The sequence below is a fragment of the Photobacterium makurazakiensis genome (genome assembly GCF_050336715.1).
GTDB lineage: Bacteria > Pseudomonadota > Gammaproteobacteria > Enterobacterales > Vibrionaceae > Photobacterium > Photobacterium makurazakiensis.
In genome coordinates this window covers 1-114,416 of sequence record NZ_JAKJSJ010000021.1, presented here as the reverse complement: position 1 = coordinate 114,416, position 114,416 = coordinate 1, and the positions used below count along the sequence as shown (strand labels likewise).

General features: G+C 43.4%; 95 protein-coding genes. 37 read left to right on the top strand and 58 right to left on the bottom strand.

The features are described from left to right. On the bottom strand, window positions 1-889 hold an 889-nt coding region (locus L4D09_RS10910; protein ID WP_428457536.1), incomplete at its 3' end, for a GNAT family N-acetyltransferase. Window positions 890-984: 95 nt separating this feature from the next. Between L4D09_RS10910 and prsT the strand changes: the two genes are divergently transcribed. The 3 genes from prsT (at window position 985) to L4D09_RS10895 (ending at window position 5,912) form a co-directional block, all read left to right on the top strand. Continuing rightward, complete coding sequence (prsT, locus tag L4D09_RS10905) at window positions 985-3,759, top strand: XrtA/PEP-CTERM system TPR-repeat protein PrsT (protein WP_428457535.1); 2,775 nt, start codon at window positions 985-987, stop codon at window positions 3,757-3,759. A 62-nt stretch (window positions 3,760-3,821) separates the two neighbouring features. Then, on the top strand, window positions 3,822-4,568 hold the full coding sequence (locus tag L4D09_RS10900; RefSeq protein WP_428457534.1) for a S1 family peptidase: 747 nt from the start codon (window positions 3,822-3,824) through the stop codon (window positions 4,566-4,568). 555 nt (window positions 4,569-5,123) lie between these two features. Continuing rightward, on the top strand, window positions 5,124-5,912 hold the full coding sequence (locus L4D09_RS10895) for a PEP-CTERM sorting domain-containing protein (RefSeq protein WP_428457533.1): 789 nt from the start codon (window positions 5,124-5,126) through the stop codon (window positions 5,910-5,912). 59 nt (window positions 5,913-5,971) lie between these two features. On the opposite strand, the gene mlc is transcribed toward L4D09_RS10895, so the two are convergent. Next, window positions 5,972-7,189, bottom strand: a complete 1,218-nt coding sequence (gene mlc, locus L4D09_RS10890) for a sugar metabolism global transcriptional regulator Mlc (protein WP_428457532.1) — start codon at window positions 7,187-7,189, stop codon at window positions 5,972-5,974. Window positions 7,190-7,527: 338 nt separating this feature from the next. On the opposite strand from mlc, the gene queE reads away from it, so the two are divergent. The 5 genes from queE (at window position 7,528) to L4D09_RS10865 (ending at window position 14,421) form a co-directional block, all read left to right on the top strand. Further along, a complete protein-coding gene (gene queE / locus L4D09_RS10885; protein ID WP_428457531.1) occupies window positions 7,528-8,196 on the top strand; it encodes a 7-carboxy-7-deazaguanine synthase QueE in 669 nt (222 codons plus the stop codon). A gap of 171 nt (window positions 8,197-8,367) precedes the next feature. Beyond that, complete coding sequence (locus tag L4D09_RS10880) at window positions 8,368-11,154, top strand: hydrogenase expression protein HypA (RefSeq protein WP_428457530.1); 2,787 nt, start codon at window positions 8,368-8,370, stop codon at window positions 11,152-11,154. A gap of 377 nt (window positions 11,155-11,531) precedes the next feature. Beyond that, window positions 11,532-12,932, top strand: coding sequence for an asparagine--tRNA ligase (gene asnS, locus L4D09_RS10875; protein WP_428457529.1), 1,401 nt, complete (start codon window positions 11,532-11,534; stop codon window positions 12,930-12,932). A gap of 263 nt (window positions 12,933-13,195) precedes the next feature. Continuing rightward, window positions 13,196-13,714 carry a DUF2937 family protein gene (locus L4D09_RS10870; protein WP_428457528.1) on the top strand — a complete coding sequence of 173 codons (519 nt, stop codon included), beginning with the start codon at window positions 13,196-13,198 and terminating at the stop codon, window positions 13,712-13,714. Between the two features lie 140 nt (window positions 13,715-13,854). Beyond that, window positions 13,855-14,421 (top strand): hypothetical protein, encoded by a 567-nt coding sequence (locus tag L4D09_RS10865; protein WP_428457527.1) that lies wholly within the window; start codon window positions 13,855-13,857, stop codon window positions 14,419-14,421. A 225-nt stretch (window positions 14,422-14,646) separates the two neighbouring features. Here the strand turns inward: L4D09_RS10865 and L4D09_RS10860 are convergent, their stop codons facing one another. After that, window positions 14,647-15,129, bottom strand: a complete 483-nt coding sequence (locus L4D09_RS10860) for a YehS family protein (protein WP_428457526.1) — start codon at window positions 15,127-15,129, stop codon at window positions 14,647-14,649. Window positions 15,130-15,288: 159 nt separating this feature from the next. Between L4D09_RS10860 and L4D09_RS10855 the strand changes: the two genes are divergently transcribed. Then, window positions 15,289-15,507 carry a VF530 family protein gene (locus L4D09_RS10855; protein WP_428457525.1) on the top strand — a complete coding sequence of 73 codons (219 nt, stop codon included), beginning with the start codon at window positions 15,289-15,291 and terminating at the stop codon, window positions 15,505-15,507. Between the two features lie 23 nt (window positions 15,508-15,530). On the opposite strand, the gene thiE is transcribed toward L4D09_RS10855, so the two are convergent. From thiE to L4D09_RS10840, 3 genes are all read right to left on the bottom strand, one after another. After that, window positions 15,531-16,145 carry a thiamine phosphate synthase gene (thiE, locus tag L4D09_RS10850; protein ID WP_428457524.1) on the bottom strand — a complete coding sequence of 205 codons (615 nt, stop codon included), beginning with the start codon at window positions 16,143-16,145 and terminating at the stop codon, window positions 15,531-15,533. 11 nt (window positions 16,146-16,156) lie between these two features. After that, on the bottom strand, window positions 16,157-16,969 hold the full coding sequence (gene thiM, locus L4D09_RS10845) for a hydroxyethylthiazole kinase (RefSeq protein WP_428457523.1): 813 nt from the start codon (window positions 16,967-16,969) through the stop codon (window positions 16,157-16,159). A gap of 95 nt (window positions 16,970-17,064) precedes the next feature. Next, a complete protein-coding gene (locus L4D09_RS10840) occupies window positions 17,065-17,250 on the bottom strand; it encodes a hypothetical protein (protein WP_428457522.1) in 186 nt (61 codons plus the stop codon). Between the two features lie 158 nt (window positions 17,251-17,408). Between L4D09_RS10840 and L4D09_RS10835 the strand changes: the two genes are divergently transcribed. Together L4D09_RS10835 and L4D09_RS10830 are read left to right on the top strand one after the other, a co-directional pair. After that, entirely contained in the window at window positions 17,409-18,161 is a 753-nt protein-coding gene (locus L4D09_RS10835; protein WP_428457521.1) for an enoyl-CoA hydratase/isomerase family protein, read from the top strand. Between the two features lie 602 nt (window positions 18,162-18,763). Beyond that, the gene (locus L4D09_RS10830) at window positions 18,764-19,954 is read left to right on the top strand and encodes an amino acid aminotransferase (RefSeq protein ID WP_428457520.1); all 1,191 of its coding nucleotides are present in this window, start codon (window positions 18,764-18,766) and stop codon (window positions 19,952-19,954) included. Window positions 19,955-20,111: 157 nt separating this feature from the next. On the opposite strand, the gene L4D09_RS10825 is transcribed toward L4D09_RS10830, so the two are convergent. Continuing rightward, entirely contained in the window at window positions 20,112-20,417 is a 306-nt protein-coding gene (locus tag L4D09_RS10825; RefSeq protein WP_428457519.1) for a hypothetical protein, read from the bottom strand. Window positions 20,418-20,673: 256 nt separating this feature from the next. Continuing rightward, window positions 20,674-21,081 carry a MarR family transcriptional regulator gene (locus L4D09_RS10820; RefSeq protein ID WP_428457518.1) on the bottom strand — a complete coding sequence of 136 codons (408 nt, stop codon included), beginning with the start codon at window positions 21,079-21,081 and terminating at the stop codon, window positions 20,674-20,676. Window positions 21,082-21,417: 336 nt separating this feature from the next. Between L4D09_RS10820 and L4D09_RS10815 the strand changes: the two genes are divergently transcribed. Further along, window positions 21,418-22,104, top strand: coding sequence for a DUF2982 domain-containing protein (locus L4D09_RS10815; protein WP_428457517.1), 687 nt, complete (start codon window positions 21,418-21,420; stop codon window positions 22,102-22,104). A gap of 102 nt (window positions 22,105-22,206) precedes the next feature. Here L4D09_RS10815 and L4D09_RS10810 read toward each other — a convergent pair whose 3' ends face one another. From L4D09_RS10810 to L4D09_RS10780, 7 genes are all read right to left on the bottom strand, one after another. Then, the gene (locus tag L4D09_RS10810; protein ID WP_428457516.1) at window positions 22,207-22,860 is read right to left on the bottom strand and encodes an MBL fold metallo-hydrolase; all 654 of its coding nucleotides are present in this window, start codon (window positions 22,858-22,860) and stop codon (window positions 22,207-22,209) included. A 141-nt stretch (window positions 22,861-23,001) separates the two neighbouring features. Beyond that, window positions 23,002-23,550 carry a peptidoglycan L,D-endopeptidase MepK gene (gene mepK / locus L4D09_RS10805; protein WP_428457515.1) on the bottom strand — a complete coding sequence of 183 codons (549 nt, stop codon included), beginning with the start codon at window positions 23,548-23,550 and terminating at the stop codon, window positions 23,002-23,004. 174 nt (window positions 23,551-23,724) lie between these two features. After that, complete coding sequence (locus L4D09_RS10800) at window positions 23,725-25,404, bottom strand: L,D-transpeptidase family protein (protein WP_428457514.1); 1,680 nt, start codon at window positions 25,402-25,404, stop codon at window positions 23,725-23,727. A gap of 107 nt (window positions 25,405-25,511) precedes the next feature. Beyond that, window positions 25,512-26,672, bottom strand: a complete 1,161-nt coding sequence (locus tag L4D09_RS10795; protein WP_428457540.1) for a DUF1513 domain-containing protein — start codon at window positions 26,670-26,672, stop codon at window positions 25,512-25,514. Beyond that, window positions 26,662-27,672: an imelysin family protein gene (locus L4D09_RS10790; protein WP_428457513.1), complete on the bottom strand. Its 1,011-nt coding sequence runs from the start codon at window positions 27,670-27,672 to the stop codon at window positions 26,662-26,664. The genes L4D09_RS10795 and L4D09_RS10790 overlap by 11 nt, the downstream gene beginning before the upstream one ends. Window positions 27,673-27,682: 10 nt before the next feature. Beyond that, the gene (locus L4D09_RS10785) at window positions 27,683-29,113 is read right to left on the bottom strand and encodes a di-heme oxidoreductase family protein (protein WP_428457512.1); all 1,431 of its coding nucleotides are present in this window, start codon (window positions 29,111-29,113) and stop codon (window positions 27,683-27,685) included. Window positions 29,114-29,259: 146 nt separating this feature from the next. Then, window positions 29,260-30,486 (bottom strand): imelysin family protein, encoded by a 1,227-nt coding sequence (locus L4D09_RS10780; protein WP_428457539.1) that lies wholly within the window; start codon window positions 30,484-30,486, stop codon window positions 29,260-29,262. 273 nt (window positions 30,487-30,759) lie between these two features. Between L4D09_RS10780 and L4D09_RS10775 the strand changes: the two genes are divergently transcribed. After that, window positions 30,760-31,245 carry a MarR family winged helix-turn-helix transcriptional regulator gene (locus L4D09_RS10775; protein WP_428457511.1) on the top strand — a complete coding sequence of 162 codons (486 nt, stop codon included), beginning with the start codon at window positions 30,760-30,762 and terminating at the stop codon, window positions 31,243-31,245. Window positions 31,246-31,316: 71 nt separating this feature from the next. Further along, a complete protein-coding gene (locus L4D09_RS10770; protein WP_428457510.1) occupies window positions 31,317-32,162 on the top strand; it encodes a LysR family transcriptional regulator in 846 nt (281 codons plus the stop codon). Here L4D09_RS10770 and L4D09_RS10765 read toward each other — a convergent pair. Continuing rightward, window positions 32,122-32,892: a TSUP family transporter gene (locus L4D09_RS10765; RefSeq protein ID WP_428457509.1), complete on the bottom strand. Its 771-nt coding sequence runs from the start codon at window positions 32,890-32,892 to the stop codon at window positions 32,122-32,124. The two genes, L4D09_RS10770 and L4D09_RS10765, sit on opposite strands and share 41 nt — an antisense overlap. Window positions 32,893-33,267: 375 nt before the next feature. Here L4D09_RS10765 and L4D09_RS10760 point away from each other — a divergent pair, with 375 nt between their 5' ends. Next, window positions 33,268-34,569 (top strand): anaerobic C4-dicarboxylate transporter, encoded by a 1,302-nt coding sequence (locus L4D09_RS10760; RefSeq protein WP_428457508.1) that lies wholly within the window; start codon window positions 33,268-33,270, stop codon window positions 34,567-34,569. A gap of 55 nt (window positions 34,570-34,624) precedes the next feature. Here L4D09_RS10760 and L4D09_RS10755 read toward each other — a convergent pair whose 3' ends face one another. Next, the gene (locus L4D09_RS10755) at window positions 34,625-35,509 is read right to left on the bottom strand and encodes a LysR substrate-binding domain-containing protein (protein ID WP_428457507.1); all 885 of its coding nucleotides are present in this window, start codon (window positions 35,507-35,509) and stop codon (window positions 34,625-34,627) included. Between the two features lie 192 nt (window positions 35,510-35,701). Between L4D09_RS10755 and cuyB the strand changes: the two genes are divergently transcribed. Next, window positions 35,702-36,412, top strand: a complete 711-nt coding sequence (gene cuyB, locus L4D09_RS10750) for a cysteate racemase (protein ID WP_428457506.1) — start codon at window positions 35,702-35,704, stop codon at window positions 36,410-36,412. Window positions 36,413-36,471: 59 nt separating this feature from the next. On the opposite strand, the gene L4D09_RS10745 is transcribed toward cuyB, so the two are convergent. Further along, window positions 36,472-37,254 (bottom strand): TSUP family transporter, encoded by a 783-nt coding sequence (locus L4D09_RS10745; RefSeq protein ID WP_428457538.1) that lies wholly within the window; start codon window positions 37,252-37,254, stop codon window positions 36,472-36,474. 307 nt (window positions 37,255-37,561) lie between these two features. Between L4D09_RS10745 and L4D09_RS10740 the strand changes: the two genes are divergently transcribed. Then, window positions 37,562-38,338 carry a THxN family PEP-CTERM protein gene (locus L4D09_RS10740; protein ID WP_428457505.1) on the top strand — a complete coding sequence of 259 codons (777 nt, stop codon included), beginning with the start codon at window positions 37,562-37,564 and terminating at the stop codon, window positions 38,336-38,338. A gap of 15 nt (window positions 38,339-38,353) precedes the next feature. On the opposite strand, the gene L4D09_RS10735 is transcribed toward L4D09_RS10740, so the two are convergent. Then, on the bottom strand, window positions 38,354-38,767 hold the full coding sequence (locus tag L4D09_RS10735) for a group II truncated hemoglobin (protein WP_428457504.1): 414 nt from the start codon (window positions 38,765-38,767) through the stop codon (window positions 38,354-38,356). A gap of 572 nt (window positions 38,768-39,339) precedes the next feature. Here L4D09_RS10735 and L4D09_RS10730 point away from each other — a divergent pair. Next, window positions 39,340-40,299, top strand: a complete 960-nt coding sequence (locus L4D09_RS10730) for a collagen-binding domain-containing protein (protein ID WP_428457503.1) — start codon at window positions 39,340-39,342, stop codon at window positions 40,297-40,299. Window positions 40,300-40,358: 59 nt separating this feature from the next. Here L4D09_RS10730 and torA read toward each other — a convergent pair whose 3' ends face one another. The 9 genes from torA to cmoM form a co-directional block, all read right to left on the bottom strand. Then, window positions 40,359-42,848 carry a trimethylamine-N-oxide reductase TorA gene (gene torA, locus L4D09_RS10725; RefSeq protein WP_428457502.1) on the bottom strand — a complete coding sequence of 830 codons (2,490 nt, stop codon included), beginning with the start codon at window positions 42,846-42,848 and terminating at the stop codon, window positions 40,359-40,361. Between the two features lie 22 nt (window positions 42,849-42,870). Continuing rightward, entirely contained in the window at window positions 42,871-44,055 is a 1,185-nt protein-coding gene (torC, locus tag L4D09_RS10720) for a pentaheme c-type cytochrome TorC (RefSeq protein ID WP_428457501.1), read from the bottom strand. A gap of 47 nt (window positions 44,056-44,102) precedes the next feature. Then, the gene (locus L4D09_RS10715; protein WP_428457500.1) at window positions 44,103-44,276 is read right to left on the bottom strand and encodes a periplasmic nitrate reductase, NapE protein; all 174 of its coding nucleotides are present in this window, start codon (window positions 44,274-44,276) and stop codon (window positions 44,103-44,105) included. Between the two features lie 268 nt (window positions 44,277-44,544). Next, window positions 44,545-45,330 (bottom strand): tetratricopeptide repeat protein, encoded by a 786-nt coding sequence (locus L4D09_RS10710; RefSeq protein ID WP_428457499.1) that lies wholly within the window; start codon window positions 45,328-45,330, stop codon window positions 44,545-44,547. A 336-nt stretch (window positions 45,331-45,666) separates the two neighbouring features. Then, window positions 45,667-46,659, bottom strand: a complete 993-nt coding sequence (locus L4D09_RS10705; RefSeq protein ID WP_428457498.1) for a DUF4382 domain-containing protein — start codon at window positions 46,657-46,659, stop codon at window positions 45,667-45,669. Between the two features lie 270 nt (window positions 46,660-46,929). Next, on the bottom strand, window positions 46,930-51,393 hold the full coding sequence (gene mukB, locus L4D09_RS10700; protein ID WP_428457497.1) for a chromosome partition protein MukB: 4,464 nt from the start codon (window positions 51,391-51,393) through the stop codon (window positions 46,930-46,932). Then, complete coding sequence (gene mukE, locus L4D09_RS10695; RefSeq protein WP_428457496.1) at window positions 51,393-52,145, bottom strand: chromosome partition protein MukE; 753 nt, start codon at window positions 52,143-52,145, stop codon at window positions 51,393-51,395. Before mukE ends, mukB begins: the two co-directional genes overlap by 1 nt. Further along, on the bottom strand, window positions 52,126-53,448 hold the full coding sequence (gene mukF, locus L4D09_RS10690; protein ID WP_428457495.1) for a chromosome partition protein MukF: 1,323 nt from the start codon (window positions 53,446-53,448) through the stop codon (window positions 52,126-52,128). Before mukF ends, mukE begins: the two co-directional genes overlap by 20 nt. Then, the gene (cmoM, locus tag L4D09_RS10685; protein ID WP_428457494.1) at window positions 53,445-54,266 is read right to left on the bottom strand and encodes a tRNA uridine 5-oxyacetic acid(34) methyltransferase CmoM; all 822 of its coding nucleotides are present in this window, start codon (window positions 54,264-54,266) and stop codon (window positions 53,445-53,447) included. Before cmoM ends, mukF begins: the two co-directional genes overlap by 4 nt. Before the next feature lie 120 nt (window positions 54,267-54,386). On the opposite strand from cmoM, the gene elyC reads away from it, so the two are divergent. After that, on the top strand, window positions 54,387-55,223 hold the full coding sequence (gene elyC, locus L4D09_RS10680) for an envelope biogenesis factor ElyC (protein WP_428457493.1): 837 nt from the start codon (window positions 54,387-54,389) through the stop codon (window positions 55,221-55,223). A 132-nt stretch (window positions 55,224-55,355) separates the two neighbouring features. Here elyC and L4D09_RS10675 read toward each other — a convergent pair whose 3' ends face one another. Continuing rightward, window positions 55,356-55,565 (bottom strand): hypothetical protein, encoded by a 210-nt coding sequence (locus tag L4D09_RS10675; RefSeq protein ID WP_428457492.1) that lies wholly within the window; start codon window positions 55,563-55,565, stop codon window positions 55,356-55,358. A gap of 286 nt (window positions 55,566-55,851) precedes the next feature. On the opposite strand from L4D09_RS10675, the gene L4D09_RS10670 reads away from it, so the two are divergent. After that, entirely contained in the window at window positions 55,852-57,243 is a 1,392-nt protein-coding gene (locus L4D09_RS10670; protein WP_428457491.1) for an L-cystine transporter, read from the top strand. 196 nt (window positions 57,244-57,439) lie between these two features. Here L4D09_RS10670 and kdsB read toward each other — a convergent pair whose 3' ends face one another. The 5 genes from kdsB to L4D09_RS10645 form a co-directional block, all read right to left on the bottom strand. Further along, a complete protein-coding gene (gene kdsB / locus L4D09_RS10665) occupies window positions 57,440-58,186 on the bottom strand; it encodes a 3-deoxy-manno-octulosonate cytidylyltransferase (RefSeq protein ID WP_428457490.1) in 747 nt (248 codons plus the stop codon). Beyond that, complete coding sequence (locus L4D09_RS10660) at window positions 58,186-58,365, bottom strand: Trm112 family protein (protein WP_428457489.1); 180 nt, start codon at window positions 58,363-58,365, stop codon at window positions 58,186-58,188. Before L4D09_RS10660 ends, kdsB begins: the two co-directional genes overlap by 1 nt. Beyond that, window positions 58,346-59,353: a tetraacyldisaccharide 4'-kinase gene (gene lpxK, locus L4D09_RS10655; RefSeq protein ID WP_428457537.1), complete on the bottom strand. Its 1,008-nt coding sequence runs from the start codon at window positions 59,351-59,353 to the stop codon at window positions 58,346-58,348. Before lpxK ends, L4D09_RS10660 begins: the two co-directional genes overlap by 20 nt. A gap of 8 nt (window positions 59,354-59,361) precedes the next feature. Beyond that, window positions 59,362-61,119, bottom strand: a complete 1,758-nt coding sequence (msbA, locus tag L4D09_RS10650; protein WP_428457488.1) for a lipid A ABC transporter ATP-binding protein/permease MsbA — start codon at window positions 61,117-61,119, stop codon at window positions 59,362-59,364. 144 nt (window positions 61,120-61,263) lie between these two features. Then, entirely contained in the window at window positions 61,264-63,582 is a 2,319-nt protein-coding gene (locus L4D09_RS10645; RefSeq protein ID WP_428457487.1) for a DNA internalization-related competence protein ComEC/Rec2, read from the bottom strand. A gap of 32 nt (window positions 63,583-63,614) precedes the next feature. On the opposite strand from L4D09_RS10645, the gene L4D09_RS10640 reads away from it, so the two are divergent. After that, the gene (locus tag L4D09_RS10640) at window positions 63,615-64,133 is read left to right on the top strand and encodes a DUF2062 domain-containing protein (protein ID WP_428457486.1); all 519 of its coding nucleotides are present in this window, start codon (window positions 63,615-63,617) and stop codon (window positions 64,131-64,133) included. 194 nt (window positions 64,134-64,327) lie between these two features. On the opposite strand, the gene lolE is transcribed toward L4D09_RS10640, so the two are convergent. The 3 genes from lolE to lolC are packed head-to-tail and all read right to left on the bottom strand — an operon-like array spanning window position 64,328 to window position 67,463. Continuing rightward, window positions 64,328-65,572: a lipoprotein-releasing ABC transporter permease subunit LolE gene (gene lolE, locus L4D09_RS10635; RefSeq protein WP_428457485.1), complete on the bottom strand. Its 1,245-nt coding sequence runs from the start codon at window positions 65,570-65,572 to the stop codon at window positions 64,328-64,330. Further along, complete coding sequence (lolD, locus tag L4D09_RS10630; protein ID WP_428457484.1) at window positions 65,573-66,262, bottom strand: lipoprotein-releasing ABC transporter ATP-binding protein LolD; 690 nt, start codon at window positions 66,260-66,262, stop codon at window positions 65,573-65,575. Then, complete coding sequence (gene lolC, locus L4D09_RS10625; protein WP_428457483.1) at window positions 66,255-67,463, bottom strand: lipoprotein-releasing ABC transporter permease subunit LolC; 1,209 nt, start codon at window positions 67,461-67,463, stop codon at window positions 66,255-66,257. The genes lolD and lolC overlap by 8 nt, the downstream gene beginning before the upstream one ends. 189 nt (window positions 67,464-67,652) lie before the next feature. Between lolC and L4D09_RS10620 the strand changes: the two genes are divergently transcribed. The 5 genes from L4D09_RS10620 to bamJ all read left to right on the top strand — a co-directional run bounded on the left by L4D09_RS10620 (window position 67,653) and on the right by bamJ (window position 73,826). Continuing rightward, window positions 67,653-68,225: a PilZ domain-containing protein gene (locus L4D09_RS10620; protein ID WP_428457482.1), complete on the top strand. Its 573-nt coding sequence runs from the start codon at window positions 67,653-67,655 to the stop codon at window positions 68,223-68,225. A 5-nt stretch (window positions 68,226-68,230) separates the two neighbouring features. Next, complete coding sequence (gene mfd / locus L4D09_RS10615) at window positions 68,231-71,686, top strand: transcription-repair coupling factor (protein ID WP_428457481.1); 3,456 nt, start codon at window positions 68,231-68,233, stop codon at window positions 71,684-71,686. 29 nt (window positions 71,687-71,715) lie between these two features. Beyond that, window positions 71,716-72,564: a peptidoglycan binding protein CsiV gene (locus tag L4D09_RS10610; RefSeq protein ID WP_428457480.1), complete on the top strand. Its 849-nt coding sequence runs from the start codon at window positions 71,716-71,718 to the stop codon at window positions 72,562-72,564. A gap of 142 nt (window positions 72,565-72,706) precedes the next feature. Beyond that, window positions 72,707-73,258, top strand: coding sequence for a GNAT family N-acetyltransferase (locus L4D09_RS10605; protein WP_428457479.1), 552 nt, complete (start codon window positions 72,707-72,709; stop codon window positions 73,256-73,258). Between the two features lie 94 nt (window positions 73,259-73,352). After that, the gene (bamJ, locus tag L4D09_RS10600) at window positions 73,353-73,826 is read left to right on the top strand and encodes a BamJ family beta-barrel-assembly machinery protein (RefSeq protein ID WP_428457478.1); all 474 of its coding nucleotides are present in this window, start codon (window positions 73,353-73,355) and stop codon (window positions 73,824-73,826) included. Window positions 73,827-73,902: 76 nt separating this feature from the next. Here bamJ and L4D09_RS10595 read toward each other — a convergent pair whose 3' ends face one another. The 9 genes from L4D09_RS10595 to hinT form a co-directional block, all read right to left on the bottom strand. Continuing rightward, entirely contained in the window at window positions 73,903-74,121 is a 219-nt protein-coding gene (locus L4D09_RS10595) for a DUF7661 family protein (RefSeq protein ID WP_428457477.1), read from the bottom strand. Window positions 74,122-74,165: 44 nt separating this feature from the next. Next, the gene (locus L4D09_RS10590) at window positions 74,166-75,455 is read right to left on the bottom strand and encodes an NAD(P)/FAD-dependent oxidoreductase (protein WP_428457476.1); all 1,290 of its coding nucleotides are present in this window, start codon (window positions 75,453-75,455) and stop codon (window positions 74,166-74,168) included. A 202-nt stretch (window positions 75,456-75,657) separates the two neighbouring features. Beyond that, the gene (gene ycfP, locus L4D09_RS10585) at window positions 75,658-76,200 is read right to left on the bottom strand and encodes an alpha/beta hydrolase YcfP (RefSeq protein ID WP_428457475.1); all 543 of its coding nucleotides are present in this window, start codon (window positions 76,198-76,200) and stop codon (window positions 75,658-75,660) included. 162 nt (window positions 76,201-76,362) lie between these two features. Continuing rightward, a complete protein-coding gene (locus L4D09_RS10580) occupies window positions 76,363-77,208 on the bottom strand; it encodes a DUF6279 family lipoprotein (RefSeq protein WP_428457474.1) in 846 nt (281 codons plus the stop codon). Between the two features lie 63 nt (window positions 77,209-77,271). Further along, window positions 77,272-78,138, bottom strand: a complete 867-nt coding sequence (locus tag L4D09_RS10575; protein ID WP_428457473.1) for a phosphotransferase — start codon at window positions 78,136-78,138, stop codon at window positions 77,272-77,274. Between the two features lie 58 nt (window positions 78,139-78,196). Further along, window positions 78,197-78,790, bottom strand: a complete 594-nt coding sequence (lpoB, locus tag L4D09_RS10570) for a penicillin-binding protein activator LpoB (RefSeq protein ID WP_428457472.1) — start codon at window positions 78,788-78,790, stop codon at window positions 78,197-78,199. 47 nt (window positions 78,791-78,837) lie between these two features. Beyond that, window positions 78,838-79,224 carry a YcfL family putative periplasmic lipoprotein gene (locus L4D09_RS10565; RefSeq protein ID WP_428457471.1) on the bottom strand — a complete coding sequence of 129 codons (387 nt, stop codon included), beginning with the start codon at window positions 79,222-79,224 and terminating at the stop codon, window positions 78,838-78,840. Further along, window positions 79,224-80,609, bottom strand: a complete 1,386-nt coding sequence (locus L4D09_RS10560; RefSeq protein ID WP_428457470.1) for a COG3014 family protein — start codon at window positions 80,607-80,609, stop codon at window positions 79,224-79,226. Before L4D09_RS10560 ends, L4D09_RS10565 begins: the two co-directional genes overlap by 1 nt. Before the next feature lie 207 nt (window positions 80,610-80,816). Next, entirely contained in the window at window positions 80,817-81,167 is a 351-nt protein-coding gene (gene hinT / locus L4D09_RS10555) for a purine nucleoside phosphoramidase (protein ID WP_428457469.1), read from the bottom strand. A 372-nt stretch (window positions 81,168-81,539) separates the two neighbouring features. On the opposite strand from hinT, the gene L4D09_RS10550 reads away from it, so the two are divergent. After that, window positions 81,540-83,543: a methyl-accepting chemotaxis protein gene (locus L4D09_RS10550; protein WP_428457468.1), complete on the top strand. Its 2,004-nt coding sequence runs from the start codon at window positions 81,540-81,542 to the stop codon at window positions 83,541-83,543. 208 nt (window positions 83,544-83,751) lie between these two features. Continuing rightward, complete coding sequence (gene pyrC / locus L4D09_RS10545; RefSeq protein ID WP_428457467.1) at window positions 83,752-84,780, top strand: dihydroorotase; 1,029 nt, start codon at window positions 83,752-83,754, stop codon at window positions 84,778-84,780. An 88-nt stretch (window positions 84,781-84,868) separates the two neighbouring features. On the opposite strand, the gene L4D09_RS10540 is transcribed toward pyrC, so the two are convergent. From L4D09_RS10540 to L4D09_RS10525, 4 genes are all read right to left on the bottom strand, one after another. Continuing rightward, window positions 84,869-87,967, bottom strand: coding sequence for an efflux RND transporter permease subunit (locus L4D09_RS10540; RefSeq protein WP_428457466.1), 3,099 nt, complete (start codon window positions 87,965-87,967; stop codon window positions 84,869-84,871). 2 nt (window positions 87,968-87,969) lie between these two features. After that, window positions 87,970-89,055 (bottom strand): efflux RND transporter periplasmic adaptor subunit, encoded by a 1,086-nt coding sequence (locus tag L4D09_RS10535; RefSeq protein ID WP_428457465.1) that lies wholly within the window; start codon window positions 89,053-89,055, stop codon window positions 87,970-87,972. 1 nt (window position 89,056) lies between these two features. Next, a complete protein-coding gene (locus L4D09_RS10530; protein ID WP_428457464.1) occupies window positions 89,057-90,097 on the bottom strand; it encodes an efflux RND transporter periplasmic adaptor subunit in 1,041 nt (346 codons plus the stop codon). 409 nt (window positions 90,098-90,506) lie between these two features. After that, window positions 90,507-92,018, bottom strand: a complete 1,512-nt coding sequence (locus L4D09_RS10525; protein ID WP_428457463.1) for a fumarate hydratase — start codon at window positions 92,016-92,018, stop codon at window positions 90,507-90,509. Between the two features lie 288 nt (window positions 92,019-92,306). On the opposite strand from L4D09_RS10525, the gene pabB reads away from it, so the two are divergent. From pabB to L4D09_RS10505, 4 genes are all read left to right on the top strand, one after another. Next, complete coding sequence (gene pabB, locus L4D09_RS10520) at window positions 92,307-93,707, top strand: aminodeoxychorismate synthase component I (RefSeq protein WP_428457462.1); 1,401 nt, start codon at window positions 92,307-92,309, stop codon at window positions 93,705-93,707. Between the two features lie 187 nt (window positions 93,708-93,894). Continuing rightward, a complete protein-coding gene (locus L4D09_RS10515; RefSeq protein WP_428457461.1) occupies window positions 93,895-94,494 on the top strand; it encodes a CoA pyrophosphatase in 600 nt (199 codons plus the stop codon). 191 nt (window positions 94,495-94,685) lie between these two features. After that, window positions 94,686-95,939: an aromatic amino acid transport family protein gene (locus L4D09_RS10510; protein WP_428457460.1), complete on the top strand. Its 1,254-nt coding sequence runs from the start codon at window positions 94,686-94,688 to the stop codon at window positions 95,937-95,939. A gap of 235 nt (window positions 95,940-96,174) precedes the next feature. Continuing rightward, window positions 96,175-97,536, top strand: a complete 1,362-nt coding sequence (locus L4D09_RS10505; protein WP_428457459.1) for an L-serine ammonia-lyase — start codon at window positions 96,175-96,177, stop codon at window positions 97,534-97,536. A gap of 89 nt (window positions 97,537-97,625) precedes the next feature. Here L4D09_RS10505 and L4D09_RS10500 read toward each other — a convergent pair whose 3' ends face one another. From L4D09_RS10500 to L4D09_RS10480, 5 genes are all read right to left on the bottom strand, one after another. Then, window positions 97,626-98,594 carry an ADP-ribosylglycohydrolase family protein gene (locus L4D09_RS10500; RefSeq protein ID WP_428457458.1) on the bottom strand — a complete coding sequence of 323 codons (969 nt, stop codon included), beginning with the start codon at window positions 98,592-98,594 and terminating at the stop codon, window positions 97,626-97,628. Window positions 98,595-98,781: 187 nt separating this feature from the next. Continuing rightward, on the bottom strand, window positions 98,782-99,372 hold the full coding sequence (locus L4D09_RS10495; protein WP_428457457.1) for an acetate uptake transporter: 591 nt from the start codon (window positions 99,370-99,372) through the stop codon (window positions 98,782-98,784). 376 nt (window positions 99,373-99,748) lie between these two features. After that, the gene (locus tag L4D09_RS10490; protein WP_428457456.1) at window positions 99,749-100,993 is read right to left on the bottom strand and encodes a hypothetical protein; all 1,245 of its coding nucleotides are present in this window, start codon (window positions 100,991-100,993) and stop codon (window positions 99,749-99,751) included. A gap of 152 nt (window positions 100,994-101,145) precedes the next feature. Then, window positions 101,146-101,871: an oxygen-insensitive NADPH nitroreductase gene (gene nfsA, locus L4D09_RS10485; protein WP_428457455.1), complete on the bottom strand. Its 726-nt coding sequence runs from the start codon at window positions 101,869-101,871 to the stop codon at window positions 101,146-101,148. 124 nt (window positions 101,872-101,995) lie between these two features. Next, complete coding sequence (locus L4D09_RS10480) at window positions 101,996-103,186, bottom strand: iron-containing alcohol dehydrogenase (RefSeq protein WP_428457454.1); 1,191 nt, start codon at window positions 103,184-103,186, stop codon at window positions 101,996-101,998. A 331-nt stretch (window positions 103,187-103,517) separates the two neighbouring features. On the opposite strand from L4D09_RS10480, the gene L4D09_RS10475 reads away from it, so the two are divergent. The 5 genes from L4D09_RS10475 (at window position 103,518) to L4D09_RS10455 (ending at window position 109,000) form a co-directional block, all read left to right on the top strand. Then, complete coding sequence (locus tag L4D09_RS10475) at window positions 103,518-104,459, top strand: porin (RefSeq protein WP_428457453.1); 942 nt, start codon at window positions 103,518-103,520, stop codon at window positions 104,457-104,459. A 168-nt stretch (window positions 104,460-104,627) separates the two neighbouring features. Beyond that, complete coding sequence (locus L4D09_RS10470; RefSeq protein WP_428457452.1) at window positions 104,628-104,891, top strand: GrxA family glutaredoxin; 264 nt, start codon at window positions 104,628-104,630, stop codon at window positions 104,889-104,891. 216 nt (window positions 104,892-105,107) lie between these two features. After that, window positions 105,108-106,790 (top strand): aspartate:alanine antiporter, encoded by a 1,683-nt coding sequence (locus L4D09_RS10465; RefSeq protein ID WP_428457451.1) that lies wholly within the window; start codon window positions 105,108-105,110, stop codon window positions 106,788-106,790. Window positions 106,791-106,985: 195 nt separating this feature from the next. Beyond that, a complete protein-coding gene (locus tag L4D09_RS10460) occupies window positions 106,986-107,660 on the top strand; it encodes a response regulator (protein ID WP_428457450.1) in 675 nt (224 codons plus the stop codon). Further along, complete coding sequence (locus L4D09_RS10455; RefSeq protein WP_428457449.1) at window positions 107,657-109,000, top strand: ATP-binding protein; 1,344 nt, start codon at window positions 107,657-107,659, stop codon at window positions 108,998-109,000. The genes L4D09_RS10460 and L4D09_RS10455 overlap by 4 nt, the downstream gene beginning before the upstream one ends. A gap of 108 nt (window positions 109,001-109,108) precedes the next feature. Here the strand turns inward: L4D09_RS10455 and fabV are convergent, their stop codons facing one another. From fabV to psrA, 3 genes are all read right to left on the bottom strand, one after another. Continuing rightward, on the bottom strand, window positions 109,109-110,311 hold the full coding sequence (gene fabV / locus L4D09_RS10450) for an enoyl-ACP reductase FabV (RefSeq protein WP_428457448.1): 1,203 nt from the start codon (window positions 110,309-110,311) through the stop codon (window positions 109,109-109,111). 212 nt (window positions 110,312-110,523) lie between these two features. Further along, on the bottom strand, window positions 110,524-112,800 hold the full coding sequence (locus L4D09_RS10445) for an acyl-CoA dehydrogenase (RefSeq protein ID WP_428457447.1): 2,277 nt from the start codon (window positions 112,798-112,800) through the stop codon (window positions 110,524-110,526). A gap of 52 nt (window positions 112,801-112,852) precedes the next feature. Further along, window positions 112,853-113,527, bottom strand: coding sequence for a TetR family transcriptional repressor PsrA (gene psrA, locus L4D09_RS10440; protein ID WP_428457446.1), 675 nt, complete (start codon window positions 113,525-113,527; stop codon window positions 112,853-112,855). Window positions 113,528-114,416: the final 889 nt, after the last annotated feature.

The window sequence follows — 114,416 nt, the reverse complement described above, 5'->3', positions numbered from 1 at the left end:
TTGTTAATCCAGGCTTACAATGTCGATGTGGTAAATTATAATTTAATGCACTTAAGTAGAAATAAGCCTCTTTATTATAGATATACATATATACATATCCAACAAGATGCGATGCAGATTCCAATTTTAATATTTTAATATGCTTGCAGTTTTTATCAGAGTTAATCATTGCTTTGTGGAAATTAATAAAATTCTTATTGTTAAAACCACTATCATCAGACCATTTTTTCTTATGGTATTTCGCCATATCATCGAACCATTCATTTGCCTGAATGCAACTATTTGCTTCAGACAACCTAAGTTCTCCATGTTCGTTATATTTTTTTATACTTCGCTTGATTTGCTGTTTGAAATTTCTTGAAAATGTATCTTCAAATTTAATATTTTTTTCTTTTATCTTTAAAAAATTTATCTTATAACTAGTTGCCTTCCATACGTTTCTACTATTCATATTGTTTGATGCAAGGTACTCTATACATCTATATTCAGATACACCAACCACTATTTTGTCAAAAACACTCATCATGCTATGTAATTTATTCGAAATGATTAACTTAACATTTTTATCGTGCTGAATATCAATTATGAAGTTGTTATATTCGATCCAGATCTGATCAAGCTTGGTGTTCCCTGTATGGTTTAGATAATATTTATTCCTGAAAAAGCTTTTATTTTCAATAATGATACCACAACCAACAACCTCATCACCATAATATACAACCAGCGTTTTATGTCCCTGTGTATGCTGTTTTAACCAATTCCCTATCCAGATCCATGACATGAAGAAATTTGATACTGATTTGTTTTCTAATTCTAGCCAAATCCTCTCTAGATATTCATGGCTTAAATTGTCATGAATATTACATCTATATTGATGAAAATCCTTCATATTAATTCCTGAATAGTCCTTTATTTTAACTATAGTAAAAGTAGGATTGTTTTTTGCATTACAATAAAAATATCCTAACATTAAGGTAAGTTGTTATGACAGGGAATTTTATGAAAAACATTTCATCGATTACTAGAGCATTATCCCCAGCTTTATTACTATTTTTAGCTGCTTGTAATGAACGGTCATATGAGGAATATGTTGATGAATCTAAACGTTATCTTTCTGAAGGAAGTGATCGTTCAGCTATCATTGAACTAAAAAATGCCATTCAACTTGAACCTAACCAAGCTGAACCGCGTTTACTTTTGGGTACAATCTATTTAGATAATGGTAATTTTTCTTCCGCCGAGAAAGAATTTAATCGTGCTATACGTTATGGCGCTTCAAAAGATGAAGCTGAGCCGCTAATCGCGAGAGCACTATTAGGCCAGAATGATTTACGAGCAATCACGCACTTAATAGATAAGTCCCGTACCAATTCACCTGAAGTAATGACAGAGCTACTTGCCATAAAGTCTCTACTATTGTTACAGAATGGTAAGCTAGAAGAAGCAGAATATACATTAGAACTTGCTAATGAGTCGGGTATTGAAAGCCTATATTCCGCCCTAAGCCAGGCAAGTATTAACGCTGAAAACAAAAATGTTGAATCGGCGCTTGAGATCATTGATAACTTAATTGATATTCATGTTGATAATAGTGATGTCTGGCTACTTCAAGGCCATTTGTACACATCCAACGCCCAGCATATTGAAGCAGTAAAGAGTTATAAGAAGGCTGTTGAGCTATCACCAGACGCTATTCATTACACCCTTTTTCTTGCCCAAGCGCTTGTTCGTGTTGAAGACTATACAGAATCTGACAAGTATGTAAGTTATCTTTTAAAGGTTTCAAATTCTCATGTTCTCGCGAATGAATTAAAAGCAACAATCCTCTATAGCCAAAAAGAATTCGATGGTGCCAAAAAGCATGCGGAACTCGCTATTACAAACGGCTCTCAGAACCTCAGTGTTTATCTTATAGCTGGTGTCACAGCTTATGCCAAAGACCAGATTGCAGCTGCTAATAAATACTTTGAAAAGGTGTCCCCTTTTGTTCCTAACGATCATTTCGTAAAACGCCTTTATGTTTCGACTCAATTTAAGTTAGGTGAAATCGATGGTGCGCTAAAAACACTTGAAGAGTTTGATTTATCATCCGATTTGAACTCAGAGTTTCTCTCTGCAATGAGTGTTGAATTCGCAAAAATAGGTCGTAGCAATGATGCATTGCATCTTGCAAATAAATCCAATTCATTACCATCTTCAGATAACAACCTACGATTAGGACTAGTTAAATTAGCAAATAACGATACCAGTGGTGTTGAAAACCTTCAGCAAATGCTTGCCATTGACCCATCTCTTCCTGAAGCAAATCTCGGTTTGGCCTATTATTATCTAAAGCAAAATGACTTCATCAATGCTGAAAAGGTCATTGATGAATGGCTTAGTGCGGAACCTGCGGATGTAAACGCAATATTGATAAAAGGATTAATAAACTTAAACAAAGAAGATTTTGATTTAGCAAAAGAACTCTTTAGTAAAGTGCTGGAGATTGATCCGGGAAATATTTCTGCCTCTATAGCATTAACGCAAATAGATGCTATTAACGGTGATAAGGATAAAGCATATAACGCCACTTATAAACTTGCTGACCAAACGCCAGATAACTTTGTTATCGCCAAGCATTTTTTTAAGTACGCTGCAGAATCTGATAAGTTAGATCAAGCACTTTCTCTATACAGCTCAAAGGCTGAACAACACCCTGAAAATGTAAGGCTAAAACTCATTTTAGCTCGGGCTCAAGGTGCAAACAATGATATAGACAAAGCAATTTCAACGCTCAATACTTTAACGCCAAACCAACAGACACCCGAGAGTTGGAGTTTACTTGCCCTATTTTACCAATCCCAAAAATCTTATCGTAAAGCGCTAGTTGCTTCAGAAAAGTGGCTTGAACTAGATCGGTTGAACCCCCAAGCCTATATGAAAAGTATACAATTTTATGAAATCACAAAGAATTATAATAAAGGGATAAAGGTTGCAGAAAAAGCTGAGTCTCTATTTAGTGATCAACCCGGATTTAGTTTAATGAGAGCAGGCTTACTGATTAAAGATAACCGGCTATCTAGCAGCCAAAAAATTCTTGACTCACAATCTGCTGAGATAAAGGAAACCCCTTACTTTCTTCGTTTACAAGCGATGATATACACTGCGAATGAGCAATATGACAAAGCCGCTATAGCCCAAGAAAAACGTTATAACCTTCAGAAAAGCTTATTGACTGCGAAAGATCTTACTAGGGCTTATATTTTAAATAAACAGCTCGATAAAGCGGCTAACTTTCTCGAAGGTGTTATTAAACAATATGGAGATTCAGCTCAACCTCTTACACTTATGCTTGCTCAAATTCAGTTAGAGAGAAAGCCAAGCGAAGCAATTCGTCAGTATAAAGAAATCATAAAGCGTGAACCAAATAACGTTATCGCACTTAATAACATTGCCTGGCTGTACATAGATAAAAATGATTACTCCCAAGCGTGTCAATCGGCTGAAAAGGCATACAGCCTCGCTAAGGATTTACCTGAAGTACAAGATACTTATGGTTTTTGTTTACTCAAGTCTGGCCAACATAAGCAATCTTTAGAGCCTTTAAAAATGGCGTACGAGCAACGTCGGAATAATGCTGAAATCAGTTTGCATTACGTCGAAAGCTTAATTGAAAATAACAAGCGAAAGGAGGCACGTTCGATTCTGAAAAGCTTATCGCCTTCTGAACCTCACTTAATTGAGTTAAAAAAACAATTGGAAAAACAGAGTCAACTTTAGTTAGGTCCCCCTCATAATTATTACTTTTATGAGGGGGATTTTATAAGCAGAAAGGATATATTGTGCAGTGGCTTAATTTAGCTTTTTCTCTTGCATTGCTTATTTTTTGCTCTTCGGCTTTAGCAAACTTACCCGAAACAATAAGTAAAATAAAGCCATCTATAGTTGGTGTTGGTATCTATAGTAAACTCGCCGCACCGAGAGCAAAGTTGCAAGGCACAGGCTTCGTTGTAAGTAGCCACCTTATTGCTACGAATGCGCACGTCGTTGACCAAAAGTCGCTTCAAGGACACGATAATTTTGTTGTTTTTGTAGGACATGGCAAAAAAACTGATGTTAGGTCTGCGCAGGTTGTATCACGTGACATAACGCACGACCTCGCACTATTAAAAGTCTCAGGGCCAGCATTAAAACCGGTTGTATTATCAAGTAGACAGGTTAAAGAAGGTGAGCTTTATAGTTTTACAGGCTTTCCTATCGGAGCAATTCTTGGTTTATACCCCGCAACTCACCGCGGTATTATTTCAAGCATTACCCCTATTGCTATACCAGCCCGTAATGCAAAAGAACTCACTCCCAAACAGCTAAAACAATTGAAGCAACCGTATTTTGTCTATCAATTTGATGCTACTGCCTATCCAGGTAACAGTGGTAGCCCTGTTTACCATCCAATTACAGGTGATGTTATTGCCGTTATCAATAAGGTTTTAGTCAAATCAACACGTGAATCTGCACTTACTTCACCAAGTGCCATTACTTATGCCATCCCAATCAGTCATCTTCAAGCTCTTTTAGCTAAGCAGCGATAGGTCTACATTCTTATGCTCCTTCGTAAGTACGCATATACAGCTATCATTGTTTTCATTATCTATACCTGTTTGATTACTTACCTTTCAATAATGCCAGCTGCTGATAAAGGCGGGGTCACCGACTTAGACCAATATGGTATTTTCTTTCTCGACAAGATATTACACTTAGGTGCTTATTGCTGTTTTATCCTTATCGCACATTTTATTTTTGTATCTCACAATCATTTATTCCTATTATGCGCAGCAGTTAGCTTATATGGGATTGCAATTGAGACTATTCAGTCACTTGCCATTCAGGGTCGTGAGGGCTCATATCTCGACGCATTGTCAAATATTCTTGGCATAACCCTCGGTTACACCTCGGTGCTTTTTTATAGAAGATTCTCTTTTGAATCAATAAAATAGGATTAAATTATCAACTGTCATGTTATGAAAGCTATACAACGTCGGAATAGTTTTTGGGATTCGAGCTAATTTAAATAAAGTGCGTTTATATTATGGTACACAAGTTGCTTATATAAATAAGTCATTATGATTTTTTAATCAAGGATACTTATGAAGAACATATTAATCGCCTCATCTTTGGTTTGCGCGGCATTTAGTACAAATGCAAGCCTATGGATGTTTGATGACTTTACCGTCAATCATGGCTCAGGTATGGACTTAGCAAAGAATGGAATCGGTTCTGAGTCAGGTTCAACAGCAATCATGACCCCTGGCATTATAGGTGGACAACGAGATGCCGAGCTAACAGTAACGCAAGCTGGTAGTGCTAACCCAGATTCAACACTACAAGCAGGTGATCCTGATTTCCCTTTTTTATCTTGGACTAACGGCTCTGGTGCCTTTTCCATCGCTGAAGTTATCTATGATGGTGGCTCAACCGCCCCCAAAAATGCGACGTCGTTTTACTCAACGCCTCCCAAAATGAATGTCTTTAGTCAAGGTCTTAATTCTTTAGATGTCTTAAACCCTACCGGTCTTTACACGGCATTTTTCTTTGATGTTGTGACAAGCGATGCCGCTGGTACGTTTGATTACTACTTACAAGTATTCGACATGCAAGGTGGTATCGACCAAGTAACGGGGTCAAACTCTGGGGGGGTACTTAATCGAATGGCTATTGATTTTAGTTTATTTAACTCAGCCAATGTCGATCTTAGTGAAATAGGGGCAATAGCATTTGGGTTCAATAGTACTGAAGAAGGTACTGATATTTCCATAAGTTCTTGGGGCGTTATCCCAGAGCCTTCAATTTTAGCAATTTTCGGGGCAACTCTATTGGGTTTTGGGGTTGTAACTACTCGCCGTAAGCGTAAAGCAGTTGAACTATATGACTTATAAAGAAAAAGTAGTAAGCAAAGAATAAGCCAGTCCAAGCGGGCTGGCTTATATGTGCCCGTTTAGCCCTCTTCGATTAATTTCATTAGTAAGTGTCCATCATACATCGCTTGCTTTACCAGCGCGGCTCCAGGCATCGTCGCCTGTGTATAGAATGAACTTTCACCAATGACTAAATCGCGATTATATACAGGTAATGATTGTGTACGAATACAATCCATAATCGCGGGATAAAGCACTGCTTTCGCGCGGTTGAATTCTCCGCCAATCAAGATTTTTTCTGGGTTAAATAAGTTAACCATGATTGCGATCGCTTGGCCAAGATTATGGCCAAGTTCAATAATGATCTGTCTTGCTAACGTGTCACCATCTACAGCTGCGTCACAAATTTTTTCAATGCTTAATGCTTTACCGTGGAGTGTTGAAGGGTGGCCTTCCCGTAAACGCTGTTCTACTTGCCCTAATACTGCTTTTAAACTTGCCACCGTCTCTAAACAACCGTGATTGCCGCAAAAGCACTTCTTACCATATGGTTTAATTTGAATATGACCAAGTTCACCAATGTTGCCAATACGACCCTGTAATACAACATTATCAAGAACAATGCCGGCTCCAACACCGTGATAAATTGAAATCAGAATTGAGTTAGCAACATCACGTGAATTGCCAAAAAGCTTTTCGGCTAACGCCCATGAGCGTGTGTCATTACCAATAAAAACGGGTAAGCCTGTTGCCTGATGAATGGCAGGGCCTAGCTCTAAGTTATGGACATCATAGTGCGGCATCTGCAGCACCATGCCTTTATCTGCATTCACGAGCCCTGGCAAAGAAACCGCAATTGCGGTTATCCTATCGAGCTCGCCGACATGGTTAGCAAAAAACGTCTCGATCTCTTTTAATAACTGCTGCAAAACTTCGTCTTGTTGCAGCACATCCACATCTTTCCTTTCTTCAACAAGAATATCGCCACCAAGTTCGTGCAGTGCGATCGTCAAATACCCTCGTCCTAAACGAAGTGATAAAAACTGCCACCCTTCGTTCGCAGGCACCAATCCAATCGCAGGTCGGCCACGCGTTGCTGCTTCTTGTATATTGGTTTCTTTTATTAAATGAGCTTCTATCAGTTCACGAGTGATTTTAGTGATACTTGCAGGTGCTAATTGGCTACGCTTTGATAGCTCGATACGTGATATCGGTCCGTACCGATCGATAAGCTTGTAGACGCTGCCGGCATTATTTCTTTTGATATGATCTATGTGACCAGGCTGGGCGACATACATGCCTGTACTCCAAAGGTTAAGTGCTAAAAATTAGTATCCCTTTAATTTTTTTACTTTGCGAAGTAATTGTGAAGCTGATTATTCAAAGTACGTGACATTGGTCACGATGAAAGATGTAATCACCATCATTTTTGTGCTTCACTCCTAATAAAAGTATCGTATTTTCAAGGTTTTTTTGCTGACAAAATTTATTAGATTGCCACTGATATAACAACATGGCATATGCTTTTTGCACATGTGTTTTGCTAACTGTCGCGATTTATTCAAGACAGCCATGGGCTGAACTGTCATAATAGCCGGCTGCATAAAAAGTAATTCAACTCACCATGAGGTTAGCGGTGTACAAAATTAACGAAGTCTTTGAAACGATTCAAGGCGAAGGTGTTTTTACTGGTGTCCCTGCAATTTTTGTTCGTCTCCAAATTTGCCCTGTCGGGTGTGCTTGGTGCGATACGAAACAAACTTGGACTGCCGAGCCGCAAGATCATGTTTCAATTAGTGAAGTAATGGCTAAGAAAGGTGACTCACCGCTTTGGACAAACCTGGACGCTAGTGGAGTCGTAGATTTGTTGAAATCCCAACAATATACAGCAAAACACGTTGTAATTACGGGGGGAGAGCCTTGTATTTATGACCTACTGCCACTGACTCGTGCACTAGATAATGCAGGCTATCAGTGCCAAATCGAAACAAGTGGAACCTCTGAGGTACTGGCAACGGACAAGACGTGGGTAACGGTGTCGCCAAAAATCAACATGAAAGCCAAGTTACCAGTATTAGCGTCGGCTCTTGAGCGTGCTGATGAGATCAAACACCCTGTAGGCACACAAAACGATATTGAACAGCTTGATGAATTAATGTCAGGAAAGAATCTCAAACCAGACGTTACCGTAGCACTACAGCCGATCAGCCAAAAACCACGAGCTACTGAGCTTTGCATTAAAACGTGTATTCAACGTAATTGGCGACTTTCGATCCAAACGCATAAGTACCTCGCTATTGCCTAACACGTACTTCAAATAAAAACAGTGTAAGTGAGAGTCTTAATAATTAGACTCTCGCTTAATATTCAAGACATGTCTTCTATCTTAACTTCCGTTCTATTTCCCATTCCTATAATTGTTCCTGAAACATATAAAAACTAAAAGCACAGCCATAACTTTTATTGGGGAAAAACTATGCGCAGTTATCTGGGATATTGCCTATTGGTTGTTTGCAGCCTATTTCTAACCGCCTGTGGTGGGGGCAGTGACAGCCCTGAACCAGTTGCAGGTACACCAGCACCAGTCTTGACCAATTTTACTGTTTCAGTTGACCTTCCGGCACAATTGACAACGGCGAATATCCCATCATTCAGCTTCGTTGGAAAAGCCCATGCTGATGCATTAACTACCCTTTCTGAAACTAACTTTGCCGCCGTTTGGCTTGACGATAAAGGGAAGATTTTTGAACGAATTGACCTCACCAATTGGGAATCTAAACAAGACGGTACGTATACCTTTACTGCAGGCACGAGGATCCGCATAAATGCAGTGCTTTTGATTGATCCTCAAGGCCAGCCTGATTTTACCCTTGGAGAGGCATTACCGCAGGGGCTTTATATGGTTCCCCTCGCGAATGAACGGTTAGCCTTAACATTAGAATCATCACTTACCTATTATGCCCTTGCCGAACGGGTAATTTCAGATGAGAGCTGGGGAGTCTTTACTGAGGCATTTACTTCAGGCTCCTCGAGCAAAACGCTCTTATCCTATTTAGATTTGCAAGTTGTTTCTGAAGATATCAGGGACACGCTTTTCCCTAAAATTGGTATGGAAAGCCTTACCTTAAAAGATTTAATGTCACTATCCATCGTACAATCAATGACTAAAGGTCGCATAGAACGATTCTTTACCGAACAAGCTGCGCTCGAAGCTGATATTCAAGCTATTTTAACCGATGGCTTTTGGAAGGTTGCTGCATTTAACGATAACAATGGCAGCGGATTAATGACCGATGTAACAAAATACGATGGGGACGAAACAAGCATCAGAGAATTTCGCTGGAATAAGTCTGGTAATGACGATATCAACCTAACAGAATTTTTCACCTATCTTAGTGGCTCTACAAGCTTTGGTACTGAAGATATTCAAGGCCAAATACTTACCAGTGATGGTTGGATCGGCCTATTCAACTACTTAAAAGTCATTAGCGCCACTCAAACGAGTGCCTTACTCACTGATGCGGCACTAACCAAAGATGATGATTCTGGTGTTATTTTGAACGCCAGCGTATATCCACTACAAGATAAAAAGATGCATGACTTCTTATCGAGTAAAGAAAATCATTTCATAACACGCTATATCCAGTCGGACCAAACCTTTTCTGAAGGTGCGTCAGGGTTTTATTTCACTTGGCGGCCACAAAATGAAACCTATTTACTTTGTGATAATACAAATAGTCAAGATACATGCCAAATAGCACCTTGGCAGAGCCCTGAAACTGCCTATACAGCTTTAGATGACGTTATTACTCAACTACAAAACGTCGGGCCAGATATAGAGGATGTGAATGGCTTCAAGCTTAGTGATAATGTTATTGTTGAATTCATTGATGATGGTTTTTTCACCATTCGTTACTGGACAAACATTGCTGCAGATAAGTGGACTATTCAAGAATTGGGGGTATGGGCTAGCACCGCTTTTGCTTCTAAATCACTGATTCGTTTTGAAGTACCTGACATAATCAAGCAACTTGCTTCCGACTACCCATTTAACAGCGTGAATCTATTCCTTGTTGAAGATCGTGGCTTCGTCAATATAGGTGAAACCTTATTGGGTAATACAGAGCTCCACTACTCAGGCTTTGACAACGACGCTTTAGCACAAATTTTAGCTGCGTCTAGTCGTGACAACCTCCCAGCTTTCGATCTTTGCGCATTTGGCAATACTTCACTAGCCAACGAAGATTTATTCTTAAATGCCGTTACAGAGTGCGGAGGGGATGAACGTTTTACGACAACAAGTGTTGACGGTTTGATTGATAAAACCTTGGTTCATATTTCAGAACAAGGGGAAATTAGTGCTCGACGCTTACTTGCCGACAATAGTTGGGAGTACTTCGTCGATACATTATTACAGCCATCGTCAACGCGCAGTTGGTCGTTAACCGATGCTGGCTATCTGCAATTTTTTGAAAACAACAATTCACCTGAAGATTTTATCTATTGGGCGATGACTGCTTACGACTATACGCAACAACTGCTCGCGATAAAAACATACGAAGCTACGCCACCTGACGCTATTATCGATACACTCATGCGAAAAGAGTATGCAGCGGGTGACCTTACAAGCTGTAGCACACTTGATTCAGGGTGGAATACCGCAACGACTGCCCCAGTAACCAAACGCAACTTAACCGATTACCAAGAGCAGGTTAACCAATGCAAAGTCATCTGGTTTGAACGCAATCCTGTTTTCACAGAAAAACTTCTTATCGGCCAGACAGGTGAGCTTTCTGATGATAAAGCGTTAACATTTTCAAGTGATAGTTCGCGCTTCCTACAATTAAGCGACAATTTTTCTGGCGACTTCTTCCTCGGTAAGTATGTCGATACTGATGGTTGTGGTTTTGATATTGATATTCGCTGGAAATTGGAAAGTGACGGCACGCTCTATTATGAAGCCATTGATGGCTCATTGAATGAACGCATACAGCTAACTGACACAGATGGCTTACAACTCTCAATAAAAGCCTTTAATCACCAAACCCGTTGGCAAACAGATGACAGCTTATTATTTGCAGCGACTGAAGGCGAGATTTGGAGTGATATCGTCACACTAATACCAGCCAGCAGTGTACCGAATGTCACCCCAATTGAAGAGCCTGCGCCAGATCCGAATGCGCCACCACCCGACCCTAATGCTCCGCCACCTGCCGGAACTATACTCAATGATGGTCAGGCATGCGCATTCCCAGCACCATAAGTGATATATGTGCCTTATATAAAGCCCGTTAAACGGGCTCCCCCCAGATCCCAAAAGGCGAGTTTTCTAAGCTTATAAACAAGCTTAGAAATTCTCGCTAAAGCGGCATCTTGCAGTCGCTGGGGTATAAATGTTGACATTCATACCCCAGCGAAAGCCAACACGGTAAACGCATAAATTTTTCCCTAGTTGCGACATTATGACTGATCAGCACAAAAGTTAACCACTCAAAGTGTCCAATCGTGAAATTACTGCATCTATTTAGCCTTTCAATGAATATCAAGGCTTGATGCTTGACGTAAGACAGGTAATATTAGTTCTTTGGACTGTATCTTAAAGCGCACTATCCAAGTGCCTTAACGGAGAATAATTTAAACATGACTTACGCGCCTGTTACAGACGTACTTAGCGGTAAGCTCGCGGTAGACAGTGAAGTTACTGTTCGCGGCTGGATCCGTTCACGTCGTGATTCCAAAGCTGGAATCTCTTTCCTTGCCATTTATGACGGCTCTTGTTTCGACCCGATTCAGGCCGTGGTCCCTAATGAGTTAAATAATTACCAGGATGAAGTACTTAAGCTGACTACTGGTTGCTCTGTTGAGGTCACAGGTAAAATCGTTGAATCACCAGCGAAAGGTCAAGATTTTGAACTAGCTGCAACTGACGTTAAAATCGTTGGTTTAGTTGAAGACCCAGATACGTACCCAATGGCGAAAACTCGTCACTCAATTGAGTACCTTCGTGAAGTTGCTCACCTACGTCCACGTACAAACGTGATTGGCGCAGTGGCACGTGTACGTAACTGTTTGTCTCAAGCTATCCACCGTTTTTACCACGAGCAAGGTTTCTTCTGGATGTCTGCCCCACTTATCACAGCATCTGATGCTGAGGGTGCTGGTGAGATGTTCCGTGTTTCTACGCTTGATTTGGTAAACACTCCAATGACAGATGCTGGTGAAGTCGATTTCGATAAAGATTTCTTCGGTAAAGAAACGTTCCTAACGGTTTCTGGTCAGCTAAACGCAGAAGCATACGCTTGTGCACTAAGCAAAGTTTACACTTTCGGCCCAACATTCCGTGCCGAAAACTCAAACACTAGCCGTCACCTTGCTGAATTCTGGATGGTTGAGCCTGAAGTCGCTTTCGCCGATCTTGATGATGCTGCGAAACTGGCTGAAGACATGCTGAAATACGTATTCAAAGCAGTACTTGAAGAGCGTCGTGACGATCTTGAGTTCTTTGCTCAGCGCATCAACAAAGAAGCAATCACTCGCCTAGAAAGCTTCGTTGATTCTGACTTTGCACAAGTTGATTACACTGACGCAATTCAGATTCTAAAAGACTCTGGTCGTAAGTTCGAATTCGATGTTGAGTGGGGCATTGATATGTCTTCTGAGCACGAGCGTTACCTTGCAGAAGAACACTTCAAAGCACCTGTTGTTGTTAAAAACTACCCGAAAGACATCAAAGCGTTCTACATGCGTATGAACGAAGATGGCAAAACGGTTGCAGCAATGGATGTTCTTGCACCAGGTATTGGTGAAATCATCGGTGGCTCTCAGCGTGAAGAGCGTCTAGAGCTACTAGACAAGCGTATGGTTGAGATGGGCATCGATCCTGAGCACATGAACTGGTACCGTGATCTACGTCGTTACGGTTCTGTTCCTCATTCAGGCTTTGGTCTTGGTTTCGAGCGTCTAGTAACGTACGTAACAGGTATGGCAAACATCCGTGATGTGATCCCATTCCCACGTGCACCTCGCTCTGCAAACTTCTAAGACAGAAGTTAGTAACGAACATATAGGCTGCTTTAGCTCAACTTATTGAGCCAAATGTTAGCCTCAGAGGATATTTGAACGCAAATAACCTTCCCCATAAGACGAGCCATTTGGTTCGTCTTATTCATTTCTGGCTGTCTAATACCTCGCTTAGTCATATTAAACACCTCATTCGCCCCATCATCGATTTAACACAGATGCGCTATAACTAGGTATAGTAACTGTAACGAGATTGCTCGAAGGACAAATCGCACGGAGGCTATATGATAAAACGGCTGCTTGATAGGCTCATTTTTTCTGGGTTGCTAATCGCATGCTTACAAATACCAATGCTGGCCGATCACTACCTGCAGTACCTGTCCGGTTTTTACGATGCGACAACTCAACAGGTAAATGCCTATAAAGACAATGCGCGCCTTCATGGCTTCGATAGCGCCGAAAGTATGATTAGCGCCTTATTAAAAGAAAAGAGCTCTATCGTACGAGTCGATGCCGAGCAAAAGCAACACATATTGCAACAGCATGAAATGTTAGAACAAGCCATAACAACACTCTCAACAGGTCATATCGTTGAGAAAGCCATGTTTATGTTTAATCCAACCCGAGCCGATGAACTTAAACGGGTATTGGTACATTTCAAACTGGGTATTCCTCTTGGCGTTGAGAATATCGTCATTTGTATTGTTGTTGCCATAGGGCTCAACGTTATTCTCTATTTACCATTTGTTTTGTTTCGCAGGAGGAAGAAAAAAGCGCCTCTCATCCTTCCTTCAGGAACATAACTCGGACGTTATACCAACAAATGTGGTGGCATTAATAGCAAACAGACCAGCGTCAATAGACTTGCTTACGTCGTTAGAATAAGCTTAAGCCTATCCGCTTACATGTATTAAGCAGCAACGTAAAACCAGATGAGCTTATTATGATCAGAGAAATAACCTTAACGCCTGCAAACCAATGGGTAAAACCCTTCGTTTCAGAAGTTGCTGAAATTGTGAATCTACTAAAAGAGTACGATTATGATTCAGCTACCCTTGCCCGTTTAACTGGCTTACAAGAAAAGAAACTTTCTGATTGGATGTCACGCTACAAGCGCGAACCTGAAAACACCTCGGATATCCCTTACCCATGCTGGTGCTTCCTTGCTGCTCTTGCTGGTCGACCTAACATTCAAAACGGTGGTAACCCGATTGAAGTCGATGCTAAAAAAGTCATGCGTGCATTTAAGCCAACGGCCTTTAAAAACAATAGCGCCTTTGAAATGCCGAGTGAAAAAGAATTTAAACGTATTATCGGTGACAACACGTTTACTGGTATCACTGTAGAAAGTCTTTGCGACACGTTCCAATGGAAACCAGCTCAACTATCTGAAAGCCTTGAAAAAGGAACGCTTCCTTTCTTAAATTGGTGTCTGATCTTAATGCTATGCGGCTTTAACGTCCAAAGAATGCTACTCAATACGCACGAAGGTGAAATTACATTTGGTTAATGACCAATGTAATCATTAATCAATAATTCGCTCTCGTTATCTGGTCATGATGCGTAGAAATATGCATGATGGCCGGTCTTTTCTTTACCGCACGATTCACATGTATTAATTGAAAAGCAAAAAAATCCCCAGCGGGTGCTGAGGAATTGTGTATAAAGTGGCTGGCCTTAGCGGCCTTTGACTTCTTACTATTAATGCAATACCAACTTAAATATAGAGTTAGTATTACTCTGCATTCACTTCTGGCGCTTGTGGGCGGAACTTGTTTTGCACCCCTAGCAAGAAATTCCTTAAAATCTGATCTTTGCACTCACGGTAGTGCTTATTATCGGGCTTTCTGAAAAAAGCACTCAACTCATGCTTACTCATGTTGAAGTCTTCACTCTTCATCACATCAAGAATATCTTCTGCTTTAAAGTTCAGTGCGATACGAAGCTTCATAAAGATCATGTTGTTGGTTAAGCGAGACTCAGGCTCTGGTTGAGCACCTTCTTTTTTGCCGCGCTTTTCATTAATCAAGCCATTCAAAAAGATAGCAAGTTCGCGATCCGTGCATTTTACAAATGCTGAATCATCTTCTTTTTTCAGCCAATTACTAACCTGCTCACGCGTCACTTCGTGCTCTGCCGCAGCAAAAATATTGATCATTGCTGAATCATTAAAATCGAAGGTATAGCGAATACGTCGCAAGATGTCGTTATTGAGCACAATATATCCTAAAAATAGTGCAGCATCGTCAATATGACTTACTGCGAGGTTCTTATGTATTTTATCAGATATATCTGCGATTAGTTTACAAACGATGATTTAATCACACATTCCAAGCTGGTATAGTGCCGCCTTAGATCACGCAAAGAAGCAGATGACATGAATAACCAACCTAAAAACCCTTTACACGGCATTACCCTTCAAACTCTACTCAGTGAGCTTGTTGACCATTATGGTTGGGAAGAGCTTGGTGAAATCACGAAGATCCGTTGTTTCCTTAGCGACCCAAGCATTAAATCAAGTCTTAAGTTTTTGCGTAAAACAGAATGGGCAAGAGACAAAGTTGAACAGCTTTACGTTAAAACCTTTTTTATCTAACAAGCCCACCTGATAATGATGGTTTAGGTCATTAACGCAAGCAGGTGCTTACTGGCTTTTTCTGGTGAAGCGGCATGGCAAATGGCTGAGACTAATGCAATACCGGCAGTGCCTGTGTCAGCAACCGCTTTAATGTTGCTTTCATTAATACCGCCAATGGCCACGAGCGGTAAACGGCTCGACTCAACAGCCTTCGCTAACCCATCAATTCCCCATGCGTAAACTGTATCTTTTTTTGTCGGCGTGGGGAAAATTGCGCTCAACCCTAGGTAATCAACTGGCAATGACTGAGCCTGTACCAATTGCTTTTCGTTTTCGACGGACAAACCAAGGATTTTGTCATCGCCAATAAGACGACGTGCAATTGCTGGAGGCATATCGGATTGTCCAAGGTGAATCCCATCGGCATCAACGGCTAAAGCAACATCAACGCGATCATTAATAATTAATGGCACTCCTGTGTCTAACAAAAGCGCTTTTACCACCATAGCACGCTGAATAAACTCACGAACATCACCATGCTTTTCACGTAACTGAACCATTGTAACGCCACCAGCCACCGCTTCTTTAATGACGAACTTCAGTTGATCGATGTTTTGATGCTCATCAGTAACAAGATAAAGTTGGTAATTATGCATAACGAATATCCTTAGCTTACATCACGTACACGCAAGCGTTGTTGTAGCGTCGCTTCATCGAGTTGATACAAGGCATCAAGCAAATTCACCTGTAAGCTACCAGGCCCCGCAGACCGCTCTGCTGCTATTTCTCCAGCCACACCTAACACTGCTGTTGCAGCAAGCCCTGCATGCTCACACACCGCGGAGAATGCCCCTGTTAACGCAGTATGCGTACAGCCCATCCCCGTGACAAATGGCATCATTTCGTGGCCATTGTCTAATGCTATGGTTGCGTCTTTTGAAACAACGTAATCTGTCGCACCAGAAATAACAACACTACATTGGTAAGTCATTGCTATATGGCGAGCAGCATTCACCGCTGCATCGCTGCTGTCTAAGGCATCGACACCCTTTAATTGTGCTTGTTCACCGGCAAGGGCAATGACTTCTGACGCATTTGCGCGAATAATTAAGGTATCAGCTAAAGAGGCAATTTCACGTGATGCATGTGTTCTTAATTGGCTTGCACCGCAGCCGACCGGATCTAATATTACCGGTTTATTATTAGTATTTGCCTGCTCAACAGCATGCAACATACGTGGTAACCAAACACTATCAAGTGTACCTATATTGATAACTAGAGCACCCGCGAAGCCCATCATTTCAGCCATCTCATCACGACTGTGTGCCATTATTGGTGATGCTCCTAGCGCCAATAAGGCATTCGCCGTATTATTCATCACCACGTAGTTCGTTACATTAACAACTAACGGCTTTTGAGTTCGCAGCATAGTTAAAGCATCGGTAATCGCTTGAATATGGAAACCTGTATTCTTATTCAACGTCTTTGTCCTTTCAATAATGACAGTTTTGTCGATTATACAGGAAGATAGAATGAATGTAGGTTTAACAACGTCGCACTGAAATACGCTTAACCTTAAAGTTTATTAATTGCATCAATATCTTCTTGGGGCAATACAATCGCTTCTGGTGCGACTACCTCTCCACTGCTATCTGTTTTAATTTCCTCTCCTGGCGACCAATCATAGCCATTATTTGGCGTTGAACAGCCATATAGCCCCGCGAAATTAATGCATGCTATCACGAATATTATCGGCTTCATTTCTTCACCTTCTCACCATTAAATAAGCACTTAGTGAAGTTTAGACACAATACAAAACGGAAGATGTCTACTTTTTGTTCGGTTTGATATTTTAATCACAGATTTATTCAACCAATTTGATATTAAATAGCTCATCAGACCACTGTGGTATACAAGCTATGAGCAGAGAAATTCAACACCATCATGAACGGCATGTTTTATACATCAGAATAAACCGTCCTGACGCTAAGAATGCCCTAAACCAAGCCATGTATGAAAAGCTTGCTATTGCAATAGAGCAAGGCGATAAAGCCAAAGAAGTACGTGCTATTGTACTCGCAGGCTTACCCGGCATCTTTTGTAGCGGAAACGACATCAAAGATTTCATTGCGATGTCTGAAGGTTTAGCAGACTTCGCAGGAGAGCGATTTATGAAATCGCTCATCAATTGCGACACACCACTTATTGCCGCTGTCGATGGACCCGCAATTGGCATAGGGACTACCATGCTGCAATTTTTCGATTTTATCTATTGTTCGCATAACGCCCGTTTTCAAACACCTTTTGTGTCCCTTGGACTATGCCCAGAAATGGCTTCGAGTGTTCAACTGTCCAAAATCATTGGCCACCGGAAGGCGAAAGCAATGCTAATGCTTGGTGAGCCAATGGACGCGACAGAAGCAGTTCGGCTTGGCTTTGTTAACGAGATCTGTCCAGAGCCTGAAAAAGCCGCAACAGTGTGTGCAAATACAATCAGTCAACTTCCCCCCAACGCGATGCGAATAACAAAAGCCATGCTCTCAACGCCAGAGAGAGAAACGCTACTGAAACTCGTCAAGCAAGAGAATGAACAATTAACACGCCAAATTAAACAACCCGAAGCAATGAAAGCTTTTCGTCTCTTTTTAGAAAAAAGTGCCATTTACTCATAATAATATAACTAGATATCCACGGGGCTTACCCTTAAACAGGCAGTATTTAGTGAAATATTCGGCTTATAGATAAAACGAAGGGCCTGTATATCAATGCAGGTCTTTTGCCGTTTTAAGTAACATCAAGATTAAATAACCGTGCAACAAGCTCTGTTTTGACCTATTTCATAAACTAACAGGATGAAACCAAGGTTTCTGTATGCTTGCCTCGTGATACCTTGTCTAATTTATGCTATTTATCCGCTTTCTTTTCCATTTAATACAGAGCTAAACCCTGCCTGCATAATATGAGAATAATTTCACTCGACATGACGAATATTGAAACTAATTTCATAAAATGACGTTATTCCCATCCATATGGCTCATAAAATAAGGTGTTTATCGCATAATAGTGGCTTACCTGTAAATTTATACCGTCATTTTGATACGTCTGTAATTGATTATTCTTTAATCAAAGCTACGTGGCGTTACTAAAAAGCTACAACAATTAGCCACTCTGAATTTTTATTTAATGTAATTATTACAATTTCTTGTCAAGCCCCCGCTTATGAAGGTATAAATACCCTAATGACTGTTTATTTTTACCTGCATGGATGATGACAATGTTTGAAAAAATTTCTGCTGCTCCCGCCGATCCAATTCTTGGTCTAACTGAAGAATTCAAAAGTGATACCCGCCCTGAGAAAATTAACCTTGGTGTTGGTATTTATAAAAATGAAGCAGGTAATACACCAGTACTTGCAACCGTTAAAAAAGCAGAAGCAATCTTACTGGAAAAAGAAACGACCAAATCGTACCTGAGTATTCCGGGAACAGCCGAATATGGCCTAGCCGTGCAGCAACTTCTTTTTGGTGCTGATTCACCGATTATCTCATCTAAACGTGCACTTACAGCACAAGCGCCGGGTGGTACTGGTGCACTGCGTTTAGCGGCAGAGTTTATCAAGCGTCAACTTGGTGATGCGAAAGTTTGGATTAGTAACCCGACTTGGGCGAACCATAACGGTGTTTTTGCAGCCGCAGGCCTTGAGACGGCTCAATATAGCTATTACAACGCAGAAACGAAAGACATGGATTTCGATGCAGCGCTTGCAGATCTGGCCAATGCTGCACCAGGCGATATCGTTTTGCTCCACGGTTGCTGTCATAACCCAACAGGGATTGATCCTGTTGCAGAGCAATGGCAACAACTTGCAGAACTATGTAAAGAAAAGCAGCTACTTCCAATGTTCGATTTTGCGTATCAAGGGTTTGCAGCAGGCGTAGAAGAAGATGCCCAAGGTCTTCGCATTTTTGCAGATAAATGCGAAGAGTTGCTTATTGCGAGTTCGTTCTCTAAAAACTTTGGTTTGTATAATGAACGCGTAGGTGCATTTACCCTTGTTGCTAAGTCAAGTGATGAAGGGATAACAGCATTCAGTCAGGTAAAAAGTATTGCTCGCGTGATCTACTCTAACCCTCCAGCACACGGAGCCGCTATCGTTACCGAGATCTTAAATGATACAGCCTTACGTTCTGAGTGGGAGCAAGAGGTCGCGGCCATGCGTGATCGCATTCAAGAAATGCGTACGTTGTTCGTACAGACATTAAAAGATCTTGGTGTTGATAAAGATTTCAGCTTTATCGAGCGCCAAAACGGTATGTTCTCATTCTCAGGCCTGAATAAAGAACAAGTGACTCGCCTTAAAGATGAGTTCGGTATCTATATTGTCGGTTCAGGCCGAATCAGTGTTGCAGGGATGACTAAATCAAACATGCTGCCACTGTGTAAAGGTATTGCAGCAGTTCTTTAATCATCGTAAATACGTAAACGGACCCAAAAGGGTCCGTTTTTAATTGATACCAATCACGACCATCCCTGCTTAACCCGATTGATAACAAGCCAAATAACATATATAAAATCAGTCGCGTTTTTTCTTCCCCTGACGCTTTTTAGTATTTTTAACTTCTTCAGCCAGATTTATCGAGGGGCAGGACATTGCAAAAAAGCTCCCTCTCATATTGGTGCTCTAACTGCTCGCGCCAAGGTTTTTTCGATATAGGTACAAGATAAAATGCCTCTCGGGACGTGTCAGTAACAAATGCCATCCCATGCTGCATTAATTCATAGTGAATATCATTTACGAAACCTAACGAGAAACTTTGTCGACCGGTTAACTGATTAATATCATCACGGGTCAGGCAGACCCCTTGGTCATCATCGGCAAAGCGATCGCGCAGCCAGTCAGAAAACTCTCTAGCACTTATCATTGTCATATATCGCCTCCGCGTTTTTACGTCCCTCAAAAACAGAATGTAATAAGCCTAATTAGAGTCCATTCTTAATAAGTTATAGCAGAATTGAGACATAACGGCAGATGAAAACGAGACAAGTTCAATTTAGTCAACAGAAGATGCAATAATGAGACAGGTGGTTTTACCGTAGGGAGATTGTGGAAAAATGAATAAGAAAAAGCACAAAATCAAGTAATACCCGTTCCTGTTAAGCAACAGGAACGGGTCTAACAAGCAATTAAAGAGCTTTGTAAAGCACCTTGTTACCTGCTAGCTGAATACGCTCAACCAAGCCTTCTTCAGCCAGTTTTTTAAGCGCACCAGTTGCCCATGAAGCCGCTTTCGCATCTTCTTGGCCAGCTTGAAGACCAATACCTTTCGGATTAAGACCTTCAATATTCTTAACAACAATATCCAGCACTTGCTGCTGCTTTGGAGTTAAAGACACTTGAGCCGCAACAGGTGCTGCCGCTTCAACTGGCTTTTGCTCTTTAACAACAGGTTTCGCCGCTGGAGCAGCTTTTGCTGTTTCTGCAGTTGGTGCTTTTTTCGCAGCAGTTTTTGCTGCTGGTTTTGCTTCAACTACAATACCTTTAAGGCGTTTTTGCAGCTTAAGCTGAACGTTACGTTTGTGAGAGATTCTCATTAAATTTCCTACTCCGTTGCACTACTTTCAGTCACCACTATCTATCAAGTGGCCCGGTTGGACTACCCGACATTTCCAGCGGGAAAAAGTAAGCGCGTGTTATACCAAGGATGTCAGAGAAATGCCAGCAAACGGTTATTTAAGCGGCAACAAAAGATGACTTTACTCAAAAATAGGCAAAAAAGTCTTATTTTCATGCTTTCAAATTGGCTATAAAAAGCACTGATAAATAACAAACTTCCGCTATTATGAAGCGAACATTCATTAAAACTCAAATACACATAACGGAATATGCAGTTGCATGCAAACGTTAAAGACGCAAACTTGATTCATACTATGATTATGAACACAGAATTGAAAACACTGTATATTCGGCCGACACACATTCCTAACGGTCAGTACCTTTGCCTTTTAGGGCTCATTGGTATCCTGCTGACCGCTATTCTTAGCTTTTTATTGCCAAACATTGCACCTGCTGCCATTACAATACTGTTGATCTCCACCTTAATACTGACCTTAATCGGCTATATGTCTTACCAAGACGAGGCGCTTTCTTTCACTTTGACCTTTATGCATATCCAGTTCCACTCTCCTTACGGAGGCTGGACAACACGCTGGACTAACATTGAGCAAATAGCACAAGCGACTATCGAGCAAGATGGCTGGCATCAGCCAATACCCTGGGTTGGTATCAAACTAAAAGATTATGAAGGCTTTATTGAGGATATTTGTCCAAGGGTCGCCAGCAAATTGCTGATTGAACAACGCCCTTTATTGGTGATGGCTCATAAGCGATCAGGTAATACCAATGAGCAGCTGGAAGATATTCTGTTTGATGACAGCCATGTAACGTTAAGCTCAGGAAAGACGTTTAAAGGCTTACAAGCCATGCTCGCTAATCGGATGCGTTATAACCGTGCCTACCTTGGCTATGATTTTTTTATTTCTGAAGATACGCTTGATCGTCCAGCCGCTGATTTTGCAGGGCTAGTTCGCCGCTACTTGGCAAACAGTCATAGATAAAAGGGGGTAAAAGGAGTAAAAGGAGTAAAAGCATGATCTCTTACTCCTTAATTCACTACAAACAAGGTGTCTGCGTAACACTGCCTCTAGACGGCATAGCTTTTAGTACAGTGGCATTTCGTCAGCAACGAATGGATTAGATACTCGCTCATGACCAAATGTCGACATTGGGCCATGGCCAGGTACAAATGTGGTCTCATCGCCTAACGACCATAGCTTGCCTTTGATCGACTCAATCAACGTCTGGTGGTCGCCTTTAGGGAAGTCCGTGCGGCCAATACCACCTTTAAACAGTACATCACCAACAAATGCTATTTTCGCTTGGGCGTTATGCAAAACAACGTGACCAGGCGTATGTCCTGGGGTGTGGAGTACAGCCAACGATTGATTGCCAACCTGTACCGTATCACCTTCATCAAGCCACTGATCAGGGTCAAACGCCTCTGTCATAGGAAAGCCAAACATTTCACTTTGACGCGGTAAGCCTTGTAGCCAAAACGCATCGTCCTTATGTGGGCCAATAACAGGGACTCCCAACTCTTTTGCTAATGGTTCAGTGCCACCAACATGGTCTAAGTGACCATGCGTTAGAATTAACTTAGTAACTGTTAACCCCAACTGTTGTACCTTCGCTTTTAGTAGATGAATGTCGCCACCGGGATCGACCATTGCGGCTTCTTTTGTTTCATCACACCAGATAATGGAGCAGTTTTGTTGGAATGGGGTAACAGGCACAATTTCAAACTGAAGGCTCATTTACATTTTCCTAGCAATTACATGACTTGCCGCAGGATACCACAAGGCCATGTTCAAATGCCAAATACAGCAAAGCCGACAACCACCAAGAGAGGGAGGTAGTGTCGGCTTTGTAATTATTCATGTTACTCGCCAGTAAAATTACCAGCGGCGGACAGGCCCGGTATCGATATGAACAAAACCGCTTCTAGGGTAATACCCTACCCCGCCTAATCGTTGCTCTAAAGCTGCATTACGAATACGAGACAAAGACACCCCTTCTAAGCTGAAGTCGATGGCCTGCCCTTTCATATGGTAGCTCTTCGTTGCAACACCGCCATTTTTTTGTAGCGCTTTGTTCGTTGCAGGTGACCTGTACCCTGAAATAACCCGTACTTGCCCTGTATGGCCCAAGCTTGATTGAATGCGAGTAATTGCATCAAACAGGCGACGATCCATGTTAGCGACTTCGTTTCGACGGAAGTCTCGGCAGATATGGTTAATCTTTTGCAACTCTTCCTTAAGGTAGTAAGTCCCGTCGAAGTATTCACTATCAAGCTCTTCGCGAGTGTGAATATTGCATAACGAAATCTTACGGATGCTTCTTGCTTTATATGGGCTAGCGAGTGCGATTCCCGGCACTAGGCTAGCCGCCATTGTTAGCCCGCCAGCAACAAGCAGCTGACGACGCGTGTAATCAATTCCAGACATAACTAAACGAACACCACTTTCTTGTACTCTCTGCGCATTCCTCAACAAGCGAAGCGGTATACCCAAACACAAGAGGGAAGATAACGTTCAGTATTTATTCAGTCAAACCCCAATTGGACAAAAAAGTGACGCCAAATGGCGCATTTAACGTCTAATTATTGACTACAAAGCATTTTATTCATTGTAAATTGTTGTAAATAATTCTTGGTTTTGAGACGACACAACAAATTTGTCATAGTCGTAGACATCATTGCGGTAATTAACGATACCTTGTTCATCTACCCAAGCCGTCTGATAAATCACATACACCTTAACGTTGGTTTGTAAGCCAACTGTCTTTGTTTTCGTACGCGACTTAAGCTGGTTTACCCGCCCCTCAGAGACACCCGAGTGATTGAGCAGGATCATCGCAAGATTTTCAGCTTGCTCCACACGGACACAACCCGAGCTAAATGCCCTCGCATCCTTGTTAAATAGACTCTTTGCCGGGGTATCATGCAGATAAATAGCATTGTCATTAGGGATATTGAATTTAAAGCGACCTAACGCATTTTTTTTGCCCGGTTTTTGACGTAAACGATATGGAAAAGATTTGGCGTTCACAATGCGCCAATCAATAGTATGAATCGGAATTTGCTCAGAGCTAGTCCAGCTCCGGATCACCGCGTAATCATTACGATATAAATAGCCCCTATCTCTCTGCGCCTTCGGTAGGATATCTTTACGCATAATTGACATTGGGACGTTCCAATAAGGGTTAAACACCACGGAAGAGACTTTTGATGTCATCAGTGGGGTACGACGACTCGGCCGTCCCACTATGACTTTGCTGTCCATAATATGCTTATTGTCTAGCCATAGGCTCATTTCAAAATTGGGAATATTCACAATCAAGACGGAGCTTGACGTATCTGACCATAAGCGAGTGCGCTCTGCATTTAAGGCTAAAACACGCACGCGAGATTGAGGAGATAATGCCAACCAGTAACGTGTCTGTGGGCCAATCACACCATCAGGTTTTAAGCCATGACGTAACTGAAAACTTTTGACCGCGTTCGCTAAATCGATATTGTACGTTCTTACACCCGCAGCCCGAATTTGGTCAGCTTCAAAATCTCGCAAATCACCTTGGCTTTCAAGAATGGTTATCAACCCTTCCGGATTCTTTAATCGAGTGCCTAAACGGACCATTCCAGACTGATAAAACCCAGGCCATGCCGATTGCGCCGCCTGCTTTTGTTGCTCTATCGCATAGAGCAATTGACTGTAGCTATCACCCGCTGGCTTCATCGCACTGATAAAATACCTTAAACGCTCTGATTCAATGGCTTTGAACAAATGAGCAATATAAGTATCTGATGGGAGTGACAGCCTGTTATCAACGCCTGCACCAAATAACCAACCACGCCCGTGTGTAGGCATGCCTTCAACATAGCTCATATATGCAAATAGCGTATCAGACGCAAGCAAGTCATATTGCCGCCAATCATTACTTCGTTTGTAACGTTTCAGTAGACTATATCGATTTGAAAAATCACTACTCACGCCAGAAAGCGCAATAATACGAAGCTGCTCTTCAAATTCAGATGCAGTAAAGGTGTCTTGCCAAAGGGGAACAAAACCAATGGCATGATAAAGTTCAGCAAGTTTATCGACATAGCGTATCGCCACAATGTTATTGGCCACCTCGTGAACCCATTGCTGCGCTTTTCTGCTCTGAATAATATCTTCAGAAAATCGTTGTTCTATCTCTGCTTGAGCAGATAGTGGCTGTACTGGTTGAAACTCTTCAGCCAAAAGTGTCTGAGAACAAGCAACTATTAAAACAAGGCCAATCCGACTAAGCTTTGTCATCGCCAACTGACTCCTCATCACCATTATTTTAATTATGGCAAATTCAATAAATGACGGGTTAAATTTAGCCTTCAACGTCAGTCAGCAATGTTTCAATTATTCGAAAATCAACTGGATTTCTTATTTGTCCCCACAATATGCCAATGATTATCCCACATGATAGGGCTTTGGTAGGTAGCACTAGTCGCTGGTGGACTCACTGACGCAATTTTACCTGAACCGGAGCCCACCCGCCATGTCCCGTTCAATACATCAACTCCAGATGCATCTATCAAGGGATTTAGCGCCACGAGTTCCCTCGTGGCCTCATCCCAAATACCATAACAGTTTCCCCTTGGAGACGTTGCAAGCAAATAGCCATCGAGACTGGCAATACTTGCAATGTAGTGGTTAAAGCGCTGCCACTCTTCATCTTCTGCGACCAAACTATTAAGTGGCCCACCTCGACGGTGTAAAGCCACCAGCGGTACGGCATCTTCAGGTTCGCCACGGTATTGCTGACCACAAGCAATGTCTCCTGACTCGGTCACACTAAGGTGGCGAATACTCAACCGTTTATCTGCCAACTCAGCCTGATCGACCAACTCACCAGTATGGCGGTTAATGTAAACTAATGCGGGCTGCATTGTATCTAAGTTCAGCGGTGTTCTACCCTGCGTATGCACTCCTCCAACACCGATAGCAAGTGTATCTTGATCCGCTAGAACAACCTCATGAGGGCCAATACCAAAGCCCGTGAATTCAGCGACTTTAATTAGCTTAGGCTGTGTCGAGGCCTCGTGGTTTAGCGCATATACCCCGATAACACCTTCGCTGGTGTGTGCTTTTCCTTCTGTCGCATAAAGCCATTGCCCATCAGGTGAAAATACACCGTGCCCATAATAATGTCTGTCCTGATCGGCTTGTTTTAAAGGCCAACGTTCACCAGTACGATAGTCAAAAACTTGCAAGTAACGGCCAGGACGGCGACTGAATGCCGCCGCTAACGTGCCATTCGGCTGAATAGCAACCCCGTGGCCTCGCGCAGGTAAGTTAAGCTGATAAATTGGCATTCCATTGGACTTAGCAACAACAACGTCAAACTGCCCGTTTGGCTGGCGGCTACAGCCAATAATGGCTTCCCTACTATTGACTACATTCAGTTTCTCGGAAGCATTAGTTACTTGAAGGGGCTGACTACAACCACTCAGAACACTGGCAAACGGAGAAAGTACAATTCCGCCCAGAGCACCTTGTAACAACTTCCGCCTTGTTTGATCAGTCACCATCGGTTGCATTAAACCCCACAACAATTCCGAGCTCTGGTGCAACCTCATCTTGCAGTGCAATTTGGATGTACTCTAAGCTATTTGACACCTTTAAGAGTGAGCGATACCCCTCTCGTGTTTTTAACATCTCCCCTATACTTGGCTCTGTCGGCCAACTATCTAGCAATGTTTGAAACCTCTGCGCTATTCGGTCTGCAGTACTAAACTGCCCCTGACTTCTTAATAACGCATCAAGACCTTTCCCCTCTGCAATATAGAGCTGTTGCATCGCCTCAACATTGAATTTTAAGTTTATTAATGAGGTACCTGAGCGCCAAGACTCAGCTTGGTAAGGTTTCGGATAACCGGGCTTACCCATAGGACGAGTCAACTTTTTCATACTGTAATCAAGCTGATTACTTAATGCGCCTAAGTATTCAACTAATGCCAATTGAGGCGTTAGTTGCTGCCAAGGGTTAGTTTGCCATGCACTCTCCAGCTGATCAGCGCTTTGGGCAATATGCTGCCCAACCGCTATTGCTAATTCACACGCCTTTGGTTGTTTTAGCAATTCTGAATGTTCAAATAAAAACCACTCTGCCGCCCCTAAGCCCTGCACCGCCACACTCTGATCACTAAGCAACGCTGCTGTCCAGTTAACATCTTGATCTAACAGCTGAGTCAGTTTACGTCCCGTGGTATTTTTCTTGTCTGGCCAAAACTGAACTTCCCAGCTTAATGCAAGTGCATCCTCACTGCCTTTTTCTCGTCCTTGCAAAAACATCCAATACTGCATTGCTCGTTGCCATGCTTGCTGGGCATCAAGGAGCGTCTCATCGGAGTAATTACGACACACCCTATCAACACTAGAAGAAAGCTGGTTGGCAGCCTCTGAAAATGTTTCTGCAGCGACAGTATGTTGCTGATGAATGACTTCGGGGGTAGTGTCTGCATCTGATCCGCATCCACTCATTATTGCCGCCACCATAGCCAGCGCGACTAATCTCAATCTTTGCTTCATACATAATCCCTTACAGTGAGGTCAAGAAGGCAATCAGGGCATCGCGGTTATCTTTCGACATTGCCAATACCTTGTCACGACTTAGTTGCGCTTCACCACCATGCCATAGCACGGCTTCCATCACGGTTCTTGCTCGACCATCATGAAGCAGTGTTGTATGCCCGTTCACTTCTTTGGTGTAACCCAGTCCCCATAGCGGTGCGGTACGCCACTCTCTACCATTCGCTAAATATTCATCACGATCATCTGCAAGCCCCTCCCCCATGTCATGTAACAACAAGTCGGTATAAGGGTTTATTAATTGTTCAGACAAGGCGGGAAGTGCTGTGTTCGCGGCTGTTTTCAGTTGAGTTTGGTGGCAACTTTTGCAACCCGCATCTTCAAATAACATTTCGCCTCTTTGTACTTGGGGATTATCAATATTTCGCCTTGCAGGTACAGCAAGGTGGCGAGAATAAAACTCGACAAATGTCAGAACATTTTGACTCACTTCAATGTCACCACCATTGGGTAGTTCCTGACAAATTGTCTGCATGCTGGTACAGTTTTCAACAGGGAATAGGTGGCTCGTTAAGCCCAGATCGCCATTAAAGGCTGCGGCATTCTGTTGCATCAGGTTCGGTTGACCCGCTTTCCAACCAAAGCGCCCTGTCACCAATTTCTGCTTTTCAACATCCCATACCTTATTGATCTTCCCTGAAACACCCTCGGCCTCAGTTTTCTGCCTTTGAGCTATAGCTATCAACGTTTTATCCGGGATTTGCTCTAATAAACCCAGACCAATCATTGGTGGCGCCACGCGTGCCGACATCATGACATCAGGATGGATCGGGCCATAATTCAAATCAGTTATCTCTAATGTTGGTTTACGCAACATTACAACCTCGCCATCAGCGAAAGTTACAGCTAATTCTTGGTAGGTTATCGTTATTTGCCCTTCCGGTTTTGCACCAGAAAGCGCAAAGTCTTGCAACTGTCCGCCATAGATAGGATCAGGGATCACACCACCCGTTATGATGGCGCGTTTTTGTTCATCAGTTACCGCAGGAATACTCAAACGCACAAGCATCGAAACAGCATTGGTATCACCAGCTTCAGGCGGATGACCTCGACCATCTTTAATGTGACAGTTCTGGCAACCATTGGTATTAAACAAAGGGCCAAGGCCATCGCGCGCGTCGGTCGTTGCAGGTGCTTGTACCCACGGATTGCGAAAGAAACTGTTTCCTACACTGAAATCTAAACGTTTTGATAGTGGTAAATTAGCAGCAGGCAAAGAAAATGCATTCGGGCCTGACTTTTTAACGGTCGTATTACCCCCTGACTTCATTTGTTTTATTTGATCAACCGATCTTTTTTTTGTAGGTTCAGAAGGGTTCGCAAAGGCATCAAATGTCAGTAATACCCACGAAATTAATAAAAAAGATGACGATAACTTCATAGCTCACATACTCGTTATAACGGCAAAAGGGCTCCTAGGAAAAAGCCTAATGAGCCCTTACTTCATGCATAGGCGAATACTCTTCACGGGTGCAATACTCTTCACCTATGCAATTCGCCTATTTATTCTTCATGTAAAATAAAAGATTAAAACTGATGATCAGCAGTATCTGGATTAAGGTTACTCACCCCAAGAATACCGGCAGCTTTCTCGATACCTTCAGTTTGCTTAACCAGCGCAATAATGGCACCGTTCACTAAAGCGTGGCCTTCCTTGTTACCTGAAGCGATTAGCTGATCAAATGACTGGTTCTCTTTCTCCGCTGATTGCACCAAGGTATAGACTCGTGAGCGGGCCTGGTCAAATTCAGCCTGAATGGCCATAGCAGCTTGTTTGTCTTTCTTTTCAACTAAGTCATGAATGCTTGGGCCTGATAGCAACTCACCGCTTACACGCATGTAGTTACCTGTATAAACGTTATAAATACCCTGCTCGTTATAGTAATGGGAGTTATGAGTATTATCAGAGAAGCAATCGTGCTCATCTTCTGTTGAGTTAGCTTCTAGTGCCACCTTCATGCGCTCTCCCGCCAGTTCACCAAGCGATAGAGAACCCATTCCAAATAGCATTTTACGTAAACCATTATCGCTTGAATCGGCAAGCAATTCGGCTCGGTAATTAGTCGTTGAATTAGCAGACCACTGTTGCTCCATCCAACTCAAATCACGTTGAAGTAGTACCGACGTAGCTTTCAAATATTCACGTCGACGGTCACAGTTATCATTGGTACATGCTTCGCCATAGGCAAAATCCGTGAACGGCCGTTCACCCGCCCCTTCTTCCGTGCCATTTAAATCTTGGCCCCAAAGTAAAAATTCAATCGCATGATAACCCGTTGCAACATTCGCTTCAGAACCGCCAATTTCATTAAGATCAGCCAATAACTCAGGCGTTATCTTAGCTGCACTGACTTTACGGTTACCGACTTGGATTGATTGACTGGCAACAATATTTGCCTGAGCTCCCTCATTACCTAATTCATACTGATAGTCGTCAGCCACATAATCAATTAACCCCTCATCTAATGGCCACGCATTCAATTGCCCTTCCCAATCATCCACGACAGCGTTGCCAAAACGGAATACTTCAGATTGCTGGTAAGGCACTCGGGCTTGCTTCCATGCTTGTCGAGCATTTTCTAGGTTGTCTTGCGAAGGTGAAGCAATTAGAGAATCAATGGCTTTATCAAGTGACTGCGCTGTGGCCAGAGAATCACTGTACACCGCGTGAGCAATATCGGCATAGTGTTCAACCACATCACTTTTAGTGACCTCTGCATTGGCTATAAGTGGCATCGTGAGCAACGAAGCCATGAAAAAGTTAAGTGTAAAAGGTGTTTTCATTATTTTTTTTCGTCCATGTGAAAGCTGTTTATATACATCACTAAATAGAAATCTAAGTGATAATTATTTTTATTACATTTATGATATCCATAATTGTAACAACTTGTAAACCTGCCATTAGCAGTCATTATTAAAAGGCCGACAAATGTCACACCGCGGGTTAGTGCAACATTCTGAAAACTAACACTTCCAACTTGTGCTCGTTTGTTGTAATTTCGCCGAACAATATTTCAGGAGAGTTTTATGGACAAGCATGACGAAGTCCTGATCGCCCTTCGACAGATCATCCGAGCCATCGACCTGCATTCGCGTAAGCTAAATAAGGTGGCGGGCTTAACGGGGCCACAGTTAGTACTAATGCGTGCTATCCGAGATTCTGGTGAAGTGACTATCAGGCAACTTTCTAACAATACGAACATGAGCCAGGCAACAGCGACAACGATCCTTGATCGGTTAGAGAAACGCCAACTCGTTGTTCGTGAACGTAGCAAACTTGATAAACGAAAAGTGCACGCTTATTTAACAGAGGAAGGTAAGGAAGTGTTAGCAAAAGCACCACCACCTCTTCAAGAAGATTTTGTGGCACGCTTTCAAAAGTTAGAAGAATGGGAACAATCGTTGTTACTTTCTTCAGTGCAGCGTATATCTTCTATGATGAATGCCGAGCACCTTGAAGTCGCAGCGATGCTTGAAGTCGGTAGCATTACCCAGCAAGAAGCTGGTAACTAATGTTAAGTGGAGTACTCGTTATTCCACAAGCCGTTACGATAAGCAATCAATAGTCAGCAGGAAATACCGTTTTGTTACTCGAAGGAATTGAAACATTATTAGTTCTTGCTGAAGAAGGAACGATGAGCCGGGCAGGAAGCCGCCTTTATCTAAGCCAAAGTGCCGTCAGTAAGCGAATCGCCAAGCTAGAGCAACGTCTAGGGAAAAAGCTCATCGAGCCCGCAGGGCGCCACATTAAATTGACTGCTGATGCCACCGCCCTTATCGACAATATAGGGCCAAGCTATAAAGCAATGAAAGGGCTAATCTTCGATCAACAACGTATCCAAGATCATTCTCTCATTCGCCTTGCCTGCTCAGAAACGTTAGTCGCAGGCTACCTCGGTAACTTAATGGGAAGCTATTTTAAATGTGACCCTTATATATCAATCACCACACATCACACACCCGTTATCGTCGAAAGAGTACAATCTGGCGATGCAACCGTTGGATTTTGTGCTGGCCATCTACCACCACAGCATGGTTTATCAACTAAGCACCTGTTTGATGAGCCGTTTGCAATTGTTAGTCGACAGCCACTTGAACAACAACCAACCCAGCTACTGGTGAATGACTTCAATAACCCAGCAAATGCAAACCAAGCAGGCATACTTCAAAAGGCAGGGATCCTTCCTTTAATGGAAATGGACTCATACACAGCCGCCGCTCAGCTCGCATTAGGTGGTGTGGCTCCCGCCCTTGTGCCAATTTCAATCACAAAAACCTTAAAAATAAGCCCTGAGCATTGCCATCATTTTGACTTTTTACATGCTCTCACTCGGCCTGTTCACCTATGCTATCGGCAAAATAGTTATCAATCAGAACGTATTCGCACACTTATTGAAACCATTGCGGGTTCTGTTCCAACAGTAATTTAATCGCCATCACCATTGAAATAATCACAACCATCGGCCGGATCAATTTTCGTCCTTTCGATATTACAACTTTTGCCCCCATACGTGCCCCAATAAAGCCTCCTACAGCCATCACCAAGCCGACTTCCCATACTGGTAGCCCTGCGGCAATGAAAAATAAAAGTGCGGCGAAGTTTGAAGTAAAGTTTAAGATTTTGGTTCTAGCCGTTGCCTCAACCAAACCAAATTGTGCAATAGCCACAAAGCAAATGGTATATAGCGCGCCAGCACCGGGGCCAAAAAAACCATCATAAAAGCCAATGCTCGTACCAACCGTTAGTGCAAAAACGTTTTCAGATAATTTAGGCGTTCCACCACCTTGGCCCGCTTGGGGGGCAAAGAGAAAATAAAGTGAAATACAAACTAATAAAATAGGGATGAGGCTCGTTAGTACCCCTGCATCAATACGCTGGACAAGTTCAGCCCCTGACGCAGCTCCAATAAAGGTAAAAACAATTGCATTACGCATTTCACGCAAGCTGACAAAACCATTTCGTACGAAATATAGTGAGGCTGAAAAACTACCAAATGAGCCTTGAAGCTTGTTCGTTGCGAGCGCTTGTGTCGGCGGTATACCCGCTGCAAGTAGCGCTGGCACTGTTAACAACCCGCCGCCACCGGCAATGGCATCAATAAAACCAGCAAGTCCCGCGACTAAAAATAGTAGCCCAAGCACCTCGAGTGACAAATCCATTAAATACTATCTCTTCTATCAACTGGTTAAGGTGCATGAAACTAGCACTGCAACGCAATAAGGAACAGTGAAACAAAGGACGACAACCTATTCCAGTTAGGAATTGATTGTATTTTTTTGAAATTCCTCTAGTACGTCATTTGTGTATTAGAAAGAAATGAACGGCGATTTTTCAACCTATTCCAGAATGATATTCGCACAAAATCAGACTTAATAGACTTATTCTGTTAACTGAATCCCAATTATTTCCATACCGCCATGCCGATTCGTTATTAAAAAGCAATATTTAGCATTTAACACCACCGACCAGTTTGCGCACCATATCCACAAAATATCAATGGTTTTGTGATTTTATCCCAAGGGAAAGGACGGGTTATGTTTGTAGTATTGGAACTCATGGTGGTATTGGGCTGTATCTATTGGGGGCTAAAAATGGGAGGCCTTGGCGTAGGTTTAGCTGGGGGGCTCGGTTTAGCCATTTTAACTCTGGGATTCGGGCTCGAGCCTAGTGCTCCTGCCGTTAATGTTATTTTGATCATCATGGCAGTTGTAACGGCAGCCTCTACCATGCAAGCTGCTGGAGGGATGGACTGGCTGGTACACCACGCTGGCAACCTCATGCGACGTAACCCACGTTATATTTGCTTTTTAGCGCCTATGATCACTTGGTTAATGACGATTATGGCAGGTACTGGATACACTGTTTTTTCAACATTACCTGTAATATCAGAAGTCGCGAAAGAAATTGGGGTAAGACCCTCACGCCCGCTTGCAGGTGCCGTTGTAGCATCACAAGTCGCTATTTCAGGCTCTCCTATTTCTGCCGCTATGGCTGCGATGATCTCCATCATGGAACCCATTGGAGTAAGCTTTCTTGAAATAATGGCCGTTTGTCTTCCCGCTTCGTTTATTGCAGCCATGGTTGGCGCATTCATTGCTTCACGCCAAGGCTGTGAACTCAAAGATGATCCTGTTTATCTCTCGCGGTTACAGCAAGATCATAAGCAACACACCAGCCAAAATATATCCTTAGACCCAAAAGCTAAATACTCCGTCATGCTGTTTTTGTTAGCAACGGTTGCCATTGTTATCTATGCGGCGTTTCCAGCTCTACGCCCACACTTTGCCGATGGCAGCATGATGTCGACACGCGACATCATTATCGTCTCAATGTTTGCCGTCGCTTGCCTGATTGTACCAATGTGTAACGTTCACCCAGACAAAATCATCCGTACAACAACATTCCGCTCCGGCATGAGCTCTGTGGCAGTCATTCTGGGTATTGTGACAATGGGTTCGACAATGGTGAATGCTTACTTGCCTGAAATTAAAGAGTTTGCAGGTACACTCCTGCAATCTTACCCAATGCTGCTATCACTGGTATTATTTGGCACTTGCACATTGCTGCTTTCTCAAGGTGCAACTACACCACTGATCATCCCTTTAGCGTTAAGCTTACAAGTGCCTCATTGGGCAATACTCGCTTCGTTTGTGGCTGTGACTGGTGTGTTTGTTTTACCGACTTATCCAACGTCGCTAGCTGCCATTGAGTTTGATTCAACAGGCTCGACTCGAATGGGTAAGAATATCTTTGATCACCCATTCTTATTACCGGGTTTAGTTGGGGTCGCCGTTTCAACAGTTTGCGGTTTCCTTCTCGCTCCGATGATTGTTTAATATGGCGCGATAATTCTGTCATTGAAGCAATAACTGTCTGGTTATTGCTTCAATGCTATTCCGCTATATGCTCTCGTAGTGCCCGCCAAACTTGCTCTCCTGCAGGATGCAAACGAGCTTGATAACGATAGGCATAATAAGTAATTGGTAGTCTCAGGTGAGTGTCACCGACAATAGCAACCTTCCCCGTTTTTAATTCTTCCCTTATGGCATAGTCAGGCAGCCATGCAACCCCAAGTCCTTGTAAAACAAGTATCTTTAACAAGTCTGTCATTGAGGATGAAAAGATCGGCTTTAGCCTTACTTGATCACGTATCGCTTCAACTTGACGCCCCATATAAGAACTTGGGCTATACGCGAGCCAAGGCACTTCTTGACGGTTTGTAAAACAATAAAGCGGCTTCCCCTCATTATCACAGGCACAAACAGGTAAGAGCTCAGCTTCACCTATTTGTAATGACTGGTAAGGGGGTAATCGAAGCAGTTCATCATCAAAAGCCAGTAATAAATCACAGCCCCCTTCTTGCAACTCTTCAATGGCCTGATCGACATCAATGGCTTCTACGCTTAACAACGGGTTATGCTTTCCAACCAATAACTTCGATTGGACAGAAGGAACAAGACTGGTTGCTAACGAGTGCGCAGCAGCAACCCTTACAATATTTCCGCCCAGTTTAGACAGATCAGACAATTGCCCGATCCCATCCATCATTTGATTCATCAACGTTCGAGCTGTAATTCTAAACAAACGGCCGCTCGGCGTTAACGCCACAGGGGTTTTGCTTCGATCGATTAACTCTGCACCAACGGTATGTTCAAGTGCTTTAATGCGCCGGCTAAATGCAGGTTGAGTAACATTACGCTTTTCAGCTGCCAATGAAAAATTCCTGACTTCCGCTAACACTAAAAAGTCTTCTAGCCACTTACTTTCAATATTCATAAACGTCGAATAAAAAGAAAAATGTAGTATAACGAAACATGTTTCACATAAAGATAAGTATCAAGTCATATAGATCACATTTTCACCATTAAGTCATACCGATTATGCATAACAGCCTCAGCAACGGCATTTCTCACAGGGCTACACCTAACTTATAGTGAATTCAGTTAAAAATACTGTAGGAACAGCATTATGAGCAGGAAGTTGGGTATTTTAGGTGGCATGGGACCGTTGGCGACCGTTGAGTTTATGCAAAAAATAATCTCACAGACACCCGCACATAACGATCAGCAGCATATTCCTATGCTTGTTAGTAATAACCCACAGATCCCAGATCGAACAGCCTTTCTCATCAGCAATGGCGCAGACCCTTACCCAGCTCTTAAGCAAGGTATGGAGCAACTACAGCAAGCAGGCGCAGAATGTATTGTCATGCCATGTAATACTGCGCACTATTGGTACCCACGCCTCGCAAATAGCTGCAATGTACATACAATCAGTATTCTTGATAGCGTTGTTAAAGAAGCGCACTGCCGAAATTACTGCAAAGTCGGTGTTATGGCGACAACGGCTACAATGCAAACCCGCATGTACCAAACCAAACTCGCGCAAAAACAAATAGCGACAATAGGAACAACATCCCCCCAGCAACAAGCCGTTATGGATGGGATTTATGCCGTTAAAGCAGGCGATATCAAGCTTGGCCACCAGCTAATGAAGCCAGTCTTTGACTCACTGATCGCTCAGGGTGCTGAGGCTGTGATCTTAGGTTGCACCGAAATTCCAGTCGCACTGGCAGAATTAGCTCATAACCAACCAGAGCTTTGTCTTGATTCACTTAACATCCTTGCAAAAGCATGTATCGAATGGGCAACCGAAGATACTGTAGAGCTTGTGGCATAGCCCTTCGTTATCAGGGCTAATACCACCGGTATCATACATTCCATGGCTTACGTATTCAGCTACGAGGATAATGAAGTAAGCCATTCTGAATTTTGTTCAAGTAAAAGCTTTGCTGCCATTATCATTGATACAACCACAACTAACGGGCGAATAAGTTTACGTCCTTTCGTTACGACAACTTTAGCACCTAAGCGAGCCCCTATAAATCCACCAACTGCCATGATCAAGCCTATTTCCCAAATCGGCAGTCCAGCCAAAATGAAAAATAATAAAGCCGCAAAATTTGAGGTGAAGTTGAGTACTTTGGTTTTAGCAGTGGCTTCAACAATCCCTACTTGAGCGATCAATACAAAGCACACTGCAAACAAAGAGCCGGTGCCTGGACCAAAGAAACCATCATAAAAGCCGATACCTGTTCCAACCGTTAATGCAAAACCAGCCTCGCTCATTTTAGGTTGGCCGCCACCGCTTCCAGCTTCAGGCGCAAATAAAAAATAGAAAGCAATGAAAACCAGTAACACAGGGATTAAGTTCGTAAGAAGCCCAGGGTTAATCACTTGTACCAACAACGCCCCGATTGCAGAGCCGACAAAAGTACAGCATATAGCCAAACGCATATCACTGAGATTCACGAGGCGATTGCGGACAAAGTACAGCGAGGCTGAAAAGCTACCAAATGAACTTTGTAATTTATTAGTAGCCAGTGCCTGTGCCGGTGGTATCCCAACAGCAAGTAACGCCGGAACTGTGAGCATTCCTCCTCCTCCAGCTAGGGCATCAATAAACCCAGCTAAACTCGCAACAAGAAAAAGTACACCAATCACATCCCACGAAAAGTCCATCACAACCTAAACCACATAATTAATCAACACCAATACAGGCGGCATAGATTACGTGCTAGTTAAAGAAAGAAAAGAAAAACTAAAGCCGTAACCTATTCCCATGACGACTTAGTCGCGATTCGCTAAATGAAATATCAAATTCTACATAATGAGAACAACAGGAAGACAAACATTCATAAAGCACTGAATATAAACAACTTAATTAATGGCACTCATCTTGCTTAGTAACTTAATGTAACTGACAAAGCATGCTACATGTTAGCGGTAACTCGACTTCAGCACTTAACGATAAGAATGGACGACCAGCATGATGATTAATAAATACATCTTTCCTTTAATAGCCCTGACTTCCTTTGGGGCTAATTCGGCAACAATAGACATCACATTTGGTAGTTTTACTGCAGAATGGCAGAACGTCGTCACATCTGACGGAGGTAATACGACAACAGAGTCAGGAACGGCAACCGCTCCAGTTATAAGCTGGGGTGGTAGTGCTGGCTACGGGCAAAGTGGCTATACTTTTGAGTCGGAAGATACATTTGTCACAACCTTTGATTCTGCAACAGAGCAAAGTGACATCTTCAATTTAGGGACATTTACACACGCCAATAACCCCGTTTACCCACCGAGTTTAGACACTGCTCAGTTAAAACTAACAACAACCGTTTCTCTTGATGGTGCAGTAGCTTCCCCCATTGAATTCCTGTTTGATTTTAACCACGAAGAAACGCCAAACAATGACACGCCATGTGCTTACCCCGAAACAGTCCAACAACCCGGTGTAAATGATAATGGCTGTGCAGACCGAGTACTTGTTAGCTCGGCAGCAACGACTCAGACATTTCTAATCGACAGCGTACAATACACCATTGCGGTTGAAGGGTTTAAAGTCAGCGAGAATACAATTTCCAGTTTCCTAACCAAAGAAGTAGAAGATAATGAAGCTATCATCACTGCAAAAGTAATGTCTTATGAGAGAGCAATGGTTCCGCCAACACAAAAAATACCAGAGCCTACACCACTCGCACTTTTAGGGGCTGGTTTTATCTTTTTTGCTCGAAGAATTCGTGTGCAGACCCCTTAAAAAGGGACATTATTATCAAGTCCGATTTCGACACATTTCTGCTGGGAATGATAGCTGAACCATGATGTAACGTTTAAAGACCTCATCATACCCTTGGTCGTCCAACGCTTTTTGCATGCACAGCAACCAAGCCTCTTTTTCGGCAATTCCTATTGAGAGGTGGCGGTGGGCTCCAGGGATGTTCATTGAACCGTATTTTTCACTATAGCGTGATGGACCGCCCATCCAACCAATTAGGAACGTAGTTAGTTTTTCACTTGACTCCGTTAGGTCATCAGCGTGCATTGCTCGAATAGCAGCAGCTTCAGGTAAGGTGTCCATATGCAGATAAAAACTATCTACCAAAGTTTTCACACCATTTTCACCACCAGCAGCCTGCAGGGTCGAATCACCTAAGCCATATGTTGGTGTTGTTTTATTTTTCATCATTGAGCAGTCTGGTCGGTAAGGTTTCATAATAGGCTGAAATATAATATATAAATATTGGTATTGCTACTTAGATAAAGAAGCTGTCATGAACGCTAGATCACTTATTTATACCAATCTACGTGCAAAAACAGCTTAATCAAACGTGCATAGAGTAAGCAAAGTATACCTCACTGCCACTACCCAAAATGTCCCAAAAACAAGTCTGTTTTACTTAACCGTGTTTATAGTCGGTTAATAACACAGCATTAAGCCAATATCTCATCGTGTAAAAAAGGCTGACACATTAACGTAACGACACGTACGATCTCGCTTCAACGCCTATTTTTCTCACTCTATAACTATAAGAATTAGTGAGTAGCGTGTTTAAGAAGACTTCAATTGTAAATAAAACTGACACTCTAAACGCCCCAAAATGAACAGCTGTGCTGCCTAGATAAAATCTAAAAAACATAAGGCTCTGAATGACAAACAATAAATTAAAATCGTCAATTTAAGACGAAAAAAATAAATGGTCTAAGTTTTGCTTAACAAGTACATGCTATGTCGTACTTGTTTTCAAGGAGCATTATAACGTGCTAAAGCCAACCTCGATTTTTTTAACAGCCCTGTGCTTTGTCTGCGCACCCTCATTGCTCGCAGGCCCAATTGACCTCATGAATAACTATCAACTCATTGTGTTCAACGATCTTGAGTCGACTAGCGAGGTGGATGGAAAAGCACTGGTCATGGGTGATCTCAACGGCACTGCCTCTAACTATACAACGCAACAGCCACAGGCTTTGGCGAATGAAGTAGGGTTAGTAGTTGGCGGAGATCTCAATGTTAATGTACAAGTTAACAATGGTTATAGTGCTATTGTTGGCGGTAACAACAATGGGGTTGTATCCCTCAATGGTGTCGGAGGAGTGCTCAGTAGCGATACCAGTAGTTACAACTTTGCTCAGATACAGACTGACCTAATACAATACTCTTCTTTTCTAGCCTCACTTTCGTCTAACTCGTTGCTAACACAACCTTCAGCATGTTGCGGCAATGCCAGTTTCGATGTTGGTAGTTCTGTTGGTCATGATGTTGCTGTCTTTAATATCGATAGTAGTGATTTATTCGAAAACCCCTTTGTGCAAAGTTATTCGCTTAACCTAAACACTCAAACTCCTTCAGCCATTGTCATTAATGTCGCCGGTACAGATATCGATGATTCAACCTACACAGCCAACGCAATCAGCGAATTTATTAATTCGGCTATCTCTGAATTAATAATTTGGAACTTTCACCAATCAGAAACACTTAATTTAACCAAAGCTATTTATGGCAATGTACTTGCGCCACTTGCAACGCTAACCAACCATACTGAAATAAAAGGCTCTGTGGTGGTTAACAAACATTACCAATACGGCAAAATTTGGGGTCCGAGCTTTTCAGGTGCGATGCCAGAAGACACACCTTTTATCCCCGAACCGACAACATCAAGCGTCATCGCATTAGGGCTGTTTGTCCTTGGCTGGCGCCAAAATAAAAAGCTCCAGCTCTAACTACTCTAACGAAAAAAGCCCTTTGTTAAAGGGCTTTTTATTCTGTCTCTATCCTGTTATCAAGCTTCGTAAATCGGCCCACCAAATGCCGTTACTGGCGGAGCGTCACCAACAAACTTCTCTATCTCAACAATTACTGTATTGGCGCTGGTCGCCTGAGCTAACTCAGAGGTACCAATATCCATAGTGACTGTGTTTGGATCACCATAAGTATCAATTGCCCCAACCTTTTCATTCAACGGGCCATACCATGCCCCCTCATAAATGCGCACAACACCCGGAGGATAATCAGCAGAAACGCGTGCCCCTGCTAATAACTGCCCTCGGTCATTAAATACTCGAACCAAATCACCGTCTTTAATACCTCGGCTTTTTGCATCTTCAGGGCTCATATAAACAGGTTCTCGCCCCTGTACAGTGTATGTCGCACGGTATTCATCTGACTCACACATTTGGGAATGAAGGCGTTGGTCTGGATGGCATGACTGCAACCATAATGGATGCTTATCTGAGCCAGGACCGCCATGAGAACGCTCAGCCTTTTCAAACCACATTGGATGCCCTTGGCAATGCTCGTAATTGTAACTTGCAATTTTTCGGCTATAAACTTCGATGAAACCAGATGGGGTACCTAATGGGTTAATTTCCGGATCTTCCCTAAAATCTGCGTGGCGTACAAAGTTTTTACCGACACCAAAATCTACCCAGCCAGCTGCACTAATGTCCCAGAACTTCTCAAATTCTGGCATTTCAAAATTAGCTTTATTCGCTTCTCGGCAATCATCATATAAACGTCTCACCCACTCCATTTCATCCATACCACGGGTGTACTCTTTTTCACGTCCAAATCGACGACAAAAGTCAGTGAAAATATCGAAATCGGATCGCGATTGATAAAGTGGATCAACCAATTTATGCATCGCCAGTATACCTGTCGCGGAGTATGCGCCATAAAGGTCAATATCATTACGCTCAAATTGAGTACATGCGGGTAAAACGATGTCTGAAAAGCGACATGTTGCAGTCCAAGCAAATTCTATAGTGACAACAGTTTGCAGTTTTTGAAAAGCGAGTTTCATCCGATTACGGTCTTGATGGTGATGCCATGGGTTACAACCACTAACCACCAACATTTTAGTGTCCGGTAAAATCACCTTACTGCCGTTGTAGTTGATCTCTTTACCCGGTTCTAAAATAGCATCAATCCAACGGGCAACAGGAATTGTCCGGCTGTATCCATTGAAGTCGTTGTTATCCCATTTGGGTTTCTTACCCTCATCAACATTACGGGGGAAACCACCAGGACCAGCCGCTCCTGTCGGTGGGATCCCAACACCACTGTAATGATGAGAATAAGAAATGCCGCCACCCGGCAGGCCGATTTGTCCAAGCATGGTCGCAATAACAGCGCCCATCCAATAAGGTTGTTCGCCATGTTGCTGGCGTTGTGCAGCCCAGCCAAAAATAATTTGGGTACGTTCTTTCGCTATCATTCGCGCAAAATCACGGATTTGATCAGCCTTCACACCACAAATAGGCTCAGCCCATTCCGGTGTTTTCGCAGTCTTATCGTCAGCTTCACCAATAACATATGGGATAAATTCATCAAAACCTAATGCATAGGTATCAATAAATTCTTTATCGTACAGATCTTCAGTGTAAAGAGTATGTGCAATGGCAAGCATGAAAGGCACATCAGTTTGGGGGTTGACGTAGATCTGATCACAGCCAAGGTAATTTTGGCTTTTTGACTTAACTGGATCGATAGAGATCACTTTGATCTCCCCTTTTGCCACTTTATCTTTCAGCTGTTCATAATATTCATAAGAGTCATGTGTTTCACACTGCCAGCCTACTTGCGTATTTTTAATGGGATCATTTGCCCATAAAATAACATTTTGACTGTTCTCCAAGATTTCAGGCCACGACGTCCCCTGCGCATAAACCTCAGTTGAGCCAAGTATATATGGCATAATCGTTTGACCAGCACCCGTTGAGTAGTCACCTATTTTGGTCATGAAATTACCGTGCATCCCGACGGCACGCTGCATATGGTTACCACAGCTGTGAAACTGCCCTGTTTGACGCCAACCTGTCATGCCGGCGTGTAATGCCCATGGACCATAATCTTTCTGCACACGTTCCAGTTCTTGGTAAAATAAATCGAGTGCTTCATCCCAAGTAACCCTTACAAAGCGATTGTTACCTCGAGTATCCCCACTGTATTTATGTTTTTTCAACCAATTTAGACGGACCATTGGGTATTTCACCCGTGAAGGGTTATAAATGATCCCTTTTATTCCTTTCAGCATATCTGTCGGGTATTTATCACGCGCTAACGGTTCGATATCTGTCACTTTACCGTTATAAATTCTGGCGCGGAATGCACCCCAGTGCGATCCTGATACTTTCCAAATACCATCAGCAGAATAAGGAGATGAAACCTCTTCTGCTGCCCGTGCAGCGGATGTTAGTAAACTCGGGCCAATAACTGCTACCGCACTAGTCGTTGCTAGCCCTTTAAGAAAATGTCGTCGACTCAGAGACATAGTTAACCTCACTTCGCTTCTTTTAATGGTCGGCGTCAGAAAAATCTGACGAGTGCTTCTGTAAATATTTCAACACTAATGCTTCACTATCACGGTCAAGGTTGATGAACGCGAGCATTCCATTGAACATACCAGGCCAAGTATTCGCATCGAAATGGTTCTCTGCGGGTTGGGTATGACAGACACTACAATTGTCGTTATAAGCTGGGCGTGCTTCCGCCCAAATCACTTCAACATCATCAATCAGTGATTCTTTCGGCATCCACAGTTTTACAGAAACGCGTTGCCACCCAAGTCCCGTTAAGTCGTCTTCTTTCTCTTCAAATTTTTCCACGAGTGTTTCATTTAGCGCTGCATCTTTACTTAAAGCTGCTGTTGGAATATTCATACCAAAGTCTTCATTGATTACGCGACCAAAGCCCTTGGTTTTACGCCAACCTGCTATTTCAACTTGTACTGTATCCGCTTTAACTTGAACAACCTTAACGGCAGATGCTGGGTTTAGCTGGCCACCGTCAATGGTTAAGCCTTCATCTTCGTACATTGGAAGGTAGCGTACACTGTAGTAATCTTTACCTTCGGTGAATGATGTGCGTTCGGCTTTTTGTATTAAGCCAGCAATCATTCCGCCTGACGCTTCCATATTGCCTGGCAGTTCATGGGCAATACCTTTATGACAATCGATACAGCTTTGATCGCGCTCAGCTGCCTGTTTCATCTGGGTTCTGGCAATGTCTGACATTTCATCCCAGTTCATACTTTCGTATGCATGGCAGTTTTTACACTCTAAAGAGCCATTGGCAGAAAAACGCTCCCACTCGTGGTTAGCTAACTCAATCCGCTTCTCTAAAAATTTTTCACGTGTATCAATAGTGCCAAAAATCGCACCATAAACTTCTTTGCTCGCCTGCATTTTACGCGCAATTTTATCCGTCCAATTATGTGGAACATGGCAATCCGGACAGGTTGCCCTAACGCCCGAATGATTCGACCAATGAACCGTACCCTTTAGCTCTTCGTATACGTTGTCACGCATTTCATGGCAACCAATACAAAATTTTTCAGTGTTGGTTACTTCAAGTGCAGTATTAAACCCTCCCCAAAATATAATCCCAGCAACGAATCCACCTAACGTTAATACACCTAGGCTAATGTGAACCGCTGGCCGCCAGAATGTTGCCCACAGTTTTTTCAAAAAACTTATCATACGCGTTACCTACTTCCTTAATTTGGCTAAAAATGCATGCTTAACGGTTAGCCGTGCCCAGGAGGACCTAATAAGAACACTTGCATTGCCCAGACAATAAAGCCGTAGCCTCCGACAAGGGCAACAGCAAGAATAGGAAAGAGGAAAATGGTTATAAAGAGGAAAGAGCGCCATTCATATTTAGCTCTATCTTTGTCACTTACAGCTTCTGGAGTACTCATGCTGACATCCTTTTTATTATGCTCACTAATAGGTCAGCCCCAGCAGTGAAAGGGCTATAACGAGTAAGTATAGTTAAAGATGTTAAACCAATGTTACTTAAGGCTACGGGTAGAGCAAATATTTGATCGTAGGAACATTTATATCCCTACAGATATCAGGTGAGATGTGCTATTCGAAGCTAAGGGGTGATGGTGAGAACTAGGTTTGCTTAACAAAAAATGACGCTTGAAAGCGTCATTTTTGATAGGGAAAAGAGCGATGAAAGGTTTACAGCGAAACACTATAGAGTGTTTGATTCTGTTGATATAGCTTCAAACGCTGTTCAAATTTTGCGATTCGCTGTTCACTGGTGTTATCGAGCTTACCGATTGCTTTTTCTTGTGCTTTTATCGCTTGACGGAATTCACCGCACGCAGCATAAGCGGCAGCAAGGTTATCATAATCACCAGCATCACCAGCACCTGAGCGGCTTAATACTTGTTTTGCTAACTTTAATGCTCGTTCACCATCTCGCATACGTTCATCAGAACACGTTGCATATAACCACACAAGATTACGTTTTGATTCTAATGAACCGCCATTTGATGCTTCATTAAACCATTTGATAGCATTACCACAATCAACTGAGCCTGTTGCACCAGAGGCGTAGTACATACCTAACTCGACCATTGCAGGCACGTCACCTTCTTTCGCGGCTTCAGTATACCAATGTAACGCCTGTGTATTATCTTGTGGCAACATTTGTCCCAACTTAAATAAATCACCAATCATGGTTTTTACTTGGGGCATATCAACTGCTGCTTTTTCAAGCCAATACATACCTTTAAGCGGATCAGCTTGCAAACCATTTGAGCCTTCAAGATAAGCTCGGCCTAAGAAGAGTTGCATGTTTTTATCACCTTGTTCTGCTTCTAGTTCAACATAATTCAATGTTGATAACAGGTGATGCTCCGGTGAAGTAGTAACAGATGCGTTAACCGTTGTAGTGCCCATTACAGCAAGGCCAAACATTGCACCGAACACAACTTTTTTTAGGGTCATAACTGCAGGCATATCGTGGTCTCTTCTCTCAAGGCGTTTTGTTCTGGGAAGCAATTTAATCAATGTACGATTAAAAAACAATCAGCCATTACTAGGCAGTAACACCTAATAATATAGACAATATGAGTTATTACATTCTCTGTCAGAGTGTTAGAGATAACATAAAAATGAGGGGAATTATCTGAAATGAGAGATAGATCGTGATTTTCTAACATCAATCATAAGGAAATATACTGAACATAGACTTAATCAGCAGCATAGTTAACTGTTTGGTTGCTGACTTAAAGCTCCATAAAAGAAAACCGCCAAGATACGGTCTCGGCGGCAGACTATTGAGCAGTGTTACAATTACAAGTTGAGGTAGTGTTCCTCACCTGCTTTTATGTACTTGCTTTGGTATTTAGGTGCATCACCATCTAAATCAATATCTAAATCAATTTGGTTAGGCAAATCTAACAAAGCGTCACACACCAACACTACGTCATAATCACCTTCAGGCACATACTTCATTGAGTATTGGCTATCATCAGACACTTTCGCTGTCATAACGGGTGCATACTGTGAGCCTAAATCACCGTAATTCGTATCTTTGTCATATAAGTACACATACGCATCTTTGGTCGGTGTAACACATGAACCCAGATCAACATCACCTAAAATCGTGCCTGATAATGCTTCATTTGCAACCCGGAAGCCTTCAGCTTTAAGCACGTAAGCATCATTAATTAATTGGATCATGCTACGAAGATCAAAAGACATAATGAATTTTTCAGGCACATCAATATTAATGTTCAAACCATCAAATTTTAGATCATCAACAATATCCATTTTCAGCTTATCGACAGGGTTCCCCACATACGAATACGGCGTATCTAAGAAATCACCATAGCTACCTTGTAATACTGACAATGCCATTGATGTATATTCACCGACAGGTACTAACTGTTCCGAGATTAAATTAGCGAGATCAATACCTGTAATATCATATAAATCGATCACGATAAATTTAGGATAACCATCGTTATAAGTCGGAATTTCTGAATCAGCAGGAATACATTGCTGCGAGTTCACCCCATAAGGGTCGCTCATACTTTTTGTTGTCCATTCAATGATAGTACCTGATAAGTCCGTAATTGAAACAGCATCAATGGCTACACAGGCTTGAAGATCATCGGCTCCTTTTGGTACTTCTTCCGGCGGTACAGAAATATCAACCGACACAGGTGCCGTTCCGCTATCCTGATTTGCTGATGCTCCTGCTGCTGTTGATGAATCGCCATCTGAACCGCCACACCCGGCTACGACAAGCGTGGCGAGCATAGGTAATAGTATTTTGTTCATGTCATCACCCCTACGACAATGTAAAAACTGGCCGTTACCAAATCAATCTGCTGGCCGCTGAGTGTTTGGCTGTATTGTTATAAATGGCCGGATCTGAATCTGACAGTTCAAATTTTAGGAGCTAATGGCAGGGCAAAAAAATTATCCGAAGGCTAATTAAGTAATGAGAAAAAGTTCTTACTTACAAGACGAAAAAAAGGCCGGTTTCACAACCGGCCTATTCCATTTTGCTATTAAATGCGTGCTAAAAGCGCATTGCGTATAACCCCGTTACACCGGGTCAAGCGCGAGTACGTCCTGAATATTTGCCTGTGGCTTAGACTCTTGACCGAAGCCACGTAAACCAACCACATGCACGTGTTCACGATCTTTAAAGATCTTACGTACCAACTTGTAGGTTGTGCCTTTTTCAGGGCTAATATTCTCGGGTGCCGCAATCAGCAACTGCATATCAAGACGATCACACAGTTCAAACAACGTCGCAATTGACTTAGCATCAAGACGTGCAGCCTCATCCAAGAACAACAAGCGACAAGGGATAATATCTTTACCACGTAAACGTCGTGATTCTTCTTCCCAGCTCTGTACAACCATCAGCAGAATAGCCTGACCAGTACCAATAGCCTCACCAGTTGATAACGCGCCAGACTCAGCTTGTAGCCAACCATCGGTACCACGGTTTACTTCAATGCTTAACTCTAGGTAGTTACGATAATCCAACAACTCTTCACCCATGATCTGCGGTGAACGCTGACCCATATCAATATGTGGATTCAAGCGCTGGAATAATTTGGCAATCGCTTCAGAGAATGACAAGCGCTGATTACCAAACAGATCCTGATGTTGATCTTGTTGTTCAGCTAGGCCATGCAATAATGATTCGTGCGTATCACGTACTTTCACATTCAGGCGTACCCCCTTCACCTGACCAAAGCCAATGTTCTGCAGACCTTGGTTCAGCATGCGGATACGATTTTGTTCACGCTGAATCGTCTTACGAATAATATTCGCAACTGAATCAGAACTGATCGCCAGGCGCTGTTCACGCGCTGTTAGCTCTTCACTCAAGCGCGCCAGTTCCACTTCCATTTCTTCGATTGCTTCAACCGGATCATCAGTACGGATTATATCGTGACGGATTCGCTCACGCAGATGTTGGTACACTGCAATATAGAACAGTACTTTACGTTCAGGTCGTGACACATCTTCCGATGCACGTAATGCATCACGAAGGTCTTCATTATCAGCAACGGCTAAACGAAGCGCACCCAACGACTTATCTGATAGTGAACGTAGCTCATCGGCAGACATATACGCCATTTCGCGGCGATGTAGGCGTCGTTCAACGTCACTTTCACGCGCTAAACGTAATACTGCACACCAACCCGCCTTGGCTGTTACCACCAACTTACGAATTTCTTGGTACTCTTTGCCTACTTTACGCAGACGCTTCACCAAGCCTTTCATCTCAAGTTCAATCGATGTAATCGCTTTTTCAAGTTGACTACGGCGAGTACGAGAAGAAAGTAGACGCTCATTAAGTTCATCACGGCGTACACGTGCACGTTCTTCCGCTTCAACATCGGCACGTACACCCAGCTCTTGTAGCTCACGCTCAAACTCTTGTACCGTTTCCAGTTTCGCCTGATGTGAACTCTTCAGAGAAGCCAGTAATTGGTTATACTGATTTGCTTGCGCACGAGATTGCTTCAACGCATTACGGCAGCGTGTTCGTTCACGCTCAGCAGCGACAAGTTTCGCTTTAAGCTGTTCATTCAGCTCAGAACTCTTGCTCAACAATTCAACTGAATCGGCATAGCTAAAGTGATGACGACGCTCAACCAAATCGGCAACAGCAAAGATTTTAGTCTTTAAAGACTGCAGCCTAGCATCAGCTTGTTCATAGTCAGCTTGTAATGTATCGAATTGCTCAGGATCTGCTTCGAGTGCTGTTACCAGCGACTCTAGCTCAGTAATCGCTTTACCGTGCGTTGTGATGAAGTACTTCGCTTCATCCAATTGCGCCAACTGCTGTTCAATCTCGTTGAATCGCTCAGTTAAGGTGTCATCTTCAAGCAAATTCACTAGTGGGTTAATTTTGCCGAGTAATGCCAAGCCTTCACGAGCCGAGGTCAACTGACTACGCTGCTGTTGCTCTTTCGCATCAGTATCCGATAGCTGGCGAGCAATTTGGTTACGCTTGTCACGAGCAACTTTCAATGCCGCTTCAGGATCATCGTTAAAGGCAACAGACATATGGCTTGCAACAAAGCTGTTGAAGCTTTGATACAAACGCTGCAATTTCTGTGAATCGAAAGACGCTTTGGCATGCTCTTCCACAACTTGCTCGCGCTCATCGCGTAAAATCTCTAAACGCTGCTCACGTGCGGCACGGCCGAATAACGGAACTTTAGGAAAACGCGAATAGCGAAGCTGGCGGTCGTTAAGGTGAACGCAAACTGCATCTTCAAGTTCATCAACATCAAAACCACTGTCATCGAACGATTCAGCTTCACCTTCAATGATGTACAAATCATCAGGGCAATCGTCCAACGCTACGAGCTTGTCTTTGATCCCTTTGAGATCAGGCACCACAATTGCGTGGCGTGCAGGACCATACATTGCGCTGAAGTAAGGCGCATCTGCTAGGGTGATATCATCATAAATTTCAGATAGTAATGAGCCACCTAAGGTATCAGCCAATGCTCGAAGACGAGAATCGTCGCTACCACCAGGTTGTGCTAAACGTTCGATATCAAGTTCAAGCTGCTTTTTGCGTGCTGCAAGTTGGTCGCGGTTGCTTGATGCTTCACGCTCTTTATCCAGCGTTTGCTGCATTGCTTCCATTACAGCTTGGCTATCATACAATTCACGATCTGATTGATCGGCTAGTTTTTCTAACACATCAGAGGCAGCAATCCACGCTGGAGCCGCCGCTTCTAATGTCGAAATTTGAACCGCTAACTGCTGATCGTGACGGCGCTGCTCACTACGCTGCTCAACAAGAATTTCTTGCTCTTGCTCAAGGGCTTCAATTGTTGCTTCATGACGCGCTTGCTCTTCGGCTAACGCCAACTCACCATCAAGCGTTACTGCAAAACGCTTGGTATACGTTTCCGCTAATTCTGTCGCTTGGCGCTGCTGACGAACTGCACGCTCAAGATCGCGGTATTGCGCTTTAAGTTGCTCGCCACGTTCGGTTACTGAGCGAAGCTGGCGTGCTTTAGCGATCAACTCTTTGGCTTTCGTACTTGCCTCACCGCGCTCAACAACGCCAGCAATAGTGGTAACAATTTGTAAGCCTTTTTCAAACTGTTGTGCTGCTGCAGATGACATATCAAGCTTATGCTTCAATGCCAGTAACGCGGTTGTTTGCGTGTCTTGCTCTTGCTTCAGCTGCGCAAGATAAGGCACAGCCTTGTCAGCAAGTAGCTGATGATCACCCGATAACTCACGTGCTTTTTCCAATGCCTGTACCGCTTGCTGGTACTGAAGCGCACGGGTTTGCTGCATATCAAGCGCTTGCTGATAATCTGCCAGTTGAGTTTTTAGGCTATCAACCTCTTCTTCGGTTAATAGTGATTGCTCTTCTGCCATCGCCAACTGTTCAGCGGCTTCTTCAACCACCATCACCTGCTCTTCAAGACGCTCTGTCAGCTCTTCAAGATCTTCACGGTAACGCTCGATCTTTTCTTGCTGACGTACGGCAGTTTGAACCAATTGCAGGTGATCAGATGCAGCTTGATGATCTTGCTCAAGCGAACCTTCACGCTCGGTTAGCTCATCTAACTCAGCCGTCATATTGATCATTGACGCTTGCTGATCATCTAACGCTTTGCGTGATCCCAGTAATTCACTACGTAAACTTAAGGTTTTTTCTAACTTCTTACGACGCTCATTGGCATGGCGCATGTAGTCAGCAGCAACATAGTTGGTTGCTTCAGTGATCAAGTGTTTAAATAGATCACGATCGCTTTGCGTTAATTTAATAGCTTCAAGCGTCATGCGGTTTTCGCGCAGCGCTGCTTCCATATCTTGGAATGCTTTTTTAACACCACCATTTTGTGGCAGCAGGTAATCACGCAGCGAGCGTGTAATCGCACTAGAAATACCACCGTAAAGCGAGGCTTCAATCAAACGGTAGAACTTCGAGCGATCTGAACTGTTGCGCAGTTTCTTTGGTAGCACACCAAATTCAAACATCTGCGCGTGGTAATCAGTCACCGAGTTGAAAGCTTTAAATACTACGCCTTCAAAATCAGCAGCGATGATCTCTTTAACTTCATTGATTTGGCGGACGCGAGCCTGATTTTCAGACAAGGTTTCAACCAGTAATTCAGTTGGCTTAACGTGTGAAGGTAAGCCTTGGATAATGAAAGGTTTAATATCGACTTTCTTATCACGACCCGCTACTTGCTGTAGTTTCACTGCAAAAACAATACGTTGTTTTTTAGAGTTAACCACATCCAGTGCCGCGTAACAGGCTCCTGGCTTTAGTTTACCGTGTAGTCCCTTATCACGAGATGCATTTGAGCTACCCGCTTCTGTGGTATTACGGAAATGCAGTAAACTTTGATCAGGGATCAACGAGGTGATAAATGCCGCCATTGTGGTCGATTTACCCGCGCCATTACCGCCCGAGAGTGTCGTTACTAGGTTATCAATGTCAAAAGTACGCGCAAAAAAACCGTTCCAGTTGACCATTGTTAGCGATTGATACTTACCGCGTTCCATTAGGCTTCACCCTCCTGCTCGCTGTGCTCAAGATCTTGTTCTAGATCTTGCTTCTGGTCTTGTTCATAAATAGAACCAGCATCAAGCAGGCTTGATTGGCTTGGCTCTTCTTGGTGAACAACAACTGCTTCACCGTCACGGATCAGGCGAATTTGTGCTTCACGCATATCGTCGCCAGCACGCACATCGGCACCAAAACGGAACACCGCTTCGCTAATACGGAATTTGCCGTTTTCACCCACAGGGATCAGCATTCCAATGCGACGAAGACGACGCAAAGACGTTTTTACCTTGTCGTATAGTTTTTCTCGGTCAAGATCAGAGCCTGTTGCACGGTTAGTCACCAGCTTCATTAGCTTCTTCTCGTCCGCTAATGCCAATAGCTCTTCAAACATCTCTTGATTGGTGAAAATACCTTCATGTGCCAATCGCTCTGGGCTCAAATAAAGGAAACACAATACTTTACCCACCAGCATATCAATTTCAGATAGCACTGAGCGACCAATTAGCGAGGTGGAACGTGGACGAAGGTACAAGAAACCTTCTGGCGCACGAACGAGCTCTGCGTTATAACGCTTATAAAACATCACCAGCTCTTGTTCAAACTCGATCAAGAATGCGTGATTGTCTAAATCTTCACTTGAGATATGGCGGCCTGAACGCAGGGCATTATCTAAAGCAGGGAAAAGCGGGTTGGCAATCGCCTTGGCCAGCTTTTCAGGCATAAATTCTTCAATATTTGTCAATGACATTTGCTTGTACCTTGGCTCCGTAGTCATTAATTGCTTCCCAGTCAGGCTGAATGGCGTTGAAATCCGATTCGGAATAACCCAGTCTTACAGCCTGATCAATCACAATGCGTGAAACATCAAAGTGTTGCGCTTGTGTGTGCTGAGCCAAATAATCTTTAAGAAGCAAACTTAAGTTAATTGCAGCGCCCGTTTCTTTATGGGCTTGCAACATGACAGAAATTTTTTCAGCTAACTGATCCTGAACCAGATTGAGTTCTTCAAACTCCATCTCTTCTGGCACAATCCCCGTCACTTCATCGTCACGTAGCACTAACGTTTCATCACGCATATCGAGCAAACGTTCAGTATCGGCGTATGTGAGTACCCATGGCGCATCAAAGTAGTCGGTAACCGATTGGCGAAGACGCTGACTGAACGCGCGGTTCTTATCCATATCAATTGCAGTACGGATAAATTTATGGACATGGCGGTCGTAGCCAATCCATAAGTCAATGGCTTGTTGACCCCAGTTGATGATCCGGTCCAACTTCGCTTGTAAGTTGAAAACCATTGCATCAACAAAATCCAACTCAAAGTTGCCTTGTGTTTCTTCCTGAATAATCAGCAATTGCGTTTGCAATTGATCACCTGCAGCCTGCAAAGTGTCTTGCAGCTCACGTAACGTGCTCGATGTCTCATTCAGTAACGTTTCACAGCTGGTGATCGCGGCACGCCAATCTTGATTCAGCAGCTCGGCAATATCATGTTTTACCTGCTGTTGCTGCTCATCCATGGTGCGCTGGTTCAGATCAATGCGATCGAAGATCTCGGCAACCGAGTACTTCAAAACAGCATGTACATTTTGACGCCAGTGTTTTTCGTCACCGCCCTCTTGGGCAGCTAAAGCCGCTTTATTGATTTCATCTGCCACCATTGCCAATTGAATTGACAATTTCAGGGTCGAATACTCACGGTGACGCGCGTAATAATCGGTAATGCCCAACGCAAGTGGGCTTAAACGGTAAATACTCGCGCCGTCTGTGACTTCACTGGTAAAGCGGGATATCAAACGTTGGCGAACCAACTCATTTATGGCGTTATTGGCACGAAATGCCACGGTTTCCGGTGTTTGATCAAACATGTCGCTAACAATACGAAATGCGTCAATTAACTCACCTTCACCTAATTCTTCATCGAAACGATCACCGCTTAACACCGCAATCGCCAACAAGAACGCCAGCCGTTCGGTTGGCAGGTTAAGCTCAAATTGATGTTGCTTAACCCAATTAACCAACTCGGGAACGGTCTGGGTAACTTCACTCATCCGTTGTCCTTATTGCTGTTGTTTTTATTTGTCTCGTTATCAGCCAGTGGCTTTTGCGCATAAACGTGAATATAACGCCCTAGAGACAAATAAGGTTCTTGACGGCAAAGTTTTTGCTCCATCTCAAGAACCTGTTCAAAACTGTAATCACCCACCATGGTTGTTTGCATATAATCATGGAAGGTACGTACACCGGTTTTTCCCAAAATGGTAAAACCAGCATCGGTTAACCAACTATACACTTCATCGGGTTTTATCCCTTGCTGAGGTTGCAGCTTAAAGCGTTTACGGTGTGGCATCCCCTCTTCTATATGTGTGAGGTTGCCACAAATCAGGTTCTTAAACAGCAAACCATTGTAGTTATAGAACATGACTGAGATAACACCGCCAGGTTTGGTTTGCTCTAATAAGCGGTCTAAGGCCTCTTTAGGGTCAGATAGCCATTCCATCACCGCATGGAACAAAATGAGATCCACAGGTGCATCTAGGTGCTGGTTGATTTCCTGCACAGGGCTATGAACCAGACGATATTGCTCAAGAAGACCATTTTTAGCAATTTCTTGCTCAGCCAATTTCAGCATTTCGCCAGAAAGATCACATAACGTGACATGATGTCCCAACTCAGCAATCTTTTGCGATAGTTGGCCAACCCCCCCGCCAGCATCTAGTACATGCAGCGGTTCATTGGATTTTAATACGTCTAAAATTTGCTCAAGATCTTGCCATACTACCGTTTGGCGAATTTGGCCTTTGGCAGTACCGTAAATATTTTTTGCAAATTTTTGCGCTAGGTCGTCAAAATTTCGATCTTCGATCACGTCAACTTTACGTTATGATAGTGGTTCTAAAAATGTGGCTTATTTTCTCACAAGCGAACTAGGAATAAAGGYTTGTGATGCTTTTTCGAGCTCAACTGCTGATTTTTCGGACGACATTGCATGTTTGAACTAAAAAAAATTGTTTCAACCTTTTTGATGCCCCTACCCGCGATGCTACTTCTTGGGTTATTCGGGTTAATGCTTTTATGGTTCACCCGCCGTAAAGGGCTCGCATCATTTTTCATCGCCTTTGCGTTTATAGGGATATTTTTGGTGTCATTCCAACCTATCGCGACTAGCTTACTTCGCCCATTAGAGAAAGCATACCCACCGTATGTCCCTTCTAGTCGGGCAGTGGAGTATGTCATGGTACTCGGTAGTGGGCATGTCATCGATAATGCAATGCCTATAACCTCACAGTTATCACGGACGTCATTAATGCGCCTTTCTGAGGGGATTCGCATTCACCGCCTATTCCCTGGCTCTAAAATGATCTTATCCGGTTACGGCGGTGGAACAGAAACCAGCCAAGCTCGAATGATGGCTAAGGTAGCATTAGCGCTCGGGGTGAACAAAAATGATATTTTGCTATTAGAAACAGCAAAAGATACCTGGGAGGAAGCATTTCAGGCCGCATCTGTTGTGGGTGACAAGAAATTAGTCGTTGTCACCTCGGCAAGCCATATGACACGGGCAATAAATGAGTTTCAAGAGGTAGGGCTAGATCCAGCGGCAGCGCCTACTAACTTTTTGGCCAGTAATAAAATTGAGCAGCCATGGGAGCGATATCGCCCACAAGCTAAGTATCTCGAGCAAACTGAACGTTACTGGTACGAGAAAATGGGCCGCTGGTGGCAACAACTAAGAACAGTCGTTAAACCCAAAGAGCCAGAGATCCAAGAACCCGCAACGCCTGAACAGCAAGCCGATGTAAAAGCACCTTTAACCAACCAGTAGTCGCTTAACATTTGCGGCTTCGAACCACCACCTATACATCATCGGGTGGTGGTTTTTTAGCCGTTCTATCGCTTTGATATACCCTGCCACTAATGCTAGACACCCATCAATAGCGTGAATCAATAACGTGTTCTAACCGTGTAAATATTTACGCTTATAATCTGAAGCCATCGCAAAGACAGGTACAATACAAGCGACTAGCCCAATGTTGATGATATAAACCAAAGCCTCATTTGCCAGCAATTGATATACAGAACCCATCAGTAATAAAACAATGGTCAGCAACAACAAACGATGTGCCCATGGCCGACCAAATGAAAACTGTGCGTAATAACGAACCATTATTGCCCTCTAATATTTCTAATACCCTCCAAAACTACAGACGACCATCCTGCTCTGTATCTAAAGAAAGACGATAAAAAAACCAAAGAAAACCTCCATATGCTCAAATTACACACAAATACCCACACATATAGCTTTTGGTAATATCATAGGGAATTAGTTCATATCAAAATCAACCAAAAAGTATTCCAGAATTGCGATGCACATCTTAAGATTGCCCAACTATTCGTTATTAATAAGCCTGTAAACGGACTTTCAGGTCACTGTGAGATGTAGGATCAACTTTATGATGTACCAAATACTTAACTTGGCGATTTTCGCCCTTCTAATCAGCCTTCTTTATAAACAACAAAAAACCGAGAGCACGTTATCAAAACGTGTTTTTACTAGCCTTGGTTTAGGTGTAATGTTTGGTGGTGTTTTACAGCTTGTATACGGCGGTGGAAGTGACGTTATAGCAAGTACCCTTGAGTACGTTAATATCGTTGGTGCTGGCTATGTTAGCTTGCTGAAGATGATCATCATGCCACTGATCATGGTGTCTATTATTGGCGCGATTATCAAAGTAAAAGATTCTGGCTCACTGGGTAAGATTTCTGGTTTAACCATCGGTATTCTACTTGCGACAACAGCCGTTTCTGCACTGATTGGTATTCTTGTTACCAATATGTTCGGCCTTAATGCCGAAGGTATTGTTCAAGGCGCACGTGAAATTGCACGCGGTGAAGCACTAGAAACACGCCTAACCTCCGTACAAGCACTATCATTTGCTGACATGATCATTTCATTCTTCCCGGGCAACCCTTTTGCAGATTTAGCGGGCAGTCGCCCAACTTCGACGATTGCGGTTGTTATCTTCTCTGCCTTTATTGGTGTTGCGGGTTTAACGGTTATTCGCACTCAGCCTGAATTAGGTCAGAGCTTTGAAAAATTCGTCAACGTTGCTCAGGAAATCGTACGTACACTTGTACGTATGGTACTAAACCTAACACCTTACGGTGTTCTGGCACTAATGACCAAGGTTGTTGCTGGTTCAAACTACAGCGATATCCTTAGCTTGATTAATTTTGTGGTCGCATCTTATGTCGGCCTTGGCTTAATTTTGGTCATGCACCTAGTACTTGTTTCTTTTGTTGGCGTAAACCCAATTCGTTACCTGAAGAAGATTCTACCAGTACTGACGTTCGCATTTACCTCACGTTCAAGTGCTGGCACTATCCCACTGAATGTTGATGCTCAGGTGAAAAAGCTGGGTAACGGTGAAGGTGTGGCAAATTTCTCAGCTTCTTTCGGTGCAACAATGGGCCAAAATGGCTGTGCAGGTTTATACCCTGCGATGCTGGCTGTAATGATTGCGCCAACTATCGGCATCAACCCACTTGACCCAAGCTTCATGCTTACCTTGATTGCCATTGTGACGATCAGTTCATTTGGTATTGCAGGAGTGGGTGGTGGTGCGACATTTGCGGCATTGATTGTACTCTCTGCGCTTGATATGCCAGTTGCACTTGCTGGGCTACTGATTTCAATCGAGCCATTAATTGATATGGGCCGAACGGCAGTCAACGTGAGCGGTGCGATGACGGCAGGTACTATTACTTCTCGCGTGTTGGGTGAAGCAGACGATGCCATTTTCGATGCTGACGATGACGCAGAAGGTGAAACGGCGAAGGCGTAATAACCTCCCTGTACTCAAAAATGCAAAAGGACGAGCAATGCTCGTCCTTTTTGTTACCTCTTATATGGCTCCAAAGGTCATTCATTCGACCATCTTCTAAGCATCTTACTCCATTAGATCAAATTGTGTTGCCTATTAAAAAGGCTGGACAGAATGCTCTATCCAGCCTTTTCACAACGGTTTCAAACGCTCAGGCTCAACCTATTAATAGGCGTACTTTTTCGAGGTCTTCCGGTGTATCAACACCCGCTGGCGGCGCATCAAGTGCAACATCAACGTGAATTTTTTCGCCATACCACAACACACGTAACTGCTCTAACGCTTCAATCTTTTCGAGGGCACTTGGCTCCCAGTTGATATAAGTGTTAATAAAGCCTGCACGGTAGGCATAAATGCCAATGTGGCGCATCAGGTTATGGTGAATTTCTTGAGGACGTTTCGCAAAGTTGTCACGATCCCATGGAATCGAAGCACGACTAAAGTACATGGCATAGCCATCTTTATCCGTTACAACTTTCACCGCATTAGGGTTAAAGACTTCATCAGCATGATCAATTTGCACTGCCAATGTTGCCATTGGCGCTTGGCTATTCGCTAAATTCGTCGCAACTTGGCGAATGATCGAATCAGGGATTAATGGTTCGTCACCTTGCACATTTACCACAATTTGATCGTCAGCTAAGTTATATTTTTCAACAACTTCTGCTAGTCGCTCAGTGCCTGATTCGTGATCAGCCCGAGTTAAACACACTTCACCGCCAAAGCTTTTAACAACATCAACAATACGCTGATCATCTGTCGCTACAATAACTTGCTCTGCACCGGCTTTATTGGCTTTTTCATATACCCACTGAATCATTGGCTTACCACCAATATCAGCCAGTGGCTTACCCGGCAAACGGGATGACTGATAGCGGGCTGGGATAATGACAGTAAATGACATTATTTCACCTCATCAGAACTCAGAGTACGCGCTTCAAGCTCAATTAAGACCGGGATACCATCTTTAATTGCATACGCCAAGCGGTCAAATTTACAAATGAGCTCACTTTTCTCTTTATCAAAATTCAACTTACCTTTACATGCAGGGCAAGCAACGATTTCAAGTAGACGATGATCCATATTCTTCCTTTACCTTAATAATGCGGTTAATCAAGCTTTCTGCCTGCTCGGCAGGCATTACAGCATCAACCGGTAAATACCACCAATTTGGCTGTGCGAAAGTGTGGCATTTCACCGCATCTTTCTCTGTCATGATTAGGTGCTGCCCTTTGGCAGCTAACTGTTGTAATTCTTGCGCAGAGAAGGCCTGATGATCAGCATACGGCTGACAAAATGCAGGCTTTACTCCAAGCTGGTTTAGCGTACTAAAAAATCGCGGTGGATGGCCAATGCCCGCCATAGCGACGACATCTCCCTCAAGCGTAAGCAAATCAGCACGATCGCCAGTCTTGAGATTAACGATGGGTGCGGGAGCCAAGTGCATTGGGATTTCATCGCCTTCCGGCTTCGAACCATTGCAAATGAGAAAATCCACTTCATCCAACCTAGCACAGCTTTCACGTAGTGGACCCAGTGGGATCAATTGTTGATTACCAAAACGGCGTTGACCGTCAATCACAACAATTTCAATATCACGTGCTAATGCATAATGCTGTAAGCCATCATCGGTAATAATGACATCCACATCGGGTTCTAGCAAAGCAACGGCTTCTGAGCGGATTGGAGAAACCGCGACAGGCACACCCGTTCGACGAGAAATGAGAATAGGTTCATCCCCAGCCTCAGTGGTTGTGCTGTGCTCATCAATACGGTAAGGGTAATGCGGTGCTTTGCCACCATAACCACGCGATACCACGCCCGGTCTTAACCCTGCAGCTTTAAGCTCTTCAACCAACCAAACAACAACGGGCGTTTTACCGTTACCGCCCGCCGTAATATTGCCAACCACAATAACAGGTACACTTGCTCGATAAGCAACTTTATGGCCGGTTTGGTATTGTTTACGACGGCGACGACTGATCACACCAAAAAGTTTACTTAATGGCCATAACACTGGCTTAAGAACCCACCCTAAAGGGTGGGAGTCGAACCAGATTTTTTCAATCACAGAAGCCATTAATCACCAAACTGAATACGGTGCAGTTGAGCATAAGCACCATCTTGTGCCAGTAGCTCAGCATGCACACCTTGTTCGATAATTTCGCCTTCATCAACCACTAATATTTGATCCGCTTTTTCAATAGTCGATAGACGGTGGGCAATGACCAACACAGTACGATCTTTCTGCAGCTCATCCAGTGCTGATTGAATCGCTCGTTCTGATTCAGTATCTAGCGCTGATGTCGCCTCATCCAAAATCAAAATCGGCGCATCACGCAGTAATGCTCGAGCAATCGCTAGGCGCTGACGTTGACCTCCAGATAAGCTCACACCATTCTCACCAATCATGGTGTCCATGCCGTTATCCATATCGTTAATGAAGTCCATTGCATGGGCAAGGCTTGCCGCCTTTTCAATGTCTTCACGAGTATATTTGTCACCACTCGCATAAGCGATATTATTCGCAACCGTGTCATTAAACAGGTGTACGTTTTGGGAAACCACGGCAACTTGATCACGCAGGCTCGCTAACTTGTAATCGCAAAGATCACGGTCATCAATGGTAATACTGCCTGAGTCGATATCATAGAAGCGCGTCAGCAAGTTAGCGATGGTACTCTTACCTGAACCAGAACGGCCAACAAGTGCTAACGTTTTACCCGCAGGTAAATCAAAACTGACATTGCGTAATGCCGGGGTATCCTTAGTTGGATATGTGAAGGTAATATCCTTCACTTTTACGTCGCCATCAACGCGAGTGGCAACATAGTTACCATGGTCTTTTTCTGGCTCTTGCTCCATCAGGTCAAACAGCGTGCTACACGCCGCCATACCACGCTGGAACTGGGAAGTAACATTGGTTAACGATTTTAATGGTCGCATTAAACCAAACATTGAACCAAAGATCAGGGCAAATGTACCTGGCGTTAGCGATTCACGCAGTGACTCAGTGTTTGCCAAAATCAACACAGCCACCAGTGCTAAAGAAGCAATAACCTGAATAACTGGGTTTGCAATAGCCTGTGCTGATACCAGTTTCATCGTTTGCTGGCGCATGCGATTACTGACATTTTCAAAACGCTCTTGCTCAACCTGTTGACCACCATAGCTCAACACTACCTTGTGGCCTTTTAGCATTTGTTCTGCTGACGAGGTCACAGATCCCATCGCATCTTGCATACTTTTAGAAATACGACGGAAACGTTTAGAAACCACGCGAATACTAATGGCAACAACGGGGGCAATAATCAACAAGATAGCGGATAGCTGCCAGCTGTTATAAAACATAATGGCCATCAGGGCGATGATTGTCGCACCTTCCCGAACCAAGCTAACCAATGCACCGCTCGTCGCAGAAGCTACCTGCTCAGAGTCGTAAGTAATACGAGAAAGTAACTTACCGGCAGACTCTTTATCGAAGTAACCTACAGGCATCTTCATAAAGTGGTTAAACATTTGACGTCGCATCGACATCACGACGTTACCGGATACCCACGCAAGGCAATAAGTTGACACAAAACCACTGGCCCCACGAATAATCATGAGACTAAGTAAATAAATAGGCATCATTGCCAAGAAGTTCGAGTCTACACTGTCGACGCCACCAAAACTTTCATCCATCAATGGTTTAATCATCGAAAGCATCAGGGCATCACTGGAAGCATTTATGATCAACGCAATAATCGCGGCACCTAATCCAGCTTTATACAAGCTAATAGACGGCCAAAGACGTTTAAACGTTTCCCACGTGGTTTGATCGTTGGGTTGTGTCATGAAAAATCATTTATTCTTGAGGTCAATTCTTTACATTCTACTCTCTTCACGCCTATGGACCAAATAAGTTAATTAATCCGCCGCCTAAATTGCTCAATTTTCAGGCGAATTTCTATCCTTTAAAATATTGTCACCCACTGAATGTTACTTTACGGTACGAAACCACGCTGATTTCTTATCATGACGATAGCGAGTTACCGAAATTTCCTTACGGTCGATATCCAATGTTATCTGCCCTAACTCAGCGGTAGATAACCATTGAGTCCCTTTGTCTACATAACGCTTTTCAACGGCTAATGACGGTAATTTCCATGGGCTATATTTGGCAACAGACACTAACGCAAAACGAGGGGACATGGATGACAACCACGTTGCCGTTGATGAACTATTACTACCATGATGAGGTACGAGTAAAACATCAGGCAACAAAGTCGGTTCTTTTTGTGCCAGCAATAATTCTGATATCGCATCGATATCACCAGTAAGTAATAGTGAAGCTGAATAAAGCGCATCAAGTTCCGTTACTTCAATCACACAAGAGTGAGGGTTTGCCGCACGTGACACACGTTTTGGAGGCCACACAGCTCGGAACTCTAATCCCTGCCACTGCCAACGCTCACCTCGCACGCAAGGCATGAAGCCAGTTCGAACATCACTGCTTCTTTTCCATTGCGGCGCAAAGTGTTTCGTTAAATAACCAGTACCACCAGCGTGATCACTATCAGCATGACTCAAGATCAACCCGTCAAGTTGGTGAATGCCTTTTTGCTGTAGCACAGGTGCTATAACCGATGCGGCAATACTGCCGGTTTGCCAACGATTCCCCGTATCATAAAGTACAGCTCGACCATTTTTTTCAATGAGTAGCGCGAGCCCATGACCAACATCCAATAAATGGATCTGCCATTTATGTGAGAGAAGGCTTGTTTCCTGACGACTTGTATTCTCACGAAAGAACCAACTCGCTAGCGTTATAACCAAAACACAATATAGGGCTTTAAATTGGCGGAAAGGAAAAAACCAGCGTAAGGCAATACAGAAAAGGCCGCCAAATAGCATCACCATAGTAAACGGGCTTAGCTCCCACCAGCTCCCTTTTGCGTGCTCAGCAAGATAGATAACAGGCCATAATGACATATCTGCAGCTTGCCACACCCATGAAGATGCACTTGGCCAAAAGGTCATCATAATTGCGATTAGCACCAACGGAACAGTAATCACACTGACCCAAGGTACAGCAATAATATTAATAACTGGGGCCAGCAGGGTAAACCCACCAAACCATAACCACTGCATGGGTAACATCAGAAACAGCAATGCAAATTGCATAATTACAAGTGGTTTTACCCTGCTCCAAAGCGACATATAAAGCGTTAAACCATCTCGCTTTAGTGGCTCAGTTCGAACTCCAGAAACGGCAACCGATGAAATAATAAATACAGCAGCAAAAGAAAGCCAAAACCCTGCTGTATATGAAGCTAGGGGCTTTAGCATCAAGCACAGCGTAAAAGTAAACAATAACGTTTGCCAAACCGGCCATTGAATGCGAAAACGCAGCAACATGAGTACAATCGTACTCATCACCAACGCACGAACTGTCGGAATACTAAACCCAGCAAGCCAAGCATAAGAAACGCCCGTTAATAGACCTATCCACAAAGGTAACCATTGCCAACGGGGAGTATCATGCGCAACACTTTTGATAATACGGCCAACCCACCAGCCACAGACAACGGCAAGACCAATATGTAACCCTGAAATCGCCATTAAATGCGATAAACCACTATCGCGCAGCATCATCCAATGCTGGTCATTTAATTCCCCTCGAAAACCGAAGCCAAGCGCGAGAAGAAAAGCTTGATGCTCTAAACCTTCAGTTGCTTGCACGGTTTGGTCAAAAAGTTGTTGTCGAACGGAATGTTTTCCTTTCTTCGACAGCCGCTTACCCGCTAGCACAACCCCGCTGCCATGGATCTCTTTCCCAACAAACTGACGTTCTGCATCATACCCTGCACTATTTACTCGTCCATGAGGTGGTCTAAGCTTCACTTCAAGCTGCCACTTCTCACCATGCTTCATAGTGCTATCATGTAAAGGCTGTTGCCAATGTAGCCTAAATTTAAGGCGCTCCTTTTCTACATTTATTAACGGAGAGAAATTAGGCGTTACAAAATCAAACGTTATAACGGTTCTGTTAGCATTTAATAAGCTGCTAACTTGCCCAGTTATGGTAATATTCTTTGGCTCAATGGATACACGTTGGACGTTTTCTAAATAGGATGTTGCGGCGATATTCGCCAGTAGTACACCAAATGAGATACAGATCAATAGATGCCGGCCTAAAGAGGCACACACTAAGCCGCCGAGCATCAAGGCTGTAATAAACCCATTATATTCTGGTAGTGTTGGCCAGAAGTGAAGTGACAATAGTCCTAATGCAATCCCGGCAAGTACGATATTCATATCGCTAACGCCAGTAGATAAAATGACTGAAAATGCCAAGACAAGTAATTAAACGTTTTATGCCAAGCCATGAGGTAATTAAGCGCCAAAAAGCGCTGAAAATTTTTGGTAATGTGCTTTATAACCCAAACCTATGGTGCCTTAATCGTCGTTCAGCATCAGGGGCCTTTGCGGTCGGCTTGTTCATGACTTTCGTTCCTCTCCCCAGTCAAATGATCATGGCAGCGGGATTAGCTATTCTCTTTAGCGTGAACCTACCATTATCTGTCTGCTTAGTTTGGATTAGTAACCCTATCACCATGCCAGTGATGTTTTATGCCGCCTATAAGGTTGGGGCTTGGCTACTGAATACTCCCCACCAATCTTTTCATTTCGAACTGTCTTGGGAGTTTTTACTGCACCAAATGAATCAAATAGGCCCGCCATTCCTGCTTGGCTGTTTGGTCTGTGCGATATCTTTCTCACTATTGGGTTATTTTGGTATTCGTGGCCTTTGGCGCTACTCTGTTGTCAGAAGTTGGCAAAAACGTAGATTCCGAATTCTCAAATAGCCAGACAGATTTATGAAACAAAAAAACCTCGCCTAGGCGAGGTTTTTTATTACATCGATTTGAGTACTACAAAGCATGTTTTACATATCTTGAAGCTGCGGCCCATTGCTATTTTAAACCGTGACATCATTACATCATCACTGGGAACCACATCAACAATAGCCTTGTAACAACCATTCTTGAAAATGCATCACTTACTTAGCACTCAGTACCGCTGCAGGTTGCAGAGCACTGGCGCGCTTTGCCGGATACCATGTCGCTAAAAAGCTCAGCAGTACCGCGGTAAGAGTAACAAGTACAACATCTTGCATTAATAATTGTGTCGGTAGAAAGTCAACAAAGTAGATATCACCGGATAAAAATTGGTGCCCAATAAGCCCTTCAATAAAACGCATGATTGTCGTTAAATTGACCGCAACGGCTGAACCAATTAATGAACCGATTAAGCTCCCTATTACCCCCGACAACACACCGTGCCAAATAAATATGGAACGAATTAAACCATCAGTCGCCCCCATGGTGCGTAAAATTGCAATGTCGGCTGAACGATCTTTGACTGCCATCATCAAAGTGGACACGATATTGAAGCTTGCAACCCCAATAACCAGCACCATCACCAGATACATAATAGTTCGTACCATCTGAATATCTCGATACAAGTAACCATACTTCTGCGTCCAACTTTTCAGGTAGACATACACAGGCAGAGTAAACCCGACTTCACGTACTATATGCTGAGCATTCAGTACATCGTCGACGTTCAGTGCGATCCCTGAAATGCCTTCTCCCATCGATAAATATTCTTGGGCGTCAGCTAAAGGCACCAAGGCAAAGTTATGGTCAATCTGCCCAGCCAATGCCAATAAACCAACAACCTGTAAACGAATACGTTGTGGTGCTCTGAGTTTCAATGCAGGATCGGGGTTCGGTATCATCGCGGTGATCCAATCACCAACATCAATCCCGAGATTTTTAGCCACACCCTGCCCAATAATCACCTGCTGCTTGCCTGCAGATAGCGTGTCCCATGCATTATTTTTAACATAATCAGGGATAGCACTGACAGAACGTTCTTTTTCAGGATCAACACCACGCATCTCTACCGCTTTTAAGTTACTCCCTTTTTCGAGCAAAGCGGTAAATTGAATATACGGTGCCGCCGCAGTAACTTGCGGGTGCTGTTCTACTGTTTGTAAGACAGGTTGCCAATCAGTAAATGGTTGCTTAACTACTTCTAACTCACCATGTGGGATCACAGATAAAACACGGTTTCGTAGCTCGCGTTCAAAACCATTCATGGCCGATAAACCAATAATGATGACAGCCACACCCACTGCAATCCCAAGCATGGATGAAACCGAAATAAACGACACCATCCGATTTCGCTGCTTCGCTCGGCTAAAGCGACTCCCGATATATAACGATAACGGTCGGAACATTTACGCTACCTCAACCTTTATCAATTCACCATCTTGCATATGCATACAATGATCGAGCTTTGATGCCAATTCATTATCATGGGTAACAACCAAAAACGCGGTGCCTGATTCCTTATTTAATTTACGCATTAACTCATAAATCTCTAATGCCGTTTTATGGTCTAAATTCCCCGTAGGTTCATCCGCTAAAACCAATGCCGGTTTGTTAACTAATGCACGAGCGATTGCAACACGCTGTCGCTCACCACCACTAAGCTCTGAAGGACGATGCTCTAAGCGATGCTTCAACCCAACAGTCTCTAGAATGCTTTGCGCCTGAGAGCGTGCTTTATCGGCAGAGATGCCGCCGATCAACAGTGGCATCGCCACATTTTCAACCGCAGAAAAATCAGCCAAAAGGTGATGAAACTGATAAACAAAACCAATCTCACGATTACGTAATTTTGCTTGTTTATTTGTGCTCATTGCATTGAGCTTCTGGCCTTTAAAAAAGACGTCGCCTTCACTGGGCTCGTCTAATGCACCCAGTAAGTGTAAAAGCGTACTTTTACCCGAACCAGAAGCGCCAACAATACCCACGAGATCGCCAGCATTAAGGCTAAAACCTACCCCTTTTAACACCTCTGTTTCGAGTTGGGCTTCGCGGTACACCTTGCGCAGTCCCTGACAAACTAATAACGAATTACTCATAACGAAGTGCCTCGGCAGGACGAACAGATGCCGCCCTATAAGAAGGAAAAACAGTTGCTAGCAAGCTCAATAAAATCGCGCCAACAATAACAATTAAAATTTGAACGGGGGATATAACAACTGGCAGCTCTCCGCCAGCAGAAATCAAGTTAACCCCTAATACCGACAGAATGCTATTTAAATTAAACGCGGCCAACGTACCGAGTAAACCACCTGAAATAGCACCAATCACGCCGCTACTAGCCCCTTGAACCATGAAGACAAATAATACCTGCCAAGACGTCATGCCCTGTGTTTTCAAGATAGCGACTTCGGCTTGCTTCTCCATTACGACCATAATGAGGGCGGAGATAATATTGAACGCTGCAACCCCAATGATTAGACCAAGCATCAAGCCCATCATGTTCTTTTCCATTTTAACGGCTTGGAAAAGCTCACCTCGCTGCTCACGCCAATCAGACCACGTATGATCAGCGATATTTGAATGGCTCGCTAACTCAGCGACCACGAAAGGATCATCAACAAATAAGCGCCACCCGGTAATTTGACCTGGCTTATAACGTAACAAGCGACCTGCATCTTCAATATTGGTTAAGATAAGCTGCTTATCAACGTCTGATCCCGTGTTATACAAACCCGACACTTCAAAATTACGTTGACTTGGTATTCGGCCTAATGGTGTGTATTGGCTCGCACTCGTTACCATCAAGCGCACTTTGTCGCCAACAGAAACATCAAGCTGGTTAGCTAATGATTGCCCTAAAATTACACGGTAGCTACCCGGTACCAAGTCTTCAATCACACCACTGTTGGTGTAATAACCAACGGGTTCAAATTCCGATGGATCAATACCAATTAACATACCAGCCGATAGCGACTGTGCGCTTTGCATAACGGCCTCCCCTCGCGTTACGGGCGTTACCATTTCTACATGTGGTAATTCAAGTAATGCAGAGGGAGGGGTCTCTGTTCGCATAATGCGGCCATCGGGGCCAGATACAACGGCTTGCGGCATCACACCTAAGATTCGCTCTTTAAGTTGCTGCTCAAAACCATTCATCACCGACAATACGGTAACAAGCGCAAGTACACCAATTGTGATACCCGCTGTCGACATATAAGAGACAAAGCGACTAAAGCGATCTCCCGATCGACCACGCAGATAACGAAGACCTATAAAAAAAGAAACGGGATGAAACATAAATAATGAAGAAACCATCCTGATAAAGATTGTTCGTCAGCATACCTGTAGATACGGCTTTTTACCAATGTACGACGTAAAAGTAACGTAAAAACAGAAGGTAAAATAGACACTCTGTTACCGACTTACTTGCCCCTTAGCGTTTGCTAAGTGATAATCGAAGGATAGTTAATTTATTGTGGGTGTAACATGAATCAGGACGAGTATTTTTCGGTCAATGCTGGGCTGACTATTAATGTCGAGCCATTATCAGATGGAGATGTGGTACCTGACGAACACACCTTCAGCCTCGAAATACCGCCTTTATTTCGTGTTGCCAGTGAGTGTAATGGTTTAGATGACAACCTTGATCGCTCTTTAAACACCTTAAATAGTAGCGATCAACAAGCACTCACCACGTACTTAACAGCACAAAATAATAAAATTAACCTGTTACTGTCTTATGTACTTTCACAGCAAAATGACCCAGCTCTGCGCTATACCACCACATCTTTTGGTGCAAGCCGGCTCTCATATGCTAATGCCACAGCACTAGCTGAGGGTTCAGCAGTAAGAGTAAAGTTGTTTCTTGATAACCCTGCAGCCGCAATATATGCCTATGCCGATGTTGTCGAATGCTGTGAGCAAAATGAACAGTTTGAGATTACACTGAAATACACTCGTTTACAGGAAGATGACCGGGATCTGCTCATTCGTGCAGCCCTTCATTTCCAACAAAAAATCTTGCGCCAACGCGCCCAACAGCGATCAGAAAGCCAATAATTATCATGAAAGCACATTCTATTCTTTCTCTTCCATTACCAACCAAACAAGGCGATAGCCGCTTTGTTGGTAATGTTACTGGTGCTGCACTTGCACTTTCTATCGCTGAACTGGCGCATGAACACGTCGGTCCATTATTAGTTGTCGTGCCAGATACTCAGACGGCATTACGACTACAATCAGAAGTCAGCCAATTTACTGAGCAAGAGGTCAGTGTATTCCCAGACTGGGAAACACTACCTTACGATAATTTCTCGCCACACCAAGATATTATCTCTGATCGCTTATCGCGTCTCTATCAGCTGCCCACTCAGCAATCTGGCGTGATGTTGGTACCGATTAGCACATTGCTACAACGCCTTTCACCCCAAGAATTCATCCACCAGCATGCATTACTTGTTACCAATGGCGATCGCCTGTCGCTTGATAAGCTACGACTTCAGCTCGAGGCTTCTGGCTACCGTCATGTAGATCAAGTCATGGAGCATGGTGAATATGCGAGTAGAGGCTCTTTAGTTGACCTCTTCCCTATGGGCAGCAATCAACCCTACCGCATTGACTTTTTTGATGATGAAGTTGATTCAATTCGCCAGTTTGACCCTGAAAATCAGCGTTCAACAGGTGAAATAAATAACATTAATTTATTACCAGCGCATGAGTTTCCAACCAATGAAATTGCGGTTGAAAACTTTCGTATGCGCTGGCGTGAACGTTTTGAAGCCCGTCGTGAACCCGAATCTATTTATCAACAAGTCAGTAAGCGTACTTGGCCTGCAGGGATAGAGTACTGGCAGCCTTTATTTTTTGAACACACTGAAACGTTATTTGATTACCTGCCAGATAACAGCTTGCTGGTGACGGTTGGTCACCTAGAGCCAGCTGTCGACCATTTCCTCAGCGATGCCGAATATCGCTACGAACAACGGAAAGTTGACCCGTTACGCCCATTACTGGCTCCTCGAGAACTATGGCTAACGAAAGATGAAATGTTTTCGGGTTTCAAAACGCTACCACAAGTGCGTATCCGCCAAGACGTCGAGCCAGAAAAAGCAGGCCGTTTTAACCCTGCGCTGAGCCCTATACCAGAAATAACCATCAATCATCAGTTAAAAGAGCCACTCGCCGAGCTACGCCGTTTTTCTGAAAGCTTTGATGGCAAAATTATTTTTTCTGTTGCATCAGAAGGTCGCCGCGAAGCACTGCTTGATCTGCTGGCACGGATTAAGTTACGGCCAATGGTTTGCTCAACACTCACAGAAGCGGTACAAACATCAGAACGATTTAGCCTGGTTATTGGTGCGACAGAGCAAGGCTTTATCTTGGCTGAACCAACTGTTGCTTTTATTTGTGAGAGCGATCTCTTGGGTGAACGCGTTGTTCAGCGCCGTCGCCGTGAAGACAAAAAAACCGTTAATGCCGATACGATCATCCGTAACCTTGCCGAACTGCAAGTTGGTCAACCTGTCGTGCATATTGATCACGGTATCGGTCGCTACCTTGGACTGCAAACGCTTGAAGCCGGTGGCCTAAAAACCGAATACGTTACCCTTGAATATCATGGTGGTGCCAAACTATACGTACCCGTTGCGTCACTGCACCTGATCAGCCGCTATTCTGGCGGTGCTGACGAAACAGCACCAATTCATAAGCTAGGTGGCGAAACGTGGACAAAAGCACGCAAGAGAGCTGCGGAGAAAGTACGAGATGTCGCCGCAGAGTTATTAGATGTCTATGCTCAACGTGAGATGAAATCCGGCTTCAAATTTGACCTTGACCGTGAAGCTTATGCTGATTTCAGCACCGGTTTCCCGTTTGAAGAAACTCATGACCAAGCCTTGGCAATCAATGCGGTACTGTCTGATATGTGTCAGGCCAAAGCGATGGATCGTCTCGTGTGTGGTGATGTTGGCTTCGGTAAAACAGAAGTTGCCATGCGTGCTGCTTTTGTCGCTGTTGATAATAACAAGCAAGTAACCGTCCTTGTCCCGACGACACTACTCGCCCAGCAACACTTCGAAAACTTCCGCGATCGCTTTGCAAATACGCCGGTTCGAGTCGAGGTACTATCTCGTTTTAAAACGGCAAAAGAGCAAAAGCAAATTTTAGCCGACATGGCTGAAGGCAAAATCGATATTCTTATCGGTACACACAAACTGCTTAACGCCTCAATTAGCTACTATGATCTCGGCTTGCTGATTGTTGATGAAGAGCACCGCTTTGGGGTCCGCCAAAAAGAAAAGCTAAAAGCAATTAGAGCAGATGTTGATATCCTGACTCTAACGGCAACACCCATTCCTCGTACACTGAATATGGCGATGAGTGGTATGCGTGATCTTTCCATCATCGCAACGCCGCCTGCAAGACGCTTAGCGATCAAAACCTTTGTACGAGAAAACGATGATGCCGTAACACGTGAAGCTGTTTTACGTGAAATCATGCGTGGTGGGCAAGTTTACTTTTTGCACAATGAAGTCGACTCCATCGAAAAAATGGCAGAAGACTTGGCCAAGTTAGTACCTGAAGCTCGCGTCACTTTTGCTCATGGCCAGATGCGCGAACGTGAACTTGAAAAAATCATGAGTGATTTCTATCACCAGCGGTTCAATCTACTGGTGTGTACCACCATAATTGAAACGGGGATTGATGTTCCAACCGCGAACACAATCATTATTAACCGTGCCGATCACCTTGGACTAGCCCAGTTGCATCAGCTACGTGGCCGTGTGGGTCGCTCGCATCACCAAGCTTATGCTTACTTACTGACACCGCACCCTAAACGTATGACCAAAGATGCGGTGAAACGCCTTGAAGCAATATCATCCCTTGAAGATTTAGGTGCAGGCTTTACACTGGCTACACATGATCTTGAAATTCGTGGTGCTGGTGAATTATTAGGTGACGATCAAAGCGGACAGATCCAATCTGTTGGCTTTAGTTTATTTATGGAAATGCTAGAACAAGCAGTAGAAGCACTGAAAGAAGGAAAAGAGCCATCACTCGATGATCTTCTTCGTCAGCAAACAGAGATAGAGCTTCGTCTACCTGCTCTGCTGCCAGATGACTTCATTCCAGATATCAATACCCGACTATCGCTATATAAACGCATTGCAAGCGCTGAAAATGAAACAGCCCTAAATGAATTAAAAGTAGAGCTAATTGACCGCTTTGGCTTACTACCGGAGTCCGCTAATAACTTGCTAACCGTTAACAAAATGAAGTTAAAAGCTGCAGGTCTTGGTGTGAAGAAAGTTGAAGCTGGTGAAAAAGGCGGATTTATTGAGTTTAACCCAAATGCAGCTATCAACCCTGGATTCCTTGTGAGCTTGTTGCAATCACAACCCCAGCATTACCGAATGGAAGGCCCAACTAAACTCAAAGTCATGGCGCCAATGAGTGATCGTAAAGATCGGATTAAGTATGTTGACGGACTTTTAACAAAGTTAGCAGAAAACACTCTATAATAGACGGCATTAAAGTGCGGAGTATTATCTTGAAAAAACTGATTTATTTGCTGCTCTTAGCCATAAGCTGGCCAAGTTTTGCGGCGAGACAATTTGATATCGAAGTGATTATGTTCAAGCGTAATATCGCGCCAGAGCAAGTCAATGAATCTTGGCCCGATCAACAAAAGCCCATTAACCTTAAAGGGACAATCTCTTTCGGTGATAGCGCTCGCCTGAAAGCAAAAGGGATCAGCCTAATGTCCCCTTCTGACTATCAGCTGAACCCACAATATAGCAAGTTAAAGGGTCATGCTGGCTTTACGCCTTTAGCACACTTTGGCTGGCGTCAGGGCGATCTAAGCCGAGCAGCTGCCCCTAAATTTTATCTGACCGCAGGTAAAGATTTTTCAGATAAATACCTACCAGATGGCACCTCAAAAGCTGAGCAACAACGCCGTGACATCGAAGCCGGTACTGATGGCATTGTCATCACTGCGGATAACCAGCCTAGCACCACATCATTTGATGAAGAAGAGTTAGGCAGTGATACGCAGAATCTCAACGAGGCGCAAGATAAGCCTTTATACGAGCTTGAAGGCATGATCCGTGTATATGTTCAGCACTACCTGTTTACCGATATTAACGTTGATTTAAGAGAGCCTGGACGACGTGAGGTAATTGTTGGCACCGAGTCGCTCGAGAATATCGACCCACTACTTGCTGATAATAATGTTCAAGTCGGCCACTTACAGGCAGTCAATAACAAAGTCGAAGTGGAAGAGTACTTAAAATCTTACCGTTTCGATCAACAAAGACAAATGCGCAGTGGTGAAACACATTATATTGACCACCCTCTAATGGGCATGGTCATCCAAATTCGCCGTATCGATAACTAATCGCGACGAGAAAAAAACCACGCATAACGGGCGGCCTATCTGGGTGCCCGTTTTTTTCTATTCACACATTTTCAACCTACATATTGCATCAGTTCAGTAGGCATATCACACTAAGGTGAATATTGCCGAAAAGAGACTAACGATGAAAGCGGATTATGAGCTGATCACAGACCGTCTGATAATGCGACCGTATAAAAATGCCGACCTGCTTGAGTTAGTTGAAGCAATTCACGGTTCAGATGAGAACCTTGCCCGTTGGTTACCATGGTGCTCAAGCCAGTACAATCAACATGATGCCCATGAATGGATACATGCCAGCCAGCAAAATTGGCTTTACGATATCAGTTATGAATTTGCCATTTTTCACCAAGAAAGCGATGAATTCCTTGGCAGTATTTCACTCAGTAACCTATCAGAACAAACAAATTCTGCAGAGCTTGGCTACTGGATAAAAAGCGCTGTACAGCGGCAAGGCTTTGCAACAGAAGCTTGCCACGCTGTTGCTCACTTCGCCTTTACTACGGTTAAGCTAACTCGGCTAGAAATTGTGACACATTTAGGAAACCTTGCCAGCCAACGCACAGCACTCGCTTGCAATGCAAAATTTGAATGCACCGCAAGAAATCGTGTAATTGAGAATAATGAGCCAATCAACGGGCTCCTTTTTTCACTCATACCAACCGATATTTCATAACAAATAAACCACTAAATAAGTTACTTAGGTATAATCTGTTATATTGTTCCTGTAAGTGAAAAATTAGTCTTCATTGCTTTTACGGAGTTCAAACGTGTTCAAAATTATTCTTACCATCGCCATCATTGGTCTTGTTATTTTCTTTATGCAGCGCTCTTCTAGCAACAAGCAGTCAGCGGCTGAGAATGTTAAAATTGGTGAAGAGTTTCTGGCAAACAACCTAAATCAAGATGGTGTTAAGTCAACAGAATCTGGCCTACAGTATCTTGTTCTACAAGAAGGGACAGGCACTGTTCACCCTAAGGCGTCAGATAAAGTGACCGTTCATTATCACGGTACGTTGATTGACGGAAAGGTGTTCGATAGCTCAGTTGACCGTGGTGAAACTATCCAGTTTGGTTTGAACCAAGTTATTAAAGGCTGGACAGAAGGTTTGCAGCTAATGGTTGAAGGCGAAAAAACTCGCTTCTTCATTCCTGCGGAGATCGCTTATGGCAACCGCGGTGTGGGCGGCATACCAGCAGGCTCAGTTCTTATCTTTGACGTCGAACTGTTTAAAATCAACTAAATTCAGTCAATGATACCGTAAATAAAAAAACCGCCATTTGGCGGTTTTTATTTACTCTCACTCATTGAGCAACGAGTTAATTCAATCGTTTAACATCCGATCGCTCTAGCGTCGCATTCTCGTGATAAATATCAGCAAGGTAAACGGCTAGATCTCCCTCTTCCAGTTCAGGAGGGATCACGACGTCATAAATACGGGCGCGCATTGCGGTATCTGATTCTTTGAACAATAACCAAAATCCATCTTTTCGCTGAACAGATAGCTTGGCTCCAAATACATCAAATAATAAAAACATCTTTTTATGTCCTTTTAATACATGTCCGTACCGTCAGTTAACAATTAGTGTAACTTTAGATTTGGTCGTAAGACTCGGTTAATTCGTCCTACCAGCATCATTAGGCCAGTTTTAAAGACACCGTGTAAGGCAACCAAATGCATTCTATATAGCGAGATATACACAATACGAGCAATACGCCCCTCAACCATCATCGAACCTTTGGTTAAGTTACCCATCAAGCTACCAACCGTAGAAAAACGGCTTAAAGATACTAATGAACCATGATCGCTGTAGATATATGGCTTTTGATCACGTTTAGTGATCTTGGCGACAATATTATAAAAACAGCGGCTTGCCATCTGGTGTGCAGCCTGTGCACGTGGTGGCACAAAACTTCCATCCTCTTGGACACAAGATGCAAGATCACCAATCACGTAAATATCGTCATCACGGGTTGTTTGCAGTGTAGGCTTAACGACAAGCTGATTAATACGGTTAGTTTCAAGTCCTGCGATATCTTTCATGAAGTCAGGCGCTTTAATACCAGCAGCCCACACCATGATCTGAGCCGGAATATGATCACCATCTTTGGTTGTTAGGCCAGTTTCATCTGCTTTTGTTACCATTGTCGCAGTACGAACATTCACACCTAACTTCGTCAACTCACTGTGCGCAGCTGATGAAATGCGTGGCGGCAAAGCAGGGAGAATGCGCTCACCGGCCTCAACCAAGTTAACATTTAACCGTGAACTATCGAGGTCACCAAAACCATAGTTTTGAAGCTCTTGTACTGCATTATGCAGCTCTGCCGAAAGCTCTACACCCGTTGCACCAGCACCTACAATCGCAATATCAACCGTCTTTTGGTTTTTATCAGCATGTAGTTTCAAGAACTGGTTGTTCATTTCGGTGCGGAAACGGTGTGCTTGTTCTGGGCTATCAAGGAAAATACAATTATCTCTAACACCCGGTGTATTGAAATCATTTGATGTCGAGCCAATTGCCATTACCAAGACATCATATTCAAGCTCACGCTCAGGCATCAACAATTCATCATGCTCATCATACAACGGCGACAATTTAATGACTTTACGCTCGCGGTCGATATCATGAAGGCTACCCATTTGGTAGTCAAAATAATGGTTTTTAGCATGAGCGCGATAACTTAAAGCATCAACCCCCGCATCCAGCGATCCTGTTGCTACTTCATGTAATAGCGGTTTCCATAAATGGCTTGCCTTACGGTCAACGAGTGTTACTTTCGCACGTCGTTTACGGCCAAGGGTACGGCCTAATCTCGTCGCAAGCTCCAAACCGCCGGCGCCACCGCCTACTACGATAATTCGCGTCACAATGTCTTCCTCTTATCTTATATAAATTTTATTGCTCAGAACCTTACAGCTACGTTTCATCCATAAAATGAAGATAGTAATGTACTGGCTGACTGACTAATACCAATAGAACAGCACCTTACGCAACAAGGTGCAACACAAGACACTCTTCTATTGATGTTATTGAGCAGACGGCAAGAACCGTCTGCAGTAAGGTAGGAGGTTAAAATGTTTCTTTGAATGCTTTTATTGTTTTTAGATGCTGTGAGATTTTTTTAAATTTATGACTTTCGTTCTCATCCCAGATGATATCGTAGAAATCACCAAGTGCATCTTTTGTGTGATGATTATCTAACACTTCATCATTAGTTGAAAGTATGCAAAGGCAATTACCTGCATTTTTTTCACGAAAACCTGTCACACACTTAGTCGAAATATCGTCATATTCCTCAGGGCGGTCAATACGTCCTTCCATATTGCGTTCTGGATTCAGGTTTGGATTGAAAATAACCTGTTTGATCCCACACAAATAACCAATACGCTCTGACCAATATCCACCGAGCCCAACACCACAAATCAATGGGTGTTCATCCGCTGACTCAGCCTTTAGCTTATGCACTTCTTTTAATAAATGCTGCATATCATGCTTGGGATGAAGCGTACTGTAATTCACGAAACGAATATCAGAGTCAATAAATTGCAGCTGTAGTACCTTCTCATGATTACCGGGGCTTGTTGAATCAAAGCCATGTAGGTAAATAATCATCTTTTCTCCCTGTCGTGAACAACGCTTAGCATATAGTTTTTAGTCTTTCTCAATGAAGAAAACCATATGCCTTTTCGTAAAGCTCTAATAACATTTCTTTGAACTTAATCTAACACGTTTTGTAGGGTTTAAAAGTCAAAAACATCACTTAATCTCTTTTTCCTACTGGTTAATCAATACAGCGATATCTTTTCTTAATGTTGTTAGCTTACTCGCCAACTTCTCACGCTGTTTTTCTGTGAGCGTATGGTTTAACCGCCGCATTAACTCAAAGCGGCGATTAAGGTAAAAATTAATGTCAGATTGATAGGAAGCGTTATCCAGTGATACCATTTTTTGCAACAACTGACTAAATTGATACTCAAATGAAGGGTGAGACCTTTGCTTCATTAGCTCTTGCCAACTCTCTAAATAATGCTGACGAATCGCAAGGAATACCGGTTCCATTTCAAGTTGGTAGCCAGCCAGTTCTTGCAACAGCGTTTTTTGTTTTGTACTTAATGTGCCAATCCAATCTTGAGTAAAATCTTCAAGGCGCTCAGTTCGCTTGGCCAGTTTTTGACTCGCGGTAAGTGCCTGCCGCTCTTGCGTTACCTCATTTAATCGCCCCTCGATTTTCAGGTCAAGTTCTGCAAATTGTGCATCACTTAATCCTGAGAGCATGTCTGCGAGCGGTTTAGCCAATATTGCCGAAGATTCCTTACCTAGTCCGTTAAATAGCGTGTAATAGCCCCGAACTTGGCCATATGACAACGGCATTTTTAAATCAGCCAGCAATTGATCAATACCATGATGAATTTTGGGAAGGGCTTGACGACGGTGAATTTGCAGTGCTTTTTCAAGCCCGTTATCCAGCAATGATTCTTGATGGCTATCGAGACTGACATAGTTCGAAAGGTTATAGCTAATCCAGAAATCCAGATTATTATATGCTAAACGTGTGGCACACCCGCCGAGCAAGAGCAAAGTCAAAGACATAGCAGCTAGCTGTGGGACCATTCTCACCATCTTTCGACTCCGTACTAAGTGAACCGTTAGAAGTTTAGACTAGCTAATATAGAAAAGGTTTATTTAATCAATATATTGCAGTTTTGAAATAAGATGCTGCTTTAACTTCTCAGCTTCTACTGCATAGCTGGTATCTTGCCAAAGACGACAACCGACATAAAACCATAGCATTGCAAGGAAATCGCACCATGGAAGCCAAGCTGCAACAGCTTGCTGCCAACGCTTTACTTCGTTCGAGCCAATAGCCTGACAGTAATGTCCAATTGCCATATTCGGATCCAACTGGTTAGACGTAATTGTTAAAGCGAGATCTAATGCCGGATCTCCAGCTGCAGCATACTCCCAATCAATCACCTTCGCTGAACCACCGGGCTGAATTATGACATTGTACCAACCCAAATCGTGATGACAGCAGGTATCAGAAAACCATTGCTTAGGTGATTGAGTTTGAAAATAGCGATAAATGGCCTGCAAGGTATCATCTTTAACGTTTGACGGTATCTGCGACCAATAATGCGCAGCCTTCTCACGCACATCTAAACGCCATGCTGGCGCCGGAAGTTGATGTATTGCGACTTGTAACTGAATCAGGTTTTTACTTGGTAATGCGTCAGTCGCAGTCTCACCACGTACCCACTCAACCAATAAACCATCGTCAAGCAGTGCAAAAGGTTGTGGGGCTAGCTGGGCAGAATCAACCTGAGCCGGTATTCCCGTGAGTAGCTGATACTCATGTTGACGGGATAAAGCGAATGCCGAGGTAGCAGAGGAAGTAGGCCGCCACACTAATTGATAATTACAACCAGTGTGGCGATGCTTTAACTCAATGTGCCAGCAACGGTTACTTAAACCACCATCCAATGGTTTAGCCGTAACTAGTTGGTATTCAGGCAAGCCGGTAAGAAATATTTCAGTTAAAGCATCTAACAACGTTCTATTCCTTTGTATTGCCTGAAGGACTACCGATGAGCTAATTGTGCTGATTCAACTACCAGCCAAGCAAGCTTTTTGATTCTTGCTTACGGATTTCGGTTTCATCAGCCCACTCAATTAAGCCTGTTTCCAAATCCATCAAACGCATGGTCATTTTGTAGTAAACATCTTTATCACTACCGGCAGACTTTACGATGCTCGAGAGGTTGCCATACAGCATGTATTCCGAACCAACCATTTTACCAAATTGAATAGCAGTACTTTGGTTCACGAGCTCATCATTATTTTGGAAGTTCAGCTGCTTACGAACAGCTTCTACACGCGTCATATCAACAAAACGGAATTTACCCGAGTTTAAAAGGCGAGTGCTTACTGAGTCAGTAATGGACTCGGTATCAATATGCTCACTCGTTTTGTTCTTAATGCCATCAACCACAATAATTGGTCGCTGGTTATTACCCGTAATATAAGCGACAGAACCAGATGACAACATACTATCTGTCATTTCTTCAGCAATTTTTTGCAAGTCTGTTGAGCCAAACTCAATGGTCGTCGTTTCCGCTTCCTGAGCATCGCCATAACTTACCTTTTGCGCACAGCCACCCATCAATGCGGCAACACCCAATAACGCAATCACGCTTTTTTTCATTTTCTTACCTTCATTTTTAAATTAGTAGCTCAACAGCTCTACCTTAATCAATAAGTCGCTTTACGGATATAAACCCGGTATTGCGTTGCTTGTGGCGTTCTTGCGACCGCTTGTAATGTCATGGTGTCTTTGCCATGTAAAACAAATTGGCGCCATGGAGCATCACTCCCAGCAACTTCTAACCCTTGCGCATCATACCAATAAAACCGGTACTGCAACTTTAAATCTGAATCGATCTTACTCGTCACAGGCACACCTGCCTTCAGTAATCCATTGGCAGAAGAAACATGTGCTCTTTCTATTGTGAGTCGATTGGCCAAATCATTATTGCCAATAACCACATTTTGGTTGCTGCTTTCAATACTGATTCCCGATGAAGCTGTTGAACAAGCCGAAATGCTTAATACCATGCACAAAATGATCAATATTCTCATTAGCTATCTCCTAGTAGCACTGACCAACCAGTCAGTTGGTTTCCTTGCCGAGATACCCATACCATCGTCGTCCGTCCAGCAATAACCTTCACATCGACCTGATGGCCATTCCATGAAACACTATGTTTTCCTGGAGACATCATGCGATGTGAGACAGCAACACTGGCCGGTAAACTTTGCCAACTACGAGTATCCGGTTGTTCAGTTAATGTATTAAAAATATTTGCCAGCACATTACCGACATCATTACCTTGCTTGGCCGCTGACTGCCTAACTTGATCTTTCGCCACGACACGTAACGCTTGGCGTAAAACAATGACTGGAAGATCTTCACTTAAACTGTACTGCGCCATGCCGTTAACGTCAGTTAGCGTACTCGATGACACAGGTTGTTTATCCATCAGCAATGGCGAAAATTTCGGTTTCACTGGTGTTTGGTAGTAAGGCAGTGCAAGGTTATATATCACACCATTACCACGACTATCGGGGAGCCATAGTGGTAAGCGCCATCCCTCTTTTGCGGCAACCACACCTTGCTCATCGAATATCACCACCCGACCGCTATTACGATCGGGGGCTTGATATTCACCATATCTCGCTTCCAATTTTTGTAGATCGCCCGACATCCCCATTCTTGTCGCTAAGCGCAATACGGTATCGGCAACATATGGATTATCAGGTGCAACGGCTAAAGCACGCTTATAGTCAATATAGGCACTATTTAAATCGCCATCAGCCTCATACAAAACACCAGAAAAATAGAATAAATAACCATTTTGGAGGTTACCTAGCTTATTTCCAACATTAGGGTAACGCGCCAAGACCGCCCCTAAGTTTTGATCCATTCCTTTTCGCTGAGCTTCTCTTTCCGCCTTTCGAAGCTCAGCCTCACGGTATCTTTTGGCTGCCTCTTGCACCATATTGGCACGGCGTACTTCAACAAGTGCCCCTTCTAAGTCTCGGCTCTGTAGGTAATTCAGTGCCAAATACAGGTGCAAAAAGCCCAATTCATAGTCTGCTGGCTGATAGGTGATCATATTGTCATTTGTCAATAATGCACCCGCTTGGTTAAAGCCCTCAGATATTTGAATGGCAGCTTGCCTCTGCTGCTCTTTTACCGCCTGATCAGATTGCTGTAATGCCGAAAAACTTTGGGGGTACTGCTGTGCAACAAAGCCTACACGCCCTTTTTCCATGCCATCTAAAATATCGCCTGCAGGCGCATCAGGTAATGCCTCCAGTGCCTGCTGATAGCGGCCCTGTTGCATTGCCTGATGAGCCTTACTATTGGCAGCACTGTAATGGCTAAATAAGCTTTGTGTAGATAAGTTCGCACACGCCATTAAACTAAGAGATAAAACCGCAACAACGGCATGCTTCAACATTTTGTCATCAACCACTATTTATAAAAAAGCCCAAGAGCAAAGCCTACTTACCTTTTCGTACTGACTGGGCCATACGAAAAAATGAACAAACCTTCTAGTCCTTCAGAGTCAGAAGTCCCTGCCACTCAGACTTTATTCTTGGACGTAAGTTCCACCAACTAAACGCTACCATCTGCGTTTGGTTAGACATTCACCAAACTCAGTGAATTAGCCAACTAACATTGGTCCTAGCGGACGACCACCAAGCAAGTGCATATGAATATGATACACCTCTTGCCCACCATGTGGGTTGCAATTCACGATCAAACGATAACCATTTTCTGCAATGCCTTCTTTTTCTGCCAGCTTGCGAGCCACCGTAAATAAACGCCCCATCATTAATTCATCATCCGCTTCAACGTCATTCACCGTTGGGATTAATTTATTAGGAATGATAAGGATATGGCTTGGTGCACGAGGGTTTATATCACGAAATGCCGTTACTAAGTCATCTTGATACAAAACATCGGCAGGGATTTCTTTGCGAATAATTTTACTGAAAATGGTTTCTTCAGCCATAACATGCTCCATTTTAATTAGCTAAGGTTTTTCCTTACGAACCAGTATGCTTGACTCCATTCATCAGAGCAATATTGAACACTGTTTTAAACATATTTTCCAGTGATTAATTTATCTTAGAAGTTATTTTTTGATGCAGCGGTCAAAGACTGTGGGAAGCATATTCATTTATGATTAGACGCTATACCCTGTGTCAGGCACGTCTAATTTGTGCTTTTAGGGTCATATTTGCCACAACTGATGCTGCTTATTTTGCTGCTTAAATTTTCAGCATCACACTTTGTACGAAGACCAATACCATAATAACAACTTCGTATTACAGTTAGTTAAGTAAGTTCAGCTGTCGCTTACTTGTCATTATTTAGGGATATTATGAAGACAACGAAACAAACCTCTGTAATACGACGTATGTATACCGGCTTTGCTGTGATGGTTCTTTTATTTGCTATCACAATCATGACTATGCTGGATGGGACAAACCGTATTCACCAGCAACTTGAAAACGTCACAACCAATGCATTACCTTTGGTTTCACTCTCCAATCAAGCCAGTGTGCGCCTTCTTTCTGCCGATAAAGTATTCAAAGATTTTCTGACAAGTCAGCAACCTGAGAGAATGAACGCTTATGAAAAAGATTTTACGCTTGCACACAATGAGTTTCTTACTGCGCTTGAAGAGCTCATCGCTATTACGCAAAACAACAGCGCACTGAGCGGCCAACTTGAAGAATTAATTGCGCTTGAAGAACGATACTTCCGCGAGTCTCATACGGCTATGGATAACTACCGCACGCAATTACTCGCGCAAAGTGAGCGACAGCAGTCTGCTCGACGCTTTCAACGTCTTCACAATAGCTTAAACCTTCGAATGAAAGATTATGTTGACGAACAAGAAAGCATTTCGGTCAAAATGATCGCTAAAAACTATTTCATCAAACTTCAACAAACAGAAACCATTACTTCAGATGCCCTTGCTACCGATGATCTTACCGTTATCAACAAAGCCGTAAGGGATAACAAACTCTATGTTAACCACCTCAAGAACGCATATCGCTCACTGACTTCCATCATGCCCGAGTTAAACGCAATTTTTGACAAGGACATAGAGCAATATAATAAAGACATCGGTCAAAATGGTGGCGTGTTAGATGCCCATTTTCAATATATTGATGCGCGCAGCCGCCTTTATACCAACATTGCAACGCTTGCCGCTGAAATTGACCAAGCAACGTTAATTCTTGATGGTTTTGGTGTTCAAGCGAATAACCAAATGGATCAAGCCATTATTAGTGCTGATACGGCTTATGAACAAGGTTATAACCGCGCTATTTTAATCGGCCTAGCCGCAACAATATTTGCCATTTTCATCGGCTGGTATTTAGCACAAAGTGTTCGTCGCCCATTGAATGCCACCTTAAAAACACTGGAGGCATTAACCAATGGCGATATGACTAAGCGTAGTGATATCAATCAATTTGTTGAGTTCAGTAAGTTGAGTAGTTACATCAATATGCTTGCTGATAACCTGCAAGAAATATTAGGAAAAATCACTCAAGCCTCAGGCGATCTAACCACCGTCGCAGAAGAGAACCAAACCACAACAACTGAAGCCAAAAATCGCTTAAACGAACAGCGCCATCAAACGGCATCGGTAGCAACGGCCATGACAGAAATGGAGCAATCGGTGACTGATGTCTCTCGTAGTGCTCAAAATACGATGGAGCGCGTACATGAAGTTGAGCGAGCCTCTAATACAGGTCGTGAGGTCATGAGCCGTAACATCAATACCGCGCATCAACTCTCTGAACGTTTAGATAAATCAGTGAATGCTGTCTCTGAACTCCAAGAAATGAGCAGCAATATCGGCTCAATTCTTGACGTCATCAGAAACATTGCCGACCAAACCAATTTATTAGCCCTGAATGCCGCGATAGAAGCCGCTCGAGCGGGCGAACAAGGGCGTGGCTTTGCCGTGGTTGCCGATGAAGTCCGGGTGCTTGCAAAACGAACAACGGATTCAACCTCTGAAATTGAACAGATGATCCAAAGCTTGCAATCGAGTTCAGGTCAAGCCGTAACTGTCATGCAGTCATGTGTCAGTGAAATGGGGAATAGCATAAATCAAGCTTCCGAGGCAAATAGTGCAATGGAAGAAATTCAGGCGATAATATATGAAATAAGCCAAATGAGTACCCACATCGCTGAAGCCGCTGAAGAACAACGTAGTACCACCACCGAGATTGCTCGTACTTTGGCTGATATTAGCCATATCGCGGATTCAAACTTTATGTCAATGGAAGAAGTCGCAGAAGCTAGCGCCAAACTAGATACCTTGTCTCACCAGCAGCATGATTTGGTACATCGGTTTAAATTGTAAGAGCGAATTTAATCACTGCGATATTCAGAACAAAGCCAGTCGATTTTCCTCTGGCTTTTCTTTTACTCATCATTAAGCATTTATATGCTATGTAAAGGCAATCGATTACCTATCTGGTAATCAAATAGGTAGAATGTTTGAAACCTATCCTTTACTTCATCTCGTTAAGATTTTAGAATCGGTCGAATTTTTTTGGAGGGAAGCAACAATGACGACTATTACGATTACACGTCCTGATGATTGGCACACGCACCTTCGTGACAGTGAAGTTTTAAATGATACCGTTAGGGATATTAGCCGATACCTTGGACGAGCAATCATTATGCCGAACTTGGTTCCACCTGTTACTGATACTGAGTTGGCACTGGCATATCGAGATCGTATCCTAGCCGAAAAGCCGCAAGGCAATTTCTCTCCTCTCATGACACTTTACCTCACCGATAACACCACCCCTGAAGAAATCCGCAAAGCCAAAGCAACTGGCCATATCTATGCGGCAAAACTATACCCTGCAGGGGCAACAACAAACTCTGATTCTGGTGTGACATCCATTGATAAGCTAATTCCTACGCTTGAGACGATGGAACAAGAAGGCATGTTGCTACTGATCCACGGTGAAGTAACAACTCATGATGTTGATATCTTCGACCGTGAAAAAGCATTTTTAGATACAGTACTCAGCCCTATTGTTAAGAAAATGCCTAACCTTAAAATCGTGGTTGAACACATCACAACGAAAGATGCCGTCGAGTTTGTGAACAACGCTGGGCCAAACGTTGGTGCAACCATTACAGCTCACCACTTAATGTTCAATCGTAACCACATGCTGGTTGGCGGTATTCGACCACATTACTACTGTTTGCCAATTCTTAAGCGAAATATCCACCAGCAAGCACTAATAAAAGCGGCAACAAGTGGTAGCCCTAAGTTCTTCCTTGGTACTGACTCTGCACCTCACGCACAAGATCGTAAAGAGTCAGCATGTGGATGTGCGGGTTCTTATACAGCCCACGCCGCAATTGAGCTGTATGCTGAAGTATTCGAGCAAGCTGGTGCACTAGATAAACTAGAAGCCTTCGCGAGCTTTAATGGCCCAGACTTCTACAACCTTCCGCGTAATACAGACACCATTACCTTAAGCAAAGAAAGCTGGTCAGTGCCTGAAACGATGTCGTTTGGTAATGATGTTGTTGTTCCGATCCGTGCAGGTGAAGACATTCTGTGGCAAGTAAAATAAGCCATTAGCACGATCTGCTAATAAAAAGCTGCCAATGAAAAGGGCTTCCAATCGGAAGCCCTTTTTGCTATTTCACGCTAACACAATACTAGTTTTGCGTTGCTGGTGTTGCTGTTACTACAGTATCTTCAGGTAAACGAAGATGGTGGAACAAACGATATAATACCGGAACCACAATCAAGGTTAATATGGTCGCAAAACCTAAGCCAAACATAATGGTGACCGCCATCGGCTTAAAGAACACATCAGGCAATAATGGGAGCATCCCCAGAATCGTCGTAATTGCCGCCATACAAACAGGACGAACACGACTGACTGCTGCATCAACCACCGCTTGGTACTTTTCTTTACCGCTCGCTATTTCAATTTCGATTTGATCAAGCAATACAATACCGTTTTTCACCAGCATACCCGATAAACTCAAGAAACCGAGTAAAGCCATAAAGCCAAACGGCGTATTCAACAATAGCAACCCAGTAGTTACCCCGATAACAGCAAGTGGCACTGTCGCCCAAACAATAAGTGCCTCTTTCACTTTATTAAACAGGACAATGGTGATCAAAAACATCACTAAGTAACCCATTGGCATAGTCTGGAATAACGACGCTTTGGCATCCGCCGACGATTCATATTCACCGCCCCACTCTAAGGAATAACCCGGTGGATAATCCAGTGCTTCAATTAATGGCTGGATCCGAGTTTGAACCGTGGCTGCTGTTTCATCACCAAGTGGGTCAGGATCTGCCATTACCGTCAGCATTCGCTTACGATCTTTTCTCGCAATCAATGGGTCTTCCCAGCGAATGTTCACCCCATTGATCACTTGCTGAATTGGAATATAACCTTGTGTGGCTGGACTCCAAATTTTCATCCCTTCAATCGTACTAACATCTACCCGCTCTTCATCGGGTAAACGCGCAACAATCGGCATCAAGTTGGTTCCGTCACGATAAATTCCAACGGTTAAGCCTGAGAACGACATTTGCAGCAAATCATCGACATCTTTCTTGGTGATCCCGTACCGCCGAGCTTGGCTTTCATTGAAGATTGGCTCWATCACCTTATTACGCTCACGCCAGTCATGACGGATATTGAACGCACCAGGGTCGGCATTCATAATATCGACAACCTGCTTTGCCAAGGTACGCAATACTGTAGGATCCGGTCCAACTAGTCTTGCTTCAAGTTTTGACCCCGATGATGGGCCAAGCATAATTTGCTTCAGCTTATAATCAAGCTCAGGGTGTTTGGCATCCAGTACCTCACTCACCTTCCCCATAACAGGTAATACATCGTCAAAACTTTTCACACGGATAACCAGCTCGCCATAAGACGAGTAGCTCTTCTCAGGCGAGTACGTCAACATGAATCGCTGCGAGCCTTTGCCAGCACTGGTACTCACATACTCAACCCGATCATCTTGTGCGACCACCGATTCTAATTCATCCAAAGTATCGTTGGTTGCACGAATATCTGTTCCTTCCGGTAACCACACATCGACCATAAACATTGGTGTTGTAGAGGCTGGGAAGAATGACTGTTTGAGCAACGTAAATCCATACAGACTTGCCCCAAGCATTACAATCAACACAAATACGGTCATCCATGCCCGGCGCATGCAAAACTCAAGAAACGTCTTATACCAAACAAACAATTTCCCCGCATACGGATCGCTGTCGTCGGTACCATCACTGACCTTACTGCTCTTGAAGAACATATCAGCAAAGAATGGTGTCAGTGATATTGCTGTAAACCAGCTCAACATTAACGACACTAATAATACGGTAAATAAGGTACGACAATATTCACCCGTCGAGTCTTGTGATAAACCGATCGGGGCAAAGGCCATGACCGCAATGACTGTCGCACCCAAGAGTGGCCATTTAGTTTGAGTGACAATATCTGAGGCGGCTTGCATCCGGGTTCGCCCCTTTTGCATACCGATCAATATCCCTTCGACGACCACGATGGCGTTATCCACCAGCATCCCCAGAGCAATAACCAGCGCCCCAAGAGATATTCGTTGCAAGTCAATCGCCATCCATTTCATGAAGACGAAAGTTCCCAAAACGGTTAACAGCAAGATTAAGCCAATTAAGACACCCGATCTGACACCCATAAAGAACAGCAAGACGATAATAACAATCGCCACAGCTTGCCCAAGGCTGACAATGAAACCACTTACTGATTTATCCACCTCAGTTGGCTGGCTGTATACGACACCAATATCAATACCAACAGGCTGCTGCTCTTTAAGTTCTCGCAACCGACGTTCGACCCGATTCCCCACTTCAACAACATTGACACCCTCAACGGCTGAAACCCCAACATGTAGCGCTTGTGAGCCGTTGTAGCTGACTAAATTATCGGGAACTTCCTTAAAGTCGCGTTTAATTTCAGCGACATCTTTTAGGTAAATCAGCCCTTCAGAACCACTATCGGTAATGATTAAATCACCGAGCTCTTCAACACTGGTGAACTCGCCAGTCGGATGAACACGAATATATTCACTACCTATTCGCACCGCCCCTGCGCTAGTCACCAAGTTTTGTGTTTCAAGCGTACTGTATATCGTCTGTGGCGAGATCCCTAAACTACTCAAACGCTGCATTGATATTTCAATAAATACCTGCTCTTGCTGAGTACCTGTTACTGAGACCTTGCCGACCCCTTCAACCAATTCCACCTCACGACGCAAGTAGTCGACGTAGTCGTTGAGTTCTTTGTAGCTATACCCTTCACCAGTGATCGCTAATAAAATACCAAATACATCACCGAAGTCGTCGTTTACTATGGGTTCTTGGACACCAGGCGGCAACGAAGGCTTGAGATCATTAACCTTGCGGCGTAGTTCGTCCCAAATTTGAGGCAAATCATCTGGACCATAATTATTTTTCATCGTTACAGTGATTTGCGACAAACCTCTGCTAGAAACCGAATTCACTTCATCAACATAGATAAGTTGTTGAATCGCTTTCTCGATCGGGTACGTAACCTCTTCTTCGACTTGTAGTGGTGTGGCCCCTGGATAAGCAGTAACCACCATGGCATCTTTAATGGTAAAGGCGGGATCTTCTAATCGACCGAGGCCGAAAAAAGCCATCGTTCCACCAATAAGAAAAATTATTGTCAGCATCCAGCTGATCACTTTATTCCGTATAAAATAGGCTGCAATATCCTGTTTCATAATCAGCCTGCCTCCTTATCCACGATGATAACCGACTGCCCATCGCGTAATCGATTCACGCCTTCAACCACAATACGTTCTCCGGGCTCCAATCCATCTAGCAAGCGAACGCCTTCTGGCACCACTTTATCGGTAACCACTTTCCGTTTTGTTACCGTATTATCCGTACTAACCACCCAGACAAATTTATTGTCCATCTCTAACGGATCGCCATCACCATTAAAAATGGCCTCCAACGGGATAACCGCTTCATCCTGTTTATAAATTTTCAATTTTTGTGCATCGGCTTTTACTTCTACCGCCATGCCATCAAGAATAAAACGATCTTTTGGCATCGGCATGGTTAACGTCACAAGAAAAGACCCGAGTTTTGGGTCTGGCTCTGTTGTGAATTCTTTGAGACGCGCCTGATATTCAGATCCATCTTCTAGTATGATTTTTGCGCCAGGTTGCGAGGCTTCCACCTCTACCGCAGTACTTTGGGAATAAATCATATCTGGCGCTTGAATAATAATATCCACTTGATCGGCGAGGTGTAGGTTCATCATCATCTGGCCAACCTGAACATTTTCAAATTGTTCAATTGGCACTCTGGAAATGACACCATCAAAAGGGGCTTTAAGCTCTGTAAACGTTAAGTTCAACTTTGCCAAGTCCAGACGGGCTTTTGCAATACGTCGCTGGGCCTTCAATTCATCAAATTGCGCTTGGGGTAAAAAACCCTGCTTAACCAGCTTTGCCGAACGACGGTACTGACTGTCAGACACATTGAATTTAGCTTGTGCATCATCCACTTCAAGTTTGTAATCAATCGGATCTAAACGTGCTAATAATTGTCCTTTCTTCACCCTGTCACCGGGTCTGACCCCAATAAAACTCACTTCACCTTGCACACGGAACGACAAGCTCGATTTGTTTGCCGCTGCAGCTACTGCTGGAAATGTTAGCTGTGGTGCCCTCGTTGATATTTTCACCTCACTGACTGCAACCGGAGCGACAATAGTACGGGGTTCTACCTCAGCTTTATCACAACCGGATAAGATGCTCGCAACACCAAAAGCTAAAGGCATTAATGTCCATCTATTCATATTAAAGCCCTCGCTCTTTGATCCAGGTTCTGACTTTCTGTCCTTCTTGAAGCCCTGTTACTCCAGACGTTGCGATTAAATCACCATCTTGTAATCCAGCTAATACCCGCCGCTTATCATCTAACTGAACAGCAACCTTACTAACAATTCCCTGCTCATCCACTTTCCAGACAAATGTCTTATCACCTTCAGTTAAAATGGCACGCCTTGGAATCGCGCCTGTTCCACCACTCGGGATAGACACTTTGACATGGCCAGCCATACCTGGCAGTAAGTTATAGCCTTGTGGGCGCTCCATGAATAATGTGACTTTGTAACTATTGGTCTTTTCATCCGCTTCGGTATCAATTTCTTTGAATTGAGCGCCAAAGACTTGATCAGGAATGGTATCGAACGTTACCCGAGGATCACGGTCGAAGTCACTTTTATGCTGAAAACGAGCAAAGAGTTGATCTGGAAGCTGGAAGGTAACATTAATGAGGCCTGCACTTTGAATATGCATTACGGGCTGTTTGGCCGCTATATACTCAAAATTTTCGACCAAAGAGAGTGATAATGTTCCGTCATAAGGCACAATCAAGCTAGCATAATTTAGATTCGCTTTGGCTTTATCCAAATCGGCCTTGGCTTGATTCAGTTCAGCCTCTGAACGGTCAAAATCCAATTCCGAGACAAAATTTGTTTTTAGCAGTTCCTTATCACGCTTATATTGCACATACGCTAATTCATAATCGGCTTTAGCCTGCTCTAACAATAATTCCAATTCATCAGTATTAAGACGAGCAAGCACATCTCCCTTTTTGACAAAATCGCCAGGGTGAGCATCAACTTTTTTCAGCTGCCCTGAAACCCGAAACGCCAAAACGGCTTTATCGCCCGCTTCAACGACTGCAGGAAATGTACGAAAAGTTTCATTATCACCAACAGAAACGGCTTCAAGCTTAACTGGTCTAGATTCAGGCTCAGGTATTTCAACTTCCTTGTCGCCACACCCCTGAATGAACAGGGATAGCATAGCCGTGGCTAAAATAACGCGTCCCATAAAACCCTCAATTATTTGTTTTTGTTCTCTTTATACTTATTGAATATCGCTACATATGGCTATGTAGCGATGTATCTCCATCTGTGGTTATCATAAAAAAGCACCACAAATTAATAACCTAGTTACACTATAGCCCACAAACTGAGACTAATTTTCGAACAAGCACAAAAAAACAACCAAAAACAGTTTATTAAATAAGAAAGTCAACCTAACAAAGTCTTCTGAATGGGGTGATAGTGTAAAGAAGCATTTCAAAACAAATCAGAGAATAGGGATTAAATTTGGGGTATTTTGGAATATTTGTGCGGGGATTAGCTAACACTGAGGTTTTTTCAGGTGATAATTATAAAGCTAAAAAAACAAAAAAGGAGCCGAAGCTCCTTTTATCCATTTAATTTAAGTGAAAGAGTTATGCTTTTTCGATTTCAGCAATTTTTACTTTCCACGTATCCGGGCCAGTTTGGTGCGCGTTAACACCTTCAGCATCAACAGCAACCGTTACTGGCATATCTTCGACTTCAAATTCGTAGATCGCTTCCATACCAAGATCTTCGAAGGCGACTACACGTGCTTTTTTGATCGCTTTCGCAACAAGGTAAGCCGCACCGCCGACTGCCATTAGGTAGACCGCTTTATTCTTTTTAATTGACTCAATCGCTGCAGGTCCACGTTCAGCTTTACCAATCATGCCGGTAAGGCCTGCTTTCTCAAGCATCATATCGGTGAACTTATCCATACGCGTTGATGTTGTAGGGCCAGCAGGGCCGACAACTTCATCACCTACCGCATCAACAGGGCCTACGTAATAGATAAAGCGATTATTGAAATCAACAGGGAAATCTTCGCCTTTCGCTAGCATGTCTTGAATACGCTTATGCGCAGCATCACGACCCGTTAAAATTTTACCTGAAAGTAAAACAGTTTCTCCCGAACGCCACTCTTGAACATCAGCTTTTGAAATCTCGTCCAAGTTCACACGTCGAACACTTTCACCGACTTCCCATGTTACTTCAGGCCAGTCTTCCAGTTTTGGTGGCGTCAATTCAGCAGGACCTGTGCCGTCAAGCGTAAAGTGCACATGGCGTGTAGCTGCACAGTTAGGGATCATGCACACAGGTTTTGAAGCCGCATGAGTCGGTGCCGTTTTGATTTTAACGTCAACCACTGTTGTTAAGCCACCAAGGCCCTGTGCACCAATACCTAACTTGTTCACGCGATCGAAGATATCTAGGCGTAATTTTTCTTCTGCTGTTTCCGCGCCGCGCTCTTGCAGTTCATGGATATCAACCGACTCCATGAGTGACTCTTTTGCAAGCACTGCCGCTTTTTCTGCTGTCCCACCAATACCTATGCCTAGCATGCCTGGTGGACACCAACCTGCACCCATTAACGGTACTGTTTTTTCTACCCACTCAGCCACATCATCAGATGGGTTCAGCATTACCATTTTAGTTTTATTTTCAGAACCGCCACCCTTAGCAGCGATTTGAATTTCAACCTTATTACCTGGCACCATATCAATATGAACAACAGCAGGCGCGTTATCTTGGGTGTTCTTACGCGCTCCCGCCGGATCCGCTACAACAGAGGCTCGTAACGGGTTATCGGGATTGGTGTATGCTTGGCGTACACCCTCATCAATCATCTCTTGTACGGTAAGATCGCTATCCCACTGTACATTCATGCCAATCTTAACAAAACACGTTACGATTCCCGTATCCTGACAGATCGGACGACGCCCTTCCGCTGACATACGTGAATTAATCAGAATTTGAGCAATGGCATCTTTTGCTGCTTGGCTTTGCTCTTTGTTATAGGCTTTTTCAAGTGCCTGAACAAAGTCTAGCGGGTGGTAATAAGAAATATACTGCAGCGCATCTGCTACACTGTTGATCACATCTTGTTTTTGGATGACGGTCATAAAGCCCTCGTTGATTTATTATCATTCCATGGCGCCCGATTTAATGCTTCCAATGTAAGGTGTGATTCACGATTAGTACGCCTGTATGTAGGGAAATGCACAGGGTAAAAACGTAACCACGCGGCCATGATCCTCATGGCTATTCTCCGTTAACCATTGTTTCTATGTATCCAATAAAAATAATGGCCAAAGGACGTCCTTGGGCGTCGTATTAAATTCTGCGTTTATGATACTCTTGCGGACAATTTCGCGCCATGCGCCAATCGTACACCTGTCACAAAAAAGAAAATGATTTGTAAATCACATCCAAAATTGACTATTGAACAACTCAATTACACTAAAGACGCTTCGTTAACGTGGTTTAAACCGTTGGCGGGCCTGCCTTGGGCTATGATATTACGCTCTGCGGCATCAGATCACCCAGATAATCGTTTTGATATCTTGGTTGCTGATCCTTTAGCCACTTTAGAGACACAAGATGAAATAACTCGTATTAAATTTTCAAATGGTGATGAAAAAACAAGCACCAATGATCCTTTCGAGTTAGTAGAAGAAACTCAGCAAAAGCTGTTACCCACGATTAACCCTATCAAAGATGTACCCTTTTTAGGTGGCGCTGTCGGCTATTTTGCTTATGACCTAGGTCGTCGTGTTGAAAATATTGCACTACTCGCAGAACACGATCTCGCAACAGCAGATATGGCAGTCGGCATTTATGATTGGGCATTGATTGCAGACCACCATACCCAGCAGCTTTATGTTATATCCCCGCACGGAAGTGAACGCAAAACCTGGCTTGAAAAACAACAAAAAGCGTATTATTCCAAGTTGGAAAAAAACGCGCAGCAACAATCTGCTTGCTTTGCATTAACATCCAAGTGGGCTGCAAATATGAAAAAAGCCCAATACTGCAACAAGTTTGATCAAGTTCAACAGTATTTACTCTCAGGTGACTGCTATCAAATCAATCTTGCACAGCGTTTTAGTGCTCACTACAAGGGTGATGAGTGGGAAGCATACTGCCATCTTGAGCAACATAACGGTGCACCGTTCTCTGCTTTCATTCGAACCAATGACAGCAGCGTATTGTCAGTCTCGCCAGAACGTTTTTTGCAACACAGCAACGGGCGTATTGAAACGAAACCAATAAAAGGCACCCGCCCACGTTCAAGTGACCCTGAACACGATGCTGAGCTAGCTAATGATTTACAAACAGCAGAAAAAGATCGCTCTGAAAATTTGATGATTGTCGATTTATTGCGTAATGATATCGGTCGCGTTGCTGTACCAGGATCAGTCCGCGTACCGCATTTGTTTAATATTGAGAGCTTTCCTGCCGTTCACCACCTTGTAAGCACAGTGACAGGCGAACTTGAGGCGAAATATAGTCCAACCGACCTCCTGCGTGCCTGTTTCCCTGGTGGATCGATTACAGGCGCACCCAAAATTCGTGCAATGGAAATTATCGAAGAGTTAGAACCGCACCGTAGAAGCGTTTACTGTGGCAGCATTGGCTATATTAGCCGTTGTGGAAATATGGACACCAGCATTACCATTCGAACACTGGTTGCTCATCAGCAGAAGATCCATGCATGGGCTGGTGGAGGTGTCGTTGCTGACAGCCAGGCTGACAGTGAATACCAAGAAATACTGGATAAGCTAAGTAAAATATTACCAACGCTAGAATAGATGAATACGTTAGCTACCCAAGCTTTTACTTAATAAAAGCTTGGGTATCATTAACTTTGGTGTTTAAAGAACGGCCAAATATCGATGTTAACTATACAGACTGAAATGAAAATTCATCTTAAGAATATATTTCAACAGCTATAGTTACTATATGTAAAACAGCAAGCTTTTACGCTATGGACAGTTTATGAGCGACCAGCAACAATTTATTACCCGTTTTCTTTTAGCACCTCAGGCTAAGTACGATAGAAGCCATACAACACGCATACGCCAGCATATAGAACCTTCTAGTACCTTAAAGCAAGCTGCTGTACTTATCCCTCTCGTCCCACGTAACGATACATTTAATGTCGTCTTTACTCGTCGTGCTCAGCACTTAAAACACCATCCAGGACAAGTCGCCTTTCCCGGAGGCCGCTTTGAGACTGAAGACATTGATTTAATTGAGACAGCACTACGAGAGACACGGGAAGAGACTGGTATTTTATGCAACAGAGATAGTATTATTGGGCAGCTTCCTCAACTACCGACAATCAGTGGTTACATTGTAACGCCATATTTATCGACTATCTCTCCTAACTATAGGCCAGTACTCGATCCAAACGAGGTCGATGAATTATTTGAGGTACCCATTGACTACTTATTAAACCCAGTGAATATGCGGACACAAAGGTTCACTCTTTCGGGGACCAATCATAATATTTATTCAATTCCATTCAGCAAATATTCAATTTGGGGTGCTACAGCTCAAATGCTAAAGGTACTGTCTAAACAGCTTTGGTATTAATAAACCTAATGTGACACGCTATTTTCCCTAATATTACCCCCTTCTTTAGTGTGATCCAGATCACCTTTAATTGTATTGCAATTCCAAGTGATTACATAACGGGATCTTGATCAAAGTTTTCCTGCAAGAAATCGTGAAAATGCGCCCCGTTCCGTAATTTCCGTTCCGTAATTAACTCTGGATATATAATCATGCAAACATCTACAAGCACTGCAGCGACTACAACTGCAAAAGCAGGATGGACATACAAAGACGTTACTTGGGCATTATCGCTATTCGGTACTGCTGTAGGCGCAGGCGTTTTATTCCTTCCAATTAAAGCTGGTGCTGGTGGCTTCTGGCCGTTAGTTATTCTTGCACTGCTTGCTCTTCCAATGACATGGTTCGCTCACAAAGGCTTAGCACGCTTTGTTCTTTCTGCGAAGAACCCTGATGCAGACATCACAGATACTGTTGAAGAACATTTTGGTAAATCAGGTGCGAACCTCATCACTTTTGCTTACTTTTTCGCTATTTACCCAATCGTTTTAATCTATGGTGTTGGTATCACTAACACGGTTGATTCTTTCATGGTTAACCAGCTAGGTATGGAATCAATTCCACGCTGGTTACTATCTGGTGGTCTAATCCTTGCGATGACTGCTGGCGTAGTATTTGGTAAAGAGCTAATGCTGAAGGCAACTTCTGCAATGGTTTACCCATTAGTATTCGTTCTACTAGCACTATCTCTATACCTTATCCCTGAGTGGAATGCGTCAATGGTATCTGTGAGCCCAGACTGGAGCACAATGCCTTCTGTAATCTGGTTAGCAATTCCAATTATCGTATTCTCATTCAACCACAGCCCTATCATCAGCCAGTTCTCTAAAGAACAGCGTCGTATCTACGGTGACAATGCAGTACAAAAAACTGACATGATCACTGGTGGTGCAGCGATGATGCTAATGGGTTTTGTAATGTTCTTCGTATTCTCTGTTGTTCTGTCTCTATCTCCAGAGCAGCTTGCAATGGCACAAGAGCAAAACATCTCTGTTCTTTCTTACCTAGCTAACGAGCACGACTCAGTACTGATTTCTCTAATGGGTCCAATGGTTGCTTTCGCAGCGATTACTTCTAGCTACTTCGGTCACTTCCTAGGTGCTCAAGAAGGTCTAGTTGGCCTAATCAAGTCTCGCTCTAACATGCCTAAAGGCAAGATCGAGAAAATATCTCTAGGTTTCATCGTTGTAACTACTTGGATTGTTGCGGTAGTTAACCCAAGCATCCTAGGTATGATTGAAACAATGGGTGCACCGATGATTGCGGCAATCCTATTCCTGATGCCTGTATTTGCGATGAACAAAGTTCCAGCAATGGCTAAATACAAAACATCTACTCCAGCTCAGATTTTCACTGCGCTATGTGGTATTGCGGCGATTACATCTGTAATCTACGGTGCACTATAAGGTTGTATATCACTCAAACAGTGATAAACAGCTATGATGAGTTGTTATTGTAAGAAAATGTGCTACAACGCATAGTCTTCTGAGACAATTCACGTAGAATAGACGCTACTAAAGAGCAGGACGCGAATGCCCCTGCTCTTTTGTTTTTTTAGCTCGCCAAGGAAGGGGCGAGAATGATAAAAACTATACAGTCTGGTGGTAGCAAGATCGCTTCCTAAGGCTGAGGTACTACGTAATGATCAGTGTTTTTGATATCTATAAAATTGGTGTGGGTCCTTCCAGTTCGCACACTGTTGGTCCAATGAAAGCAGGTAAAGAGTTTATTGACGACTTGCGTGCCATGGGCAAGCTACGTGATGTGACTAAAATTACCGTGGATGTTTACGGTTCACTTTCTCTAACCGGCAAAGGTCACCACACAGATATCGCTATCATCATGGGCCTTGCGGGCAATAGCCCTGAACATGTTGATATTGACAGCATTCCTGGCTTCATCGCTCGTGTTGAAGAAACTGAGCGCCTACCTGTAGGCATGCACTGCCATACAGTCGAATTCCCTCGTGATGGCGGTATGAACTTCCATACTACGAACCTTCCACTTCACGAAAACGCTATGACGATTCGCGCTTGGGTTGGCGATGATGAAGCATACACAAAAACGTATTACTCGATTGGCGGTGGTTTCATCGTTGACGAAGAAAACTTCGGCAAGCCTGCTGAATCTACAGTTAAAGTTCCGCACATGTTCACAACAGCTGAAGAACTTGTTAACGCATGTAAAGACAGCGGCCTTTCTGTTAGTTCGTTAGTTATGGCTAACGAACGTGCCATGAACGCTGAAGAAGAAATCAATACTTACTTCTCAAACATCTGGAAGACCATGCGCGAATGTATGGAACGCGGTATGAATGAAGAAGGTATTCTGCCTGGTCCACTTCGTGTGCCTCGTCGTGCAGCAGCACTTCGCCAACAGTTAATGACCACAGAAAAACTAAGCAACGATCCAATGACCGTTGTTGACTGGGTGAACATGTACGCATTTGCTGTTAACGAAGAAAATGCTGCAGGTGGACGTGTTGTAACAGCACCGACTAACGGTGCATGCGGCATCATTCCTGCTGTTCTTGCATACTACGACAAGTTTGTTCAGTCTGTTGGTCCTAAAGAGTACACGCGCTATTTCGCTGCATCAGGTGCTGTAGGCGGCCTGTACAAGCGTAACGCTTCAATATCTGGTGCTGAAGTTGGCTGTCAGGGTGAAGTTGGTGTTGCTTGTTCTATGGCTGCTGCTGGTCTTGCAGAATTGATGGGCGGAAGTCCTGAACAAGTTTGCATGGCGGCTGAAATCGCAATGGAGCACAACTTAGGTCTAACTTGTGACCCAGTTGCAGGTCAAGTACAGGTTCCATGTATTGAGCGAAATGGTATTGCTGCTGTTAAGGCAATCAATGCTACGCGTATGGCACTACGTCGTTCATCTGACCCACGCGTATCACTAGATAAAGTTATCGAAACAATGCTAGAAACCGGCAAAGACATGAACGCAAAATACCGCGAGACATCTCAGGGTGGTCTTGCAATTAAAGTAATCTGCTAAGATTTTTACTTTAAAATAGAAAGCTACTCCACTCGGAGTAGCTTTTTTTATGTCTACGATTCTGTCTTGAGACAAGCTATCTACCATTATTAAAACGCACCACTGGCGTTATGTAATAATTGTTCAATGTCTTCCGCCAGCGCGTCACCGCATTGCAGCGTCGTAACCCATGAAATAGGGATACCTTGCTGATCACCAAAACCATAGCAAGCGCCAGCCATCGCACCAACTAAGATACCCCGTCCACAGCTATCACCAGCAACTAGAATATTGTTAATAATCGCTTCAGTGTAACTGCTACTATTTTGCAGAATCCATGCAGCCATCGGTAAGCTATCACTTAAGTGACAAGCTTGATTGACGATAGCAAGGACATGACTGAGATCGTTAACATCACCACTGAGTACCCGTACTTGCTCGATTTTTTCTTGTATTGCCTCTGGCGATTTTACTTTAAGTACATTTAAAGCTGGTTCCATTCGCCGAGATCGCAACGCTTCATTCAGTGCACTAGCAAAAGCTTTTGCGCAAGCAATGGCCATCTCATTTTGATGAGTAATACCAACGACTCGCTCAATTTCATTCTCTAGCTCAACCGATGACATTTTCAAAGCCACTAATGCAGGTACTGCACATAAGGCAGGGTTTTGATCATCATCGCTGCCAGAGTCATCTGGCCAATCGTCCGGCTCCATCGAAAATAATGTCAATAGTAATGCTTTGGTTGGGCTGTCGACATAACCCATAAAATCGCCACCAGGACCAAAGTACTCAAGTATTTCATGCTGTATTGTTCGAGTTTCTATACCTGGTTGCGATAACAGCCGTGTATACAAAGCTAGCCACTCACCATAGGTCGTCAGCTCTCCTGCGGTTAGTTTATCATGGGCATAATACCCATCGACCCCTTGATAATGCTGGGCATCAGGCTCTATGAAAGGAAAGTGTGGTAGCGACTGTAATGACTTAACGCGCTCAGACGAGTAGATCCAATGTGTCCCCATACTCGCGGCGTCTGCCACCAGCGCGCCCATAAGTGCAGCATAACGTTGTGACATCTCTTATTCCTTCCTCGACAGAAAAGTATGCAATAAGCTTATACTAATAACGTTAGTTCAAACCATTTACCGTAAAGAAAGCAAAAGCAGGAATTTAAGACGTAAAAAAGCCCGCAAAAGTTGCAGGCTTTTAAATTCAGAGCGGTAATTCAGAGGCTTGCTCGGATTACCTCGCCTCAGTAAAACATTAAGCAGCCGCTTTTAAGCTAACTTTGTCTTTCTTTAGCTCGCCAACAGGCAAAATTGTACGGCCGTACTCATTGTTCAGTACCTGAGCCATTGCAAAGTAAATAGCACTTGCGCCACAGATAATACCTTCGAAACCAGCAATTGTACCGATCAGCGTGCTACCAGTGAAATCGCGTGCTGCTAGTAGGAAGAACAGTACGGTTAGTGAACCGAATACAAACTGTTTAGCACGTGGGTAGCATAAAGAACCGATAAACATGAAGCCTGTAAAAATGCCCCATAGCAGAAGGTACCAACCCATGAAGCTAGCTGGACTGGCAGGAAGACCCATGTAAGGCATAACAAGAATACCAACAAGTGTCAGCCAAAATAGGCCATATGATGTAAATGCCGTCGTACCAAACGTATCACCACGCTTAAAGCACATCATACCTACGATAACTTGGCTCAAACCGCCGTAAAAAATACCCATAGCTAGGATCATAGAGTCAATCGGGAAAAAGCCCGCATTGTGGATATTCAAAAGGATGGTAGTCATACCAAAACCCATAAGACCAAGTGGTGCTGGGTTAGCTAGTTTCGTAGACATTTGTTCCCCTACAGGAGTAATTCAAAAAAAGTTACAAACATTAAAATTTGGATGCATGTTCAGTGCGCGGCGAATTCTAAAGGATGATGCTAGGCAAATCAATCCAAAAACAGGGTAAAACTCAACCAAAATCAAAAAAAGTCAAAATAAACACCCAAGATGTAAAGAAAACAAAAGACACAAACTGAACATAAGTGTAATTAAATGTAAGTCATCTTTGACGTACTACACCTTCAAAAGTATTACACACCTAAAGATTCAAGGACTTAATTCAACAATGGGAAAAATGATATTTAATAACTTTTCATATTTCAAAAAAAAGCAGCCGATGGCTGCTTTTTAATCGAAAAACGTTGTTAACGCTTAAACGCGTGTTTTACATTAACTCGACATCTTGATCCTCAAGTTCATCGACACTGTTTTCCTCACCCGCCGTTATCTCTCTATGCTGTTCAGCAACAGGAGATGCAGGTAATTCAATCGGTGGAACGTTCATTTCTGGTTCACGGCTAACCTCTGTCAGTCGCTTTAATTGCGATTGAAGCAAAGAGATTTGCTCATTCTGTTGATTGATCAAGGTTTCGAGCAGAGCAAGCTGATCGTCTGCCTCATTACGCTTAAGTTGCTTTGAAGCAATCTCGTATTTGCGTCTTGCGATTGTTACGTCTTCTTTAATTCGCTTTGCCTGTTGAGACAGAGGGATATCACGTAAGTCATCATCTTTTAGCGCTAATGAGATATTCAGTAGGTTACCTTCAAGCTCTAAAATAAAACTTTCGTACTCATCACGGCTTCGATCACGCAAACTTTTTACTTCATTCGCTATATGCTCTGCATGCGCTAGTTCAAATTGAATCGCTGACACCGTTTGGTTTATGGCATCAAAAGCACGAGGTGAGTTATCAATGAGCGTTTTACCACTCGCAATCTCAGCTTCAACTTTTGCATAACTCAACGGTGCGTAATAACGTACATCATTACGACGTAATTCACGGAGCGCATCTTCTTGGGGCAAAATATAAATTCGCTTAATTACACGTATTTCTAAACTATGTGCTCGAGATAAAAACTCAATTTGATCTTTTTTAGCATCACTAACATCACCGCGAGCAATTGAGTTAAAAAGCCGTGCATAAAAGCGGTTCAATCGAACAAATTCACTTCTGTAGTGTTGGTTTGCATCAATAGAATTAAGATACGCTATTTGCGTAATCGCAGGGGCTAAAACATCGTCTGCTACCCGCTTAAAATACTCCAATTCTTTGTGGTTACTTTTAACAACGGCGATATCTTCATAAAAGCGATCTATGTAAGTTGTTGACGAAAATAGCGAGACACTCTGTAATGCCATTTCTGGTTTTTGCTGAATGTCTTTAAACAATAGGTCGGCTTTTTGCCAGCTCACCATCATGAGATCATACTTACTCGGCGAATAAATTCGTAACGATTCAGCTTGAATCAGTTGATCACGCCACTGCCGATGTACATTTTCCGCTGTTTGTAAGATAGTTTCTGAGTTAACTTCATTTTGAGCACCGCTTTCATTACCAGGGGTACTTCCGCATCCACTGAGTAAAGCCGCTAGCAAGATCAGCCCGACAGCTTTCCCTGTAAACTTCATATATCGTGTTCCAATTTTTCTATATTTATTCTGGTTATAGTGTATCTGACTCATTAACCGCAAAAAAGTTCAGGCATCGACTTCGATGCCATTCTAATCAAAAACTGACATTAGCAGAATCAAAACAACGAAAAACACAGTATTTAACGTATTTATTTAACGCTAAATCCTTTTTCTTCAATAAACTTTTTCATGAACGGCCGTGCTTCTTTATTCAAGCTCGCTGTAATTTGCTCACTCCACGACATATCTTTTTGGCCACTAGTACGGCTATGATAGTACGTGCGGACATTTTGGTCGTAAGCTTCAAGCTCAACGCGATCTAATTCTTGTTGATAAGTATCTTGATGAACAATTAACGATTGAGGCAGGCGGGGCTTTAACTCTGGCTGTTGATCTGGGTAACCCAAACACAGGCCAAATAATGGTAGTACATGCGTTGGCAACGCTAATAAGTCAGCAACGTTCTCTGGGTTATTACGTATTCCGCCAATATACACGCCACCCAAACCAAGTGACTCTGCTGCTATCATGGCATTTTGCGCCATTAAAGCGGCATCCACTGCACCAATCAGTGTTTGCTCGGTAAAGCCTAATTGTGCCTGAGGGTGAATTTGAATATGTCGGTTAAAATCAGCACAAAAGACTAAGAACTCTGCTGCCGAAGCAACGTAAGATTGACCACCAGCATACTCAGATAACCGTTCTCGCTTAGCAGGGTCGGTAACACGGATCACACTGACGCACTGAATAAAGCTTGAACTCGATGCTGCAATGGCACAATCAAGTATTGTTGATAGCTGTTCTTCAGCTATAGGCTGATCTGTAAACTTACGGATAGAGCGGTGAGCAAGTATAGTATCAATGGTCTGATTCATAGATATCCTTATCTTATAAGTAATCAATAGTGAACCGTTAAATGTAACACAGCCCACTATTATTCATATAACAAATAAAGCATACCTATAAAGCGACCGAATTTAGATAAAAGTAAGAAATATGCTATAAATTCTCATCAAGTGCTGTTGGCGTTGTTAGTTTTTTACAATCACACATCTGCTCTAAAATACTTAATAGCCTGTCTTTGTTTAATGGTAACGGATTGCCTTTTATCGCATTAGATAACAGTGCATCTTCTGCTACTTCATCGTACATAATGTCACACAGGCCATATTCAGATACCGACGGTAAGTTAAGTCGTTTAAGCGTACGTTTGGTCCATAAGATGCCATCGATGATCTCTGCATTCATCCGCCCTGTTAAAATACAAGCGAGCTGACGGTAACGATTTAGTACATCAGCACGCCCCGCCTCCCTAGCCGCCAATACATTTTCTTGCATTACAAATGGTGCTAGCTGAGCGGTAATTAAACCGTGTGGGGCCTTCAACCTTCCCCCCAATGACGATGCTAAACCATGTGCAGCGCCAAGTTTAGCATTCGCCAAGGCCATCCCACCTAGCAATGCTGCAAAAGACATATCTGAACGAGCCCGTGGATCATCATCTTCACAAGCCGCCAAAATGGCGCCTGATAAGCGGCGTAAACCTTCCTCACATACCATATCGGTTAACGGGCTTGGTTCGCCGCACACGTAAGACTCCATCAGATGAGTAAAGGCATCCATACCGCAGCAACCCGACATTACCGGATCCATGCCATACGTTAATGTTGGGTCGATAATAGCCAGATCAGGCAACATGTCAGGGCTGCGCAGGCTAACTTTTACATTTTCTTGTGCTGAACGAAGTACTGCATTTTTACTGACTTCAGAGCCTGTTCCTGCTGTTGTTGGTACCGCTATGAATGGTATCGGTTTGGCTTGAAGCGGTACATTGCGTCCCACAACCTCAACATAGTCATAAACACTGCCTTGGTTTGGGATCAACGCTGCTAACGCTTTACCTGCGTCAAGTACACTACCGCCACCAATAGCGACAATCATATCGGGTCGAAACTTCCGTCCCATAGCTGCCATTTCTTCAACCATCGCGATCAATGGCTCACCATGCACGGCGACTTGTTGGTAACGCATATTCTGTTGTTTAAAGTAGCTGATTATCGATCCAGCACGGGCACTATCTCGCCCTGTCACTAGCAGTACGCTATAACCAAATTGATTTAGTGAAGACAGCGAATTATTCAGCGCACCTTCGCCAAAAATAATCCGCGTAGCGGTCATAAACTGAAACATAGGCACTCCATTCCACAATACGTATACCCAAGCAATCTTTAGATTTTACGTATTAATCATGTCGTTCAAAGTCACTTGGGTATAAGTAATTATTATCGAGTGTGCCCTGATCTAAATTCCCTTTTTTGATTCTGAGCAAATTTTATACAGTGATAATCACCTTAAAGCTAATTATTCGCCTCGAGTCACATTTCACTATTGATAGAGCACTTCCCCCGAAGTCATAAAAATGAAGCCAATTTAAAATATTGCTGTCATTTCAGGTATCTACTCTTCTCTCCATTAAACATAACAACTGATTATTCATTTTTTATTTTCTAGGGACAAAACCATGAAACACGCAGCACTTACAGCAGCAATCTTAGCCACTTTATTATCTGGTACAGCCAGCGCAGCAACTGTTTACCAAGATGAAACATCTTCTTTAAAGGTTGGTGGCCGTGCCGAAGCACGTTTCAATATTTCAGATGAAAACAAATCTGACGATGACAATACTGACTCTTTCAAAGATAAGAGCCGTGCTCGTGTCAACCTTAAGGGTCGAACCGAAATAATGGACGGTTTGGGCGCTTTCGGTACTTACGAGATGGAAATTAATAGTGGTAAGGATGCGACGGTTGATACCCGCTACCTCTTCGCTGGCCTAGACACCCAAGTGGGGGCATTCTCATACGGTCAACAAGATTCAGCTCAGGTAATCCTGACTGACTTCACCGATATTCTTGCGACATTCGGTGGTGATGCCGCCGACCTTATCGATGGCAACAAAGATAAGCGTGAAAATAACTTCGTTTACTCTGGCTCATTCAATGACCTAACAGTGACTGCTAACTACATTGCTAATGAAATAAAAGATACTGATACCTACGGTATTTCATTCGTATATTCATTACCAATGGGGCTCGATTTGGGCGCGGGTTATGTTGACGGTAAAGAAGATGGCGATGACTCCGATCAGTACAACATCACTGCCGCTTACACCATCAATGATTTCTACGTTGCTGGCCTTTATGCTGGTGGTTCAATTGGCAATGCTGACCTAACCGCTTACGAATTAGCAGCTGCTTACCAATACAACCAGTTCACTTTCCAAGGTGTCTACAACTACCAAGAAGTCGATGCTAACGGTGTAAAGTCAGATGAATATGACTACTTTGCTATCGAAGGCATCTACAAGTTCAACAGTGATTTCCGCGCTTATGCTGGTTACCTATTCGAACAAATTGATGGCGCTGATGACCAAATCCAAGCGGGTGTACGTTACGACTTCTAAGTTCCAATTGTACCTCTAGCGAAGCTGGGCATATTGTCCGGCTTTTGCGTTTTTAATTTAGCCATGTCACTTCAATCGGTTTTATCTATCACACCAAGAGAGAAAACCTTCTTTCTCATTGCGCACAGTCACGTTATAGTTACCTCATCAAATTTTAGGAGAGAAATCATGTTTGTTGTTATTTTTGGACGTCCGGGTTGCCCATTCTGTGTTCGTGCTAAAGATCTTGCTGATAAGCTAAAAGAAGAACGCGAAGACTTTAACTACCGTTATGTAGACATCCACGCTGAAGGTATCAGCAAAGCTGATCTAGAAAAAACTGTGGGTAAGCCAGTTGAAACGGTACCTCAGATCTTTGTTGATCAAGAGCACATCGGTGGCTGCACAGAATTCGAAGCATACGCAAAAGAAAACTTGGAACTCTTCCAATAATCATTTTGTGATACAGAATGCTGCAATAAGTGCAACATATCCCATAACAAATTCTTAAAAAGGCTGATATTTCAGCCTTTTTTATTGCCTTGCTAAAATATACCAGCAAAAAACATTGTATTTTTTATTAAAAATATCACTTTTTTCGGTATGACCTTGTAGCAAAATCAGCTAAAATTTCATCACTTTGTTGCTGCTCTCTCCGGAAAAAATGTTGTGAATATCGATGTCGCCGCCCTCCTTCATCAAAATGATATTTTATTGCTCTTTGTTGTTCTGACTGTTGGCTTAACTGCAGGAAAAATCAGAATAGCAAACCTTCAAATTGGTAACTCCATTGGTGTTCTCATTACAGCCTTGCTGTTTGGAAATGCAGGGTTTACCTTCGACGCGGAAGCCTTAAATATTGGCTTTATGTTATTTATCTTTTGCGTTGGTATAGAAGCAGGCCCTAACTTTTTCGGTATTTTTTTCCGAGATGGTAAGCACTACCTGATGCTTGCTCTCGTGGTGATTTTATCTGCCATCACGATCACGGTCTTCATGAGCCGCTATCTAGGCCTTGAACTTGGTCTTGCGACAGGTTTAATGGCCGGCTCACTAACGGCAACCCCGGTACTCGTTGGTGCAAAAGACGCTTTAAACAGTGGACTGGCCGGTATTGATGACGCAAACCTGATTCAGCAAATGGTCGATAGCCTAAGCGTCGGTTACGCCATGTCATACCTTATTGGTCTTGTCAGTGTCATTGTACTCGCCAAGCTAATGCCTAAATTGCAGAAGCAAAACCTTGCAGAGTCTTCACAGCAAATTGCCCGAGAACGGGGCATTGGTGAAAGCGCACAACGCAAAGTATACCTACCTATTATCCGTGCCTATCGCGCTGGCCCAGAACTGATCAATTGGATTGATGGCCGGAACCTTCGCGAGTTGGGTATATACCGACAAACCGGCTGCTATATCGAACGTGTTCGCCGTAACGGTATTTTGGCGAACCCAGATGGTGATGCCATCTTGCAAGAAGGTGATGAAATTGCGTTGGTGGGTTATCCCGATAGCCACGCGCGACTCGACCCAAGCTTTCGAAACGGTAAAGAAGTTTTCGATAGAGACCTACTCGATTTGCGTGTTGTCGAAGAAGAGATTGTTGTTAAGAATGACAGTATTGCAGGTAAGCGGTTATCAGAGCTGAACCTATCTGAATACGGCTGTTTTCTTAACCGCGTCGTTCGTGCCCAAATTGAGATGCCGATGGATCATAATATCTTGCTAAGTAAAGGAGATATTCTTCAAGTGAGCGGTGAAAAAAGCCGTGTATTGGGGCTTGCTGAGCGCATTGGTTTCATTTCAGTTCACAGCCAAATTGCCGATTTATTGGCTTTCTGTTGCTTCTTCATTATTGGCTTATTGGTTGGAACCATTACCATGACCTTTGGCCACATTGCTTTCGGTTTAGGTAGCTCTGCTGGATTATTAATTGCCGGCATTACACTTGGGTTCCTTCGAGCTAACCACCCGACATTTGGTTATGTACCTCAAGGGGCACTAAATATGACCAAAGATCTTGGCTTAATGGTGTTTATGGTCGGTATTGGCTTAAGTGCGGGTTCTAACCTGTTTGAATCACTGGAACAAGCTGGCTTGACTGTTTTTGCTGTCAGCCTAATGGTGAGTGTTATTCCTGTGGTATTGGCCTATTTATTTGGCGCTTATATCCTGAAAATGAACCGTGCTTTACTGTTTGGTGCCATCATCGGTGCACGTACATGCGCCCCAGCAATGGATATGATTAACGAACATGCTCGAAGTACCATTCCAGCACTCGGCTATGCCGGCACGTATGCAATCGCCAACGTATTGCTCACCATTGCCGGAACACTATTTATTATATTAAGTTAATGTAAAACACGATATAGCGACGACTCTATTCTCTCTACGCCCCTAAAATACCATTGGGGGCGTTTTTTCGCGTGCTCACACTCGAGTCAGGCCTGATTCAGTCCTATCAACTACTATATACCCATAATAATCATTCGCCAGCTTCGGCTCTATTCAGTATATTGGATAGATAAAATTCTATTGGTAATCAAAACTATGCGTATCCTAATTGTTGAAGATGATCCTATTCTTAGCCACCACCTAAAATCACAGCTAAGTGAACTCGGCCACCAGGTTCAGTGTGCTGGAACAGCAGAAGAAGGGCTGTTCTTTGCCCAAGACTATCCAAATGATATCGCGATTGTTGATATCGGTTTACCTGATCGTGATGGTATTAGCCTAATTAAAGATATTCGCCAGAAAGGCTTACGCCTACCAATACTTATCTTAACGGCCCGCTCAAATTGGCAAGATAAAGTCACAGGACTTGAAGCAGGGGCTGATGATTACTTAGTTAAGCCATTTCAAAAAGAAGAAATGGTTGCGCGCCTAAGTGCGCTTGTACGCCGTAGCGCTGGGTTTGTAAAACCAGAAATGACCGCGGGCGATATCCGTGTCGACCTACTGGCTAAACAAGTTTTCATACACGAGCACTTACTAGAGCTCACTGCTTTTGAGTATGATTTGCTAGAATATCTAATGCGTCATAGTCGCCAAGTGGTGTCTAAGCAACGCCTGTTGGATGTGCTATATGAAGATCAAGAAGGCGATCCGAATACCATTGAGGTAATGATCAGCCGCCTACGTAAAAAATTCACCAGTAACGGGCAAGATAACCCTATTTCTACTATTCGTGGTCAGGGGTATATCTTCGAACTACAAGCACAATGAATCGAATTATTCAGCCAAGACTACGCCGCCGAGTGCTTGTTACCTCGGTAGCCATTATCGTTCTTATTACATCGGCTTTAGCGGGTGTAATAAACCAGCTGTATAGCCAAAGCTATATGGCGGCTTATTCGTCAGAGTTAGTCGCCCAGATGCCGATGGTGGTCGCCCAACTCAACCGAGCAGGACTGATAAAAGATGTCGACCAATGGATAGACTCTGTTGACCCATCAGATACTGATTACATGTCAGTCGTTTGTGATACAACCGATCACACTATTTGGCTGTCTGCTGAAGCTAAAGAAGCCAACATCGGTAATATTTGTAAAGAGTTACCAGATAGTATTCCAGCGCCTACTCTTATCGAGACCCTGAATGGTGAAAGCTACATTGCCTACAATATGAGTCAGGAAAGAGAGGGCAATAAAACCTTCCAACTGGTTGTGCTTCGCTCTGGTGACTCATACATTTCGTCGCTATCACAATTACATAAACGAACGACCTTTTACCTTGGGCTGTTTGTCTTGATTGCCATTGCGTTTTTAATTGCCGCGTTCCATTGGAGCTTCCAACCACTGCGAAAACTTGCATCACAGCTTGATCAGATGACTGACGCCAAGCGAGATAAACTTGATGATAATTTTCCAATGGAGCTACAAGACGTCACCCTAGCACTTAACCGCGTCATTGAGATCAGTAACGCTCAGAAAGGCCGATATCGCCATGCAATGGATGATTTAGCCCATAGCTTAAAAACGCGCTTAGCTGCAACCAATGCACTATTAGATGATAAAGACATCCCTCGTTTAGAGCTAAATCAACGTGTGATGGAACAAATCAGCCAAATGGATGAATTAGTTCAGTACCAACTTAAGCGTGCAATGATGGGTCAGCAAGGCCTGCAAAAAGATAAAACAGACCTCAAACCTGTTATCGACAGCTTCGATCGCTTACTGAGTAAAGTATACGCTGATAAAGATGTGAAACTTGGCTACCACTTTGACTTCAACCTAAAACTGCCGGTTAACCGCAGTGATTTAATGGAGTTATTGGGTAATTTGCTTGAAAATGCCTATCGCTTTTGTATCAGCGAAGTGCGCCTTTATGTCGATGAAAAGCGCGATCACTTTATTATTCGTATTGAAGATGATGGCCCAGGCGTAGCTGAGGATGTACGTGAAGCTATTTTCCAACGCGGTGTACGGGCTGATCAGCTCAACCCCGGTCAAGGTATTGGCTTATCAGTATGTAATGAGATCGTTCGAAGCTATCAAGGCACGATTCATGTTGAAACAGCTTCTATTGAAGGCGCGTCTTTTGTGATCAAATTGCCAAAGCAATAACAAGAACGACTTTCATTTACCGTCGCATAAAATAAAAAAACCGCCTTCCGGCGGTTTTTATTTACCTCGCGTTTTTATTGACTTAAACGCAGGTAGCTCATAAACGTATTAGATGTCTTTAACATCAAATTCTACAAGCGGATTAACATCAGCCGTGTAATCAACAGACTCAAGACCAAAGCCAAACAGGCTTAAGAATTCATCTTTATATTGTTGGTAATCAGCGACATCGAATAAGTTTTCGTTCGTTACGCTTGGCCATAGTTCACGACAATGCTTCTGGATGTCTTCACGAAGCTCCCAGTCATCAAGACGTAAACGGTTTTCGCTATCCACCTCTGCAGCGCTACCATCATCTTTATAAAGACGCTGAGTAAACATGCGGTGGATCTGCTCCATACAACCTTCGTGTACACCTTCTTCACGCATTTTCTTGAAGACCATTGCAATGTAAAGAGGCATAACTGGAATTGCTGAACTCGCCTGAGTTACGACACTCTTAAGTACCGCAACATTGGCTGAGCCACCTGTCGCAGATAGCTTATCATTCAAGGTTGATGCCGCACGGTCAAGATCCATTTTCGCTTTGCCTAGCGCACCGTGCCAGTAGATTGGCCATGTGATTTCAGTACCAATGTAGCTGTAAGCAACAGTCTTACAACCATCAGCCAATACACCAGCTTCTGATAATGCATCCACCCAAAGCTCCCAGTCCTGTCCACCCATAACGGTAACAGTGTCTTCGATTTCTTGCTCTGTTGCTGGTTCAATGCTTGCTTCAATCAACACATCTTTATTGGTATCAACAGCTGTTGCCGTATATGTTTCGCCCATTGGTTTTAGACTAGAGCGGATCACTTCACCCGTTTCTGGCATCTTACGAACTGGCGATGCAAGCGAATAAACGATCATGTCAATTTGACCCAAATCTTCTTTGATCAGATCAATGACTTTTTGCTTTGCTTCGTGAGAGAAAGCATCACCATTTAAGCTCTTAGAGTACAGACCTTCTTCTTTAGCAAACTTATCGAATGCTGCAGAGTTATACCAGCCAGCAGTTCCCGGTTTCTTTTCAGTACCCGGCTTTTCGAAGAACACACCAATTGTTGATGCACCGCCACCAAAAGCAGCAGCAATACGAGACGAAAGGCCATAGCCACTTGATGAACCAACAACAAGCACGCGCTTCGGCGCGTTGGCAATAGCGCCTTGGGCCTTGGTATAAGCAATTTGCGCTTTGACGTTTTCTTCACAGCCCACTGGGTGAGTGGTTGTACAAATAAATCCACGAATTCTAGGTTTGATGATCATTTTCAACTTCCCTTACACAATTGACTGTAGGATAAAAGGTAAATGACAAATTCGCATTAAATTTATGAGCGAAAACGCCAATTTTCGCAGTGGTTGGAGGTGTTCTTTGCCATTTTGTGAGCTAATGACATGATAATTAGACATAAAAAAGTGCCACGCTTTCACGTGGCACCGTTGAGGCAATTGGTTTACGTTGTACTTAAATCGTCGGCCTAAGCAGCCTTACCCGATTGTAAACTCCCCTTTTTAAAGTGGGCTGCAGAGAAGTGATCAACTTGAATCGCTTTCTGTCTAAGCTTATCAGCACTCAACATTTTTTCAGCATCGCTTTCAGTCATAATACCTGCACTAACAGCAGCTTGTATTTTTTCTGTTAATGGCAGTTTCTTAGAGATCTCACCCGCTTTAATCGCTTTGGTCAATTTACGCTCTAAGTCTTTAATACCATACATGGCAACAAAAGCGCGCTCCATAATGCCAACAGGATCATCTTCTTTGTCTCCGACATAACATAGCTGTGTTAAACGCTCACGCTGTTCTCCAGGTGTCATCAATAGTTTCGCAATTTGAATTGATAGCTCATCTTTCGGTGCCGCGTAATGAATTCCCACCGGGAATAGTAATGTGCGTAATAGTCGGCCAACGCCCTTACGAGGGAAATTTGACAACACTTCGTCAAATGCGACACCACACTGATGCAAACAGTGTTGAACGGCATAATGTACCAAAGGTAAATCTTGTTGTTGTCGCCCTTCATCTTCAAAGCGCTTCAATGTAGCTGATGCTAAGTAAAGATAGCTAAGTACGTCGCCTAAACGGGCTGACACCATTTCACGGCGTTTCAACTCACCACCTAAACTCAGCATGGCAAAATCAGCCGCAACCGCTAAGGCCTTACTCATACGTGACATATGTTTATAATAGGTGGCAGTCTCGCCACTCACTGGTGCGCGGTTAAAGCGTGAACCTGTGAATGCATTAACCATCGACTTCGCGACATTACCAACTGCAAAGCTAATATGCTTCGAGAGTAACTTATCAAAGTCTTTTGCTGCTTGCTCGGTATCGGGGTTAGCTGCCGCTTCCATTTCGTTTAGTACATATGGGTGACAACGCGTCGCCCCTTGACCAAAGATCATCAGATTACGGGTTAAAATATTGGCCCCTTCAACCGTAATAGCGACAGGCATGCCTAAATAATGATGGCCAATATAATTCATCGGCCCAAGCTGGATTGCACGCCCGGCATGAATATCCATTGAATCATTCAAAATGGTACGAGCCATTTCTGTCATATGGTATTTTGCAATGGCGGTAACAATCCCCGGCGTTTCCCCCATGTCGAGTGATGTCGTTGTTAGCGTTCGCGAAGCTTCAAGCATATAGGTGTAACCACCAATACGCCCCATCGCTTGACCTACCCCTTCAAAATTACCAATCGACATACCAAATTGTTTACGTACATAGGCATATGCGCCTGTTGTTCTTGCTGTTAGGTGGCCAACGGCTGTCCCTAATGCGGGTAAGGAAATACCACGCCCTGCTGATAAACATTCCACCAGCATTCGCCAGCCTCGGCCGACATAGTCTTGACCGCCAATAACCCAGTCCATAGGAATGAACACATCGTTACCACGTGTTGGACCATTCATGAAAGCAAGGTTAAGGGGATCATGGCGCTCGCCGATTTCGACGCCTGAGTGATCTGCTGGGATCAAGGCACATGTAATACCGAGATCTTGCTTGTCACCAATCAACCCTTCAGGATCTTGTAATTTAAACGCTAGACCTAATACTGTCGCCACAGGTGCTAAAGTAATGTAACGTTTATTCCAACTAACTCGAATACCAAGTACTTCCTCACCTTGATACTCACCATAACAAACCACCCCCATGTCAGGGATACCGCCAGCATCAGACCCTGCCTCAGGACCTGTTAATGCAAAACACGGAACATCTTCACCATGAGCAAGACGTGGGAGCCAATAATCTTTTTGTTCTTGAGTTCCATAGTGAGTCAGTAATTCACCAGGCCCTAATGAGTTAGGTACCATCACACAAACAGCAGCACTTAAGCTTTTCGTTGCTATCTGGGTAACGATGGTCGAATTTGCATGGGCTGAAAAGTCTAAGCCACCGTATTCTTTACCAATAATGAGGGAGAAGAACTTCTCTTTACGTAAATACTCCCAAACATCAGGCGGCAGATCTTTATCTTCCTGAACAATCTGATAGTCATCTAACATGTCTAACAATGTTTTGAGTTTGGTATCGATAAAAGTTTGCTCTTCAGCATTTAGCGCGGGTTTGGGGTAAGTCAGTAACGTATTCCAGTTTGGTGACCCACTGAATAACTCACCATCCCACCAAACGCTGCCAGCTTCCATGGCTTCTCGTTCAGTGGAAGAAAGTGGAGGTAGCACTTTCTTAAACATTTTAAATGCGGGATCACTGAGATAGCGTTTTCTTAGATTAATTAACGTACTCATGTTTCAGGTCCTTTTGTCTCATATTGTTATTGGTTTTTTACAGTTATTACATCTATCGTGTTCCTGTATGCGTATCGCAGATCAGCGATAGCGGTTGATCTATTGGGGCTGCTACACCAGCAGCCAAATAAGGAACCATGCGCTCTATTAAGTCTTCTGTGGTTACCTTACGGGAAAAATCATTTTCAGCGATTTCACACAACGCTGTTGTGGAAGCCATAGTGAATACTGACGCGCCGAGGGTGAAATGTAAGCGCCAAAACAGTGTTTCAGGGTCTAGTGATGGGTTTGCTCGACAAACAGCGGTAGTAAAAAGCTGCAAAACATCGTTATAGCGGTTAACGATAAACCAGCGTAAATGCCCTTGAACATCGGTATAACCCCGGCCGATCAATGACATGAAAACAGTTGCTCCCCGAGGTCTAAAATCATTTAAAGAAACCAGTGGAGCTTTAATACAGCGAAATACATCATCCATTGAGAAGTCATCACGAGTAAGTAAGACTTCCAAATCAGCTTGAAGTGCAGGTAAAAATGCGTCGAGATACCGACTTAATACAGCTCTTACTAAGGTTTTTTTATCGCCATAATGATAATTAACCGACGCAAGGTTAACGCCTGCCTTACTAGTAATTGCCCTCAATGAGGTATCTTTAAAACCATGCTCAGCAAATAACAGTTCGGCAGCATCCAGAATGCGAGCTTTGGTTTCTCCCTTTCCAGCCATATTCATTCACCCGTATTAAACACATGTTTAAACTTTACATCCTGATATCATTTTTAACAAGCGTTAAACACCAGCAGTTGTACAAGATCTTGATAACCATCTTTTATTCATGAAAGTTGCGACATTGATCGTCTGTTTTGATGCCATAGAGCGACGTATAGCATCGGTAAAAATGTGTATCACTCCAGTTTCATGCGACATTTTTGAGAATGCGGAATCTGATCAAAGTTAGAGAAATTTCAAAAAAAAAGGAACAAAGTTAAAAAAAGCAGGTCATATGTTATGCCACTGCTTTTTCTTAGAAGACATTCTTCGAAACCCGTCCCTTCATGGAGATGGGTTTTCTTTATTCTACAGAGTGCAAATTTGTCTTCAGCTATCCTCTTAACAATAATCAAATGAGCCACTTTATATCCAATCTAGAACATTCCACTTATCAACAAGTTATAAAAAACATAAAAAATAAATTCAAAATCAGGAACAAAATACAATTAACAGAGTCTCAATATATGTCATTAAGATTAAAGAGTTTCAATGTTAGCTGGCCGCCAAACACGTATTCATCTCTTTAATCAGCTATGGTACTGCTGCTAAACTCCTTATTGTGTAAATAGATTTCGCCCGCTGACTTTCAGCGGGYTTTTTTTTGCATCTTGTTTMGCTCCTGTGCAGCAATAGCGGTATAGGGAAAGTATCTGCATCTTTTTTKAAATCATTTTGAACTAATCCATTTYAATGCAGTCCTATTTATAACATTCAAATTAAAAGAGCCACGCGACAATTACTGCCTCGCTCTTTTAAAGCTTGATTGMCACTGCTGCTAAACTCCTTATTGTGTAAATAGATTTCGCCCGCTGACTTTCAGCGGGYTTTTTTTTGCATCTTGTTT

Bases quoted from the DNA above. Each gene is read 5' to 3' on its own strand.
- prsT (WP_428457535.1), top strand. From the start codon at position 985: ATGACAGGGAATTTTATGAAAAACATTTCATCGATTACTAGAGCATTA.
- L4D09_RS10895 (WP_428457533.1), top strand. From the start codon at position 5,124: ATGAAGAACATATTAATCGCCTCATCTTTGGTTTGCGCGGCATTTAGT.
- mlc (WP_428457532.1), bottom strand. From the start codon at position 7,189: ATGTATGTCGCCCAGCCTGGTCACATAGATCATATCAAAAGAAATAAT.
- L4D09_RS10880 (WP_428457530.1), top strand. From the start codon at position 8,368: ATGCGCAGTTATCTGGGATATTGCCTATTGGTTGTTTGCAGCCTATTT.
- asnS (WP_428457529.1), top strand. From the start codon at position 11,532: ATGACTTACGCGCCTGTTACAGACGTACTTAGCGGTAAGCTCGCGGTA.
- L4D09_RS10870 (WP_428457528.1), top strand. From the start codon at position 13,196: ATGATAAAACGGCTGCTTGATAGGCTCATTTTTTCTGGGTTGCTAATC.
- L4D09_RS10865 (WP_428457527.1), top strand. From the start codon at position 13,855: ATGATCAGAGAAATAACCTTAACGCCTGCAAACCAATGGGTAAAACCC.
- L4D09_RS10855 (WP_428457525.1), top strand. From the start codon at position 15,289: ATGAATAACCAACCTAAAAACCCTTTACACGGCATTACCCTTCAAACT.
- thiE (WP_428457524.1), bottom strand. From the start codon at position 16,145: ATGCATAATTACCAACTTTATCTTGTTACTGATGAGCATCAAAACATC.
- L4D09_RS10840 (WP_428457522.1), bottom strand. From the start codon at position 17,250: ATGAAGCCGATAATATTCGTGATAGCATGCATTAATTTCGCGGGGCTA.
- L4D09_RS10835 (WP_428457521.1), top strand. From the start codon at position 17,409: ATGAGCAGAGAAATTCAACACCATCATGAACGGCATGTTTTATACATC.
- L4D09_RS10830 (WP_428457520.1), top strand. From the start codon at position 18,764: ATGTTTGAAAAAATTTCTGCTGCTCCCGCCGATCCAATTCTTGGTCTA.
- L4D09_RS10825 (WP_428457519.1), bottom strand. From the start codon at position 20,417: ATGACAATGATAAGTGCTAGAGAGTTTTCTGACTGGCTGCGCGATCGC.
- L4D09_RS10820 (WP_428457518.1), bottom strand. From the start codon at position 21,081: ATGAGAATCTCTCACAAACGTAACGTTCAGCTTAAGCTGCAAAAACGC.
- L4D09_RS10815 (WP_428457517.1), top strand. From the start codon at position 21,418: ATGATTATGAACACAGAATTGAAAACACTGTATATTCGGCCGACACAC.
- L4D09_RS10810 (WP_428457516.1), bottom strand. From the start codon at position 22,860: ATGAGCCTTCAGTTTGAAATTGTGCCTGTTACCCCATTCCAACAAAAC.
- mepK (WP_428457515.1), bottom strand. From the start codon at position 23,550: ATGTCTGGAATTGATTACACGCGTCGTCAGCTGCTTGTTGCTGGCGGG.
- L4D09_RS10800 (WP_428457514.1), bottom strand. From the start codon at position 25,404: ATGACAAAGCTTAGTCGGATTGGCCTTGTTTTAATAGTTGCTTGTTCT.
- L4D09_RS10795 (WP_428457540.1), bottom strand. From the start codon at position 26,672: ATGGTGACTGATCAAACAAGGCGGAAGTTGTTACAAGGTGCTCTGGGC.
- L4D09_RS10790 (WP_428457513.1), bottom strand. From the start codon at position 27,672: ATGAAGCAAAGATTGAGATTAGTCGCGCTGGCTATGGTGGCGGCAATA.
- L4D09_RS10785 (WP_428457512.1), bottom strand. From the start codon at position 29,113: ATGAAGTTATCGTCATCTTTTTTATTAATTTCGTGGGTATTACTGACA.
- L4D09_RS10780 (WP_428457539.1), bottom strand. From the start codon at position 30,486: ATGGCTTCGTTGCTCACGATGCCACTTATAGCCAATGCAGAGGTCACT.
- L4D09_RS10775 (WP_428457511.1), top strand. From the start codon at position 30,760: ATGGACAAGCATGACGAAGTCCTGATCGCCCTTCGACAGATCATCCGA.
- L4D09_RS10765 (WP_428457509.1), bottom strand. From the start codon at position 32,892: ATGGATTTGTCACTCGAGGTGCTTGGGCTACTATTTTTAGTCGCGGGA.
- L4D09_RS10760 (WP_428457508.1), top strand. From the start codon at position 33,268: ATGTTTGTAGTATTGGAACTCATGGTGGTATTGGGCTGTATCTATTGG.
- L4D09_RS10755 (WP_428457507.1), bottom strand. From the start codon at position 35,509: ATGAATATTGAAAGTAAGTGGCTAGAAGACTTTTTAGTGTTAGCGGAA.
- cuyB (WP_428457506.1), top strand. From the start codon at position 35,702: ATGAGCAGGAAGTTGGGTATTTTAGGTGGCATGGGACCGTTGGCGACC.
- L4D09_RS10745 (WP_428457538.1), bottom strand. From the start codon at position 37,254: ATGGACTTTTCGTGGGATGTGATTGGTGTACTTTTTCTTGTTGCGAGT.
- L4D09_RS10740 (WP_428457505.1), top strand. From the start codon at position 37,562: ATGATGATTAATAAATACATCTTTCCTTTAATAGCCCTGACTTCCTTT.
- L4D09_RS10735 (WP_428457504.1), bottom strand. From the start codon at position 38,767: ATGATGAAAAATAAAACAACACCAACATATGGCTTAGGTGATTCGACC.
- torA (WP_428457502.1), bottom strand. From the start codon at position 42,848: ATGTCTCTGAGTCGACGACATTTTCTTAAAGGGCTAGCAACGACTAGT.
- torC (WP_428457501.1), bottom strand. From the start codon at position 44,055: ATGATAAGTTTTTTGAAAAAACTGTGGGCAACATTCTGGCGGCCAGCG.
- L4D09_RS10715 (WP_428457500.1), bottom strand. From the start codon at position 44,276: ATGAGTACTCCAGAAGCTGTAAGTGACAAAGATAGAGCTAAATATGAA.
- L4D09_RS10710 (WP_428457499.1), bottom strand. From the start codon at position 45,330: ATGCCTGCAGTTATGACCCTAAAAAAAGTTGTGTTCGGTGCAATGTTT.
- L4D09_RS10705 (WP_428457498.1), bottom strand. From the start codon at position 46,659: ATGAACAAAATACTATTACCTATGCTCGCCACGCTTGTCGTAGCCGGG.
- mukB (WP_428457497.1), bottom strand. From the start codon at position 51,393: ATGGAACGCGGTAAGTATCAATCGCTAACAATGGTCAACTGGAACGGT.
- mukE (WP_428457496.1), bottom strand. From the start codon at position 52,145: ATGTCATTGACAAATATTGAAGAATTTATGCCTGAAAAGCTGGCCAAG.
- mukF (WP_428457495.1), bottom strand. From the start codon at position 53,448: ATGAGTGAAGTTACCCAGACCGTTCCCGAGTTGGTTAATTGGGTTAAG.
- elyC (WP_428457493.1), top strand. From the start codon at position 54,387: ATGTTTGAACTAAAAAAAATTGTTTCAACCTTTTTGATGCCCCTACCC.
- L4D09_RS10675 (WP_428457492.1), bottom strand. From the start codon at position 55,565: ATGGTTCGTTATTACGCACAGTTTTCATTTGGTCGGCCATGGGCACAT.
- L4D09_RS10670 (WP_428457491.1), top strand. From the start codon at position 55,852: ATGATGTACCAAATACTTAACTTGGCGATTTTCGCCCTTCTAATCAGC.
- kdsB (WP_428457490.1), bottom strand. From the start codon at position 58,186: ATGTCATTTACTGTCATTATCCCAGCCCGCTATCAGTCATCCCGTTTG.
- L4D09_RS10660 (WP_428457489.1), bottom strand. From the start codon at position 58,365: ATGGATCATCGTCTACTTGAAATCGTTGCTTGCCCTGCATGTAAAGGT.
- msbA (WP_428457488.1), bottom strand. From the start codon at position 61,119: ATGACACAACCCAACGATCAAACCACGTGGGAAACGTTTAAACGTCTT.
- L4D09_RS10645 (WP_428457487.1), bottom strand. From the start codon at position 63,582: ATGAATATCGTACTTGCCGGGATTGCATTAGGACTATTGTCACTTCAC.
- L4D09_RS10640 (WP_428457486.1), top strand. From the start codon at position 63,615: ATGCCAAGACAAGTAATTAAACGTTTTATGCCAAGCCATGAGGTAATT.
- lolE (WP_428457485.1), bottom strand. From the start codon at position 65,572: ATGTTCCGACCGTTATCGTTATATATCGGGAGTCGCTTTAGCCGAGCG.
- lolD (WP_428457484.1), bottom strand. From the start codon at position 66,262: ATGAGTAATTCGTTATTAGTTTGTCAGGGACTGCGCAAGGTGTACCGC.
- lolC (WP_428457483.1), bottom strand. From the start codon at position 67,463: ATGTTTCATCCCGTTTCTTTTTTTATAGGTCTTCGTTATCTGCGTGGT.
- L4D09_RS10620 (WP_428457482.1), top strand. From the start codon at position 67,653: ATGAATCAGGACGAGTATTTTTCGGTCAATGCTGGGCTGACTATTAAT.
- mfd (WP_428457481.1), top strand. From the start codon at position 68,231: ATGAAAGCACATTCTATTCTTTCTCTTCCATTACCAACCAAACAAGGC.
- L4D09_RS10605 (WP_428457479.1), top strand. From the start codon at position 72,707: ATGAAAGCGGATTATGAGCTGATCACAGACCGTCTGATAATGCGACCG.
- L4D09_RS10595 (WP_428457477.1), bottom strand. From the start codon at position 74,121: ATGTTTTTATTATTTGATGTATTTGGAGCCAAGCTATCTGTTCAGCGA.
- ycfP (WP_428457475.1), bottom strand. From the start codon at position 76,200: ATGATTATTTACCTACATGGCTTTGATTCAACAAGCCCCGGTAATCAT.
- L4D09_RS10580 (WP_428457474.1), bottom strand. From the start codon at position 77,208: ATGGTGAGAATGGTCCCACAGCTAGCTGCTATGTCTTTGACTTTGCTC.
- lpoB (WP_428457472.1), bottom strand. From the start codon at position 78,790: ATGAAAAAAAGCGTGATTGCGTTATTGGGTGTTGCCGCATTGATGGGT.
- L4D09_RS10565 (WP_428457471.1), bottom strand. From the start codon at position 79,224: ATGAGAATATTGATCATTTTGTGCATGGTATTAAGCATTTCGGCTTGT.
- L4D09_RS10560 (WP_428457470.1), bottom strand. From the start codon at position 80,609: ATGTTGAAGCATGCCGTTGTTGCGGTTTTATCTCTTAGTTTAATGGCG.
- hinT (WP_428457469.1), bottom strand. From the start codon at position 81,167: ATGGCTGAAGAAACCATTTTCAGTAAAATTATTCGCAAAGAAATCCCT.
- L4D09_RS10550 (WP_428457468.1), top strand. From the start codon at position 81,540: ATGAAGACAACGAAACAAACCTCTGTAATACGACGTATGTATACCGGC.
- pyrC (WP_428457467.1), top strand. From the start codon at position 83,752: ATGACGACTATTACGATTACACGTCCTGATGATTGGCACACGCACCTT.
- L4D09_RS10535 (WP_428457465.1), bottom strand. From the start codon at position 89,055: ATGAATAGATGGACATTAATGCCTTTAGCTTTTGGTGTTGCGAGCATC.
- L4D09_RS10530 (WP_428457464.1), bottom strand. From the start codon at position 90,097: ATGGGACGCGTTATTTTAGCCACGGCTATGCTATCCCTGTTCATTCAG.
- L4D09_RS10525 (WP_428457463.1), bottom strand. From the start codon at position 92,018: ATGACCGTCATCCAAAAACAAGATGTGATCAACAGTGTAGCAGATGCG.
- pabB (WP_428457462.1), top strand. From the start codon at position 92,307: ATGATTTGTAAATCACATCCAAAATTGACTATTGAACAACTCAATTAC.
- L4D09_RS10515 (WP_428457461.1), top strand. From the start codon at position 93,895: ATGAGCGACCAGCAACAATTTATTACCCGTTTTCTTTTAGCACCTCAG.
- L4D09_RS10510 (WP_428457460.1), top strand. From the start codon at position 94,686: ATGCAAACATCTACAAGCACTGCAGCGACTACAACTGCAAAAGCAGGA.
- L4D09_RS10505 (WP_428457459.1), top strand. From the start codon at position 96,175: ATGATCAGTGTTTTTGATATCTATAAAATTGGTGTGGGTCCTTCCAGT.
- L4D09_RS10500 (WP_428457458.1), bottom strand. From the start codon at position 98,594: ATGTCACAACGTTATGCTGCACTTATGGGCGCGCTGGTGGCAGACGCC.
- L4D09_RS10495 (WP_428457457.1), bottom strand. From the start codon at position 99,372: ATGTCTACGAAACTAGCTAACCCAGCACCACTTGGTCTTATGGGTTTT.
- L4D09_RS10490 (WP_428457456.1), bottom strand. From the start codon at position 100,993: ATGAAGTTTACAGGGAAAGCTGTCGGGCTGATCTTGCTAGCGGCTTTA.
- nfsA (WP_428457455.1), bottom strand. From the start codon at position 101,871: ATGAATCAGACCATTGATACTATACTTGCTCACCGCTCTATCCGTAAG.
- L4D09_RS10480 (WP_428457454.1), bottom strand. From the start codon at position 103,186: ATGTTTCAGTTTATGACCGCTACGCGGATTATTTTTGGCGAAGGTGCG.
- L4D09_RS10475 (WP_428457453.1), top strand. From the start codon at position 103,518: ATGAAACACGCAGCACTTACAGCAGCAATCTTAGCCACTTTATTATCT.
- L4D09_RS10470 (WP_428457452.1), top strand. From the start codon at position 104,628: ATGTTTGTTGTTATTTTTGGACGTCCGGGTTGCCCATTCTGTGTTCGT.
- L4D09_RS10460 (WP_428457450.1), top strand. From the start codon at position 106,986: ATGCGTATCCTAATTGTTGAAGATGATCCTATTCTTAGCCACCACCTA.
- L4D09_RS10455 (WP_428457449.1), top strand. From the start codon at position 107,657: ATGAATCGAATTATTCAGCCAAGACTACGCCGCCGAGTGCTTGTTACC.
- fabV (WP_428457448.1), bottom strand. From the start codon at position 110,311: ATGATCATCAAACCTAGAATTCGTGGATTTATTTGTACAACCACTCAC.
- L4D09_RS10445 (WP_428457447.1), bottom strand. From the start codon at position 112,800: ATGAGTACGTTAATTAATCTAAGAAAACGCTATCTCAGTGATCCCGCA.
- psrA (WP_428457446.1), bottom strand. From the start codon at position 113,527: ATGGCTGGAAAGGGAGAAACCAAAGCTCGCATTCTGGATGCTGCCGAA.